Genomic DNA, 114,911 nt, shown 5'->3' with positions numbered 1-114,911 from the left:
CCTCGGTCCGGTAGCTGTTGGGGTGTTATCCGACCATTACTCCCAGGCGGCGATGCTGGCGGCAGGCGCGAGTGAGATGAATGAGTCCTTCAAGGCTGTTGGCTTGCACAACGCCATGTACCTGATTCCGGTTGCCTTGTTTATGACCATGCTGGCGTTGGTCCAGGCCTCACGTTGCTTTGTTAGCGATGCGGCGCAGATGCAGCGGGGCATGGCTGAAGGTGTACCGGCCTGAAGTCGGACCCCAGACAGCAAAAGGCCCGCAACTGCGGGCCTTTTGCTGTCTGGGGTAACCCTTAGGCTTAACCGGCGACCAGCACGCGGATAGCTTCGAGGCGCAGCGCGGCTTTGTCGAGCATGGCTAAGCCCTGCTCGCGCAATTGGCGCAGGGCGTTGAGTTCGCTGTCGCGTACGCTTGGGTTGACCGCTTGCAGGGCAACTAAGCGCGCCAGTTCTTCGTCGGTTTCGGCAGCCAGGCGCCGTTTGGCTTCGTCGACGCGGCTGTTGTGACGGTCAGCGACCTTGCTTTCACCGGCGTTGATCAGCGGGTTGAGGCTGTCGCGTTGGGCCTGGACGAACTTGTTGGCGCTGGCACGTGGCACGGTTTCCAGCTGCTCATTGAGCTTCTCGAACGAGACCTTGGCGGCCAGGTCGTTGCCGTTGCCGTCGAGCAGGCAGCGCAGGGCGATCGGCGGCAGATAACGGCCCAGTTGCAGGGCGCGGGGTGCGACCACCTCACTGACGTAGAGCATTTCCAGCAGTACGGTGCCAGCTTTAAGCGCCTTGTTTTTGATCAACGCGACGCCGGTGTTACCCATCGAGCCGGAACGCACCAAGTCCATGCCGCCCTGCACCATAGGGTGCTCCCAAGTGAGGAACTGCATGTCCTCGCGCGCCAACGCCGTGTCGCGGTCGTAGGTGATGGTCACGCCTTCGTCGTCGCCCAGAGGGAAGCTGGCATCCAGCATTTTCTCGCTGGGACGCAGGATCAGTGCGTTGTCGGAGTGGTCTTCGCTGTCGATGCCAAAGGCGTCGAACAGTTGCTCCATATAGATCGGCAGGGCGAATTGGTCGTCCTGTTCGAGAATGGCCTCGACCAGCGCCTCGCCTTCGCCAGCACCGCCGGAGTTGAGTTCCAGCAAGCGGTCGCGCCCGGCATGCAGTTCGTCTTCCAGGCGCAGGCGCTCGGCTGTGGCTTCATCAACCAGCGCTTGCCATTCGCCGTCATCGCCGCTTTCCAGCATGGGCAGCAGGCGACTGCCGAATTGGTGCTGCAAGGCGTTGCCGGTCGGGCAGGTGGCGAGAAAGGCGTTCAGGGCCTGGTGGTACCACTGGAACAGACGCTCTTGCGGGCTGTTTTCCAGGTACGGCACATGCAGCTGAATGCGGTGCTTCTGGCCAATGCGGTCGAGTCGGCCGATACGTTGCTCAAGCAGATCCGGGTGCGCCGGCAGATCGAACAGCACCAGGTGGTGAGCGAACTGGAAGTTGCGGCCTTCGGAGCCAATTTCCGAGCAGATCAGCACCTGGGCGCCGAATTCTTCGTCGGCGAAGTAGGCGGCGGCGCGGTCACGCTCAAGGATGTTCATGCCCTCGTGGAACACGGTTGCGGGGATGCCTTTGCGCACGCGCAGGGCGTCTTCCAGGTCCATGGCGGTTTCGGCATGGGCGCAGATCACCAGCACCTTGAACTTCTTGAGCATCTTCAGGGTGTCGATCAGCCATTCAACGCGTGGGTCAAACTTCCACCAGCGCTGGTCTTCATCGACATCGGTCTGTGCTTGGTAGCTGACTTCCGGGTAGAGGTCGGCATGTTCACCGATGGGCAGCTCCATGTATTCGTCGGGGCTGGCCAGCGGGTAGGGGTGCAGTTCGCGGTCCGGGAAGCCTTGCACGGCCGCACGGGTGTTGCGGAACAGCAGGCGACCGGTGCCATGACGGTCGAGCAGCTCGCGCACCAGGCGCGCCGAGGCTTGGATGTCGCCGTCGCTGACGGCGCCCAACAGCGCCTCGCCACCGTCACCGAGGAAGTCGTGGATAGTCTTATGCGCCGCTTCAGATAGGCGGCCATTATCCAGCAGTTCCTGCACGGCTTCGGCAATTGGCTTGTAGTGCTCGCTCTCTGCGCGGAAGGCGGCCAGATCATGGAAACGATTCGGGTCGAGCAGACGCAGGCGTGCAAAATGGCTGTCCTGGCCCAGCTGCTCGGGGGTAGCAGTGAGCAGCAATACGCCAGGGATTATCTCAGCGAGTTGCTCGACCAGCGCGTATTCAGCGCTGGCGTGTTCCGGATGCCAGACTAGGTGGTGTGCTTCGTCGACCACTAGCATGTCCCAGCCGGCAGCAAACAGCGCGTCTTGGGCCTTCTCGTCTTCACACAGCCACTCCAACGCAACCAGCGCCAGTTGGCAGTCTTCGAACGGATTGCTGGCATCGCTTTCGATAAAGCGCTCTTCGTCAAACAGCGCGACATCTAAGTTGAAGCGCCGGCGCATCTCCACCAGCCATTGGTGCTGGAGGTTTTCCGGCACCAGAATCAGCACGCGGTTGGCGCGTCCGGAGAGCAGCTGGCGATGGATCACCAAGCCGGCTTCGATGGTTTTACCCAGGCCCACTTCGTCCGCTAGGAGTACGCGCGGGGCGATGCGGTCGGCGACTTCGCGGGCGATATGCAGTTGGTGCGCAATCGGTTGCGCACGCACACCACCCAAACCCCAGAGGCTGGACTGCAACTGGCGGCTGGTGTAATCGAGGGTGTGGTAGCGCAGGGCGAACCAAGGCAGCGGGTCGATCTGCCCGGCGAACAGACGGTCACTGGCCAGGCGGAACTGAATAAAGTTCGACAGCTGGGTTTCCGGCAGGGTGACACTTTCGTGCTGCGCATTAAGGCCGTGATAAACCAGCAGGCCGTCAACATCGTCGACTTCCTGTACGGTCAGTTTCCAGCCTTCGAAATGGGTGATTTCATCGCCTGGTGAAAAGCGTACGCGGGTCAAGGGCGCACTGCGCATGGCGTACTGGCGGGTTTCGCCGGTGGCCGGGTAGAGCACGGTGAGCATGCGGCCGTCCTGCATCAGAACGGTTCCCAAACCCAGCTCTGCTTCGCTGTCACTGATCCAGCGTTGCCCCGGTTCATACTGCGCCATGCTTGTCTCCCGCGTGAAAAAGCCGACTATGTTAACGCAGCCTCGAGTCCTGACCAAAGGCGCAATGCTGCACGTCGGGCACTTTGTGTGGTTTGGTTGATCAAAAGTGTAGTGAGGCCACGCTCAAGTCGCGGCCTTGCCGGCCGACAGTCTGACCAAAGGAGGGCTGAGAAATGCTGCCACCGATCCCCCACAGCCTGGTCCCCGTGACCGTGCAGAACGATGTGGTCAAACCGCGCCCGGAAATTCCGCCGGTCACGGCTGTTGCCGAAAGCGCCAAGGAAAGTGCTGTGAGTCTGGACAAGCGGCATCCGCAGGAGGCCGAGATGCTGCTGCGCGAAGAGCAGCGCCGGCGCCAGCGTCGACATGGCTATACGCCCGAGGAGCTTGCTGAAGGTGAGGTGGACGAAGCCGATGAAGCGGCTATTGAGGAGTTACCGCGTCAGGGGCTATGGGTGGATGTGGAGGTCTGAGGTGTGCACACTTAGTTGTCCCTTCCCGCAAGCGTGGTCCCGTGGATTTATTTGACGACAGCCCCTTAGCGCTACCCAATGCTGAGCTGGAACTGCACGCGCATTGGCTAGACAGGCCAACCGCTGACCATTGGCTGGCCGAGCTGAGTGCACAAACCCCCTGGCAGCAACCGCACGTGCAGATTTACGGGCGGCAACTGCCGGTGCCAAGGCTGGTGGCTTGGTATGGCGATGCCGAAGCTGCTTATCGCTACTCGGGCTTGAGTCATCAACCGTTGCCCTGGACACCCTTGCTGGAGCAGATTCGCGCACAGGTAGTCGCCGCGGTAGGACAACCACTCAATGGTGTGCTGCTCAACTATTACCGTGATGGCCAGGACTCTATGGGCTGGCACAGTGATGATGAAGCTGAGCTAGGCGTTAATCCGCTGATCGCCTCGCTTAACCTGGGCGGTACTCGGCGTTTTGATCTGCGCCGCAAGGGGCAGAGTCGTATCGAGCACTCGCTGCCTTTGCAACATGGATCACTGCTGGTCATGCGCGGGCCAACCCAGCATCATTGGCAGCACCAAGTGGCGAAAACGCGCAGCCTCTGTGCGCCACGTCTGAACCTGACCTTTCGTTTGATCAAGCCGAGCCCATGAGCAAAGACGACAAGCTGATTGATTTCGCGGCCGAACGCGATAAGCGCATCCACGACCTGCGGGATAAAAAGCTCAACGAAATGCGCGATGCATTCGAGCAGGCCCTGCCATTGCCCAAGGGCAAGAAAAAGCCTGCGGGCAAACCGAAAAAGCGTTGATGCTGGTCGGCGATGGGCTGATTTATTGATCTGGGTCAGCCAAGCACGCCTCATGCAGCCAGCACCCACCCACTATTGATCTGGATCAATAGTGGTCAGTTTGCCCCTGTTACCTTGAAGCCATTCCCACACAGGCTTCAAGCAGGAGGCAACCATGTTTATCGATGTCGTAGTTCTCGCCGGTATCGGCACCGTCGGTCTGATGGTCGCCTTCTTCTTCGGTGTTGGTTATTTCATCTGGCAGGATTCGCACAAGCGCAAGCAGAGCTGAATCCTCTGGAGCAAGGGGCACGCAAGGCAATTTGGGCGACTTAGGTCGCCCTTTTTTATGGCCTGCAATTTATCCCCCTAGTAGATCAGAGCGCGTGTGCATCTTGCGGGCGAGTAGCGGATCTGACCTGCAGGTAGTCGTCGAGTTTGGCTTGCTGCGACGCAGTGGTGAACAGGCCGATTTTGCTGCGCCGCCAGAGAATGTCCTCAGCTTGCATGGCCCACTCTTCTTGGCATAAATAATTAACTTCGCGGGTGTACAGACTGCCGCCCAGGTGCTCACCGAGATCATTGAGGCTGCTCACCCCCTTGAGCATCAACCAACTGCGGCTGCCGTAGCTGCCTGCCCAGCGACGCGCCAGCGAGGTTGGCAGCCAGTCAAAACGTGCGCACAGTGCTTCTATCAATGCGCTCTGGCTGTCCAGTTGCTCAGCGCCAGGCAACAGGCTGCTAGCCGTCCAGCGTGGGCCCATCTTCGGGAAGAAGGGCGCCAGTTGCGCCAGCGCCGACTCAGCCAGCTTGCGGTAGGTGGTGAGTTTGCCGCCGAATACTGAGAGCAGCGGCGCTTCGCCAGGGTGGCCGGACAGTGACAGGGTGTAATCACGGGTGATCGCCGACGGGTCATCTGATTCGTCATCGCACAGCGGGCGGACGCCAGCGTAGGTGTGCAGGATGTCGTCATGGGTTAACTGCTTTTTGAAGTGGGCGTTGACCACGTTCAACAGGTAATCGGTTTCTTCTGCGCTGATCGCCACCTTGGCTGGGTCACCCTGGTATTCGCGGTCAGTGGTGCCGATCAGGGTGAAGCGCTCCTGATAAGGAATGGCGAAGACAATACGGCGGTCTTCGTTCTGCAGAATGTACGCCTGCTCGCCCTCGAACAGGCGCGGCACGACGATATGGCTGCCCTGGATCAAGCGAATGCCGTACGGCGACTCCTGCTTGAGGTCTTCACGGATAAAGCGCGCCACCCAGGGGCCGGCGGCGTTGACCAGTGCACGGGCACGAATCGAAAACAGGCTGCCGTCGCTGCGCTCTAAGTGGATGTGCCACAGGCCTTTACTGCGCCGGGCGCTGACGCAACGGGTGCGGCTGTGCACGTGCGCGCCTTTCTCGCGGGCAGCCATGGCGTTGAGTACCACCAGGCGGGCGTCGTCGACCCAGCAGTCGGAATATTCAAAACCGCGGCTGATCTCGGCTTTCAGCGGGCTGCCCGCGCCGAAGCGCAAACTACGTGACCCTGCCAACTTCTCGCGCTTGCCGAGATGGTCGTAGAGGAACAGTCCTGCACGGATCATCCATGCCGGGCGTAAGTGGGGGCGATGAGGCAGGATAAAGCGCATGGGTTTGACGATGTGTGGTGCCATGCTCAACAGCACTTCACGTTCGGCCAGTGCTTCGCGCACCAGGCGAAACTCGTAATGTTCGAGGTAGCGCAGGCCACCATGGATCAGCTTGCTGCTGGCAGAAGAGGTGTGCTGCGCCAGGTCGTCCTTTTCACAAAGGAACACCCCCAGGCCGCGCCCAGCTGCATCGGCGGCGATGCCGACACCATTGATACCGCCGCCGATTACGGCAAGATCATAGACTTCAGCGAGTGGGGTGTTGCTGGCGTGGCGAGTTGTCATAGGGGCCCCGAAAGTCAGTATTGAACGCTTAATGTTCACTTTCGAAAATATGCTAGTCGAATATGCACGGCTTCGCCACTCCGAGGTGCGCTTTCGCGCCCGGCGGTTGTCGATTTCTTGAGCGGGGGGGCTTACACCAAGTCGAGCTGCACCTTGTGTTCGACCAGTAGGCGGTTGACCGCGATAGAGGGTGCTGCATCGGTGAACAGCCGGTCGACCAGCGTGATCGAGCCTAAACGCACCACGGCATTACGACCGAATTTGCTCGAGTCGACGGCTAAAAACACCTGGCGAGCGTTGCTAATGATGGCCTGGGAGACCCTCACTTCCTGGTAGTCGAAGTCGAGCAGGCTGCCGTCTTCGTCGATACCGCTGATGCCGACCAGGGCGTAATCGACTTTGAACTGCTGGATAAAATCCACCGCCGCCTGGCCGACCACGCCACCGTCGCTGCGCACCGTACCGCCGGCCAGCAGCACTTCGAAGTCGGCCTTGGCGCTGAGCTGAGCCGCCACGTGCAGGTTGTTGGTGATGATCTTTAGCCCTTTGTGTCCCAGCAGCTCACGGGCAATCGCCTCGGTGGTTGTGCCGATATTGATAAACAGCGAGGCGTTATCGGGGATTTGCGCAGCGATAGCGGCGGCGATGCGCTGCTTCTCATCGCGCATCAGGCCAGCACGCATGCTGTAGGCCGTGTTCTGGATGCTCGAGCTTTCACTCGCCGCGCCGCCGTGGGTGCGACGCAGTAGACCCTGCTCAGCGAGTTGATTGATGTCGCGGCGAATGGTTTGCGGCGTCACGGCAAAGGCCTGAGCCAACTCGTCGATGCTGACGTAGCCGCGTTCGCGGGCTAGTTCGAGAATGTCGTGTTGGCGGGGCGGCAGGGTCATGGGAGCTCCTTGGAAGTGCGCAGCATTATAGACTGACGGTTGGTAAATTTATGGTCTGCCATCCATGGCGGCCAACCTTCGGGCTGTCGCTGTACGATGTTAAAAACTGCTCCCGGCCATTTTTTCGGCTAAGGTACGCCAACTTTTGTCAGATTGTTTTCACATTCGAACATGACTCCAGCCATTGATCTGCTGAAAAAAGCCAAAGCGGTGCATCAGGTGCACAGCTACCACCATGACCCCAAGGCCGCATCCTACGGTTTGGAAGCGGCGGAAAGGCTCAGTCTTGAGCCTGCTCAGGTGTTCAAAACCTTGCTGGCGGCCAGCGAAAAGGGTGAATTGTTGGTGGCCGTGGTGCCGGTGGCCGGTACGCTGGACTTGAAGGCCCTGGCTCAGGCTGCGGGCGTGAAGAAGGTCGATATGGCTGACCCAGTTGTGGCGCAACGAGTCACTGGTTACTTGCTCGGTGGTATCAGCCCGCTGGGGCAGAAGAAGCGGTTGCGCACCTTTATTGATGAATCCGCTCAGCAGTTCCCCAACATCTATGTCAGCGCCGGGCGGCGTGGCCTGGAAGTGCAGCTGGAGGCGTTTGTGCTGGCGCAACTGACTCAGGGGTTATTTGCCCCAATCGGTCGCGGTTAGTCGCCGTTCAATAACCTATAAAAATAAGGAAATCTGCATGTCTCATTACCTGCTGGCCATCGACCAGGGCACTACGAGCAGTCGGGCAATTGTCTTCAGTGCCCAGGGGTTACCCGTGGCGCGCGCGCAGCAGGAGTTTAAGCAGTATTTTCCTCAAGATGGCTGGGTCGAACATGACGGTGAAGAGCTGTGGCTAAGCACCCTTAAAGTTTGCCGCGAAGCGCTCAAACAGAGTGGTTTGAGCGCCAGTGATGTGGCCGCGATCGGTATCACCAACCAGCGTGAAACCACGTTGGTGTGGGATGCGCAGACCGGTACGCCGATCCATCCGGCGATTGTCTGGCAGGATCGCCGCACTGCCGATTACTGCGCCGAGCTTAAGGAAGCAGGCCATGAAGCGGCGGTGGCGGCCAAAACAGGCCTGTTGATTGATCCGTATTTCTCCGCGACCAAGCTGCGCTGGATCCTGCACAAAGTTCCCGGTGCCCTCGAGCGCGCAGAACGCGGCGAGCTGCGGTTCGGTACCGTGGACTCATTCTTGTTGTGGCGTCTGACCGGCGGCAAGTCACACAAGACGGATGCCAGCAACGCCTCGCGCACCTTGCTGTTCAATATTCATACCCAGCAGTGGGATGAAGAACTGCTTAAGCTATTTGGTATCTCGCCCAGCCTCCTACCTGAAGTGCTCGACTGCGCGGCTGATTTTGGCTCCATCGACGCCAGCCTACTCGGTGCCTCCATTCCAGTGTTGGGCATGGCCGGTGATCAGCAGGCGGCGTTGATTGGCCAGGCTTGCTTCGAGCCAGGTATGGTGAAAAGCACCTATGGCACTGGCTGCTTCATGATCCAGAACACTGGCAGCACGCCGGTGACATCGAAGAATCGCCTGCTCACCACGGTTGGCTATCGCCTGAATGGCCAGGTCACTTATGCGGTGGAGGGCAGTATCTTCGTCGCCGGTGCCGCCGTGCAGTGGCTGCGTGACGGCATCAAGCTAATCAGTCACGCCCGCGATACCGAAGCCATGGCCGAGCAGACAGGCGATGCCTGCGGTGTCTACCTGGTGCCAGCCTTTACCGGACTCGGTGCGCCTTACTGGGACCCGAAAGCACGTGGTGCGATATTCGGCCTGACCCGCGATACCGGGATTAAGGAGATCGTCACCGCCGGCTTGCAGTCGGTGTGCTACCAGACCCGTGATCTGCTCGAGGCCATGCGCCAGGACGGCGCTGTAGAACCCAGCGCGCTGCGGGTGGATGGCGGCATGGTGGAGAACAATTGGGTTATGCAGTTCTTGGCCGACATCCTGGGTGTGCCAGTTGAGCGCCCTGAAGTCACTGAAACCACCGCGCTGGGTGTCGCCTATTTGGCGGGCCTGCAGGCCGGGATCTATAAGGATTTAGAGAGTATCGCCCGCCACTGGCATCGTCAGCAGCGGTTTGAACCGCGCATGGCGGATAGCCATCGCAGCAAGCTGTATGACGGTTGGCTGGATGCGGTTAACCGGGTGCGTAGCGAGAGCTAAAGCACCTTTTGCTCGGTTCGCCGCCGGGCATGTGTCGAAACGATTGACCACCTGGTTGTGCTGTACGGCCCATTTCATGTCCGGCTGTAGCGGCGTTTGCGTGCCTGTTTGCGGCATGCTTGGACATGACATAAATGATGTGGGTGGTTTTATGCGGCTCGACTTTTACCAGATTGACGCCTTCGCTCAACGCGCCTTCAGTGGCAACCCGGCGATGATCTATCGCCTAGACAGTTGGCTTGATGAGGCCTTGATGCAGCAGATTGCCGCCGAACACAACCTGGCGGAAACCGCCTTTGTGGTGAAGGAGGGTGCGGCCTGGCATATCCGCTGGTTTACCCCGTCTGCTGAAGTACCGCTGTGCGGCCATGCCACTCTGGCGGCGGCTCATGTACTGTTTGAGCAGTATGACGAGCCCGGTGAGGTGATCGACTTCACCTGCATGTCCGGCGCGTTGCGGGTCAGTCGCGCAGGCGCCAGGCTGGTGCTGGATTTTCCCGTGCGTCGAGCACAGCCCTGTGAGCTGCGCGCCGAGGTTGAGCATGCACTGGGTATGCCTGTGCTGCGCGTGCTGGCCTTGCATGAAGGGCTGGGTATTCAGGAACTACTGGCGATATTGCCCAGTGAGACGGCTGTGCGTGCCTGTCAGCCCGACCTGCTAGCGCTGGCAAAATTGCCCGGGCTGGGCCTGTTGATCAGCGCGCCCGGCGAGCAGCACGATTTCGTCTCGCGCTACTTTGCACCTGCCATCGGCATCAATGAAGACCCGGTCACCGGCTCGACTCACTGCATTCTCACGCCTTATTGGGCGCAGCAACTCGGTAAGAATGCTTTGAGTGCTTACCAGTGCTCTGCGCGCGGTGGCGAGTTGCATTGTGAACTGGAGGGGGAGCGGGTGAAGATTGCCGGCCAGGCGGTATTGGTCGCAAGTGGCCGGCTAATGTTGCCGTGCGCTGATTAGCTGTCGCTGCTGTAGCGGCGTACACCCGATTCGCCCAGGCTGGCCTGCGTGGCAATACTGCCGGGCACTGCAAACGCTACTAGGTGATCGGCTTCTACGCGAATGCCAACCTGTTGGCCCGGTTGGTGGTCGGCGTGGCTGGGGAAAATCGCTTCCAGCTGACTGCCCGTTGGCAGTTGCAGGCGGTACAGGGTGGCTGCGCCGAGGAAGGTTTTGCCGACAATTAACGCTTTTTGCGTGCTCTCTGGGTCGTAAATGATGTCATCCGGGCGCAGCAGAACATCCACGGCGCTGCCGACGGGCCAGGTGTAGGCACGGTTACCACGAATCAACCCCAGCTCGGTTTGCACTGTGTCTGGGCTGAGCATCTGTCCGCGAATGAAATAGCCCTGGCCGATAAAACTGGCGACGAAGGGTGTGAGCGGTTCGTGGTAAAGGTTGAACGGCGTGTCCCACTGCTCCAGTTTGCCTTCCTTGAATACGCCGACTTGATCGCTCACGGCAAAGGCTTCTTCTTGATCGTGGGTGACTAGAATCGCGCTGGTGCCTCGGGCCTTAAGGATGTCGCGCACTTCATGGCTTAGGCGTCGGCGCAACTCACCATCAAGATTTGAGAAGGGCTCGTCAAGCAGCAGTAATTGCGGTTCAGGTGCCAGCGCACGGGCCAGGGCGACGCGCTGTTGCTGGCCGCCGGAAAGCTCATGCGGGTAGCGCTTGCCCAGGTGGCTGAGCTTGACCATCTCCAGCAGCTCACCGGTGATGCGCTCACAGTTCGCCTGCTTGCGGATGCCAAAGGCTATGTTCTCCGCCACGCTGAGGTGCGGGAACAGGGCGTAATCCTGAAACACCATGCCGATCCGGCGTTTTTCCGGCGCTAGGGTGTAGCCCGCCTTGGAGATAACCTGATCAGCCAGCTGGATCTCGCCCGCCAACACCGGTTCGAAACCAGCAATGGCGCGCAGCGTGGTGGTTTTGCCGCAGCCCGAAGGGCCGAGCAGGCAGCCGATGTCGCCGGCATTCAGGTGCAGATTAAGGTGCTGCACCACTCTGTGTTCAGAGTAGCCGCAGCTCAGCTCACGCAGGTTTAACAGGGCTTGGCTCATGCGTGGTGGTACGCCGGTTCAACCAGAAATTCGAGCAACGCTTTTTGCGCATGCAGACGGTTCTCTGCTTGATCCCAAGCCGCTGAGCGTGGGTCGTCGAGCAGGTCGAAGCTGATTTCCTCGCCGCGGTGCGCCGGCAGGCAATGCAGGAACAGCACGTCATCGGCCGCTGCATCGAGCAGAGCACGCGTGACCTGATAGGGCTTGAACTGGCGCATGCGTTCGGCGGCTTCTTCTTCCTGGCCCATGGAGGCCCAGACGTCGGTGCTGACCACATGTGCGCCAGCCACGGCTTGCAGTGGATCACGCAGCACCTGCACGCGTTCGCCCGCCAGTGCCAGCAGGCTGGCGCTGGGTTCGTAGCCCGCGGGGCAAGCCACACGCAGTTGGAAGTCGAACTGGATGGCCGCTTCTATATAGGAGTTGCACATGTTGTTGCCGTCGCCGATCCACACTACGGTTTTGCCTTTGATGCTGCCGCGGTGTTCCTGGTAGGTCTGCATGTCGGCCAGCAACTGGCAGGGGTGCAGGTCATCGGACAGACCGTTGATCACGGGCACACGCGAGTTGGCAGCGAATTCGGTCAGGGTGCTGTGGGCGAAGGTGCGGATCATCACTGCATCGAGCATGCGCGACATGACGATGGCGGCATCGCCAATCGGCTCGCCACGGCCCAACTGGGTATCTCGCGGCGAAAGAAAGATCGCCTGGCCGCCCAGCTGGATCATGCCGGCTTCGAACGACAGGCGGGTACGGGTCGAGGCTTTCTCGAAAATCATGCCCAGTACGCGGTTCTTCAGCGGCTCGAACAATACGCCGCGGTTACGCAAGTCCTTCAGCTCCATACCGCGGCGGATCAGCCCCACCAGCTCATCGGGTGTGCAATCCATCAGCGAGAGAAAGTGTCTTGCGCTCATCGTTAACTACCTTTTGACAGCGAGGCGCAGGTTCAATGGCCTAGATAAATAGAAGAAACGGCAGAACCTGCGGCTGGGAGCCGCATCATGCGACGAAACGGGAAAGGCGCGATCTTATAAGTAAATGGCGAGCCGGCGCAAACCACTCGCGAGTACACCAGCGTTATTCGATTTGTAAGCCTGAACCTATAGTCGTTGTGAGAGATGTCATAAAAACGACATCTGTGGTTGAAGTCGAGATACCTGGAAATTAGGATGCGCCCGCCTTTCCGAGGCAATGCATTGCCCCGCAATGGGGTATCCATGGATCGTTATGAAACGGAGTTTCATATGAAGTATTTTGCATCTATCGCCGCTGTCTCTGCTTTTGCCCTGTTGACCGGCTGTGCCAGCCAGAACGTCAGCCAACCAACTCTGCCGCTGGGCGGCGAAGTTAAAACAGGTCTGAAAGCTGATGTGAAAGTGGGCGAGACCATCTCGGGTGAGTCTTCGGTGAACATTCTGTTCAATGTGTTCAAGCTGGGTGGTGATACCCAGTTCGCCGACGGCGTAACCTACGGTGGCAGCGAAGGTGGTTTTGCTCTGGGTCTTGACCCAGTTGCTTCCGCTAAATCCGCAGCTGCATACAAAGCTGTCAAGGCATCGGGTGCTGACGTTATTGTCGCCCCGCGTTACGAAGTCAACGTGCAGGACTACTTCGTATACAAAACCGTTAGCGTCAAAGTGACTGGCAACAAAGGTACTGTCACTTCGATCCGTTAAGGTCTCGACGCTTTAGTGAATCGGCGGGCATGATGCCTGCCGATTCATAAGACAAAGCCTGCTGGTGTCCTGCTTTGGCTGGCACCATAGTTCGATTCTGGCGACCCGACCGGTCGTTTCGAATCAGAACAAGAGGCCAGGCCATGACCAAGTCCCTTCATCACCGTGCATGCCATCTCTGCGAGGCCATTTGCGGCCTGACCATTGAAACTGAAGTACAGGTTGATGGCTCAACGCAGATCCGCTCGATCAAGGGCGATCCCCAAGATACCTTCAGCCGCGGTCATATCTGTCCCAAAGCGGTGGCCCTGCAAGATATTCAGAGCGATCCCGACCGTTTACGTCAGCCGATGCGCCGTGTGGGCAGCGAGTGGCAGGCGATTGACTGGGATGAGGCCTTCGAGCTGGTAGCCGAGCGCTTCAGCGCAATCCAGGCAGCGCATGGCAAAAACGCAGTAGCGGTGTATCAGGGCAATCCGAGTGTGCATAACTACGGCCTGATGACCCACAGCAATTACTTTCTCGGCTTGCTGAAAACCCGCAACCGTTACTCCGCCACCTCGGTTGATCAGCTCCCCCATCACCTGACCAGCCATTTGATGTATGGCCACGGTTTGCTGATTCCGATTCCTGACATTGATCACACTGACTTTATGCTGATTTTGGGCGGTAACCCGCTAGCCTCCAACGGCAGCATCATGACCGTGCCGGATGTGGAAAAGCGCCTGAAAGCCATCCAGAAGCGTGGCGGTAAACTGGTAGTGGTTGACCCCCGGCGTAGTGAAACTGCCGCGATTGCCGACCAGCATGTGTTCGTGCGACCGGGCCAAGATGCCGCGCTGTTGTTCGGCCTGCTCAATACCCTGTTCGAGGAAAAGCTCGGCCGTAGCAGCCACTTGGCGATCGACGGGCTGGATGAGGTGCGCCAGGCCATCGCCGGCTTTACTGCCGAAACCATGAGTGCACGTTGCGGCGTGCCAGCGGCCGTAATTCGCCAGTTGGCGCGCGATTTTGCCACTGCCGAATCGGCGGTGTGCTACGGCCGTATGGGCGTATCGACCCAGGCGTTCGGCACCTTGTGTCAGTGGCTGGTGCAGCTGATTAATCTGGTCAGCGGTAACCTGGATCGGGTCGGTGGCGTGCTCTGTACTGAGCCCGCTGTGGACCTGGTAGCTACGACCTCTGGCGGTAATTTCAATCGCTGGCAGAGCCGCGTATCCGGTTTGCCGGAATACGGCGGTGAGTTGCCGGTATCCGCCCTGGCTGAGGAAATGCTCACTGACGGCGAAGGGCAGATCCGCGCGCTGGTAACAGTGGCCGGCAATCCGGTGCTGTCCACTCCCAATGGCCGCCAGTTGGAACAGGCGCTGGAGGGGTTGGAGTTTATGCTCAGCATCGACTTCTATATCAACGAAACCACCCGCTATGCCGACCTGATCCTGCCGCCAACCGGGCCGTTGGAGCATGATCACTACGACACTACTTTTAATATGTTCGCTGTGCGCAATGTCACTCGCTTTAACGAGGCGGTGCTGGCTAAACCTGCGGGCACGCTGCATGACTGGGAGATTTTCGTCGGTTTAGCTAAAGCCTTTGCCGGCAAGAATGACCTGGAACTTAAGCCAACTATGGCCCCTGAGCAGATGATCGATATGGGCCTGCGTCTGGGTGCCTATGGCGATAAGTCTGAACATAAGCTTTCTCTGGCAGCGCTGCGCGAACATCCTCATGGCCTCGACCTGGGCGCACTCAAACCTAACCTGGGTGCGCGACTGAAAACCGTCAACAAGCAGGTGCAGGCCGCTCCAGCAGTGATCATGGCCGACCTGCAACGTTTTGCTGCACAACCGGTAGTTAATGCTGGCGAATTGTTGCTGATTGGGCGTCGCCATGTGCGCAGCAATAACTCTTGGATGCACAACTACCATCGCCTGGTTAAAGGTAAGCCACGCCATCAACTGTTGATGCACCCGGCAGATCTGCTGCAGCGTGGGCTCAGCGATGGTCAGCGGGTGCGGGTGCGTTCGCGAGTTGGGGTGATTGAAGTTGAAGTCGCCGCCAGCGACGAGATGATGGCCGGCGTAGTCAGCCTGCCGCATGGCTGGGGTCATGCGCGGCCTGGCGTACAGATGAGCATTGCCAGTGCGCAACCAGGCGCCAGTGCCAATGACCTGACCGATGAGCGGCAACTCGACAGTTTGTCCGGTAATGCCGCATTGAACGGGGTGCCGGTGCAGGTGGAGGCCGCCTGACAGGGTTTACTTGGCTATGGACATGGCAGGGAAGGCCGAGCATTGCGCTCGGCTTTTCGCTACAATGCGCCACCGCGCCGACCCGTGAGTCGGAAAGTTAAGTCCTGAGGTGCCCAATGGATATCATCGAAACCATCAAAGAGCAGATCGACGCCAACACCGTTCTGCTGTACATGAAAGGCTCGCCGAACGCTCCGCAGTGCGGCTTTTCCTCCAAGGCTGCGCAGGCTGTGATGGCTTGTGGTGAGAAATTCGCCTACGTCGACATCCTGCAAAACCCGGAAATTCGCGCCAATTTGCCGAAATACGCCAACTGGCCAACCTTCCCGCAACTGTGGGTCGGTGGTGAACTGGTCGGCGGTAGCGACATCATGGCGGAAATGTTCGATAAGGGTGAACTGCAGGCCCTGATCAAAGACGCTGTGCAAAAAGCCGACGCGTAAGCAGGCGCTGCATAAACAACAAACCCCGCCAAGTGCGGGGTTTGTTGTTTATGGCGTGGACATTTATTCGTCCATTTGTGACTGCAGGTAGTTCTGCAAGCCAACCGACTTGATCAAGCTGAGCTGAGTTTCCAGCCAGTCGATATGCTCCTCCTCGGAACAGAGGATGTCTTCCAGCAGCTCGCGGCTGGCGTAGTCACCGATGCTTTCGCAGTAGGCAATCGCCGCTTTCAGGTCAATGAGCGCCTTATGTTCGATCTTCAGGTCGCACTCGAGCATTTCCTGTGTGTTCTCGCCGATCAGAATCTTGCCGAGGTCTTGCAGGTTAGGCAGGCCCTCGAGGAAGAGGATGCGCTTGATCAGCTTGTCCGCATGCTTCATCTCGTCGATGGACTCGTGGTACTCGTGCTCACCGAGTTTCTTCAGGCCCCAGTCCTCGTACATGCGCGCATGCAGGAAGTACTGATTGATCGCGACCAGCTCGTTGCCGAGGATCTTGTTCAGATGCTGAATGACTTTCTTGTCGCCTTTCATGTCTGCGTCTGCCTTGCAGGGAGTTAGCGCCTGATTCTGGGCCGCGGGTTTTTGACTGTCAAACCTAAGTGGCTGAATTCAAAGTTAAATCCAATCTGAGTAAGAATGTTTAAGTTCTGCATTTTGCTGCTAAGGCATTGAATTAAAGCCATAAAAAAACCGGACGCAAGGCCCGGTTCTTCATGACGTGGTTAATCAGGCGGCAGTAAAGCTGGCCGGGTAGGCCGTGGCGGCCTGGCTGATTTGCACGTTGTTTAAGGTTTCGCGCACCACTTGCTTGGCCAGGCAGGCACATTTGCCGCATTGGCTGGCAACGCCGAGGGTATTTCGGACATCACGGTAGCTGCAGCAGCCTTCATAGATAGCTTCGCGGATCTGACCGTCAGTAACACCTTCGCAGAGACAGACGTACATGATTAAGACTCTTAGCAGGGCGGTGGCTAGTGCGAAAGATACTAATGCTAATGAGAATGCTTGTCAAAGCCGTGCGTGATTGACTGACAGGCGGTAGGTCGGCTCGGTTTTGTTCTGCGCGTGACTGATTCAGCTGAGTGTCCTGACTCTGTCGGGGTAGAGCGCAGGGCAAGGTTTTACGTCATCTATGTGCCAGAGTATTCGGCAAAGGTCAGCGTTTGATTGCCGCTTGCATGCCCTTAGGCGGAAAGTGTTTGCCGCCTTGCCACATTTAACGCCTTATTTATTAGTTAAATAATTGATAAATAAGTAAAAAATAAAATGGCACAGGCTTTGCTTATGGTCTTGTACGGAAAACAGCAACGCCAACTGGCAAAGGTTTCTGACCATGAGCATCAGTTTTGATCGGGCACTCGGCATACATGAAAAAGCACTCGGCTTTCGCACTCAGCGTGCCGAGGTGTTGGCCAACAATATCGCCAACGCCGATACGCCTAACTACAAAGCGCGTGATCTGCAATTCGCCAGCGTTTTAGCCGAGCAAAGCGCCCAGAGTCAGCGCGGCCCGGTCAGCCTGAATCGAACTAATAGCCAGCATATTCCTGCTGAAGGGGTGATGGGCGGCGATGCCAGCCTGGCATACCGCACTCCGATGCACCCCTCGATTGATCAGAACACCGTTGACCTGCAGATCGAGCAGTCCAATTACGCGGAAAACTCGGTGCAGTTTCAAGCCAGTTTCACCCTGCTCAACAGCAAATTCAAAGGGTTGGTCAGCGCCCTGCGCGGCGATTAATAGGAGCCTGAAGCCATGTCACTTACCAGTGTTTTTAACATCGCCGGAATGGGTATGAGCGCTCAGAGCACTCGCCTGAATACCATCTCCAGCAACATTGCCAACGCCGAGACGGTCTCTTCCAGCATTGACCAGACGTATCGCGCGCGCCATCCGGTGTTTGCCACCGTGTACCAGTCAGCGCAAGGCGGTGATCGTGGTTCGCTGTTTGCCGATCAGGACAACGCCGGTGTAGGCGTCCAGGTGCTGGGCGTGCTCGAGGACCAGAGCAGCCTTATGCCGCGCTATGAGCCGAACCACCCGGCGGCCGATGAGGGCGGCTATGTCTACTACCCCAACGTCAATGTGGTGGAAGAGATGGCCGACATGATTTCTGCCAGCCGGGCTTTCCAGACCAACACTGAAATGATGAACACCGCCAAGCAGATGATGCAGCGCGTATTGACTCTAGGTCAGTAAGCCGACGGATAAGGAGCACGAACCTATGAGTACTGTTGGCGGCGTCAGCGCAGGGGTATTGGACCAGTATCAGATTAAAACTGAAACGGGTGGGAAAGAAGAACTCGGTAAGAACGAGTTTCTCAACTTATTGGTGGCCCAGTTGAATAACCAGAACCCACTTGAGCCGCAAGGCAACGGTGAGTTTATCGCTCAGTTGGCGCAGTTCAGCCAGGTTGAGGGGATTGAGAAGCTCAACACCAGCATGGGTTCTTTGGTCAGTGGCTATCAGTCATCTCAGGCGCTGCAGGCCTCTTCGCTGGTCGGGCGTAAGGTCATCGTGCCAACGGACAAGGCGGTGGTCGATACCAGCGAGAGCTTTAAGGCCAGCTTGGTTTTGCCTGCCAGCAGCAGCAACGTCTACGTCAATATTTACGACAAGTCGGGCTCGGCTGTGAGTCGGGTCAATCTGGGCGATCAGGCCGCCGGTAACGTCAGCTTTATCTGGGATGGCAAGGACTCCAGCGGCAATCTATTGCCACCTGGCACTTATAAATTCGAGGCTCAAGCTACTTATGCCGAAGGCACTAAGGGGCTCTACACCATGCTGCCGGCCAATGTTGACAGCGTCACCTTGGGTGGCAGCGAGTTGATGTTGAATCTTGCAGGGCTTGGCAGCGTGCCGATGTCGCAAGTTCAGGTTATCGGTCAGTAACTAACGGTTTTAGCCGCCGGCTGTCCGGCAAAGGAGTCTTCCATGAGTTTCAACATAGGGCTTAGCGGTCTGCGTTCCGCGACCAGCGACCTTAACGTGACCGGTAACAACATCGCCAACGCCGGTACGGCAGGCTTTAAGCAGTCGCGTGCAGAGTTTGCCGATGTGTACTCGGCTTCGGTAAACGGTATGGGTAAGAACGCCATTGGCAGCGGCGTGTTGCTGAGCAACGTTTCGCAGTTGTTCAATCAGGGCAACATTAATAACACGCAAAACTCCTTGGACCTGGCGATCAACGGTAACGGTTTCTTCCAGACCAGCAACAACGGTGACGTGAGTTATACCCGAGCCGGCTACTTCGGCACTGACCGTGATGGCTTTATGGTCAATAACTTTGGCTACAAGCTGCAGGGCTATGCTGTCGATGGCAATGGCAACCTGCAAAATGGCGTGATCAACGACCTGCGCATTGAGACTGCGAGCCAATCGCCGAAGGCGACCACGACGTTGGATCAGACGTTCAATCTGAACTCGACCAATAAGGTGTCGGCTGACTGGCAGAGCGCTTACGATTCGTTCCTTGCGGTGCCGGCTAACGCTGGCAATTTTGACGGGGCTAAAGCTGCTGGTAATGCCACCTTCGACCCGGCTGATCCGACGACTTACAACTCCTCGACCTCAACCAATATCTATGACACTCAGGGCAACGCGCATGTGATGTCCCAGTACTTCGTCAAAAGCGGCCCGAATGAGTGGCAGATGAACGTGTTGATCGATGGGCGCAGCCCGAGCGCCCCGCAGCTAAGTGCTCCCGCCGGTGTAGAGCCACTGCGCTATCAGTTGGGCTTCGATGCCAGTGGTCAGCTGTCCGGACTGTCATCGGTAGATAGTGCTGGTGTACAGACGCCTATCGCGCCAGCAGGACAGTTCACGCTTAACGGTTGGAATCCAGCGGCTCCGGACGCCTCTTCAGTGAGTGGTTGGTCGCAGAATGGTGCATCCAGTAACGCTGGTGGTGTTGTTGTTGATCTGCGCGGTTCCACCCAGTTCTCCAGCACCTTTGCGGTCAACAGCGTCAGCCAGGATGGCTACACCACTGGCCAGCTGGCCGGCCTGGAAATTGACGACACTGGGGTGATCTTTGCCCGCTATACCAATGGTCAATCCAAGGTGCAGGGGCAGGTAATTCTGGCTAACTTTGCCAATACGCAAGGGCTGACGCCCGTGGGCAAAACGGCTTGGGTGCAGTCCTTTGCTTCCGGTGAGCCGGTTGTTGGCACGCCGCGCAGCGGAACGCTGGGTGCCCTTCAATCGGGCGCCCTAGAGGACTCCAACGTCGAGCTGTCCGATCAGCTGGTCAACCTGATCGTCGCTCAGCGCAACTACCAGGCCAACGCGAAAACCATCGAAACCGAAAGCGCGATCACCCAGACCATTATCAACCTGCGTTGATAATGGCCGGCGGCGGGCAAGTGCTTGTCGTCGGCGGCAAAAATACGCCGCTTCGGTTTTTAAAAGGCTCCTTGATGGAGCCTTTTTATTTTTAAATTCATATTTATCAAGAGCTTATTGTTTTTTTCCGAATGCTGGCATAGGCATTGCTTCATAGCCTGTATAGAGCAGCGGGCGACTCGCCCAACTCGGAGAATAACCATGGACAAGATGCTGTACGTTTCCATGACTGGTGCCCACAACAACACCCTGGCCCAGCGTGCCCACGCCAACAACCTGGCAAACATCACCACCAATGGTTTTCGCCGGGATTTTGAACAGGCGCGTTCCATGCCGATCTTTGGTGACGGTTTACCGTCGCGGGTCTATGCCATGAGTGAGCGCCCCGGCACCGACTTCACTCCCGGCTCGTTGCAGGAAACCGGTCGCGATCTGGATGTGGCAGTGGGCGGCAAAGGTTGGCTGGCTGTGCAAGCGCCTGACGGCACTGAAGCCTACGTGCGCACCGCTAGTTTGAACGTCGATTCCTTGGGTGTGCTGCGGACCGGCAATGGCTTGCCGGTGATGGGCAACGCTGGGCCGATTGCAGTCCCGCCCGAGCAGAAAATCGAAATCGGCAAAGACGGCACCATCAGCATTCGTGCGCTGGGTGAAGCGCCAAATGTGCTGGCTGAGGTCGATCGCTTAAAGCTGGTCAACCCAGACCTTAAGCAGATGGAGAAGGGCACTGACGGCATGATCCGCTTCAAGGGCCAAGGCCCGGTGCAGGCCGATGCCAATATGGAAATCACCTCGGGCTTTCTCGAATCGAGCAACGTCAACGCCGTGGAAGAGATGACCGCGATCCTCTCTTTGTCCCGTCAATTCGAGCTGCAAGTGAAGATGATGCGCACCGCCGAAGACAATTCGTCGGCCATGGCGCGCGTCTTGCAAATGACCTAATTACCAGCACGCGGCGTCGGTAAAGCGACGCCCGAGGAGAATCGATATGCTTCCGGCACTGTGGGTCAGCAAGACGGGTTTGTCCGCTCAGGATATGAACCTGACCACCATTTCCAACAACTTGGCCAACGTCTCGACCACCGGCTTTAAACGTGATCGCGCCGAGTTTGAAGACCTGCTGTACCAAATCCGCCGTCAACCCGGCGGTCAGTCCAGCCAGGACAGCCAACTGCCGACCGGTTTGCAGCTGGGTACTGGTGTGCGCGTGGTCGGCACACAGAAAATCTTCACCGCCGGCAGCCTGCAAACCACCGAGCAGCCGCTGGACATGGCGATCAACGGCCGTGGTTTCTTCCAGGTATTGCTGCCCGACGGCACCGTGTCTTACAGCCGTGACGGTAGCTTTCACCTGAATTCCGATGGCCAGGTGGTGACCTCTAACGGTTATGCCTTAGAGCCAGCCATTGTCCTGCCCAATGAAGTGCGCACCTTTACTGTGGGCGAGGACGGCACTGTGTCGGTGACCACTGCCGGCAGCCCGCAGCCGCAGATCGTCGGTAACCTGCAAACCGCCGACTTCATTAACCCTGCGGGGCTGGAAGCCATCGGTAACAACCTATTCCTGGAGACCGCCTCCAGCGGCGCGCCGCAGGTTGGTACGCCCGGTTTGAACGGCCTGGGTAGCACGCTGCAAAACACCCTGGAGAACTCCAACGTCAGTGTGGTCGAGGAGCTGGTGAACATGATCACCACCCAGCGCGCGTATGAAATGAACTCAAAGGTCATTTCTACAGCGGACCAGATGCTCGGCTTTATTTCGCAAAATCTTTAATGGCGTAGGGTGGGTTAGACGCGAAGCGGCGTAACCCACCAAGGTCTTCACCCCCGCAGAATGCAACATCTGAGGTAATCGATATGAACCGGCTGATCATCATAAGTGCACTGCTTGGCCCTCTGGCTTTGAGCGGCTGCATGGCGCCCGCGCCTAAGCCGGACGATCCCTATTACGCGCCAGTAATGCCGCGTACTCCGCTGCCCGCAGCACAGAACAATGGCTCGATTTATCAAGCTGGATTCGAGAACAACCTGTTTGGTGATCGCAAGGCTTATCGGGTGGGCGACATCATCACCATCACCCTGAATGAGCGCACCCAGGCCAGTAAGAACAGCACCAGTAAAGTCAGCAAAGACAGCTCGGCTAACCTTGGCATTCCCAATCTCTTCGGCATGGCCGTATCGCCGAAAAACCCGCTGGCCTCCATCGGCGCGTTGGGCATGACCAATGACACCCTAGGTCTGGATGCCAGCTTCGATGCCACGCGTTCGGCAGATGGCTCAGGTGCTGCCGGGCAGAGCAACAGTCTCACCGGCTCGATTACCGTATCGGTGGCTGAAGTGATGCCCAACGGCATTTTGCTGGTGCGCGGTGAAAAGTGGATGACCCTCAATACCGGCGATGAGCTGGTGCGCATTGCCGGCCTGGTTCGCTCTGACGACATTTCCACCGACAACACCGTGTCCTCAACTCGGATTGCCGATGCACGTATCACCTATTCGGGAACCGGCGCCTTTGCCGATGCCTCCCAGCCAGGCTGGATGAGCCGTTTCTTTCTTAGCCCAATGTGGCCGTTCTAAGGATGGTCAACATGACGCTTAGTAAATACCTCATCGCTGTCGCGGCACTGTTGCTGGCCTCACTGGCCCAGGCCGAACGGCTGAAAGACCTGGCCAGCATCCAAGGTGTGCGCAGTAACCAATTGATCGGCTATGGCTTAGTGGTGGGTCTTAATGGCAGTGGCGACCAAACCACCCAGACGCCCTTCACCGTGCAGACCTTCAATAACATGATGGCGCAGTTCGGTATTAAGGTACCGGCCGGCGGCAACGTGCAGCTGAAGAACGTCGCAGCGGTGTCGATCCATGCCGACCTGCCGGCCTTCGCCAAGCCCGGGCAGACCATCGACATCACCGTATCGTCCATCGGTAACGCCAAGAGTTTGCGCGGTGGCAGCCTGCTGATGACCCCGCTTAAAGGTATCGACGGCAACGTTTACGCCATCGCCCAAGGCAACTTGGTGGTCGGCGGTTTTGACGCCGAAGGTGGCGACGGCTCGCGTATTACTGTCAACGTGCCGTCGGCGGGGCGCATTCCCGGTGGTGCAATGGTCGAGCGGCCAGTGCCAAGCGGTTTCAATCAGGGCAACAGTCTGACACTCAACCTCAACCGCCCAGATTTCACTACCGCGAAAAACATTGTTGATCACATCAACGAACTGCTTGGCCCAGGCGTCGCTCAGGCCGTTGATGGCGGCTCGATTCGCGTCAGCGCGCCACTCGATCCGGGTCAGCGGGTGGACTACCTGTCGATTCTGGAAAACCTCGAAGTCGAGATCGGTCAGGCGGTTGCTAAGGTCATCATCAACTCACGCACCGGCACCATCGTGATTGGCCAAAATGTTCGGGTACAGCCAGCCGCCGTGACCCACGGCAGCCTCACTGTGACCATTACCGAAGACCCAATTGTCAGCCAGCCGGAAGCCCTGTCCGGCGGCCAGACCGCTGTGGTGCCGCGTTCAAAGGTCAATGCTGATCAGGAATTAAAGCCAATGTTTAAGTTCGGCCCTGGTACCACGCTGGATGAAATCGTCCGCGCGGTTAATCAGGTCGGCGCATCGCCTTCCGACCTTATGGCCATCCTGGAGGCGCTCAAGCAAGCCGGCGCGCTGCAGGCCGACCTGATCGTGATTTAAGGGGCAGACGATGGACTCTAAACTCTCAGCTGGTTTGCTTGGCGGTCAAAGTGCTGTCGACAGCGGCGCCTATAACGACCTGGGCCGTTTGCAGCAATTCAAGGTCGGCGGCGACAGCGAAAAGAACATAAAGAAGGTCGCTCAAGAATTTGAGTCGCTGTTTCTTAATGAAATGCTCAAAGCCATGCGCTCGGCCAACGAGGCGTTCGGTGAAGGCAACTTCATGAACAGCAACGAGAGCAAGACCTATCAGGACATGCACGACCAGCAACTGTCCGTGACCCTATCCAATCACCAGAACGGTATTGGCCTGGCCGACGTGCTGGTGCGGCAGATGTCGCAAATCAAGGCCGCCGATACCCGACCAAACCCGTTTGCCCAGGTCAATGAGCCGGTGCCAAGCGCGCCGAGCAAGCCACTGGCTCAGGTCGAGAGCAGCCGTGATGACAGCTCGCTGCTTAACCAGCGGCGGTTGTCCCTGCCAGGCAAACTCACCGATCGTTTGTTGGCTGGTATCGTGCCGTCAGCGGCTACTGCCGATGGCCAGCCGTTGGCGCAAAATAACTGGATTCCTGCCAAAGCCTTTGCCGCACCCGCCGATACTGCGCTGGGCTTGAGCGGCACCGACGCCATCACTGGCCGGCGTATTGCCCAGCCACCGCTGGCTCCAGGCAAGGCGGCGTTCGGCTCGAAGGATGAATTTATTGCCGCCATGCTGCCAATGGCCGAGCAGGCCGCCGACAAGATTGGTGTCGACCCGCGCTACCTGGTGGCCCAGGCCGCACTGGAAACTGGCTGGGGCAAGTCGATTATTCGCCAACAAGACGGCTCCAGCAGCCACAACCTGTTTGGCATCAAAACCCACAACACCTGGGAAGGCGACTCGGCGCGCGTGCTAACCACTGAATTCAAGGGCGGCAAGGCGGTTAAAGAAGCGGCGACCTTCCGCGCCTACGAATCCTACGCCCACAGTTTTGACGATTACGTGAGCTTCCTGCAGGGCAATGGCCGTTACGAAAAAGCCCTGGCCACCACCGACAAGCCAGAGCAGTTCGCCCGCGAATTGCAGAAAGCCGGCTACGCCACAGACCCGCAGTACGCACGCAAAATCGCCCAGATCGCCCGGCAGATGCAGACCTACCAAACAGTCGCGGCCGTTAACACGCCGTCCACTAACGGATGATGAACCATGGCTGACCTTCTCAGTATTGGCCTGTCCGGGCTCACGGCGAACAAAACCTCGCTGGCGGTCACTGGCCATAACATCACCAACGTCAACACCCCCGGCTTCTCGCGCCAGGATGCCGTGCAGGCCACGCGCAACCCTCAGTTCAGTGGTGCTGGCTATATCGGCTCAGGCACCACCCTGGTTGATATTCGCCGCAGTTACAGCGAGTTTCTGAGCGCCCAGGTGCGCAGCAGCACCGCTCTTAGTTCCGATGTTGAGGCCTACAGAGGCCAAATCGAGCAGCTCGACTCGCTGTTGGCCGGCACTACTACCGGAATCACGCCCTCGTTGCAGAAGCTGTTTTCTTCTTTGCAGACAGCCGCCGAAGACCCGGCCAATATTCCCGCGCGGCAGTTGGTGTTGTCTGAGGCCCAAGGTTTAGCGCGCCGTTTCAATACGGTTGCCGATCGGATCACCGAGCAGAACAGCTTCATCAACAAACAAATGTCAGCCGTCAGTGATCAGGTCAATCGCCTGGCCACCTCAATTGCCAGCTACAACGATGCAATCGCCAAAGCCGCCGCTAATGGTCAGCAGCCCAATGACCTACTCGATGCTCGAGAGGAGGCCGTTCGTCAGCTGTCCACTTTCGTGGGTGTGACGGTGGTGGCGCAAGACGACAACTCACTGAATTTATTCGTCGGTACTGGCCAGCCGCTGGTGGTGGGTAACAGCACCAGTCGCCTTGAAGTCGTTCCGGGGCAGGGCGACCCGCTGCGTTTTGAGGTAAATCTGGTTAACGGTGGTTCAAGTCAGGGAATTACCTCACTAATCACCGGGGGCGAATTGGGCGGGTTGATTCGCTACCGTGCCGAGACACTGGACCCAACCCTCAACTCGCTGGGTCGTCTGGCGCTGGCGGTCAGTGATCAGGTCAACACCCAGCTTGGTCAGGGCTTGGATTTGAAGGGGCAAGTGGGTTCGGCGCTGTTCGGTGATTTTAATGACCCAGCCTTGGCCAGCTTGCGCGCCCGCGCTTTTTCGACGAATACCGGCAGCGTTCAGCCGGCGTTGAACATCACCGATACCAGCGTGCTCACCACCAGTGATTATCGCCTTGAATACGACGGCACCACCTACACGGCCAGGCGCCTGAGCGATGGCGAGGCGATGACAGTAATCGCAAGCCCGCTAACGACGCCTCCCTCAAGCGTACCGGCCTCTTACCCGGCCACACTGACGTTCACGGATAAGGCAGGCAGGGGTCAAGGCTTCGAGCTAGCGTTAGGCTCTGAGCCGGTTGCGGGTGACAAATTCCTGCTGCAACCAACCCGGCGCGGCGCCACGACTATTAATGCCCAGTTGGATCAGCCTGATCAGCTAGCTTTTGCCGCGCCATTGCGCTCCGCGGCTGATTTACAAAACCGCGGAAATGCGGTGATAGGCCAGCCGCAAATAACCAATACCCTTGAGCCCATGAGGTTGAGTAACCTCAAGGCCATTGATTCGATTGAGCTGACCTTTGACTCAGTCAATGGCCGCTTGCAATTCACTAGCCCATTGCCGGCCGGTGTGACCATCACCTCACCGGCCATGCCAGCACCCCCAGCGCCTCAAGTGCAGACTATCGGCGTCACGTCCGGGCAAAATAATCAGCTCAGTTATGTCGTCGAAGTCGATGACGGCGTAATGGTGCAGTCCTATACGATTAGTCAGAGCTTCAGTGGCCGCCCAGAGAACGGTGATAAGTTCACCCTTGGCTTCAACAGCAGCGGCGTTTCCGATAACCGCAATGCCCTGAAATTGGTTGATCTGCAGAACAAACAGACCGTGGGTGTGGACCCTACTATCACCAGCATCGGCACCGGTGTGAGCTTCACCGATGGTTACGGTGATTTGGTCGAGCGCGTCGGCACCCTGACCGCCCAGTCCCGACAGGACAGCGAAGCCACCGGTGCCATCCTCAAGCAGGCAACCAACAACCGCGACTCTTTGTCGGCGGTCAACCTCGACGAAGAGGCCGCCAACCTGATCAAATTCGAGCAGTACTACAACGCATCAGCGCAGGTCATTCAAGTTGCCCGCTCTTTGTTCGATACCCTGATTAATACGTTCCGCTAAATCTTCTGGTGCGCTGGGCGCACCTATAACAACTAAGCGCCAGCGTACTGGCGATCCAGATTCGGCAGCCAGGTAATTGCCAGGCTACCCAAGAGGTAAGTTCCAATGCGCATCTCCACTATTCAGGCGTTCAACAACGGAGTTGCCGGCATCCAGCGCAATTATGCCAATGCCACCCGCACCCAAGAGCAGATCAGCACCGGCAACCGCATCCTTACCCCAGCGGATGACCCGGTCGCCTCGGTGCGCCTGCTGCAGTTGGAGCAACAACAAAACGTGCTGGCCCAGTACAAGGATAATTTGACGGCGGCTGGCAATAGTCTTAGTCAGGAGGAGACCACGCTTAACTCGGTCAATACCATTCTCCAGCGCGTGCGCGAGCTTGCTGGCCAGGCTGGCAACGGCGCCATCAGCGCTGCGGATCGTAAATCCATCGCTGCCGAGTTAGGTCAGCGTGAAGATGAGTTGCTGGGTCTGATGAACACCCGCAATGCCCGTGGCGAATACCTTTTCTCCGGCTTCCAAGGTAAAAGCCAGCCCTTCGTTCGTGAGAGTGATGGCAGCTATCGTTACCAAGGCGACGAAGGTCAGCGCAAATTGCAGATTGCCAGCTCACTGAACTTAGCCATCAGCGATAACGGCAAGAAAATCTTCCAGAACATCACCAATGCTGAGCGGGTAGCCAGCAGCCTGACCGTCAGCCCTGCCGGCTCGACGCTTAGCGTATCCAATGCCTTGGTTCAGGATGAAGTCGCATTTGCCGCCACCCCGGCATTTCCCGAGGCGGGTATCAGCGTGGTGTTCGGTAATCCCGACGCGGCCAGTTATGAGGTGTTCGCCTACGGTACAGCGACCCCTGCCTTGGCTACCGGCAAGCTGGACAGCAACCCAGATCAAAGCGATAAACTGGTTTTTCGTGGTGTTACCCTGCAGTTTGATGGTGTGCCCGTCGGTGGTGAAACTGTCGTGGTCGGTGCCAAGTCCGCCATCAGTGTCGCGGCTTCAGGCAATCCGGCGCAGAGTCTGGCCTTAGCCGTTACAGACCCCGCGGCCACCTATGCCGCGTTTACCCCCGCCGGCAAGCTGGACTTCACGATAGTAGCCGAGGCCGCGCCCTCGACGGACTTCAACTTCGCCGCGCCGTTAACCTTAACCCCTGGGTTTTCCAGTGCTGCCACGGCTTATCCACTCACCGTACAAAGCAATGGCTTATCAATCACCCTGGCCGCCCCGCCCGTGACCGGTGACACCTTTACCCTCGGCCGTAAAGCAGAAGAAAAGCAGGGTATTCTCGACACCATCGCCAATTTACGGATGGCATTAGAGAGCTCTATCGATAGCCCAGCCGGCAATCGCGCGACACGAGATGCGGTGGCGGCGGCATTGAGCAATATCGACTTAGGTATGAGCACGGTGGACAGTGTGCGTGGTGAAATTGGCGCGCGCATGAACATTATCGACACCACCCAGGTCGACAATGACGATGTCACCTTGGTCAATAAAGGCGTACAGGCCAACTTGCGTGAGCTAGATTACGCCGAGGCGCTGTCGCGCCTGTCGTTCCAGACCATCATCCTTGAGGCTGCCCAGCAGAGCTATGTGAAAATCAGCAGCTTGAATTTATTCAATAAACTTTAATCTAATGCTGTACTAGAGGCTTAGAGCGTTCTGTTGGTTGTTTAATGTATTTAAGGGTTAGGTTGAATGAATGAGTGACGTAAGAGAAGTTAGGCTTGATTGGGGCCTCCATTCGGCATTGAAGTTGGTCAGCGATTATGAATTTGAGAGCGTGTTAGATATTGGTTCTGGTGATGGATTGCAGAAATATTTTTTTGAGATGTTCGGAAAGAAAGTTTTTTCTGTAGATATGAATAAAAATGCAGACTTTGTCGGCGACTTCTTGGAAATTGAATTTGAGAGAAGCTTCGATGTGATTTGGTGCTCTCATGTTCTGGAGCATCAGCGCAATGTTGGGCTTTTTCTTGAAAAAATTTTCACTTGTCTAAAAGAAGATGGGGTTTTGGTGATTGTAGTACCCATACATCCAAGAGAGCGTTTAATTGCAGGTCACTTGACAAGTTGGAACTCTGGATTGCTATGCTATAATTTGATACTTGCTGGCTTTGATTGTTCTGAAGCTGCACTGTTACAGAATTTTGAACTTGGGTGTATTTTAAAAAAACGACCGGTTGATATAGATGCAGCTTATCGGCGCGCGGGATCTGGCGCTGATGTTACAGGCTTTTACCAATTAGATCCTTTTGAAGTTTTGAAGGATTACTTCCCGTTTCCTGTTGCTCAAGGTGCTAATGCAGAGGTGCTTGAGCACGGCTGGGGTGGTACTAACTATAACTTACCGCTGCCATTGCATGGTGAATCATATAAAATTATCGGTAGGTTTGTTGGCGAAGATGGAGTGTTGGTCAAAGTTTAAAGGCCATCTCAATTTATGCGATCACTCGTTCGGTCTGATATTAGCAATTTTCGCAATAGCCGTTTCGATAGCATTCATCCAATTCTGGGTGTTTTGATTGCGAATAAATTCTACGGATGGATACCAGTAACTGGTTTCTTGCTCTAGTCCCCAGCGCCAGTCAGGGTCTGCAGGTAGAAGCAGGTACGTGGGCATGCCTAAGGCTCCGGCTAAGTGCACTGTGGTGTTATCAATTGTTATAATTAAGTCGAGTGCAGAAATTTGCGCGGCTTGGTCATCGATATTGACTAATGGATTGATATCCCTGTCGTTGTAAATGTCGAGGCCAATATCAGTCAGGCTGGCCAGTTCATCCTCTGTATTGCCATATTGTAAGTTGATGAACTGTACGTTGGTCAAAGCGCTGAGAGCTTGCATTTCATTGTGTTTTAGGCTGCGGGTATATTTGTTTGTGCCAGCAGTTGTGCCTCCGCGCCATGAAATACCAACCAGTAATTTCTCGGGAAATTGTTTTTTATAACTACTACGGATTATTTTTGTTTTCTCTTTTTCTGCTTGCAGAAAAGCATTTGGTTTTGAGAACTTGCCAATGTCACTACGCAATATTTTACACAAACTACCTGCGGGGATATGGTAGTCAGAAGATGGCCAGATTTTAAGAATGGGCTTGCCTTGCGTCGGTGTGCTTTTTTCAATGAAATTAATGTTAGGCATGCTTCTATTGAGTAAAGGGACTAGCCGCGGATCACACTCCCAGGCAATGTGCTCTGTCCATGCCAATAGGTCTGAAATGACAGTGGCGAACATGATTTGGTCGCCAACGCCTTGCTCACACCAAACCAACAGTCTTTTACCCTCGAGTGTTTCGCCCTGCCATTCAGGGATGTTGAATGTGTGGGCTTGATCTGCAATGGATTTGGCCCAGCGCCATTCGTTATGTTTCCAGCCTTGTTGGAAGTTGCCAAGTTTGAGCATCAATTGGGCAAGACAGTGGTGGGCATCGATATCGTCTGGGCTGAGTTCGAGTACCTGATTGTAATAATCTATCGCTTGGCGGTATTGACCTAGTTTGTTGTAGTTACTGGCTAGCTTATACAGAGCTTGTTGGTCATTAGGGGTGAGTTCCAGTACCAGTTGGCAGCAGGCAATGCTCTCGTGAAATTGCAGCAGGCAATAATATATGTGTGCGAGTGTCAGCAGCAGCCAGTGTGAGTGTGGTCCGTAGTCGGGATGCTCAAGTGCTCTGGTGATGAGTTGCTCTGCTTCGGAAAACTGTTCCTGGGCAATCAATGCCAGTGCCAGCAGCTGTAGCCTCCAAAAGTTAGGGTGCGCCTGGAACCAAGCATGGGTGTGCTCAAGGTTCTGCTTTAGCATATCGGCTCTTTGGGCCAGAAGCGGGAAAATCAGGGTGTCCACTTCTTCACAGGATGGCAGTTCCAAGGCCTGCTTGATGTGGTGAAAAGCTTTGGCATCGCGGCCTTGTGAGTGTAATAACGCTGCTGCTCGAGCGTGAGCTACAGCATGCTCAGGTACTAAGGTGGCAAGTTTTACATATAGGTTTGCTTGAGCTGCAAGGTCGTTACTTCGTTCAGCTTGCTGCAACGACTGAATGATTTTTTGTTGTGCTTTCTCGCGCGGGTTGATCATAGCTGAGGTGTCTTGTCGGGCTTGGATGGGACCACGATGCAGGAGGAATGGTGCGTTCGCAAGCTCTAGCCCGGGGCCAAATTTTTTTTTCATGCAAGCCCCTAAAGCTTTGTGCTTTTGGGGCGATAAATATTTCGAATGCGAACTTTATGGGTGCCTGGGCATGCCGGCCCAAGCTCGCAGGCTCAGGCAATTACTCGTCCCCGGAGGACAGCATCATGGCTCTTACAGTAAATACCAACATTGCATCGCTCAACACTCAGCGCAACTTGACCAGTTCGTCCAATGCGCTCAATACATCGCTGGAGCGTCTGTCCACTGGTTCGCGTATTAACAGTGCCAAGGACGACGCAGCAGGCTTGCAAATTTCTAACCGCCTGACCAGTCAGATCAGCGGTTTGAATGTGGCGGTACGTAACGCCAACGATGGTATCTCCCTGTCGCAAACCGCTGAAGGTGCTCTGCAGCAATCTACTAACCTGCTGCAACGGATGCGTGACCTATCCATCCAGTCAGCTAACGGCTCTAACAGCGACGCTGATCGCTCATCTCTACAGAAAGAAGTGTCTGCGCTGCAAAGTGAGCTGACGCGTATTGCTGACACCACCACCTTCGGTGGTCGTAAGTTGCTTGATGGTTCGTTCGGTACTTCCAGCTTCCAAGTGGGTTCGAATGCGTATGAGACTATCGACGTTAGCCTGAAAAGTGCTGCGGCAAATAAAGTGGGCTCTTTCCAGCTGAATAGTGCTGGTGGCACTACGAGGACTGCTTCCCTTTCAGCTGCGGTCGGGACACCGGCTGTTGCGGCCACTGCTGGTAATTCCGTTACTGCAAGTGGTCCAATCGTTGCTCCTACTGCTGGTGCGGCAGCTTTAGGTCCTGCTGTCTTCACAGCACAATCGCTGACTGTCGTAGGCGGTGGTGAAACAAAAGCGGTTTCCATCGTAACCACTGACTCAGCTAAGAGTGTTGCGGCTAAGTTTGAAGGCGCGATTCCAGGTCTGTCTGCGAGTGCGCGTACAGTTGCCAAGATTGGAGTGGACCTTACTGCTGCTGGTGCACAGGCCCTTAACTTCAACCTCACAGTGGGTAGCGAGACAGTTGCGTTCGTGGGTGTTACCTCGACCGAAGATCTCGCCAGCCAGATCAACTCAAACGCCGCCAAACTTGGTCTAACAGCTAATCTCGACAAAGACAATATCCTAACAGTCACCTCGTCTACCGGTGAAAATATCGAGTTTGGTGCTGTATTCAAACAAGACGGAACTACTGCTGTTGATGCGGCCGGTGCACTTACTGTTAATGTGCAAAACTCTGGCGGTACGTATGCGGCTAACGCTTCGGATCTAGCTGTTCTCGGAGGCACTGCGGTTGGTTACGTGCAAGTGAACTCGCCGACTTCTTATGCGATAACGGGTACGACCACCGAGCTTTTCTCTGCGGGTAAATCGGAATTGGCAGACATCGGTAAGGTGGACATCTCAACTGCTGATGGTGCGCAACAGGCATTGTCTGTTATTGATAACGCTCTGGCTGCAATCGACTCCCAGCGTGCCGACCTCGGTGCGGTGCAGAACCGCTTCGATAACACCATCAATAACCTGCAGAATATTTCGGAGAACGCCTCGGCTGCCCGCAGCCGGATCAAAGACACCGACTATGCTGCAGAAACCGCTAACTTGTCGAAAAATCAGGTGCTGCAGCAGGCCGGCACCGCGATTTTGGCCCAGGCCAAGCAGTTGCCGCAGGCTGTCCTTTCCCTGCTGCAGTAAGCTGGGGTTGCAATAACGCAGGGAGGGCGGGGTGACCTGTCCTCCCTTTCCTCCATGGGAGGTTAGAGTATGGATTTTGCTAAACTTGCAACGATACCGCAGTCAGCGGCCAGCGTGCGTGAACCTCTAGGTAGCAGTAAAAGTATCGAAGCCACTGCACTTGAAACTGTTGAAGCCCTTGCGGCTAAACAGCCAGAAGACCAAACGCTTGCGCGGGAGAGTCTAGACTCTGCCGTGGCGAGCATTTCTTCGTTTGTGCAGAACGTGCAACGCAGCCTAGATTTTAGTGTGGATGACAGCAGCGGTGAGGTGGTCGTTAAGGTGACGGACCGCGACTCCGGTGAGGTGATTCGTCAACTGCCATCCGAGGAGGCCCTGCGCCTTTCGGAACAGCTTGAATCGCTGCGCAGCTTGATGTTTGAAGCACGTGCCTGATGGCATGTTTCTTGGTTGTTTCGTCTGTAGGCGGGTAAATCATCCACTGCAGACAATTTTTTGACGGGGGTTTGACATGGCAGGCATTACAGGTATCGGTTCGGGCATAGATATCGACAGTATCGTCAAGGCCATGGTCAACGCCGAGCAAGCCCCCAAGCAAAGCCAGTTGGGTAAGCTGGAAAGCAAGACCACCACGCAGCTGACTAGTTTGGGTCAGCTCAAAGGAGCCATCAGCGGCTTTCAAACAGCCCTGGCGGCACTTAACAGTCCATCGCAGTTTCTGGCCCGCACGGCATCCTCCAGCGACAACAAGGTACTGGCGGCTACAGCGAGCCAAAGCGCACCTGCCGGTAGCTATAAGTTAGAAGTAACCCAGCTTGCCAGCAGCAGCAAAGTGGCGTTGGCGGCGGTGCCAAGTGTGGAGGGCATAACGCTGTCGAGCGGTACCTTGTCGATCAAAGTCGGTGCTACCAATGTGCTGGATGTGGTGGTCGACGCCAGCAACAACACCCTGGCTGGGCTGCGTGATGCGATCAATAAGGCAGCTGGAGGTGTCAGTGCCAGCATTGTCACCGATGATCAGGGCTCTCGACTGGTGCTCAGTGGTAGCAAATCGGGCGACGGTAATGACATCACTGTCAGCGTTGTCGGTGGCGCCGCCGAGGCGGGTCAAACTGCGCTGAATACGCTGGCTTTTTCTGGCAACCCTGTCGCCCCTGATGCGACGGCCTATCCAGACGGTACCAGCGACGCTAACTATATCGCCGACATGCAAACGTTTAATGCGTCTGGCAAGGTCATTACGGCCGCGCAAAGTTCTAAGATTACTGTCGATGGTCTGAGCATAACCCGTGATACCAACACCATCGACAAAGTGATTGATGGCGTGAGCCTGGACCTAAAAACCCTGGGCACCAGCACGCTGACGATTGCCCAGGATCAGGCTGGCGTTAAGGCCAACGTGCAAAAATTTGCCGATGCTTACAACACCATGATTGGTTTTATTAACTCGGCCACTAAGGTGACTGTGGTTAATGACACCTCAGCCCCTGTGACGGGTGCATTGCTGGGCGATAGCTCGGTGCGCTCCTTGGTCAATATGGTGCGCAGTGAACTCACGACTGTGCAGGGTGATGGCGCATTTCGCGTTCTGGCTGATCTCGGCGTGACCACTCAGAAAGACGGTACCTTGAAGGTTGACTCGACCATTCTGGGTAAGGCCATCAGTGCTGACTTTGATGGTATCGCTGGGTATTTCACCGGTGACACAGGCTTGGCTGCGCGACTATCGAGCAAGCTTGCGGGCTACACCGATAGCGGCGGCATCCTTGAACAGCGCACAGATTCGTTGCAGGCCACCTTGAGCAAGGTCGACAAACAGAAAACTGAGCTGGCAACGCGAATGACTTCACTGACTGATCGCTTGTATAAACAATACAACGCCATGGATGCGCTGGTTGGTCAGTTAAAGACGACCAGCGATAGCTTGACGTCTTTGTTTGAGAACATGCCCGGTGTTGTCAGCAATAATAAATAACGTTTTTTCACCAGAACTTAAATCTACCTATAAAGTCCAGCCCTTCGTTGCCGATACATAGAATAGTAGCGATTAACGAGGAGAGCCCCCCATGAATGCCATGACCGCCATGAAGCAGTACCAACGTGTAAGCGTGCACAGTGAAGTATTCGAGGCCAGCCCGCATCGCTTGATCCAGATGCTGATGGAAGGCGCTCTTGAGCGCACTGCTCAAGCTCGTGGTGCTATTCAGCGTGAGAGATTTGCCGAAAAGGGTGAGCTAATCGGTAAGTCTATTTCGATTATTGGCGGCCTGCGCGAGCCTTTGGATCATGAGGTGGGTGGTGAGCTTTCGCAAAACCTCGACAGCCTCTACGAGTACATGATTAGTCGTTTGCTGGAAGCCAACCGTGGTAATGACATTGCCGCTTTGGATGAAGTGTCCAACCTGTTGCGTGAAGTCAAATCCGGTTGGGATGCTATCGGTCACTGATCCGGTTTGATGCTTAAAGGAACGTACCCATGACTTCGACAGTCCAGCGTCTAGAAAAAACCGGTAGTGCGCTACGCAGCGCCTTAGCTAATCAAGACTGGGCCGCTATTGGAGAGCTGGATTTACAGTGCCGTCAGGCTGTAGATGAAGCCATGGTTGAGTCTGCCAGTGACGAAGATACCCTGCGTGCCCGTATGCAGGAGTTGCTGGAGCTTTATCGTGAGCTGGTCAGCGTGTGCCAGGCCGAGCAACAGCGTTTGGCCCATGAACTGGTTCAACTGAACCAATCGCAACAAGGTGCCAAGGTCTATCAGTTGTTTGGTTGATGGCTGCGCCAGGTCGATGTTCGCTCGCACCGACCTTCTGCTCGTTAATGATGTTTCCCCCGTTTCATCCCCCTCTTTTTCACATATCGACTGGACTTGCTTGTTAAGCAGAAATAAGCACGCCATAAAATTGACATCTAACAAGAAATTGACTTTACTGCTGTCCAATTGCCGGCGCTGGGGCGAGTTGTAGTGGGCGGCGGGCGCGTTTTTCACTCCAGGATCAGAAAATAAATTATGTGGCGTGAAACCAAAATCCTCCTGATTGACGATAACAGTGAGCGCCGCCGTGACTTGGCGGTGATCCTCAACTTTCTCGGTGAAGACCACCTGACCTGTGACAGCCAGAGCTGGCAGCAGGTTGTCGCAAGCCTAGAGTCGAGCCGTGAGGTGCTCAGCGTGTTGCTGGGTGACGTCACTGCTAAGTGCGGTGTGTTGGGCATGCTTAAGCAGTTGGCCGAGTGGGATGAGTTTCTGCCAGCGCTTTTGCTTGATGAGCAGGTTGCCAGCGATTGGCCGGAAGAGCAGCGTCGCAGTGTGTTGGCCTGCCTGGAGATGCCGCTTAGCTACAACAAGCTGCTCGACTCGTTGCACCGCGCCCAGGTTTACCGTGAGATGTACGACCAGGCTCGTGAGCGTGGCCGGCAGCGCGAGACCAATTTGTTCCGTAGCCTGGTCGGTACCAGCCGGGCTATTCAGCATGTGCGGCAGATGATGCAGCAGGTGGCCGACACCGAGGCCAGCGTGCTGATTTTGGGTGAGTCGGGCACTGGTAAGGAAGTGGTCGCGCGCAACCTGCATTACCACTCCAAGCGTCGTGAAGGCCCTTTTGTGCCAGTCAACTGCGGGGCGATTCCTGCCGAGTTGCTGGAGAGCGAGTTGTTCGGTCACGAGAAAGGCGCGTTTACCGGCGCGATCACTACCCGTGCTGGGCGTTTCGAGCTGGCCAGTGGCGGTACGCTGTTTCTCGATGAAATCGGCGACATGCCGCTGCCCATGCAGGTGAAGCTGCTGCGCGTATTGCAGGAGCGTACCTTTGAGCGAGTGGGCAGCAATAAAACCCAGAATGCCGATGTACGGATCATTGCCGCTACGCACAAGAACCTTGAGCAGATGATCGAGGCAGGTAGCTTCCGTGAGGATCTGTATTACCGCCTCAACGTGTTCCCGATCGAGATGGCCCCGTTGCGTGAGCGCATCGAGGACATTCCCTTGCTGATGAATGAGTTGATTTCACGCATGGAGTTCGAGAAGCGCGGCTCCATTCGGTTTAACTCGGCGGCCATCATGTCGCTGTGTCAGCATGACTGGGCGGGTAACGTGCGCGAGCTGGCCAACCTGGTCGAGCGCATGGCGATCATGCATCCCTACGGCGTGATAGGCGTGGGTGAGTTGCCGAAGAAGTTTCGTCATGTCGATGATGAAGACGAACACATGGTTGCCAGCCTGCGCGATGACATAGATGAACGCGCCACGCTGATCTCAGGCTTGCCGGGTGTGAGTTCGGCGGCCATGCTGCCGCCAGAAGGTCTGGACCTTAAGGACTATTTAGGCACTCTCGAACAGGGCCTGATTCAGCAAGCCCTTGATGATGCCAATGGTGTGGTGGCGCGTGCGGCCGAGCGTCTGCGTATTCGCCGCACCACCCTGGTCGAGAAGATGCGTAAATACGGCATGAGCCGGCGTGATGACGAGGGGTTGGACGACTGAGGGCTTCTGTCCGCGTTCGTCAGTGACTTGGCGTTTGCTCAACCAATAAAGCCGAAGGTTTGACGCAACCTTCGGTTTTGTTTTTTAGAGTATTGATTTTAAAGAATATTTTTTACGGCACGGGTATTGCTAACTCTCTTGCAACTGACTGTCTTATGACGGCTCGCTGCGCGAGAGAGAACCATGAATACCAACCTGCAACGTCCCCAAGATTCCGACCAGCCTGCCGCTCCAGTAGAGCAGACCAGCCGTGCTGGGCTCGAACAGACCTTTGCCTTGTTCAACCAGATGTCGACCCAGCTCAATGCCTCCTACAGCATGCTGGAAGCGCGGGTAACCGAGCTTAAAGGTCAGCTGGCGTTGGTCAGTGCTCAGCGCATGCAGGAGTTGGCCGAGAAAGAGCGCCTGGCTAACCGCTTGCAGAGCCTGTTGGACTTGCTGCCTGGTGGCGTGATTGTGATCGATGGTCAGGGCGTGGTGCGTGAAGCCAACCCGGTGGCGCGCAACCTGTTGGGTCGGCCGTTGGTCGGTATGTTGTGGCGCGAAGTCATCGCCCGCAACTTTGCCCCGCGTGAAGACGATGGCCATGAAATTTCCCTTAAAGACGGCCGGCGCTTGTCAATTGCCACGCGCTCATTACATGCCGAGCCGGGCCAGCTGGTGTTGCTCACCGACCTGACAGAAACCCGGCGCTTGCAGGATCAACTGTCCCGCCACGAGCGCTTGTCTGCCTTGGGGCGTATGGTCGCATCGCTGGCGCATCAAATTCGTACGCCGCTCTCCGCTGCCTTGCTCTACGCCAGCCATCTCACCGAACAGGTGCTACCGGCTGAACAGCAGCAGCGTTTTGCTGGTCGTTTGAAAGAGCGTTTGCACGAGCTGGAGCATCAGGTCCGCGATATGCTGGTCTTCGCTCGCGGCGACTTGCCGTTACCCGATCGCTTGGCACCCACGGCATTGTTCGATGCGCTGCGGCGCTCCGCCGAACCCCATGTGTTGGGTATGCAAGTGCGCTGGCAGTGCGACAGCCGTACCGGCGAGCTGATGTGCAACCGCGACACCTTAGTTGGCACGGTGCTCAACCTGATCGAGAACGCGATTCAGGCGGGCGGCCGTGAAGCACAATTGAAAGTTCACCTGTATCAGCGCGGCGAAAACCTGCGCTTGTGCGTCAGCGACAACGGCCCAGGCATCGACAGCGCGACGCTGGCCCGGCTTGGCGAACCCTTCTTCACCACCAAAACCACCGGTACTGGGCTTGGCCTGGCCGTGGTTAAGGCCGTTGCGCGGGCCCATCAGGGCGACGTGCAGCTGCGTTCGCGGCCGGGGCGTGGTACCTGCGCCATTATTACCTTGCCGCTACTCGGTGCTGCACACCCTTTGATTCAGGAGTAATTTCCCATGGCGAGCAAAATTCTGTTGGTCGAAGATGACCGCTCATTGCGCGAGGCATTGGCCGATACTCTGGCGCTGGGCGGACATGATTACCGCGCGGTTGATTGCGCCGAAACAGCGCTGCTGGCTATTACCGAAGAGTCCTTTGGTTTGGTGGTGAGTGACGTCAATATGCCCGGCATGGATGGCCACCAGTTGCTGGCGCAGATTCGTCAACGTCAGCCGCAATTGCCGGTGCTGCTGATGACCGCGTTCGGCGCGGTTGAGCGTGCGGTGGATGCCATGCGTCAAGGCGCAGCGGATTATCTGGTCAAGCCGTTTGAGCCCAAGGCTTTGCTGAGCCTGGTCGATCGACATGCTTTGGGGCGAGTCACGGCCAGCGAGCAGGATGGCCCGGTCGCTGTAGAGCCGGCCAGCGTGCAGCTGCTGGCCTTGGCCACGCGCGTGGCGCAGAGCGACTCCACGGTGTTGATCACCGGTGAGTCAGGTACAGGTAAAGAGGTGCTGGCGCGCTTTATTCATCAGCAGTCGCCACGCGCCAGCAAACCCTTTATCGCCATCAACTGTGCGGCGATCCCGGACAACATGCTCGAAGCCACGTTGTTCGGCCATGAGAAGGGCGCGTTTACCGGGGCGATTGCCAGTGCACCGGGTAAGTTCGAGCTGGCCGAGGGCGGTACCATTCTGCTCGATGAAATCTCGGAAATGCCGCTGGGCTTGCAGGCCAAGTTGTTGCGCGTGCTGCAGGAACGCGAGGTAGAAAGAGTGGGCGCGCGTAAACCGATTATTCTCGATATCCGTGTGCTGGCCACCAGTAACCGTGACCTGGCTGCAGAAGTGGCGGCGGGGCGCTTCCGAGAGGACCTCTACTATCGCTTGTCGGTGTTCCCACTGGCCTGGCAGCCGCTGCGTGAGCGCCCGGCGGATATCGTACCGCTGGCCGAACGCTTGTTGGCCAAGTATGTGAAGAAAATGAATCACGCGCCGATTCGTCTTTCCCCTCAAGCGCAGATGAGCCTGACCCGCTACAGCTGGCCGGGTAACGTGCGTGAACTGGATAACGCCATTCAGCGCGCGTTGATCCTGCAACAAGGTGGCTTGATTCAGCCGCAGGATCTCTGCTTGCAGGCTCCAATCGGTTCTGCGCCAGTACCGAGTGCGCCGCCGTTGTTTGCAGTGCCAAGTGAGCACACGCCGGTATCGTTCGAGGCGCCAGCGGCAGATTCCGGTGCCTTGGGTGATGACCTGCGTCGCCATGAATTTCAGATGATCATCGATACCCTGCGTGCCGAGCGTGGCCGGCGCAAAGAAGCGGCTGAGCGCCTGGGCATCAGCCCACGGACGCTGCGCTACAAGCTGGCGCAGATGCGCGATGCCGGCATGGATGTGGAAGGCTATCTGTTTGCCAGTTGAGTCAGCTGAAACCTGATACGGATGAATAGTCCGGCTAAAGGCTATAGCCCAGATTGCATTCAGCCACAGGCTGAAATGCAGAAGTTGTAGGGTGGATGACGCTCTTTTCATCCACCCTAAGGTCGCTGTTTGTGGATGGGTAAAGCGTCATCTACCCTACGCCTGATCACGAGTGCTCACGTAGCCCGGATTACATCCGGGCTACGACTCTGATTAATCCTTCCACGGCATCGGTGCGCCAAGTAGGCGGCCCATGGCGCCGTAAAGCCCCAGCTCCTTGAGCACTGCAAGCTCGCCTTCGGTTTCCACCATCTCGGCAATCAACGGCAGGTCGATGCTGTTTGTGGCGCGGAATACCGCTTCGATAAACATGCGCTTGTCGCTTTCTTGGTCGATGGCACGGATGTAGGTGCCATCCAGTTTCAGGTAGGCCAGGCCCAGGTGAGTGAGGTTACCGATCAGGCTGAAGCGTCCACCGAAATGCTGCAGACCCAAGCTGAAACCACTGTCGCGAATAGCCTGGCTGAGGGCTTCCAACTCAGCTGCCGGTGGCAGGTGGCGTTCGTCCACTTCAAAGGTCAGCAGACTTGCTTGTTGCGGATGCTGCTTGAGGATTTCAACGATGCGTTTGAGTGTGGCGCTGTCGTGCAGGGTGGCTGCTGACAGGCTCAGCGCCAGTGGTGCGGCATGCTGGCTAAGGTGGGCGAGGCTGTGTTCGAGCATGGCCAGGTCAAAGCGTGCGGTCCAGCCGAGGCGTTCAATCCAGGGCAGAAAACGCCCGGCGGCAATCGCTTCACCCTGCGGGTCTAGCAGGCGCGCCAGCACCTTGTGATGCAGCAATTGATTGCGGTCAGCGCACAGCATGACCGGTTGAAAATACAGCTGCAGCTTGCGCTGGTTCAGCGCATTGTCGATCCAGGTGCGCCAGTCATGCAGACCTTGGGCCGCGTGGGCCTGGTAATCATCCAGGCGCATCCAGTGGCGGCTCGGGTCATTTTGCGTTTGCGCCAGGGCTTGGTCGGCCCGACTGATGACTTGGTTGGGCGCTTCGCCGGGGCGAAATGCGCCAATGCCTATATGCGCCACTGGTGTGCAGTCACTGGCACCAGTCTGACGCAGGCTTTCCAGGCCATTGTAAAGTTCGCCGGCCAGTAGCTCAGCTTCTTCACTGCCAATCCCCGGGACCAGCAGGCTGAACTCGCCACCTCGGCTACGTGAGGCCAACCACTCTGAGCGGTTGTTCTGGTTAAGCAGGCGCTTGAGCAGCTCGCCGATGGCGGCAATCAGTGCGTCAGTCTTTTGCCCGCCTAAGCGCTGGTTGAGTCCAGCCAGGTCGTTGACCCGCAACAGGAACAGATAGCCTTCGGCATTTTGTTCGTGGAGCGCCAGTTGATGGGCCAGGCGGATATCAAACAGACGGCGGTTGGCCAGGCCGGTGATGCTGTCTTGGTAAGCTTGCTCGCGCAGTTTCTCACTGCGTGCGGCTTCTTCGGCAAACAGGGTTTTTAGCTTTTCCACCATCTGGTTCATGGCGGTGACCACGCGCTTGAGTTCCGGCGTACGCGGCACGGTGGGCAGGGTGAGGAACTCACGGCGAGTAATGGCTTGGGCCTGCTGCACCATGTTATCCAGCGGGCGTAATTGCGTGCGCAACAGCCAGCCGCCGAGTACGGCGCTGACTAGGCCGCAAATCAGCAGCCAGATTAGGCTGCCGATGGCGCTGTCCCAGAGTTTAGCCAGGGCGAATTGTGGATTGCTGAGCACCTCAACCCGAGCGGCTTGTTCCCAGCCACGCATGATCAAGGCATCGCCGCCCTGGGGCTGCAGATCGACCAGTTGGCTGAACCAGGCCGGCACGCTCTCAGCGGTGGAGTCGCTGCTGCGGCGTTCAACAATCACATCGTCACCCGGAATGCGCACCACGCGGATGCTATTGAAGTAGCCGCTGTCGAAAATCGAGCTGACCATCAGTTCGATCATTGCCGGATCGTCCGCGTGCGGCGTCATCGACAGCCCTAACGCGGTCGCCGCGTCCTGGGCGTGTGAGCGCAGCTGGCTGAGTGATTGCTCGCGCGAGCTTTCTACACCGACGATAAAACTGCCGGTAAAGGCCACCACCAAAAATAGGCAGATGGCGAGAAATAGTTGTTTGAGTAGAGACATAGGTTCCTCCTAGCCTTCGCCGATGGCGAAGCCCTCCGTGCGCATTTTTTTCAACAGGTCCTGCCAGCGCGAGAGTCTTTTGGAATCGCTCTTCTTGCTGTTGGAGCCTGGGAGATAGAGCCCCTCGGCATTGAATGCATAGACCGGTAGTAGGTCTTTACGCTGCGAAGCGGGCTTTATCTGGTTGATTAAGTTGTCCATTACCAGCGGCTCGGCACCGGGGCTGGCGTAGTACGTCAGCACCATGTGCGCTTGGTTGTAGTTGAGTGCTTTGACGTAGGTGATACGCAGTTTTTCGCTGGGGATGCCGAGACGGCGCAACGTGAAATACTTGGCGATGGAATAGTCTTCGCAGTCGCCCTCACCCTTGACCAGCATCTCCATCGGGGTGGCCCAGTAGTCGTTCTGTTTCCAGACTTTTATGTCGTCGGTAAAACGAATCTGCCGATTAAAGAAGCGATTAACCTCGGTGAGCTTGTCCATCTCATTGCTGGTGCTGCTGGTCTTGATTTGCGCCTCCCAGGCCAGGATGCGTGGTTTGGCCGAGCCGAGAGTACCGTAGCGGCTTTCGGCCTTTTGCAGGATCACGTCGAAGTCCCAGTTGGCCAGGGCGCTCGCCACGCCGATCAGCAGGATGCAGCCGCTCAGTAACGCTCGCTTGAGGCGCTTGAACCATCCATAAGTAAGCTGACGGTGGGGCATGTGCCACGCCTTGGCCGGAAATTGGGGGGAGTTTAGGTGTTGCTGCTGATGTTTGCCGCGCTGAATATGCGCAATGTCGCCGGGTTTAGCCGCCTGCTAGCGCTTGGTCAGGGTTTTCTGCCTGATGATGTACAGGCTGACCAACACTGCGCTGGTGAGCATAAAGGCCCTGGCCCAGAACAGCGGTACCACGTAGCACGACACACCGATGCTCAACCACATCAGGCTGATGGCGTAGACCTTGCCCTTGAGCGGGATGCCTTGGCCTTCGAGGTAATCGACAATCCACGGGCCGAGTTGACGGTGGTTGACCAGCCACAGGTAAAAGCGTTTTGAGCTGCGCATAAAACAGGCCGCAGCTAGCAGCAGAAAAGGCGTGGTGGGCAGAACGGGGAGAAATATACCGATCACGCCTAACGCCACGCTCAGCCAGCCGATGGCCAGCAAAGCGTAGCGGATGGCCGGGTTGCGCTGAAGCTGAATGTCCCGCGCCATGGCGCGTGCTTAGTGTTGGCGAGGCTTCAGCAGGGCCGGCTTTTCTTCGGGGGCATTGCACAGCAGGAAGAGGGCAGTCAGTAGCTCGGGGATCTGCTCGACCATGCTGTCAACCAGGTCGCGATCACTGGCGATTTCGACAAATTCGGGCTGTTCATCGAACAAACCCGACCCCACCATGATTGGCAGCAGCAGTTCGCTGACTTCATCTTCGGCGTCGTCGAACCACACCGCTTCACGCAGGAACACCCCTTCCATAAAGCCAATGCACCAGCCGCGCAAGTCGGAGTCGTCCGGCTCATCGCCGAGGTCCAACTCACAAGGTACTTCCGGCTCATCATCGCTGGCCAGTTGGCGGGCGATATGACTTTGCAGCTGAATCAGGGTGGCTTCGATCTCTTCGCGCTCGGCATCACTGCGGTAATGCGGCGGCTCGGAGAACAGCGCGTCAATCCACTCGCGCTCAGGCACTTTTTCCGGGCAAATCGACAGGGCGGTCAGGTAGCCGTGGGCGGCGATGTAGTCCAGGGCCTCATCATGCAGCTCATCAGCATCGAGGAAGGCTTGCAGGCGGGAGAGTTGCTCGGCGAAGGACATCGGGGGCTACCTTGAAAGAGTAAACGAGGCTGGATTCTAGTCTAGAGCGACCCTAGCGGCCATAGGTGCAGGCTAACGGTCAGTGAAAATCGGTGCAAACTCGGCTACTGCTGCGCGTGCCCATCCAGCACCTGCGTATAATGCGCGGCTTGTTTTGGAGACCCTTCATGCTCGAGCACGCGCAACGCATCCTCAAAGACGTATTCGGTTACGACAGCTTCCGCGGTCGTCAGGGTGCGATTATCGAGCGTGTGGCCAGTGGTGGCGACGCCTTGGTGTTGATGCCCACCGGCGGTGGTAAGTCGCTGTGCTTTCAAGTCCCAGCCCTGCTGCGTGAGGGCTTGGCGGTGGTGGTGTCGCCGCTGATTGCGCTGATGGACGACCAAGTCGCGACTCTCGACGAGCTGGGCGTGGCCGCTGCAGCGCTGAACTCCACGCTCAGTAATGATGAGCAGCGTGAGATTGCCGAACGGATCAAACGCGGCGAGATCAAGATGCTTTATCTCGCCCCCGAGCGGCTGGTGCAGCCGCGCATGCTGAATTTTCTGCAAAGCCTTGAAATTGCCTTGTTTGCCATCGACGAGGCGCATTGCGTGTCGCAGTGGGGGCATGACTTCCGCCCGGAATACTTGCAGCTGGGCCAACTGGCCGAGTTGTTCCCCAACGTGCCGCGCATTGCTCTGACTGCGACGGCAGATATGCGCACCCGCGAGGAAATCGTCCAGCGTCTGCACCTGCAGAATGCCGAGCGTTTTCTGTCGAGCTTCGACCGGCCGAATATCTTCTACCGCATCGTGCCCAAGGAGCAGCCGCGCAAGCAGTTGCTGAACTTCCTGGCGGCGCGTAAGGGTGATGCTGGCATCGTCTATTGCCTGTCGCGCAAGAAGGTCGAGGAGGTGGCTTCTTTCCTTTCTGAGCAGGGCTTCCCAGCGTTGCCCTATCACGCCGGCTTGGCTAACGAACTGCGCGCCTATCACCAGAAGCGCTTTCTCAATGAGGAAGGTCTGATCATGGTGGCGACCATCGCCTTCGGCATGGGCATCGACAAACCCAACGTGCGTTTCGTCGCCCACCTTGATCTGCCGAAATCCCTGGAAGCCTATTACCAAGAGACGGGGCGCGCGGGCCGTGACGGTTTACCGGCGGATGCCTGGATGGCCTACGGTCTGCAAGATGTGATTTTCCTCAAGCAGATGCTCAACAACTCTGAGGGGGACGAGCGGCATAAGCGCGTCGAACAACACAAGCTCGACGCCATGCTGGCGCTGTGCGAGGAAACCCGCTGCCGCCGCCAATCGTTGCTGGCCTACTTCGATGAAGACATGCCGCAACCTTGCGGGCACTGCGACAACTGCATCGATGGCGTACAGACCTGGGACGCCACCGAGCCGGCGCGCCAGGCGCTGTCGGCGATCTACCGCACTGGGCAGCGTTATGGCGTCGGGCATTTGGTGGATGTGTTGCTCGGCCGTGATAACGATAAAATTCGTACGGTCGGCCATCAGCATTTGGCGGTTTTCGGCATTGGCAAAGCGTTTGCCGAAGGTGAATGGCGTTCACTGTTCCGCCAACTGGTAGCGCGCGGGTTGGCAGATGTCGACCTCGAGGGTTTCGGCGGCCTGCGTCTTTCTGACAGTTGCCGGCCCTTGCTCAAAGGCGAGGTTAGTTTGCAGCTGCGCCGTGATCTGAAACCGCAACAAAGCGCCAAGGCGTCCAGCAGTGCCGCCAGTCAATTGGTGCGTGGCGAGGAGCGCGGTCAGTGGGAAGCACTGCGTGCCTTGCGGCGTAAACTGGCGGAAGAGCATGGCGTGCCACCTTATGTGATCTTCCCGGATGCCACCTTGCTGGAAATGCTGCGTGGCCAGCCCAGTACTCTGGCCGAGATGGCCCGGGTCAGTGGCGTTGGTGCGCGCAAGCTGGAGCGTTATGGCGAGGCCTTTCTGGCCGTGCTCGGTGCTGGTGATGACGCGCCGCGTGCGGTGGTTGACCTGCGCCATGAATTGGTCAGCCTGGCGCGTGCTGGCATGACTCCGGCGCAGATCGCCAGCCAGCTTAGCTGCAGTGAAAAGAATGTCTACGGCCTGTTAGCCGAGGCTATTGGCCGTCAGCAGTTGTCGCTGGAGCAGGCGCTGGATGTACCTGAGGCCTTGCTCAGCGAGATTCAGGATGCCTTTCTCGATGGCGAGGGTGAGCTGCCGCCAGTAGCCGCCATCAGCGAGCAGTTTGCTGGGCGTGTTGAACTTGGCATCCTGCATTGCGTGCGTGCGGCCTTGCAGGCGGAATTCGAAGCCTGAAAGCCGATTCGGATCAGCTGCGCAGCCATATCAAATAGTGTGGCTGAGTGAGGTTTTTGGCTGCGTTAGGGTGAGCGCATTGGCTGTGGCCGATTTTGCCGCTGCGCTTGGCGCGCGGCGTGAATGCCCGGGCGCCTGCCTCAGTGCTAGCATTCTCAAGCATTTTCTTGAGTGAACTCTGCCCTATGGACCGACTGATTCAGGCCAACGGCCAGCCGCACTACGGTATTTTTCCCGTCGCGCCGGGGCTGATCAATTACCGTGATTTCGATTTCCGCTCGCCCATGGGGCGCAAGCTCGGCGCTCTGGCCAAATGGCGGCGTTTCCATCAATTCCAGTATTTCGGTCTTATCAGTGATGAGCTGATTGGCGGTTGTGCCCTAGCCAATCTCAGCCTGCTGGGGGTGGGTTTTGTTTACCTATTTCACCCTGCCAGCGGACGGATGATCGAGCGGCAGTTCAAGCTGCCACTGGGCTTCGGTAGTCAGTTCTCGCAGACCCCTGATCAGGGAGTTTGCGAGTTGCGCAGCGGCGGCAATCTGCTGCGCCTAGAAAATAGCGCGGTGCCGAAGGAAAAGCGCTTGCTGGTCGAGTTGGATGACGGCACGCGTATCGACGTCTGCTTTTCCGAAGCGCAGCCAGCGTTTCAGCCGCTGTGTATCAATACGCCGGCGGGCGTCAATGGCTGGGTCTATGCGCAAAAGGTCGCAGGGGTGCGCTGCAGGGGACACGTGCGCAGCGCGCTGGGCGATTTCGATCTGACGCAGATTGATGCATTCGCCCACCACGACTGGTCCGCCGGTTATATGCGCCCGGAAACCCACTGGAATTGGGCCTGTTTATCCGGCCAGGCGGGTGAGCAACGGGTGGGCCTTAACCTGTCCTGCGGAGTTAATGAAACCAGCTTTACCGAGAATTGCTTCTGGCTCGATGGTGAATTGCTCAAAGTCGATACGGTAAGGTTTGCCTTTGATCGCGATCAGCCGCTGCAGCCTTGGTTGATCAACTCCCATGACGGTCAGGTGGCGTTGCGCTTTGAGGGTCGGGGTTTGCACAAAGAGCGGCTGAACGTGGGGTTGCTGGCGAGCAACTTCAAGCAAATCTTCGGTCAGTTCAGCGGTGTGCTGCGCCCGATAGGTCGACCCGAATTGCGCATCAACAACCTCTGGGGTTTTGTTGAGGACCAGTATGCAAAGTGGTGAAAGCCTGCGCAGGCTTGCCTGGGTAAGAGGGTTATGGTTAGCTGACTAATAATTAGTTTTTTACAGTTAAGAGTCGTTTGCCATGTCACTGACCGATCAACACCGTTTTGCCATGCAGGTTGCCCAACTCTCCCGCGCTTGGCGCGCTGAACTGGACCGTCGCTTGGTCAGTTTGGGGCTTTCCCAGGCCCGTTGGCTGGTCCTGCTGCACCTGGGGCGCTTTGCTGAATTGCCGACCCAGCGCGAGTTAGCGCAAAGCGTTGGCGTTGAAGGGCCAACCCTGGCACGTTTGCTTGACAGCCTGGAAGCTCAGGGGTTGGTCAGCCGCCAGGCCGTGCCAGAAGACCGTCGGGCGAAGAAGATTGCCCTCAGCCCTCAAGCCCGGCCGCTGATTGAGCAGATTGAGGCCATCTCCGCGCAACTGCGCCAGGAAGTGTTCGCGGGCATCGATGAGGACGAGTTACGTCGTTGCCAGAAAGTCCACGCCCAGGTCTTGAGTAACTTGGAAAAACGCTGATGCGTGATGACCTGCAGTCTCTGCAGCAACGTTTCGGTCCGCGTTACCCGCAGTGGCTGCTGACGATGTTGATGATAGGCAGCATGGCCATGGTGTTGGCCTCCACCAGCATCAACGTTGCCTTGCCGGCGATCATGGCGGACTTCGCCATCGGCCGGCCGCTGGCGCAGTGGCTGTCCACCGGTTTTCTCGCTGCCATGACGGCTGGTCTGTTGTTGGCGGCTTGGGCACATGCGCGTTTTGGTGCGCGGCGTACAGCGCAGTTCGGCTTGCTGCTCTTTATCATCAGCTCGCTGTTGGCGCTGGTGGTTGACGCCGCCTGGCAGCTGATAGGCCTGCGTATCGTGCAAGGAATATGCGCCGGTATTGTGCAGCCGTTAGCGATGGTGCTGATTTTTCGCGTGTTTGCCGACGGCGGTCGCGGTATGGCGCTGGGCATCTATGGCCTGGGGGTGATGCTGGCTCCTTCATTGGGGCCGGGAATCGGCGGTTATTTGGTCGATCATTTTGGCTGGGCAGCAATCTTCTGGATGCCGCTGCCAATGTGCCTACTGGCCATATTGGCCGGGCAATGGTTGTTGCCCAGTGAACGCCAGCTTAGTACGCCGCGCCTGGATATTCAGGCCTTTGTCTGGCTGACTGTGGCGATATTCGCCGCGTTGGGTTTCCTCGCGGAAGCACAGCGGTTTAGCTGGACGATGCCGAGGGTCTGGTTGCCGGGTACGTTGGCGCTAGTGGCTAGCATGGTGTTTATCCAGCGCAGCCGGCGTGCTACTCAGCCTCTGTTGCCACTGACGCTGTGGCGCCATGCGGGGTTTCGCAGTGCCAGCTGGGTCGCATTGACCCTGGGGTTGGGGCTGTATGGTTCGACCTACCTGATCCCACTCTATCTGCAAACCGTCGAAGGTTTCAGCGCCGGGCGTGCGGGTATGTTGCTGCTGCCAGCCGGGCTGCTAATGGGCATGGCGTCTTTTCTCGGCGGTTGGCTCAGCGATCGACTGTCAGCGGCTGTGCTGCTGAGTTCTGGTTTACTCATATTCGCGTTGTCAGCGGCAGGCTTAGCCTGGGTCGAGCAGGGCGCATCGTTTCTTGTGCTGTGCTTCTGGGCCAGCGTCGGGCGCATCGGCCTGGGGATATTACTGCCGGCGTTGAGTACTGGCTCGCTGGATATCCTCAGCCCTGAGGAGTTGGCTCAGGGGGCGGGAGCCATCACCTTTGTCCGGCAACTGGGCGGCGCATTTGGGGTGAATCTGCTGACGTTCTTTTTGGAGTGGCGACACAGCGTCGAAGGCGGTGATCAATTTGCTGAGATGCTGGCCTTTAAACAGAGCTTCTGGCTGGTGGCGGCGGTGTTCGCGGTCACGGTACTGGCGGCCTGTGGCGTCAGATCAAGCAAGCGCTGACCGCTAAAGGTTAGTGTGACGGAGTTGTCGTTTTCTTAGCTGTTAGCCTATGCTTGCGCCAGTGCTGGCTTTTTGCCAAAAAACTGTTGGCTTTCAGTAGTTAGTCCTTCGTTATTACCGCCATGCACCAGTCGGGTTAAACACGGAATGTACTTCCCAGGGCAGCATTTGCCGACTTCTGTACGTTCGTAAGCGCTGGACGCGCACGTCTTCAATATGAAGCGGCGAAGGGTCAGAAGACGGATTCACCGGGAGCGTTTTTTATGGCAAAGGTTCGTCAGTTTCTGATTGGTTTGGTATCCGGTTCGGCCCTCTATTCAGGTCTGGTTCCAGCACTTGGATTGGGCGAGATCACCCTGCATTCGGCCCTCAGTCAGCCGCTGGATGCTGAAATCGAATTGTTTGATGTGGGCGATCTGAATGATGCCGACATGCGCGTGCGCCTGGCGCCCGCTGATGTGTTTAGCCGTTCTGGCGTCGAGCGTTTGTATTTCTTCAACAATCTGCGCTTTACCCCGTTGCTGCGTGGCGGTAAAAGCGTGATTCGCGTGGTGTCGACTCAGGCGGTACGTGAGCCCTATCTGAACTTTATCGTTGAGGTGGCACGTCCCAGCGGCAAGTTGTACCGCGAGTACACCGTGCTGCTCGACCCGCCCAGCTCTGCTGCCTATAGCCGTTTGCCCGATCCTTCTCTGGTGCCAGCCGCACCGCGAGTTGCTGTCAGCGAACGCGCCCGGCCGAAAGTTTTGCCGGCTGCGCAACAAGGCAACAGCTACCGCGTGGCCAGTGGCGACAGCTTGTGGAGCATTGCTTCGCGACTGACTGCTGATAATGAGCACAGCGCCCAAGTATTGATAAACGACATTCATGCGCTCAATCCCCAGGCCTTTATCAATGGCGATATCAATCGTCTGCGTGCGGGCGTGCAATTGTTATTGCCCGATCGCATCGCCAGCGCGCCGGCGACGGCGGTCGAACCGCCTGTCGCAGAAGGGTTTTTGCAAGTTGTTGATGACGCCGAGGCTGCACCAGCAGCCAGCGCCGAGCTGCCGGCTGAGGTGCTGATACAGGAGCAGGCCCGCGTTGAGCAGGAACTGGCCAACCAGACCGCTGAGACCTTGCAGTTGCAGCAGAGTCTCGCCCAGCTGGGCTTGCAGGTGCAGCAGTTGCAGGAGCAGATGGACAGCCGTGATCAGCAAATTGCTGGCTTGCAGGCCGAGCTTGCTGCTGGTCGCGCGAGTGCCGAGGTAGCCGCGGCAGCTGCAGCGGTCGCGGTAAATCCACCGGTGGCAGAGTCAGGCAGCAACTGGCTGGCGATCATCGCGGGTTTGCTGCTGCTGTTAATTGCGGCTGTGGCTGGCTTGTTCTGGCGCGGTAGAAAGCCTATTGAGGCTGCGCCTCTGTCGGTCATGCCAGCGGTCATACCAAACCCACCCAAAACGCACAGCGTTGCAAAGGTAGAACCTGCAGTTGCGGTTGCCTTAACCGAACGCGACGTTTCGCGTGCCGGGCCGGTATGGCCAGCAGCGGGCGAGGATGCCCTGCAAAGCGCCAATGTGTATATCGCTTATGGCCGCTTAAATGAGGCCGCCGCTACCTTGCGAAAAGCCTGGGACGCGCAGCCGCAACGCAGTGACATTGGCTTCCGCCTGCTTGAAGTACTGGCGTTGCTGGGTGATGCCCAAGGCTTTGATGCCCACGAAGTACGGGTGCGTGAGTCGGGCTTTAATCCCGTACGCATCGATGAGCTGAAAGCACGGCACGCTGAGTTGTTAGATGCACCGTTGCCCAACCAGATTGAGGACATGGTGCTGCAACTCGATGAAGTCGAGGCTGGGTCCGTTGAGCCGGTCGCTAATGATGTTCAGCTCAACCTTGACGAGATGTCCTTGGACGCCGACTGGGATCTGGTCAGCCCCTTTGCCCCTGCGGTGCACAATAAGGTGGCCGATAAGGGCGAGAGCAGTGCGGCGGCTAAGCCCAAGGGATCGGATATCTTCGGGCTGTCGGGCAGTCGCGATGCCCGCAGCCCGTTTGCTGAGTCGATGCTGGTGGAGGAAACTTCCCACGATGGTTGGGACGGGGATGAACTCAACATAGCCTTTCTGGATGATCTCGATCAGCTAGACGGTAGTCACGATAACGTCTCAAAGCTGAATGCCGCGTTAGCGCATATCGAACAGGGCAGCTTGGACAGTGCCTGCCAAATCCTCAATGAAGTGATCAACGAGGGTGATGAGCAGCAGAAGCAGGAAGCTCGTCAGTTGCTGGCCAAAATCGCCTGATTCAACGCGCTGCCTGACTAACGCCCGCGTGCCTTTGGTACGTGGGCGTTTTGTTATGCCGAGCCAGACGCGTGAGCGTTATGATCAGCTTTTCACCTGCCGTGAGCGTTGCAATGTCCAGTGCCAAAGCTGAAGTGGTCATCACCTACTGCACTCAATGCCAATGGCTGCTGCGTGCAGCCTGGTTGGCGCAAGAGCTGTTGTCGAGCTTTAGCGATGATCTGACCCGGGTCAGCCTGGAACCTGGCACTGGGGGCGTATTTCGCATTACCTGTGATGGTGTGCAGATTTGGGAGCGCAAGGCCGATGGCGGCTTTCCTGAGGCCAAGGTGCTCAAGCAGCGCCTGCGTGACCAGATCGACCCCGCTCGTGATCTGGGCCATAACGACCGTTGAGCGCCGCCTGTCTGGCTTGAGATCACTTGGCCATGCGCGCTGAGAGGAAGATGGCACTGACAATCAGCAGGCCACCGGCAAGCATGCGCAGGGTGGGTTGTTCGTTGAAAAGCAGCCAGGCGAAGGCAATTCCGTAGACCGGCTCGAGGGCGAAAATAACGGCGGTGGTACGTGCCTTGAGCACCCTTAGGCTGGCCACGAACAGGCTATGCGCCAGGCCGGTACAGAAGATCCCGAGCAGGGCCATCCACAGCCAATCCTGTGCGTGAACGCTGGGTAGGCTTGGCCAGGCCAGTGGCATAAAGAGCAGTAGCACTGTCAGGTTCTGGTACAACGCCGCCTGCACCGGGTCGATGCCGCGAGTGCTGGCGCGATTGAGTAGCGACAGCAGAGCGAACAGCAAGCCCGACAGTACTGCCCAGAGCAGCCCCGTGGTCGCCTGGCTGGCCAGATCGAAGTGCGGTGTAACCAGCACCAAGCCTAGGCATACCAGCGCCACCATGGCGTATTCAATTCGCTGCGTACGCTCACGGAATAGCAGCCCTTCGAGCAGCACGGTGAAGGCCGGGAAGCTGGCGAAACCCAGGGTGGCGATGGCCACACCAGAAATCTGCACCGCCTCAAAGAAGCTCCACCAATGCCCGCCGAGTAACGCACCGCCAAGGGCCAGTTGGCTCAGCTGTTTTAGGCTGAGGCGCACCAGCCGTACACTGCTGAACAGCTTGGCAAAGAGCAGCAGCGCCACCACGGCGAAGAGCGCGCGACCGGCAGAGATCATCTGCGGGGTTGTGTTAGCCAGCTTGCCAAAAATGCCCGAGAGGCCGAACAGCAGGGCGCCAAGATGGATGGCCCACAGCGCGTTACGTGGGTTCATACCAGGCGTGCACCGTTTGCTACAGGCTTGTCGAAGCTGGCCAGCACCACTTTGTTGTCGGCGTCATACACGCCTGTCACCAGCACTTCGGAGCGCACGCCGGCAATCCGTTTGGCGGCAAAGTTACACACGCAGAGCACTTGGCGGCCGAGCAACTGTGCGCATTGATAGTGGGCCGTTAGCTGGGCGCTGGATTGTTTGACGCCCAACTCGCCGAGGTCGACCTGCAATACATAGGCGGGCTTCAGGGCCTTTTCGTTGAGCGCCGCAGACAGCACGGTACCGACGCGCAGCTCTACCCGTTGAAACTCTTCCCACTCGATCTGTTGCATGCCGCAGCTCCTCAGTCTAAGCAGCGGAGTCTAGGGGGCTGCCGGGTAAAAGTCTGTCGCAGGACTTGCGGCGTTTGTCGCACTAGTCGCGCTGTACACGTAAGGCGCGTGCAGCCAGACCGAACTGGCGGGTGAGGGCGGCAGTAAAGGCGCTTTGTGAGCTGTAACCAACGCGAGCGGCGACTTCAGCAATGGCCAGGGTGCTGCTTTGCAAAAGTTGACGCGCCAGCTGCAGGCGGCGGCTGCGCACATAATCCATGGGTGTCTGCCCAGTTTCACTGAGAAAGCGTACATGAAAGCGAGCCGCTGACAGGCCTGCCAGGCGCGCCAGATCAGCCACCTGCAGCGGGTGTGCAGCATGCTGATCAATATGCGCATCCAGCGCTGCCAGTGGCAGGGCGTTGCTTTCGTGGACCGGCGTATCGGCGTGGGTCAGGCTGGCCAGTAACAGTGCGGCGCCTTGCTGGGCAATCACCGGATCATTGATCGCACTGGCCGCCAGCCAATTGACCAATTGGCTTTGCGCGGGGGTGAGGCTGACCGCCGCCGGTTTTTCCAGCAACCGGCGAGTTGCCTCCAAGTGGCTGCCCAGTTGTTGTTGCAACCAGCGCTCGCAAGGTACGTCGAGTACCAGGCAATGGCTGCCGCGCTTGCTACCGCAGGCGTGCAGGGCATCGCTGGGCACCACGGCCAGCGTCTGTCGGTTTACTTGGCTGCCACGCCCAGCAACTTCGAACTCCAGTATGCCGCTCAGGCCAAAGACCAGCTGCGCGTAGTCATGGCTGTGGCTGAGTAGTTCATGGCTGTAATGACGCAACGACAGCGGCGAGGACATGCTGGACTCCTTTTCAGGCGCTAAGTCTACCCGCAGATCAGCCTAGCGGTCTGTCATTCAACTGCCATGCGCTTGTCATGGCTGCTTCACCGGCGCTACGCAGACTCGAGCAAACCCAGCCGGAGGTCGTCTATGACCAGCGCTCAGCTCGCCAAGCCCAGCCGCAAGCAACGTGTCCGTACCCTGTGGATTTCCGATGTTCACCTGGGGACTCGGGACTGCCAAGCCGAACACCTGGCAGCGTTTCTCAAGCGCTATCAAACCGACAAGATCTACCTGGTCGGCGACATCATCGACGGTTGGAAGTTGCGCCGCGGTGTGTACTGGCCGCAGGCACACAGCAACGTGATCCGCCGCCTGCTGACCATGAGCAAGCGTGGCACCGAGGTGATTTACGTAACGGGCAACCATGACGAATTCCTGCGCCGCTATTCGAGCCTGATGCTCGGCAATCTCCAGCTGGTCGACGAGGCTGAACACATCACCGCCGATGGTCGCCGGCTGTTGGTGATTCACGGCGATCAGTTCGATGTGATCACTCGTTATCACCGCTGGCTGGCCTTTCTCGGTGACTCGGCCTATGAATTCACCCTAACCCTCAACCGTTGGTTGAATTACTGGCGCTGTCGCTATGGTTACGGCTACTGGTCGCTGTCGGCTTACCTCAAGCACAAGGTTAAGACCGCGGTGAGCTTTATCAGCGATTTTGAACAAGCCATCGTTCATGAGTGCACCAAACGTGGTTTCAATGGCGTGATTTGCGGGCACATTCACCATGCCGAAATTCGCTCGATGGGTGAAGTGGAGTACATGAATTGCGGGGATTGGGTGGAGTCCTGCACGGCGCTGATCGAACACCTGGATGGCAGTATCGAACTGTATCGGCTGGCCGATGACCAGGCGCGCCAGGTCCAGGCTGCGTCAGTGGCTACCGGAGAGCCGGCGCTGTGAGGATGCTGATTGTCTCCGATGCCTGGTCGCCGCAGGTCAATGGCGTTGTCACCAGCTTGCAGGCGCTGATTAGCGAGCTGTGCGGCCTGGGACATCAGGTCAAATTGCTATCGCCGGCGGATTTTCGTGCGCTGCCGTGCCCTAGTTATCCAGAGATTGCCCTGGTGTGGAATCTCTGGCGGGTGGGCGCCGCCATTAGGGGCTTTCAGCCTGATTGCGTGCACTTGGCCACCGAAGGCCCACTGGGTTGGGCCGCGCGGCGTTGGTTGGTCAAGCGTGGCTTGGCATTCTCTAGCGCGATCCATACGCGCTTTCCCGAATACGTGCACACCCGTTGGCCCTGGGTACCGCTGAGCTGGGGGTATGCCTTTTTACGGGCGTTTCACCGACCTAGTCAGGCGGTATTGGTCACCACCGAGCGCATGCGCGAGGCGTTTGCCAGCTGGGGGTTTAAGCGCCTGCTGTTGTGGCGCAAGGGCGTTGATACGCAGCTGTTTCAGCCGTCGGTAAGGCCGCAGAGTGCGGCAAAACCGGTATTTTTGTATGTTGGGCGGATTGCCCCGGAGAAAAATATTGAGGCCTTTCTGGCCCTCGATTTGCCGGGAGAACAGCGTGTGGTCGGTGACGGCCCACAGCGTGAGGCGCTGCAGGCGGCTTATCCGCAGGTGCGCTTTCTCGGTTACCAGCATGGCCAGGCACTGGCTGAAGCCTTTCAGAGCGCCAGCGTATTGGTGTTCCCCTCGCGCACCGACACCTATGGTTTGGTGATGCTTGAGGCCCTGGCCTGTGGCACGCCGGTGGCGGCGTTTCCGGTGGCCGGGCCGCTGGATGTGCTTCAGGCGGGCGTCAGCGGGGTCATGGATGAGGACTTGCACACGGCCTGTTTAGCGGCCTTGGACTTGGATCGCGCTCGCTGCGCTGTGCTGGCGACCCGACAATCATGGCGGGCGTCGGCGCTGGAGTTTCTGGCGCAGCAACCCTTGATCGATGGTGAGCTGTGCGTACCAGAACAGGTGAGCGTTACATAATCACCTTGTCGCGCAGCTTATCTGCCGCCTGCCCTAGGGCTTGAATGACCTTTTCCTTGTCGAAGTTCTGGATGCCATTGGTATCCAGGTACATGGAAAAGCCCGGCAGCTCATGTTCGACGTAGCTAGACGTTGCGCCCAGGTCGCGGCGGAAGTCCACCACCTGATAAATCTGCACCGGTCGAGTAAAGCCTTTGACAGTGATCTGACCCTTGTCGCGGCACATGATCACGTCCTTGATCAGCGAATAGGTCTCGTGGGAAATCAGAATTTCACCCGACTCAGCGGCACTTTCCAGGCGGCTGGCCAGGTTCACTTCGCGGCCGATGATGGTGTAATCCATGCGTGTGTCAGCACCAAAGTTACCCACCGTGCAGTAGCCGGTATTGAGGCCCATGCGGATCTCCAGCGGCTTGGTAATACCCTGGGCCCGCCATTGCTGGCGCAGCACCTTCATATGTTTACGCATGGCGATGGCCATGGACACGGCATTCACGGCATCTTTCTTTGCGCCTTTGCTGCTTGGGTCGCCGAAGAACACCATCACGCAGTCGCCGACAAACTTGTCGATGGTGCCGCCGTATTTCAGGCAGATCTTCGACATTTCGTTGAGGTAGGTGTTGAGTAGGTCGGTCAAGGCTTCGGCTTCCAGCTCTTCGGCCAGCTCGGTAAAGCCCTTGATGTCGGAGAAAAACACAGTGAGCTTTTTACGCTGGGTTTCCAGGCGCACGCTCTTTTTGCCGGTGAAAATCGATTCCCACACTTGTGGCGACAGGTATTTAGCCAGGTTGCGCGCTAGGCGCGCCGCTTTCTCTTGCTCGCGGCTGATATCACTGCGCACCTGGGCCAGGCGCAGGCCCTGCTGATGCACGAAATAAGCAGTGATGCCGATATACAAGGTAGTAAAGGCAATGCTGACCAGCGCAACCAGTGTCGGGGAGTGAAAGTCCGCTGTGACATTAGTCATGGCAAAGGTGAAAACTGCACTGCTGAAGGCGATTAGAGAGGCCAGCCCGAGGTAGCGCATGCCTCCGATTACTAGGGCGCTGAAGTTCATGATCAGCAGGGCCATCAAAGACGGCACAACCGAAAAGCCCAGCAGTGTGATGACGGCGCCACAGTGCAACGCATCGATAAACAGCAGGCTGAGGTTGGTGTGTTGCCGATGCTCACGCTTGAAACGCAGGCTCAGGTGGTGCGCCAAATGTGGGTAGAGCAGGGCGTAGGGCACCATCCAGAGAATGTCATAGCCGAAATGCTGGGTATAAGTACCCGCGGCAATACTGGCGGCAATGGCGATATACGCCAGTACGCGAGAGTAATACTCGCGCAGCGGCGGTGCTGGCAAGGTGGAAATTCGTTGGGCGTTTTTGACATTCATCCGTTGAAACAATCCCTGCTGCTCGTCTGGTACCTCTGCTGGGTACCTGGGTGGCGCACCGAGTGGGCTGCGCAAATATAATCAGGGATCATAACCAAGCCCGCCGCAACGGCCAAGAGCACCGACCGAAAGGCTGCGCAGGCTGTGACAGCGGTCGGCCTGCTAGAGCTAGATGTGGCCTAAACGCATTGAATGCAGCACCGAGCTGCGTATTAACGAGAGAAGTATTGGTTGGCGGATGGCTATTCTGAATAGGCGCTGATTTTGCAGAGTCTTTATGGCCGTGCCTAGTCGGTTCAACTCGCGCTCCAACCAGTCGAGATATCAGCTAATAGCGCGCGATTGATCAGCACTAAATCATTCCGCTCACCGTGGTTTAGCCCTGTCAGGGCAGGCGATAGCACGCGAACAGTTGGTCGTTTCGAGTGACCTAAATGACGTATACGCGCAAGCCAGGTCGTGCCAGAAAGAAACCGTATATTCCTACCCTTTGCGTTAACCCTGCTCTATAAACGCAGTGTGCTTATTCGCTGCTATTGCGATGCAGTGGCCCTATAACAAGAAGGAAGTAGATTTATGGTGGCTAACTTAGGGCTGTTTGTTGGGCTTGGATTACTCATCTGGATGGCGTTGCGCGGGATTAACATTCTTATTGCCGCGCTTTTGTGTTCGCTGGTGATTGCGCTGACCAACGACCTGGCGATACCGCAAACGCTACTCGAATACTTTCCCCTAGGGCCGCTGGGCGCTTTCAGCTTCGCCGGCAAATTTTTCGTACTGTTTCTCTGTGGTGCGATCTTCGGCAAGGTGATGGCCGCCAGCCAAGCGGCTAGCAGTATCGCCCAGGCCATTACCCGTACCTTGGGCATTCAACGCACGCTGTGGGTCACGGTAGCGGTCTGTGCCTTGCTGACATACGGCGGAGTGGTCGTGTTTGTGGTGATTTTCACCATGTACCCACTGGGCATTACGCTCATGCGCGAAGCCAATTTGCCCAAGCGTCTATTTTGTGCGGCGAGTGCGCTGGGCTCAGGTACGTTCACCATGACTGCATTGCCGGGCTCACCGTCGATCCACAACGTGATCGCCTCCAATGCCCTTGGCACGAGTCTTTTTGCCGGAGCCTGGGTTGGACTCCTAGCGAGTGCGGTGATGATTACCCTAGGCATGCTGTATATGCAGCGTGAATGGCGCATCGCCCAGGCCCGGGGCGAAGGTTTCGAGGAAAATGCTCAGGATTTACGCATGGAGCAGATGGCAGGAGACCCTGGCACTGGACCGCATTGGGGCATGGCGCTGCTGCCGATCGTGGTGGTGTTAGGGGTCATTATGCTGCCCCGTTTGCTGCTCAGCAGTGGGCTGGGAGCGGGTGGTGGCATGCTCAGCCAGTTACTCAGCTTCAGCCAGAGCCAGCCTATCATCTGGCCTAGCCTGGCGCTGGTCATCGCCACGCTGACGGCTATCGTGCTGTTCCCCGCGTTGCGGCGAAACACCTTCGCGCTGCTTGGGCAGGGAGCTGACGACTCAATTATGCCGCTGCTCAATACCGCTGCGGTTATCGGCTTCGGTAGCGTCGTCACTCAGACGGTGGGCTTCAGCCATTTCGTTCAGTGGGTGCTGGCCGTGGATTTGCCGCCGCTGTTGTCCATTGTCGCGTCGGTGAGTGTGGTCTCAGGCATTGTCGGCTCATCCTCCGGCGGGCTGCAGATCTTCATGCAGACCCTGGCGCCCAAGTACTTGGAAATGGGGGTGGAGCCTGAAATCCTGCACCGTATCGCTAACATCGCTGCCGGCGGTCTGGATTCGCTGCCCCATTGCGGCGCGGTGATTGCCATGTTGATGATCATGGGGCTGAACCATAAACAAGCTTACAAAGACATCTTTGTCGTGACGGTGCTGATCCCTGTCATTGCCGTGTTTGTCTGCATCGGTGCGCTCGGTTTGGCTGCATAAGGCAAGCCAGTAAGTGACGGCTCACTCAGATCGGGGTAGCCAGTTCAGCCGCGGCAGTTGGCAGAAGTTGGACAGTGCTTTTTTACCGGCCTGGAGGTTGTCCAGGCTCATTGAGCCACGACATGACGACTAAAACGTCACCTAAGGCCCTGGCAAATTAAGCGGGCTTAAAAAGCGACCCGCCCGATAAGCATGTCTTTGAACATTACAAAATCGCCCATCAGCGACCAGCGTGGGTAGCGGAAGGTTGCTGGTTTGTTGTGTTCAAAGAAGAAGTGTCCTACCCAGGCAAATCCATACCCTACAAATGGCAACGCGATGAGCAGGCTTAGAGTGCCGGTGACAAACACGTAGGCAATAATTGTCAGGACGAGCGTTGTCCCGGCGAAGTGGAGCCGTCTGCAGGTGCTGTTGCTGTGTTCCTGCAGGTAATAGGGGTAGAACTCGGCGAAGCTACTAAAGCGGCTGTCGGTATCAGTGCTCATGAGGGTCTCCTGTTATGGTTCTGCTTGCCGCCTAGGCAGCTAACCAGCAGTCTAGGTCGGCTGATGCACTGGGCCACTGACATTCAGTGCCAGTTTAGTATCCTTGCGTTGCCCTCCAGAGCCGAATAAGAACAGATCTAGCCATGAGCGAACGTACCACTTCATCCAGCTGGGCCTCGGGCATTGTCGCGGCCCTGGAGCTTGGCGGGGTTGATTGCCGCAGCCTGTTTACCCAGTTGGGCCTCGACTATGCGGCCTTGAGTGATGCTGATGCGCGTTTTGCTCAGGATGGCATGACCCGTCTTTGGCAACTGGCTGTGCAGGCTTCGGGCAACCCAGCCATTGGTTTGAATATGGCGAAGATCCAGCGACCATCAGCGTTCAATGTGGTGGGTTATGCGGTCATGAGTAGCCGCAATCTGCAGGAAGGTTTTGCTCGCCTAGTGCGTTATCAGCGGATTATCGCCGAGGGTGCCGACCTTAGCTTCCGGCCGACCGCCGAAGGTTATGAGCTGGTTCTGGCGATTCACGGCGACCGTCTGCCGTCGGCCCGGCAGAGTGCCGAAGCCTCGTTAGCGCACTCATTGGCATTTTGCCGTTGGTTGACTGGTAAAACAGTGCGTCCGCGACTTGTTAGCCTGATGGGCGCGGCTCCTGAGAATCTGCAACCTTATCAAGAGGTGTTCCAGTGCCCGCTGAAATTTAACGCTGAGCACTATGCATTACTGTTTGAGCGGGCTGATCTGGATGCACCGCTGCCGTCGGCCAATGAGGCATTGGCGCAGTTGCATGATCGCTTTGCCGGTGATTACCTAGCGCGGTTTTCCGGTTCGCGGGTGACCCATCAGGTGCGCCAGGCGCTATGCCGACTGCTGCCCCAAGGCGAACCCAAACGCGAAGCGGTGGCGCAGGCACTGCTGTTGTCCGAGCGCACCTTGCAGCGACGCTTACAGGATGAAGGTAACAGCTACCAGCACCTGCTCGATGATACGCGCCGCGAATTGGCCGGGCAGTACCTGGGCCAGGCCAATTTGACCCTGTTGGAAATTTCCTACCTGCTGGGGTTTTCTGACCCGAGCAACTTCTTCCGTGCCTTCCGCCGCTGGTTTGACACCACTCCGGGCGAGTACCGCGCGCGCCTGTAACCGCGCGCAGCCATTCTTAGTGTCGCCAGAACGCCGGCAGCATCAGCACCAGCACGGTGAGAATTTCCAGGCGGCCGAGCAGCATGCCGAAGGTCAGCAGCCACTTGGCCATGTCCGGTAAGCTGGAGAAGTTACCCGCCGGGCCGATGATCGGGCCCATGCCCGGGCCGACACCGGACACCGTACTGGCCGCGCCGCTGAGCGCGGTGATCCAGTCGAGGCCACAGAGCGTTAAGCCCAGGGCCAGCACGGCGATGGTGATGGTGAAGAAGAATGAGAAGGTCAGGATCGAGCGGACAATGTCCTCATCCAGGTGATGACGGTTGTACTGTTGCTTGATCACTGCGCGTGGGTGAATCAGCTGAAGGAGGTTGGCCCTGAGCAGCACATAGGCCACCTGAAAGCGGAAGATCTTCAGGCCGCCGGCGGTCGAGCCTGAGCAGCCGCCAATAAACCCCAAGTAGAAAAACAGCATGCCGGCAAAGCCGCCCCAAAGCGTGTAGTCACCGAGGGCAAAGCCGGTGGTGGTCATGATCGAGGTGGTGTTGAACGCCACGTGGCGAATGGCTTCGAGCCAGTGCAGCTCAGTGCTCAGGTAGTACCAGGTGCCAAGCAGCAGCCAGGTGGTTAGTAAAATAGCCAGGAAGCCGCGCACCTGCTGGTCCCTGATCAAGGCCTTGTAGTTGCCGCGCAGCATCGAAGCGAACAGCACGAAGGGTAAGCTGCCGAGAATCATCAGCACGATGGTGACCCAGTGCACGGCCGGCTCGGTCCATTTGCCAACCGACTGGTCTGAGGTGGAGAACCCACCGGTGGCGATGGCGGACATGGTGTGGTTGATCGCATCGAACAGGCCCATGCCTGCAATCCACAGCGCCAGGCAGCCGAGCAAGCTGATACCCACGTAAGCCGCGACCATGTATTTGGCGACCATGTGCGAGCGCGGCATGATTTTTTCTGAACGGTCCGAGGACTCGGTCTGGAATAGGCGCATGCCACCGATACGCAGCATTGGCAAAATCGCCACGGCCATGGCGATAAAACCGATGCCACCGAGCCAGTGCAATAGCGAGCGCCAGATCAAAATGCCCGGCGACATGCTGTCCAGTCCGCTCAGCACGGTCGCCCCCGTCGCAGTGATGCCCGACATGCTTTCAAACACTGCGTCGGTGATGCCTAGATGCAGGGAAAACATAAAAGGCAGGGAGGCGAATAGACCCACCAGCACCCAGCTGGATACCGTCAGCAGGTACATGTCGCGTGGGCGTAATTGCACATCCTTGGGTCGCCCCTGGGCGATCAGCGCGACGCCGGTGACAAAGGTGATTAGGCTCGACCAGAGAAAGGCGTTGAGTTCGTCAGGTCGCGAAAACAGCACCAGCGTCAACATAGGAACGGCCATGCTGATCGCCAAGGTCAGGAGAAAAATACCATTGATAAACGCGATGATCCGTAAGGTCGGCCAAGCCATTTAAGCGGGTTCCATTCCAGTAATAGCGAGATTCTAGAGACTGTGGCCGGGCTCGGTCACTTAATCACCCGGAGGATGCTCATTTAGTGCCGCCAGAATGCCTTAGTTACCAGCACCAGTACGGTAAGAATTTCCAAGCGGCCCAGTAGCATACCGAGAGTCAGTAGCCATTTGGCCGCATCTGGCAGGCTGGAGAAGTTGCCGGCTGGGCCAATGATCGGACCCAAGCCAGGGCCCACGTTGCACACGGCAGTTGCGGCTCCGGTTAGGGCTGTAACCCAATCCAGTCCAATCAGCGTCAGGCCAAGGGCAATTACGCCGATGGTGATGGTGAAGAAAAATGAAAAGGTGATCAGCGAACGGACAATCTCCTCGTCGAGGTTGTGGTTGTTGTACTGCTGCTTGATCACGGCGCGTGGATGAACCAGTTGCTGCAGGTTGGCCCTGAGCAGCACATAGGCCACCTGAAAGCGGAAGATCTTCAGCCCACCGGCCGTGGAGCCCGAACAGCCGCCGACAAAGGTCAGGTAGAAGAACAGCAGCACGGCGAAGCCGCCCCAGGTGGTGTAGTCACCTAGTGCGAAGCCGGTAGTGGTGACCACTGAGGTGACATTCACCGCGACAATCCGAAAAGCATCCCACCAACTGTTGTCCGAGTGCAGCCACAGCCAGGTGCCGAAAACCAGCCAGGTGGCCAGCAGAAAACCGAGAAAGCCGCGCACTTGGTGGTCTTTGAACAGCGCTTTACGGTTACCGCGCAGCGTGGCGACATACAGAGTAAAAGGCAGGCCGCCGCAGATCATCAGTACTACCGCCACCCAATGCACGGCCGGTTGGCTCCAGTTCGCTAGCGAGGCGTCTGAGGTTGAGTAACCGCCGGTTGAGATCGAGGTCATCGCATGATTGATCGCATCGAATGGCGTCATGCCGGCGAGCCAGAAGCCGAAAAAACCGCTTAGGGTCAAGCCAAGGTAGATAAACAGAATGTATTTGGCGGCCATGTGCGAGCGCGGCATGACCTTCTCGCCCCAATCCGATGACTCGGTCTGGAACAGGCGCATACCACCGACGCGCAGCAGCGGCAGGATGGCCACGGCCATGCCGATAAAGCCGATGCCGCCCAGCCATTGCAGCATCGAGCGCCAGATCAGCAGGCCAGGCGAGGCGTGATCAAGCCCGACCAATATGGTTGAGCCGGTAGTGGTGATGCCAGACATAGTCTCGAAGAAGGCGTTGGTGTAACTGATGTGATGAATCAGTACCATCGGCAGAGCGGCAAAGATGCACACCACTAGCCAGCTGCCAGTGGTCAGCAGGTACATGTCGCGCGGGCGCAGTTCGGCATCTTTGGGCCGTCCGGGAATGACCATGATCATTCCTGCGACGGCCGTCACCAGGCTGGACCAAGCAAAGGCACTGAGGTCGTCAGTGCGTGAATACAACAGCAACGTCAGCATTGGGATCAGCATGCTGGCAGCTAAGGTAATCAGGAATATGCCGAGGATAAAAGCGATGATGCGCAGTGTCGGCAGTGACATGGGGTTGGCTCAAGCGCAGGGGTAAAGGGGCGCTATTCTACGCGCGCCGCAGCCGCTGTACAGCGGTTGAAATAGACGCTTTACAAGCGCTTGGCGCGACATAGAATAGCCGCCGCGTGCCGGCCATTGCCGGTTTCTGAGCATCCCCCATCATGTCTGATAACAATCCTTGTCTGAGCTGTGGCGCGTGCTGCGCGCATTTCCGTGTGTCTTTCTTCTGGGGTGAGTGCCAATCGGCCGGTGGTTTGATGCCTGACGATCAGGTGGTGTTGATCACTCCGCACCGTGTCGCCATGCGGGGTACGGAGAGTAAACCGACCCGGTGTACCGCCTTGTTGGGGGATGTCGGTCAGGGTGTGCGTTGCACCCTTTATAAAGAACGGTCCAGTACCTGTCGCGAGTTTGAAGCCTCCTGGGTCAACGGCGAGCACAACCCGCAGTGCGATTCTGCGCGCAGCGCACACGGCTTACCGCCGTTAATGCCACCCGTGGCGCCCAGTATTGCTCCTGAACGGGTGGCCTAAGAGTCTGCTCATCGGCTTGCCCGTCAGAGCTTCGCAGGCACTAGAATGGCCAATTGATTAAATTGCCGAGGTGACTGATGGACGCGCTTGATGCGTTATTAAACCGTGTATCCGCGCCGCGCTTGGTTGCGCCGGCACCTGACGCAGCGCAGCGCGAGCTGTTGTTTCGCGCGGCGTTGCGTGCGCCTGATCATGGTCAGTTGCGGCCCTGGCGTTTTCTTACGGTTGAAGGCGAGGCGCTGACGCAGTTGGGCGAGCTGTTTGCCCGTGCATTACCGGCCGATGCCAGCCCAGAGGCTGTAACCAAAGCCCGCGCGATGCCGCTACGTGCGCCACTGCTGGTGCTGGTCATTGCCCGCGTTCAGGCTGATTCGAAAGTGCCTGCGCAAGAGCAGGTACTGGCTGCCGGCTGCGCCGCCCATAGCATTCTGTTGGCAGCCCACGCCCAGGGGGTTGGCGCGGTCTGGCGCACGGGCGATATGGCTTACAGCCCACACGTTACCGCCGGCTTGGGCCTGAGTGCAGATGAGCAGCTGATTGCCTACCTTTACTTGGGCACGCCAGCGCGCGAATTACGTGCGGTGCCTTCGGTGCAGGTGAGCAATTTTGTCAGTACTTGGCCGGCGCCAGATTCGGCTGAGTGAGCGGCATGCGCAGGGTTGCGATAAAGCCACCTTGCGCATGGTTGCTTAGTTCAAGCTGGCCACCGTGGAGTTCGGCCGCACGGCGTGCGATGGCCAGCCCGAGACCATGGCCGCTGCTGGCTTGCCCGGGGGCACGATAAAAGGGCTCACCCAGACGCGCTAGCTGCTCAGGGGGAACGCCAGGGCCATGGTCACGTACGCTTAGGCAGAGTCGCCCAGCGCTTATGCAGGCAGTCAGTTCGATGGCTTGGCCGGCTGGATTGAAGCGCAGGGCATTGCGCAGCAGGTTATCCAGCGCGCGTTGCAGCATGTCTGCCCAACCGTTGAGTTGCACACCTTGTTCCAGCTGAATGTTGATCTGTTGTTGCGGTGCGTCCAGGTGCGCCTCTTCGCGCAGCGTGTTTAGCAGCTCAGCGAGATCGATTGGCTGCGCTGCGCCCGGTTCGGCGTCGAGGCGGGCGAGGGCGAGAATTTCACTGATCAACGCTTCCAGGCGGTCGCATTCCTGGCTCAGGCGCGGCCAGTATTTCTCTCGCTCTACGTCATTCGCGCGCTCGGTCAATGCCAGCGCGATACGCAGACGCGCCAGTGGTGAGCGCAGTTCGTGGGATACATCGCGCAGCAACTGACGCTGGCTGTTGATTAAGCCTTGCACGCGCTCGCCCATGCGGTTGAAGTCTGCCGCCAGTACGCCGAGTTCATCGCGTCGCTCGGCCAGCTTGGCCAGGCTGCTCTGCTGATAAGCGGTTTGTCCCAGATCGTGCACGGCGCCGCGCAGGCGATTCAGCGGGCGGGTGATGGAGAGCGTCAACCAGAGACTGAACAGGGTTAGGACCAGCATGGCAATCGCCAGCGCACTGAGTGGCCAGAGCAAGCTATCGCGTTGCCAGGCGGCGACTTCGGGTATCGGGATGCGGTAGATAAACAGGAAGGTTTCGCCACTGCTCGGGCTGGTGTAATCGACACTTAGGCGGCGCCAGGGCAGGCGCTTTTCGTTGCGATGACGGGCTTCAAAGGCAGCCGCGCGGGGCGGAAATGTACCTTTGATCAACGGTTGTCCGCTGTTATCAAGCACCTGTACATCGATGCTAAAGCTGCGCTTGCGCTGTTCCAGCAGGGTTTGGGCGGCACGCGGGCCTTGTGTTTCGTAGCGCTGGGTCCATGTTTCGGCAAGGTTATTCATACCGGGGTGCTGGCTGAGCAGCCATGCGTCCTGGTTGAGCATGCGCCCCAGTAGCATGGACAACCCGGCAACCAGGGCAATTGCCAGCCAAAAGCTGGCAAAAATGCGCCAAAAAAGTGATCGCACGGTAGCTCCTTGGGTAACAGAAACGCCCATCAAGGCTTGCGACTTGATGGGCGTAAATCTAGGGGTTTGGCGTTAGCTTTTCTTTGCCTGCTCAGCTTGCCAGGCCTTGAAGGCTTCATGCTCGGCGCGGCGCTCTTGCATCTTCTTCTGGTGTTCGTCGAAGGCTTTTTGCTGCTCGGGCTTGAGCAAAGCGCGGATGGCGTTGTGCTGTTTATCCTTGGCCGCTGTCAGCTCGTCTTGCATTGCTTTCTGTTCAGCAACTGGAAGTTTCTCCAGGTAGCGTTGGGTGATCGCATGGCGGCCTTTCATCTGCTCGCCCATCAATTTACGGATTTCGCGGTGCTGCTCTTTGCTCAGGTCGAGTTCTTTGAACAGGCGTGAGCCATGTTCGCCGCCATCATGCCGGGGGCCGCTTTCGGGCATGGCCATCGCCAGGGTCGGCAGGGTCATAGCGAGCAGTAGTGCGGTAAGGGTCTTGCGCATGAAGTGTCTCCTTGTCTGAAACCGGTCGATACCGGATGAGCCCAGTCTAGGGCGGTCAAGGTCAAGGGCGGTCAGGGCAAGGTAAAGCTTAGGTAAAGGCCGCGGCTGAGCCGACTTACTTAAACGCTGTAGTAATAGCCGCGGCTACGCAAGGCCACAATGCGCTGGCGGCCATCAGTGTGTGGGCCGAGTTTTTTGCGCAGGTTACTGACGTGCATGTCCAAACTACGGTCGTACAGGGTCAGTTTGCGGCCGAGGGCCAGTTGCGCCAGCGCCTGTTTGTCCACGGGCTCGCCCGGGTGCTGCAGCAGCGCTTCGAGGATGCGGCTTTCCGAGAGGGTCAGAGTGACCTCCTGTTCGCCTAGGGTCACGGTGCCGCGAGCCTGGCTGTAGTGCAAATCGCCAAGGTCGAGTGGGTTGCTCGGCGTGGCCGTTAGGCTGCGACGCAACACGGCGCGCAAGCGTGCGGTGAGTTCACGCGGATCGCAGGGCTTGGCCAGGTAATCGTCGGCACCCAGTTCCAAACCAAGAATCCGATCCAGTGGCTCGCCGCGGGCCGAGAGCATCAGTACCGGCAGCTCCGGGTGGTCGCTGCGCAACTGCTTGAGCAGCGCCAAACCACTGCCGTCGGGCAGCATTACATCCAGTACCACGGCATCTGGGTTGTGCGTGGCGAGGGCGTTACGAGCGCTTTTGCCGTCATGACAAGCGCTGACCTGAAAGCCTTCCTGAGTCAGCCAACTGGTCAGCAGTTCGCAGAGCTCGACATCGTCGTCGATTAACAGCAGATCATTCATGGCTTAGTTGAGCCACTCGCGGCGTGCGCGGCGACCACCGCGTAGCAGAGCGCCGATAAGTACCCCTAGCAATCCCGCTCCGGCGCCTGTGGCAAACCACATTTGCTGCGCAGTGATCAGCGGGGGCGGGGCGCTGGCCTGGGCTTTTTTCAGTTCCAGTCTGAGACGCTGATTATCCTGGCGTAGGCGCTGCAATTGCGCGATTTCACGTTCATTGCTGGTGCTTTTCAGCTGTGCACCGAGCGCCTCACGCTGTTCTTCACTAAGTGCCAAACGTTGCTCCAGGTCATCGATTTGCGCCTGCGTCGAGGTGGCCTCTGCCAAAGGTGGCTGTGGGCTTTCTTCGGCTTGGACGAAAGCGGGTAAGCACAGGGTCAAGAGCAGCAACAGCGGGCCTGAGCGCATCGGAACTCCTATCGGTGTGATTATTATTTTGGGTGGTGCAGTTGGAGAAGACGGTTTAGGGCAAAACCAGCTTGAAGGGTTTTACCAACACCGAGGCATACACCCCGGCGGCGCGGTAGGGGTCAGCGTCGGCCCACTGTTGCGCGGCTTGCAGCGATTCAAATTCCGCGACGACCAGGCTGCCGGAAAAACCAGCCGGACCTGGATCATTGCTGTCGACGGCTGGGTGCGGGCCGGCGAGGACCAAGCGGCCTTCAGTTTTCAGCTGCTCCAAGCGCGCAAGGTGCGCCGGGCGTGCATTCAGGCGGTTTTCCAGGGAGTTTTCCACATCGGTAGCAATGATTGCGTAAAGCATCTTGATCCTTAGATAAAAGTCGTTTGTGGTAGCCGCAGCGGTGGCAGAAAAGCAGCCTGTTTAGACAAAGTCGAGGAAATAATGGCTCAAGCCAGCAAGAATCTACATCTGCCGGCATAATAACAAACATAAATGACTCGGAAAGCGCCCCTTATGGAAGTTGATTTACATTGCCATAGCACCGCATCAGACGGCGCCCTTGCGCCGGCTGTGGTGGTGGCGCGGGCGTTTGAGCGCGGTGTGCGTGTGCTGGCGCTGACTGATCACGACACCCTTGATGGCCTCGATGAAGCCGGGGTTGCAGCGCAGGCGCTGGGCATGCAACTGGTCAACGGCATTGAGCTGTCCTGTATCTGGGGCGGGGCGACCATTCATGTGTTGGGGTATGCCTTCAATCGTGAGGCGCCGGCTTTGCAGCAGGCGATTGCCGAGTTACATGAGGGGCGTTGGTTGCGTGCAGCGGAAATCTCCAAACGTTTGGAGGCTAAAGGCATGCCGGGTGCGCTGGACGGTGCGCGGGCCATTCAGCAGGAATTGGGCGACAGTGGTAATGCCCCGGCGCGCCCGCATTTTGCCGATTTTCTGGTGCGCGGCGGTTATGTTAAAGACCGCGCCGAGGCGTTTCGCAAATGGCTGGGCTCGGGCAAGCTGGGTGATGTCAAACAGCATTGGCCGGAGCTGGCGCAGACAGTCGACACCCTGCGCCGTGCGGGTGCCTGGGTCAGCCTGGCGCATCCGTGGCAGTACGACTTTACTCGGAGTAAGCGCCGCAAGTTGATCGCCGACTTTGTCGGTGCCGGTGGGCATTCGTTGGAAGTGGTCAACGGTATGCAGCCGGCTGACCAGGTGGGCAGTCTGGCTATTCTGGCGCGCGAGTTCGGCATGTTTGTCACTGCGGGCAGTGATTTCCATGCGCCGGGCCAGTGGTCTGAGTTGGGTGTTTATCGCCCCGTTCCCGAGGATCTGCCGCCCCTGTGGGCACGGTTTAAACATGTCCAGCAGCCTACTGCAATCTGATCAGGACTCTAGTGTGAGCCAATTCTTCCAGATTCATCCGGAAAACCCGCAAGCACGCCTGATCAAGCAGGCGGTGGAAATTATCCGTGGCGGCGGAGTCGTGATCTATCCGACCGATTCGTCTTATGCCGTGGGTTGTCACATTGGCGACAAGACCGCGATTGAACGTATTCGTCGCATGCGCCAGCTGGATGATAAGCACAACTTCACCTTGGTATGCCGTGATCTGTCAGAGCTCAGCACCTTTGCCAAAGTCGATACTGCGGCGTTCCGTTTGCTCAAGGCCCATACCCCCGGGCCTTATACCTTTATCCTCAATGCCACCCGTGAAGTGCCACGCATGTTGCTGCACGCTAAGCGCCGCACCATTGGTCTGCGCGTGCCCAGCCATCCAATTGCCATGGCGCTGCTCGAAGAACTCAACGAGCCGATGATGAGCGTGAGTTTGATCCTTCCGGGTGAGACACTGCCGATGAGCGACCCGTATGAAATGCGTCAGGTTCTGGAGCGTCAGGTTGATCTGATCATTGACGGCGGTTTCGGTGGGCTTGAGGCCTCCACTGTGGTCAGTCTGCTTGAGGATGAGCCTGAAGTGTTTCGAGTGGGCTGCGGTGATCCGTCGCCGTTTACGGATGATCTTTGAGCTCGTCTCTATATAATCGAACTCCTTCGTTTTTACAGGTAACCCGTTTTGAGTCTTGCTGACGCTGAACGTCGCGTGTTCTCTGGCATGCGCCCGAGTGGTTTGTTGCACCTGGGGCATCACCAGGGGGTGCTGAAGAACTGGATCAAGCTGCAACACAGCTATGAATGCTTCTTCTGCATTGTTGATCTACATGCGCTAACGACTGACTACGATGATGTCGGCCCCTTGTCCCAGCGAGTCATGGATATGGCTGTGGACTGGCTGGCTGCTGGCGTCAGCCCGAGTTCAGCGACGCTGTTTATTCAGTCGCAAGTACCTGAACACGCCGAATTGAACCTGCTGCTGTCGATGATTTGCCCGCTCACCTGGTTGGAGCGTGTGCCTTCCTACAAAGAGCAGCAGGAACAGTTGCACGGCAAGGATCTCAGTACCTTCGGTTTTCTCGGTTACCCCCTACTGCAAGCGGCCGATATTTTGTTGTACCGCGCCGGTGTAGTGCCGGTGGGCAGCGATCAACTGGCGCATATCGAGTTTGCCCGTGATGTGGCACGGCGCTTCAACCATTTGTATGGCCGTGAGCCAGGCTTTGAGGAAAAGGCCGAGGCTGCAATCATCAAACTGGGTAAAAAGACCGCCAAGCTCTACAACAATATGCGCAAGGCCTATCAAGAGCAGGGTGATGGCGAGGCACTGGAAACCGCCCGTGCACTGCTTAAAGATCAGCAAAGCATCACCCTCGGCGATAAAGAGCGCCTGTATGGCTACCTAGAAGGCGGCGGCAAGATTCTCTTGGTTGAGCCGCAGGCCTTGCTGGGTGAGTCGCCCAAGTTGCTCGGGCTTGATGGCGGCAAGATGTCCAAGTCCAATAACAATGCCATCTTCCTGCGTGACAGCGCGCCGGCAGTTGAAGAAAAAATCCGCCGCATGCCTACCGACCCGGCGCGTGTGCACCGAGATGATCCGGGTAACCCGGTCAACTGCCCGGTGTGGCCGTTGCATCAGCTCTACTCCAACACGCAAACCTGCGAATGGGTTCAGCAGGGCTGCCGCAGCGCCGGCATCGGTTGCCTGGAATGTAAAGCACCGCTGATTGAGGCGGTGCAGCTGGAGTTGCAACCATTGCAGGCGCGCGCCGCGGATTATCAAGATAATCCGGATTTAGTCCGGCAGATTCTTGCCGATGGCGCCGATAAGGCGCGTTCAGAAGCACGTGAAACCCTTAGCGAAGTGCGCCTTGCACTTGGCCTGAATTACCGCTGAACCTACTGTCGAGAGTGACCATGTCCAGCGCGCCGCCCGAGCAACACCCCGATAGTCAGGCCAATGCTCAGCAGGAGCTGCCGTTTGCCTTGGTCTATGGCCAGGCAGTGACTGAAATGCCGTTGGACCTGTACATCCCGCCGGATGCGTTGGAGGTGTTTCTCGAAGCTTTCGAAGGCCCGCTGGACCTGTTGCTGTACCTAATTCGCAAGCAGAACATCGATGTGCTGGATATCCCCGTGGCGGAAATTACCCGCCAGTACATGGGTTATGTCGAGCTGATGCAGTCGGTGCGCCTGGAGCTAGCGGCCGAGTACTTGGTCATGGCGGCCATGCTCGCCGAGATCAAATCACGCATGCTCTTGCCGCGCTCCAGTGAAATAGAAGCCGAAGAAGACGACCCGCGTGCCGAGTTGATCCGGCGTTTGCAGGAATACGAACGTTACAAGGCCGCGGCTGAAGGGATCGATGGCCTCAGTCGGGTCGGGCGTGATCTCACCGTGCCGCGCCTGGATGCACCCGAAGCACGGGCGCGTAAGTTGTTACCGGATGTCAGCCTGGAAGAGGTGCTGCTGTCGATGGCCGAGGTGCTGCGCCGTGCGGATATGTTTGAGAGTCATCAAATCACCCGTGAAACGCTGTCTACCCGTGAGCGTATGAGCGATGTGCTTGAGCGCCTTAAAGGTGGCGCTTTTGTACCCTTTGTCAGCCTCTTCAGCGCTGAAGAGGGCAAGCTCGGCGTGGTAGTGACCTTTATGGCCGTGCTGGAGTTGATCAAGGAGTCGCTGGTCGAACTGGTGCAAAACGAGGCTTTCGGGCCAATCCATGTGCGCGCACGGGCGGAATAAGCATGAACCTTAATGAGCCGCGCGAGCTGGCAAGCCTGCTTGAAGCCTTTCTCCTCGCGTCCGGCAAGCCGCAATCCTTGGAGCGTTTGTTCGAGCTGTTTGAAGAGGCTGAGCGGCCGCAGCCATCGGTATTCAAGAAGGCGCTGGCGCACCTAGGGAAATCCTGTGAAGGGCGCGCTTTTGAGCTGGTCGAAGTCGCCTCCGGTTATCGCCTGCAAGTGCGCGAAAAATACGCGCCCTGGGTTGGCCGGCTGTGGGAAGAGCGGCCACAGCGCTACTCGCGCGCCATGCTCGAAACTATCGCGCTGATTGCCTATCGTCAGCCGATTACCCGTGGCGAAATTGAGGATGTGCGCGGTGTGGCGGTCAACAGCCATATCGTCAAAACCCTGCTAGAGCGTGAGTGGATTCGCGTGGTGGGTCATCGTGATGTGCCGGGCAAGCCGGCGATGTTTGCCACCACCAAGGCTTTTCTCGATCATTTCAACCTGAAAAGCCTCGATCAACTGCCGCCACTGGCTGCCTTGCGTGAGCTGGAGCCTGAGCCGCTGCTGGCCTTTGAGGATGACCCTGAGGCTCCGCAAAGTCTGCAAGCGCGTGCCGATTTAGCGTTGGCTGATGAGCCGGCAGTGGAGGCGGTCGAGGAAACTAGTTTTAGCAGCCTGCTGGCTGAGCTCGACTCAATGGAGCAAGGGTTGAAGACCGACTTCGACGATTTGCTCGAGCAAGACGCTGGGCTTGATGATGCGGATGAGCTTTACCCACCCTCGGACAAAGAGCATCTACCGGAGTGACGGTCGCCGGCTGGGCGACTTATCAATAAGGGTGCCTGCTCTGTGAAAGACCCCTGCATCAAGCTGTGTAAATTCGAACGCGATATTTGCCGCGGTTGCGGGCGTAGTAAGGCCGAAATAAAAGGCTGGAAAAAGCTTGCTAAGGCGGCCCGACGCGCCGTATTGGCTGAAGCGGAGAGGCGCTTGCTCGGTTTGGTTGCCATCGGTCGCGGCAAGGCCTGACGGCTGTTCGTCTGCCAGCTAGTCTCAACCCGTGCGCGAACGCTGCGTTTCGCGTATGCTCCGCGCCCCTTCGACGAATAGGCCAAGCCTAAATCGTCCTAATCACCAGAGAACACACCGGGAGGTGCCCAGATGAGTGACATTGAAGAATACAGCCCAGCAGGCGAGAAACTACAGAAAGTCATGGCGCGTATGGGCCTGGCTTCACGCCGTGAAATCGAAGCCTGGATCAGCGCCGGCCGCGTCAAGGTCAATGGCGCTGTCGCCAGTCTCGGTGTGCGCGTTGACCTGCACGACGCGATTGCCGTCGATGGTAAGGTGATCCGTCGCGAAGAAGCCGCCGAGAGCGTGCGCCGCGTAATCATCTACAACAAACCCGAAGGCGAGATTTGCACCCGTGACGACCCAGAAGGCCGTCCGACCGTGTTTGACCGTTTGCCACGGCCGAAAGACGGTCGTTGGATCAATATTGGGCGCCTCGACATCAACACCACCGGTTTGCTGATGTTCACCACCGACGGTGAGCTGGCCAACCGCTTGATGCACCCGTCCTTCCAGATGGACCGCGAATACGCCGTGCGCGTACGTGGCGAAGTCGACGAAGAGATGATCGAGCGCCTGAAAGCTGGGGTAATGCTCGAAGACGGCCCGGCTAAGTTCACCGACATCAAGGTCGCGCCGGGCGGTGTGGGCTTTAACCATTGGTACCACTGCGTGGTGATGGAAGGTCGTAACCGCGAAGTGCGTCGTCTGTGGGAGTCTCAGGGTCTGGTAGTCAGCCGTCTGAAGCGCGTACGTTTCGGTCCGGTCTTCATTACTTCGGACCTGACCATGGGCCGCTGGCGCGAAATGAGCCAGCGCGAAGTAGATATTCTCAGCGAAGAAGTCGGCCTTAAGTCGGTTGCTTTGCCGGATATGAAGGAAAAAGCCCGCGACAAGATTGACCGTCTGCAACGTAAATCGGCCAAACCGGTCGGGCGTGCAGCGCGTCCGGAGCGGACGTTGCGTCCAGCCCATGGCGGCGCGTCAACGGGTGGCGATCAGGGTCGTTCGCGCCCTGCGCGTGGTGAAGGTGCTGAGCGCACCGAGCGTGGCGAGCGTCCGGTACGTAACCCGCGTGCGCCGCGTGACGAGCAGAGCAAGGGTACGCCGGTTGCCGAGCGCCCGAGTGACGTCAACAAAAAGCGTCCCGCTAAGCCGGGCACCCAGCGCCCGGGTGTTGGCTTAACTGATCGCCCGGCACGTAAGCCAGCCGGTGCGCCAGTTAAGCGTCGCAGCCAGCCGAGCCGTGAAGGTCAGCGCCCTGGTTTCGGTCGCGGTCCAAAGCCAGAGTAATTTGCGCGAGCGGATATAAAAAGGCGACCCTCGGGTCGCCTTTTTATGGCCTGCCATCTATGGCGGTCATCCTATAAGTTGTCGCTGGATGACGTGATCCCGGCCATTTTTCTGGCTGTTGCCTTTAGCCGGCCATTGATAGGCGATTGCGGCCATCACGCTTGGACACAAACAGTGCGTTGTCGGCGCGGCGCAGCAGGCTGTCCATCGATTCACCCGGCAGCAGGGTGGCGCAGCCAAGGCTGACCGACAGCTCGATGGCTTGGTTCTCGACCAAATATTGGATACCCAGTACGGCCATGCGCAGGCGCTCACCGACCATCGAGGCCGCTTCGCGGTTGGTGCTGGAGAGCAGCACCATAAATTCCTCACCGCCGTAGCGGAACACCACGTCGACATTGCGCAGGCTGTCTTTCAGGGCGTTGGCCACGGCTTTGAGTGCCTGGTCGCCGACTATGTGTCCGTGGTTATCGTTAACGCGTTTGAAGTGGTCAATATCGACCATCAGCACTGATAAAGGCTGCAGAGTGCGGCGGGCAATGTCCACTTCGCGCTTGAGTGTCTGCTGCATGGCGATGCGGTTGCCGGTTTCGGTCAGCGGGTCGCGCAGTGCGCTTTGCAATGCGGCGCGGTAGAGCAAGGCGTTGCGCAGCGGAAACAGCAGGCTGGCCAGCAGTGATTCGAGCTGGCCCAGCTCATCTGCACTGAAGCGCTGGTTACGACGAAAAGTCAGCTCGCCGAGGTATTCGCCTTCATGGTTCAGGCGATAGCCGGCCGAGTGATTGGCGCGCTCACCTAAATCCAGGCGCAGATCGCAAGATGCGAGCTGATAGCTCAGGGCTCCCAGCGGCACTAGGCGCTGCACTTCACTGAAGAACAGTTCGAGTATGCGTTCGACTTCCAGGGATGTTTGCAGGCGCAAGCTTAATTGCTGGCGCAGTTGCGCCAGGCTGACCGGCTTGAGGGTTTTCTGCAGGCGGCTGGCATAGCCGAGACGCTGCAATTTGGCAGCATCGAAATCGATGGTGTTGGATGGGTTGTGCGGGGCCATGAAGCTCTACCTCTAGCGCTATTCGCGACGACTAGTGGGTGTAGAGCGAATTCCGTGCCAATCCCTGTTTTTAGATAAAAATGCTTTTATTTCAGTTACTTATGAATCTTTTATAGTGGGTGCGGCAAGTATTTGCCGGTTTGCTGACGAGGTTGATGGCAATCTGCTGCCAGTTAAATGGCCACCCGCCGGAAAACCGGCGGGCAGCGCTAGGGGTTATTGCGCGTCAAATGCCTGGCCATTAATACCCGTGCTGTCCGGGCCCATCAGATACAGATAGACCGGCATGATCGCTTCGGGTAGCGGGTTATTCGCCGGGTTTTCACCCGGATAGGCTTGGGCGCGCATGTCGGTGCGGGTGGCGCCGGGGTTAACGCTGTTGGCGCGCACGTTGCTGACGCCATCGACTTCATCAGCCAGTACCTGCATCAAGCCTTCGGTGGCGAATTTCGACACGGCATAAGCACCCCAGTAAGCGCGGCCCTTACGCCCGACGCTGCTGGAAGTGAAGACCACCGAGGCGTCGGCTGACAGCTTGAGCAGCGGCAGCAACGTGCTGGTGAGCATAAACATGGCGTTGACGTTGACCTGCATGACGCGCATGAAGTTATCGCCGGACAGCTGCTCCAGAGGCGTGCGCGGGCCGATGATCGAGGCGTTATGCAGCACGCCGTCGACTTTGCCGAATTCCGCTTCAATCATCGCGGCCAGTTCGTCGTACTGGTGCGGCAGGGCGGTTTCCAGGTTAAACGGGATAACGGCTGCCTGCGGATGGCCCGCAGCTTCGATGGCGTCGTACACGCGGCTGAGATTTTCTTCGGTCTTACCCAGCAACAATACCGTTGCGCCATGGGCGGCAAAGCTCTGGGCGGCAATTGCACCAATGCCACGGCCGGCACCGGTCACTAAAATCACACGGCCCTTGAGCAGGTCGGGGCGGGCGGAGTAGTCAAACATCAATAGAACCTCATTTCTTTAGCCGCGGGCGTCGTCGACTTACGCCCGGCAAGTATTCGTCAGCAGCTGCACAGGGCTCGGTCGAGCACGGCGCGCAATTCCAATGGGTGGTCGACCACCACGTCCGCTCCCCAGTTGCGTGGGTTGTCCTGGGGATGGATATAGCCATAGGTGACTGCCGCGGTTTTGCAGCCGGCCGCGCGGCCGGCCTCAATGTCGCGCTCATCATCACCGATAAACAAGGTAGCGGCCGGTTCTACGCCCATCTTGGCGCAGGCCAGCAGGATCATTTCCGGGTCAGGCTTACTGCGACTGACGTGATCCGGGCAGACCAGCACTGCGGAGCGCTCGGCCAGGCCAAGCTGCTGCATGATGGGCTCGGCGTAGCGCGCAGGCTTGTTAGTGGCCACGCCCCAAATCAGCTTGGCCTGCTCGATATCTTCGAGCAGTTCGCCCATGCCCTCGAACGGCCGGGTCAGCACGGCGCAATGGCTCTGGTAGCGCTCAAGAAACTCCAGACGCAGTGCCTCAAAACCTTCAGCGTCGGCTGTTATGGCGAAGGTGGCCTCGACCATCGCGCGCGCACCGCCGGACACCTGATCGCGGATCAGCTTATCGGCAATCAGCGGCAAACCGCGCTCGACGCGCATGGCTTGGCAGATGGCGATAAAGTCCGGGGCGCTGTCGAGCAGAGTGCCGTCCATATCGAATAAAACCGCGCGTAACCGCATGCGTGTTACTCCTCGCGCAGGGTCTGGATCATGTAGTTGACGTCCACATTGGCTTCCAGCTTGTAGCGTTTGCTCAGTGGGTTGTAGGTCAGCCCGATGATGTCTTTGACCTGTAGGCCAGCGTCACGGCTCCAGGCGCCCAGTTCGGAGGGGCGGATAAACTTCTTGAAGTCATGCGTGCCGCGCGGCAGCAAGCGCATCAGGTATTCAGCACCAATAATGGCGAACAAGTAAGCCTTGGGGTTGCGGTTGATGGTGGAAAAGAACACCTGACCGCCGGGCTTGACCATGGTGTAGCAGGCGCGGATTACCGAGGCGGGGTCGGGCACATGCTCGAGCATTTCCAGGCAAGTGACCACGTCGAACTGGCCGGGCATTTCTTCGGCCAGGGCTTCGGCGGTGATCTGCCGGTACTCAACGCTGACGCCGGACTCCAGTTGATGCAGCTGCGCCACGGCCAAGGGGGCTTCACCCATGTCGATACCGGTGACGGTCGCGCCGCGTTGGGCCATGGATTCACTAAGAATGCCGCCGCCGCAGCCAACATCGAGCACCTTCTTGCCGGCCAGGCCGACCCGTTCGTCGATCCAGTTGACGCGCAGCGGGTTGATGTCATGCAGCGGTTTAAATTCGCTTTCGCGGTCCCACCAGCGATGGGCAAGGGCTTCGAATTTGGCGATTTCGGCGTGGTCGACGTTGCTCATATAAATCCCTACGAATCAGGCTGCGGCGAGAGTGGGAGCGCAAGGTGCTCATGGTGCCAGTTTCGCCGGGTGGAGTGGCTGCCAGTTGGGCAACCAATGTATGTCAGTTTGTCGCAGTGCCTTTGTTTGATGGTGGGGCGGTCATTTGCCGGCGATCTTCGCTCCCCAGGCGCGGGCGTTGGCGATGATCCGTGCCTCGTCCAGGCGTGTCAGTTGGCCGGCGTCCAGCAGTTGTTTGCCGCCGACCCACAGGTGCTCAACGCAGGCGCGTCCGCCGGCATAGAGCAGCTGTGATACTGGATCGTAAACCGGCTGCTGGCCCAGGCCGGACAGGTCGAATGCAACCATGTCGGCGGCTTTGCCCAGCTCCAGTGAACCAATTTGCTCATCCAGGCCGAGGGCGCGGGCGCCATTAAGTGTGGCCATGCGCAGCGCGCGGTGGGCGTCCAGGGCGGTGGCAGAGCCGGCAACGGCCTTGGCCAGCAGTGCGGCAGTGCGGGTTTCTCCGAGCAAATCCAAATCGTTATTGCTGGCAGCGCCGTCGGTGCCGATAGCCACGTTAATCCCGGCTTGCCAGAGTTTCTCCACCGGACAGAAGCCGCTGGCGAGCTTGAGGTTGGACTCAGGGCAGTGGATTACGCTGGTATTGCTTTGCACCAGCAATGCCAGATCGTCATCGTCGATCTGAGTCATGTGCACGGCCTGGAAGCGCGGGCCGAGCAGCTCAAGGCGCGCTAAGCGAGCCAGTGGGCGTTCGCCACGCTGTGCCAGGCTTTGCTGCACTTCGAAGGCGGTTTCGTGCACGTGCATGTGGATGCCGGCATCTAATTCGGCAGCCAGCATGCGAATATTTTCCAGCTTGTCGTCGCTCACGGTATAGGGTGCGTGGGGGCCGAAGGCGACTTTCAGGCGCGGGTGATGCTTGAGGTCGCCAAACAGGCTGAGACCCTTGCGCAGCGCCTCGTCAGCGTCGCGCGCGCCGGGGATGGGGAAATCCAGCACCGGAATGGTGATTTGCGCGCGAATGCCGCTGCTATGCACCAACTGGCTGGCGTTTTCCGGGAAAAAGTACATGTCAGAAAAGCAGGTGATGCCGCCCTTGAGTTGTTCGGCGATGGCTAACTCGGTGCCGTCTTGTACGAACTGCTCGTTGACCCATTTGGCCTCGGCTGGCCAGATGTGCTGCTCCAGCCAGGTCATTAGCGGCAAGTCATCCGCAAGGCCGCGGAACAGGGTCATGGCGGCATGCCCGTGGGCGTTGACCAATCCCGGGGTGAGCAGGCGATCCGGCAGTTCCAGTACGCGCAGTGCGCTGTGCTTGAGGGCTTCGGCGCGTGGTGCGATCAGTGCAATCTGGCCGTCACGAATGCCCAGGCCGTGGTTTACCAGCACGACGCCGGCAGGTTCGACCGGGACCAGCCAGGTAGGCAGGAGCAGGAGGTCGAGCGGGGCTTGGGGCATGTTGGTGCTTCCGGCAGTCAATAGAGCGGCGAGTTTATAGGGGAACGCCCTGGGCTTGAAGCGGCTGCCGCCGATCTAGCGCGCCGTGCGTATAATGACCGGCTTTTTTCGGTGGAGGTGTGTGATGCGCGAGCAATTGCTAGCGGCAGAGAAGGTCAAGGCCATTGAGTGGCGTGACGGTGTTCTGCATCTGCTTGATCAGCGCGCGTTGCCCTTCGAGGAAACCTGGCTCAGCTACCACTCGGCCGCGGATGTGGCTGAGGCGATCCGCAACATGGTGGTGCGCGGTGCGCCGGCCATCGGTATCAGTGCGGCTTATGCGATTGTTCTGGCGCTGCGTGCGCGCTTGCAGGCTGGCGGTGACTGGCGCGCTGCGTTGGAAGCGGATTTTCAGCTAGTAGCCGACTCGCGGCCGACCGCGGTCAACTTGTTCTGGGCGCTTAAGTGCATGCGCGATCGGCTCGATCGGCTTAAAAGCACTGATGATCCGCTGCTCCTGCTTGAGGCTTGCGCCGTGGGTATTCACCAGGGTGATCGCGAAGCCAACCTGACCATGGCCGAGCTGGGGGTTGATTTGATTCGTCGCCATCAGGGCAATCAGCAAAACTTCCTTACTCACTGCAATGCCGGGGCGCTGGCCACCGGTGGCTTTGGTACGGCGCTGGGGGTGATACGCGCAGCCTTTCATGACGGTTTAGTGGAGCGGGTGTACGCCGATGAAACCCGGCCCTGGCTACAGGGTTCGCGCTTGACGGCCTGGGAGTTGGCGGTCGATGGTATTCCGGTGACGGTGAATGCCGACTCGGCTGCTGCGCACCTGATGAAAACCCGCGGCATTACCTGGGTCATCGTTGGGGCCGACCGTATTGCCGCCAATGGCGATGTGGCCAACAAGATCGGTACTTACCAGTTGGCGGTGAATGCCATGCACCATGGCGTGCGCTTTATGGTGGTGGCGCCCAGTTCGACCATCGACATGGCCACTGAGCACGGCGACGATATTGTTCTGGAAGAGCGCGATGCCAGTGAGTTGCTAGAGCTGGGCGGCCAGCGTATCGCCGGCGAAGTGGATGCGCTCAATCTGGTGTTCGATGTGACCCCTGCTGACCTGATTGACTTTATCGTCACGGAGAAGGGTGTTGTCGATCGTCCTGATGCCGAAAAAATGGCGCAATTGATGTGCCGCAAGCGCCTGCATTGAGTTTTTCAGCCTTTGCGTGCATCCAGTCGCCAGGCTGGCGCTGGGGATAGGTGCGGCGTGGCGATTGTGGTAAGCTCCGGCGGTTTTCGGGGGTGCCCATTAGGGGCTCCTACCTGCGCAGATACATGGCATAACTTATTGATTTGTCGTGAGTCGCTATGAGCCGCAAGGCACGGCGACAGGCTCCATACCGTTCAGGACGAATGGCGCGGAGTTTCACCAGAAAAAGGAACAAGGCTACTCATGGGCGAACTGGCCAAAGAAATCCTCCCGGTCAATATTGAAGACGAACTCAAGCAGTCCTACCTCGACTACGCGATGAGCGTAATTGTCGGGCGCGCACTGCCGGATGCACGCGATGGCTTGAAGCCCGTGCACCGCCGTGTGCTGTTTGCCATGAGTGAGTTAGGCAACGACTGGAACAAGGCATACAAGAAGTCCGCCCGTGTGGTCGGTGACGTCATCGGTAAGTACCACCCGCACGGTGATACTGCGGTGTACGACACCATCGTACGGATGGCGCAGCCTTTTTCTCTGCGTTACCTGCTGGTCGACGGCCAGGGTAACTTCGGTTCGGTGGACGGCGATAACGCCGCCGCCATGCGATACACCGAAGTGCGCATGACCAAGCTGGCCCATGAGCTGCTGGCTGACCTGCACAAAGAAACCGTGGATTGGGTGCCGAACTACGACGGCACCGAAATGATCCCGGCAGTTATGCCGACCAAGGTACCTAACCTGCTGGTCAACGGCTCCAGCGGTATCGCCGTGGGCATGGCCACTAACATTCCACCGCACAACCTCACCGAAGTGATTAATGGCTGCTTGGCCCTGATCGACAACGGCGAGCTAACGGTCGATGAACTGATGCAGTACATCCCGGGCCCGGACTTCCCTACTGCGGCGATCATTAACGGTCGCGCTGGCATTATCGAGGCCTACCGCACCGGTCGCGGCCGCATCTACATGCGTGCCCGCGCGATTATCGAAGACATCGATAAGGTCGGCGGCCGCCAGCAGATCATCGTCAGCGAGTTGCCGTATCAGCTAAACAAGGCCCGCTTGATCGAGAAGATCGCCGAGCTAGTTAAAGAGAAGAAGCTCGAAGGCATTACCGAGCTGCGCGATGAGTCTGACAAAGACGGCATGCGCATCGTCATCGAGCTGCGCCGTGGTGAAGTACCGGAAGTGGTGCTCAATAACCTCTACGCCCAGACCCAGATGCAGAGTGTGTTCGGCATCAACGTGGTCGCACTGATCGACGGCCAGCCTAAAGTCCTCAATCTCAAGGACATGCTCGAAGCCTTTATTCTGCATCGTCGTGAAGTGGTCACCCGTCGTACCGTATTCGAACTGCGCAAGGCGCGTGAGCGTGGGCACATCCTTGAAGGTCAGGCGGTTGCCCTGTCCAACATCGACCCGGTGATCGCCCTGATCAAAGCCTCGCCGACCCCGGCAGAAGCCAAGATTGCGCTGATTGCTAATGCCTGGGAATCCAGCGCGGTTGAGGCAATGGTTGAGCGCGCCGGTGCTGATTCCTGCCGGCCGGACGATCTCGATCCGCAGTACGGTCTGCGCGATGGCAAGTACTACCTGTCGCCGGAGCAGGCTCAGGCCATCCTTGAGTTGCGCTTGCACCGTCTGACCGGCCTTGAGCATGAAAAACTGCTGGCCGAGTACCAGGAAATTCTCACCCAGATCGGCGAGTTGATCCGCATCCTCACCAGCGCTGTGCGCCTGATGGAAGTGATACGCGAAGAACTGGAAGCGATCAAAGCCGAGTTCGGCGACGCGCGTCGCACCGAAATCCTCGACAACCGTCTGGACCTGACCCTGGCGGATCTGATCACCGAAGAAGAGCGTGTCGTCACCATCTCCCACACCGGCTATGCCAAGTCGCAGCCGTTGCATGCCTATCAGGCGCAGCGTCGTGGCGGCAAAGGCAAGTCGGCCACCGGGATCAAAGATGAGGACTATATCGCCCACCTGTTGGTCGCCAACAGTCACGCCACCCTGTTGCTGTTCTCCAGCAAGGGCAAGGTGTACTGGCTGAAAACTTACGAAATCCCCGAAGCCTCGCGTGCTGCTCGCGGTCGCCCACTGGTTAACTTGTTGCCGCTGGGTGAGGGTGAGCACATCACCGCTATGTTGCAGATCGATCTGGAAGCGCTGCGTGAGCAAGCGCCAGAAGGCGATGAGGCAGACGACATCGAAGGCGTGCTGGTTGAGGCCGAAGAAGTTGAAGAGCTGGTTGAGGGCGATGACGCCGACGACGAAACTCCGGATGAGCCGACCGGTGCCTACATCTTTATGGCCACGGCCAAAGGCACGGTAAAGAAAACGCCACTGGTGCAGTTCAGCCGTCCGCGTAGCTCGGGTTTGATCGCCCTCAAGCTAGATGAAGATGACACCCTGATTTCCGCGGCCGTGACTGACGGTGCGCGCGAGGTGATGATGTTCTCCGACGGCGGCAAGGTGATTCGCTTCAAAGAGAGCAAGGTACGCACCATGGGCCGTACCGCTCGCGGTGTGCGCGGTATGCGCCTGCCGGAAGGGCAGGAGATTATCTCCATGCTGATTCCTGAAGCGGATGCGCAGATTCTGACTGCCTCCGAGCGCGGTTACGGTAAGCGCACGGCGATGGACGAGTTCCCGCGTCGCGGTCGTGGCGGTCAGGGCGTTATCGCCATGGTCAGCAACGAGCGTAACGGCAAGCTGGTCGGTGCGGTGCAGGTGCTTGAAGGCGAGGAAATCATGCTGATTTCCGATCAGGGGACGCTGGTGCGTACTCGAGTCAGTGAGGTCTCCAGCCTGGGTCGTAATACCCAGGGTGTGACCCTGATCAAGCTGGCCAAGGATGAAACCCTGGTCGGTCTTGAGCGTGTGCAGGAGCCCTCGGCGGAAGACGGCGAAGAGCTGCTGGACGGTGAAGAGGCTGTTGAAGGCGTGGTCGAGGATGCAGGCGCTGCACCCGAGGTCGCTGCTGACGAAAGCCCAATCAGCGAAGAGTGATCGCGTTGTGAGTCGTAGGATGGGCATCGCTCAGCGATACCCATCGCGTGCGTAAGGCGGATTAGCCGAAGGCGTAACCCGCCAGTCGGCAGCGTCAGCAGCAATGACGGGTTACGCCGCTGCGCGTCTAACCCATCCTACGGGCGGCGATTAAGGCAGTGGATGCGTCATCGCGAGGGGCGTTGATGCTCGGTGAATCTGAGAGAGAGTGGATGTGAGCAAGCGAGCCTTTAACTTCTGCGCCGGCCCGGCCGCGCTTCCTGAAGCTGTTCTGCAACGTGCCCAGGCGGAACTCCTCGATTGGCAAGGTAAAGGCCTGTCGGTCATGGAAATGAGTCACCGCAGCGAGGAGTACACCTCCATCGCGGAAAAGGCTGAACAGGACCTGCGTGACCTGATGGAAATTCCATCCGATTATAAAGTGCTGTTTTTGCAAGGCGGCGCGAGCCAACAGTTTGCTGAAATTCCGCTTAACCTGCTGCCAGAAGACGGTGTCGCCGACTATGTCGATACCGGCATTTGGTCAAAGAAAAGCATTGAAGAAGCCAGTCGCTACGGCAACATTAATGTCGCCGCCAGTGCCAAGGCCTATGACTACTTCGCCATTCCCGGGCAGAACGATTGGCAGTTGTCGAAAGACGCCGCTTACCTGCACTACGCCAGCAACGAAACCATCGGCGGCTTGCAGTTCGATTGGGTGCCTGAGCTCGGTGATGTACCGCTGGTAGCGGACATGTCCTCCGATATCCTCTCGCGGCCAATTGATGTGTCTAAGTTCGGCCTGATCTACGCCGGCGCGCAGAAGAACATCGGCCCCAGTGGCCTGGTGGTGACCATTGTGCGTGAAGACCTGCTCGGCCGTGCCCGCAGCGTCTGTCCGACCATGCTCAACTACAAAGTCGCCGCCGACAACGGCTCGATGTACAACACCCCGGCGACCTTCTCCTGGTACCTCTCCGGCCTGGTGTTTGAGTGGCTGAAAGAGCAGGGCGGCGTAGCCGCTATGGAACGCATCAACCGCGCCAAGAAAGACCTGCTGTACAGCGCCATCGATACCAGCGATTTCTACAGCAACCCGATAGCCCATAACGCCCGCTCCTGGATGAACGTGCCGTTCCGTCTGGCTGACGAGAAGCTCGACAAGCCGTTCCTCGTCGGAGCTGACGCCCGTGGTCTGCTTAACCTCAAGGGTCACCGTTCGGTCGGCGGCATGCGTGCCTCGATCTATAACGCGGTGGGCCTGGATGCTGTTGAGGCACTGGTCGCTTACATGGCCGAGTTTGAAAAGGAGCACGGCTGATGACTGATGTAGTGTCCGAGCAGGAATTGCAGGCCCTGCGCCTGCGCATCGATAACCTCGATGAAAAGCTTCTCGCGCTGATCAGTGATCGCGCCAGCTGCGCTGAAGAAGTGGCGCGGGTCAAGATGAAGGCGCTGCCGGAAGGCGAGAAGCCGGTGTTCTACCGCCCGGAGCGTGAAGCTCAGGTGCTCAAGCGCATCATGGAACGTAATAAAGGCCCGTTGGGTAACGAGGAGATGGCGCGGTTGTTCCGCGAAATCATGTCTTCCTGCCTGGCATTGGAAAACCCGCTCAAGGTCGCTTACCTCGGTCCAGAGGGCACCTTCTCGCAAGCGGCGGCGATGAAACACTTTGGCCATGCAGTGATCAGCGTGCCGATGGCTGCTATCGACGAGGTGTTCCGTGAAGTGGCTGCCGGTGCAGTGAACTTTGGTGTGGTGCCGGTGGAAAACTCCACGGAAGGCGCAATCAATCACACCCTCGATAGCTTCCTTGAACACGACATGGTCATCTGCGGCGAAGTCGAGCTGCGCATTCACCACCACCTGCTGGTGGGTGAAACCACCAAGACCGACAAAATCACCCGAATCTACTCCCACGCCCAGTCCTTGGCGCAGTGCCGCAAGTGGCTAGACGCGCATTACCCCAACGTTGAGCGCGTGGCCGTATCGAGCAACGCCGATGCCGCCAAACGGGTGAAAAGCGAGTGGAACAGTGCTGCGATTGCCGGTGATATGGCGGCTAGCCTGTACGGCCTTAGCAAGATTGCCGAGAAGATTGAGGATCGCCCGGATAACTCCACGCGCTTCTTGATCATTGGCAGCCAGGAAGTACCGCCGACCGGTGACGACAAAACCTCGGTGATCATTTCCATGAGCAACAAGCCGGGCGCGCTGCATGAGTTGCTGGTGCCGTTCCACAACAATGGTATCGACCTGACCCGCATCGAAACCCGTCCGTCGCGCAGCGGTAAATGGACCTATGTGTTCTTTATCGACTTCGTCGGCCACCACCGCGATCCGTTGATCAAGGACGTGCTGGAAAAGATCAATCAGGAAGCTGTGGCGCTCAAGGTGCTGGGCTCCTACCCCAAAGCGGTACTTTAAAACTGCTGCGGCACGCCTCGGGTTTCAAGCTACACGCGCATCGACGCCGGGCTGTACTTGAGGCTTGCGGCTTTAAGCGTGAGGCTTTGTTATGACCGATTTCCTCGCCTTGGCCCAGCCAGGCGTACAGCAGTTGTCGCCCTATGTGCCAGGCAAGCCGGTGGATGAGCTGGCCCGTGAGCTGGATTTGGATCCGGCTAGCATCGTCAAACTGGCCAGTAACGAAAACCCACTCGGCCCCAGCCCTAAAGCCCTGGAGGCGATTCGTGCTGAGCTGGCCGAGTTGACCCGTTACCCCGATGGCAACGGCTTTGAGCTGAAAAGCCGTCTGGCTGCGTGTTGCGCCGTGCAGGTTAATCAGGTCACCCTGGGTAACGGCTCCAACGATATTCTCGACCTGGTCGCACGTGCCTACCTGGCGCCGGGTCTGAATGCGGTGTTCAGCCAATACGCCTTTGCCGTCTACCCGATTGCCACTCAGGCGGTCGGTGCGCAGGGCAAAGTCGTACCGGCGCAAGATTACGGTCACGACCTTGAGGCCATGCTCGTCGCGATTGATGAAAACACCCGCGTGGTATTTATCGCCAATCCGAACAACCCGACCGGCACCTGGTTCGGCCCTGAGGCGCTAGAGCGCTTCCTGTCGCAGGTGCCCAGCAATGTGCTGGTGGTGCTGGATGAGGCCTATATCGAGTATGCCGAGGGTGATGAGCTGCCAGACGGCCTCAAGTACCTGGCACGCTATGACAATCTGCTGGTCTCGCGCACCTTCTCCAAGGCCTATGGTCTGGCGGCGCTGCGCGTTGGTTACGCGCTCAGCTCGGCTCAGATCGCCGATGTGCTCAACCGCGTGCGCCAGCCGTTCAACGTCAACAGCCTGGCCTTGGCTGCGGCCTATGCGACGCTGGATGATGGCGATTATTTGACGCAAAGCCGTCAGCTCAATGATGCCGGCATGGCGCAGCTTGAGGTTGGGCTGAGTGCGCTGGGGTTAAGCTGGGTTCCGTCCAAGGGCAACTTTATTGCCGTGGATTTTGCCCGTGATACCGCGGCGATCAATCAGGCGCTGCTGCGTGCTGGCGTCATCGTGCGGCCAGTGGCCGGTTACGGTATGCCAAACTTCTTGCGCGTATCGATTGGTTTGCCCGCGGAGAACGCCCGCTTCCTTGAGGCGCTGGCTGAGGTGTTGCGCACGTGAGTGATTTAAACGCGGCTGACACTGCACTGCCATCTGCTGCGCCTAAGCTCGGGCGCCTGGTGGTTATCGGCCTGGGGTTGATTGGTGGCTCCTTTGCCAAGGGCCTGCGCGAGCGCGGCCTGTTCAGTGAGGTGGTGGGGGTCGATTTGGATCCCGAGTCGCAGCGTATGGCAGTCGACTTGGGTGTGGTTGATCGCTGCGAGACCGACCTGGCGGCGGCATGTCAGGGTGCTGCGGTGATTCAGCTAGCGGTGCCGATTTTGGCCATGGAGAAGCTCCTGGGCGAGTTGGCTAAGCTTGATCTGGGCACTGCGGTGCTGACCGATGTCGGCAGCGCCAAGGGCAATGTGCTGCGCGCTGCACGCTTGGCCTTTGCGGGTCGGGCTGTGCGCTTTGTACCGGGCCATCCGATAGCCGGCTCCGAGCAAAGTGGTGTAGAGGCCGCCAATGTTGAGTTGTTTCGTCGACATAAGGTGATCCTGACGCCGAGCGAGCAGAGTGATGCGGCGGCGTTGGCGTTGGTGGATGGCTTGTGGCGCGAGCTCGGTGCGGATGTCGAGCATATGGACGTCGAGCATCATGATCAGGTGCTGGCCGCGACCAGTCACCTGCCGCACCTGCTGGCCTTTACGCTGGTGGACTCGCTGGCCAAGCGCAGTGAGAACCTAGAAATTTTTCGTTACGCTGCTGGCGGCTTTCGCGACTTCACGCGCATTGCCGGCAGTGATCCAGTCATGTGGCATGACATCTTTCTCGCCAATCGCGAGGCGGTGCTGCGCACGCTGGACGTATTTCGCGACGACCTCGACGCCTTGCGCGACGCGGTTGACGCTGGGGACGGGCATCAACTGCTGGGCGTATTTACGCGCGCCCGTGTGGCCCGTGAGCATTTCGGCAAAATTCTCGCCCGTAGGGCCTATGTGGACGCTATGCACTCGAACGATCTGATTTTTCTGGCTAACCCTGGCGGCAAACTCTCTGGGCGAATTCGTGTGCCGGGTGATAAATCCATCTCGCACCGCTCGATCATGCTCGGTTCACTGGCTGAAGGGGTGACTGAGGTTGAGGGCTTCCTTGAAGGTGAGGATGCGCTGGCCACCATTCAGGCGTTCCGCGACATGGGCGTGGTCATCGAAGGGCCGCACCATGGCCGCGTCACCGTGCACGGTGTTGGTTTGCATGGTTTGAAGGCGCCACCTGGCCCGATCTACCTGGGTAACTCCGGTACATCGATGCGCCTGTTGGCAGGCCTGCTGTCGGCGCAGTCCTTCGATACCACCTTGACCGGTGATGCCTCGCTGTCCAAGCGGCCGATGAATCGCGTGGCCAAGCCATTGCGGGCCATGGGCGCAATTATTGAAACCGGGCCTGAAGGGCGTCCGCCACTCACCATTCGTGCCGGTGGTCGCCTGGGCGGCATGACCTATGAAATGCCGATGGCCAGTGCGCAGGTCAAATCCTGCATGTTGTTGGCGGGTCTGTACGCGGCGGGTTCGACCACGGTGATCGAGCCGGCACCGACCCGTGATCATACCGAGCGTATGCTGCGCGGCTTCGGCTATCCGGTAATGGTTGAGGGTAATACTGCCACTGTGGAGTCCGGTCACAAGCTGACCGCGACCCATATTGAAGTGCCGGCGGATATCTCTTCGGCCGCGTTCTTCCTGGTGGCCGGCAGCATCGCCGAAGACTCCGAGTTGGTGCTTGAGCATGTCGGGATCAACCCGACTCGTACCGGCGTCATCGATATCCTTAAATTGATGGGCGGCGATATTACGCTGGAAAACCAGCGTGAGGTCGGCGGTGAGCCGGTGGCGGACATTCGTGTGCGTAGCGCCAAGCTCAAAGGCATTGATATTCCGGAAGATCTGGTGCCGCTGGCCATCGACGAATTCCCGGTGCTGTTTGTTGCTGCTGCGGTGGCCGAAGGGCGTACCGTGCTGCGTGGCGCTGAAGAGCTGCGAGTCAAAGAATCTGACCGTATTCAGGTCATGGCTGATGGTTTAGCGGCGCTTGGCGTCAAGGTTGAGCCTACGTCGGATGGCATTATTATCGACGGTGGCAGCATCGGTGGTGGTGAGGTCTGGGCGCACGGTGATCACCGTATCGCCATGTCGTTTAGCGTGGCGTCACTGCGCGCGACGGCGCCGATTCGCATTCACGACTGCACCAACGTGGCCACCTCGTTCCCTAACTTCCTGGCGCTGTCGGCTCAGGTGGGTATCCGTGTGGCCGAGGAGGGTAAGGCATGATCGTCGCACCGGTTATCACCATCGATGGGCCGAGCGGTTCTGGCAAAGGTACGGTTGCTGGCTTGCTGGCTAAACAGTTGGGCTGGAATCTGCTGGATTCGGGCGCGCTCTATCGTTTATTGGCATTTGCGGCGGGTAATCATGGCGTCGACCTGACCAACGAAGAAGCAATGAAGCTACTTGCCGCTCATCTGGATGTGCAATTTATTGCTGCCGGTGATGGTCGCGGTCAGCGCATTATTCTTGAAGGCGACGAGGTCACCGATCTGATTCGTAACGAACAAGTCGGTGCTGGCGCGTCACTGGTTGCCTCCTTGCCTGCCGTGCGTGATGCGCTGTTGCAACGCCAGCAAGCGTTTCAGGAGATGCCTGGACTGATCGCCGATGGTCGCGACATGGGCACCGTGGTGTTTCCCGATGCGCCGCTAAAGGTCTTCCTCACCGCCAGCGCCGAGGAACGTGCCCGTCGCCGTTACCTGCAGTTGAAGGCCAAAGGCGATGATGTTAATCTCGCGAGTCTTCTTGATGAGATTCAGGCGCGCGATGAGCGCGATACTCAGCGTGCAGTGGCCCCACTCAAGCCGGCGGCCGATGCAATTCAGCTGGATTCCACTGAACTCTCGATTGAACAAGTGCTTGAACGAATCCTCAGCGAAGTCGCCACTCGTGACCTCGCTGGATGACCAGAGCCACAGCTGCTTAAGCTGACCGGCTCGCCAAGGAAGCTTACGGGAACCCAGTCCTAGACCCGCCTGCTTCTTTTTACATAAACGTACCCACATTGTCTGGAGTGTGGTTTGGGCGGATTTCCCGCCCTGAATCAACAGGAATTAAAATGAGCGAAAGCTTTGCTGAACTGTTTGAAGAAAGCCTAAAAACCCTGAACCTTCAGGCTGGCTCAATCATCACCGCTATCATCGTCGACATCGATTACCAAGCTGGTTGGGTAACCGTTCACGCTGGTTTGAAGTCTGAAGGCCTCATCCCGCTGGAGCAGTTCCACAACGACGCTGGCGAGTTGACCATCAAGGTCGGTGACGAAGTTCACGTAGCGCTGGACGCGGTTGAAGATGGCTTTGGTGAAACCAAGCTGTCCCGTGAGAAAGCCAAGCGTGCCGAGTGCTGGATCGTTCTGGAAGCAGCTTTCGCCGCTGAGGAAGTGGTTACGGGCGTTATCAACGGTAAGGTTAAGGGCGGCTTCACAGTCGACGTTAACGGCATCCGTGCGTTCCTGCCAGGTTCCTTGGTCGATGTCCGTCCAGTGCGTGATACCACTCACTTGGAAGGCAAAGAGCTCGAATTCAAAGTTATCAAGCTGGACCAGAAGCGCAACAACGTTGTCGTTTCCCGTCGCAGCGTCCTCGAAGCCGAGAACTCCGCAGAGCGCGAAGCGCTGCTGGAATCCCTGCAGGAAGGTCAGCAAGTTAAAGGTATCGTTAAGAACCTCACGGATTACGGCGCATTCGTCGATCTGGGTGGCGTCGATGGCCTGCTGCACATCACCGACATGGCTTGGAAGCGCATCAAGCATCCGTCCGAAATCGTCAACGTTGGTGACGAGATCGACGTTAAGATCCTCAAGTACGATCGTGAGCGCAACCGTGTTTCCCTCGGCCTTAAGCAGCTGGGCGAAGATCCATGGGTTGCCATCAAGGCGCGTTACCCGCAGGACACCCGTGTTACTGCGCGCGTAACCAACCTAACCGACTACGGCTGCTTCGCAGAGCTGGAAGAAGGAGTGGAAGGCCTGGTGCACGTATCCGAAATGGATTGGACCAACAAAAACATTCATCCTTCGAAAGTCGTTAACGTCGGCGACGAAGTGGAAGTTATGGTTCTGGATATCGACGAAGAGCGTCGTCGTATCTCCCTCGGCATCAAGCAGTGCAAAACTAACCCGTGGGAAGATTTCTCCGGTCAGTTCAACAAGGGCGACAAGATCTCCGGCACCATCAAGTCGATCACCGATTTCGGTATCTTCATTGGTCTGGATGGCGGCATCGACGGCCTCGTTCACCTGTCCGACATCTCCTGGAACGAAGTAGGCGAAGAAGCTGTACGCCGCTTCAAGAAAGGCGACGAGTTGGAAACCGTTATCCTCTCCGTTGATCCGGAGCGTGAGCGCATTTCCCTCGGCATCAAGCAGCTGGAAGAAGATCCGTTCTCCGACTACGTTGCTGTTAACGATAAAGGCACCATCGTGCGTGGTATCGTTAAAGAAGTTGACGCTAAAGGCGCAATCATCACCCTGGCTGAAGGCATCGAAGCCACACTGAAAGCCTCCGAAATCAGCCGTGACCGCGTCGAAGACGCGCGCAACGTACTGAAAGAAGGCGAAGAAGTAGAAGCCAAGATCATCAGCGTTGACCGTAAGAGCCGCGTAATCAGCTTGTCGGTCAAGTCGAAAGACGTTGAAGACGAAAAAGAAGCAATCCAGAGCCTGCGCGATAAGCCAGCTGCCTCTGACATTGCCGCGGGCCCGACCACCCTTGGTGATCTGCTCCGCGCGCAAATGGAAAAGCAGAGCTAAGTTCAGCTAATCCAGAAAAAAGGGCGACTTCGGTCGCCCTTTTTTGTGCCTGAAAATCGCTAAGGTATTGTTTTATAGGCTGTTCAAATCTAATCAGGCATGCTAAAAACGTTCTATCTAGTGATCTAGCCGCTTGAAAAAGAAGGGAAAACCATGACCAAGTCGGAGTTGATCGAGCGCATCGTCACCCATCAGGGGCAGCTTTCATCAAAGGATGTCGAGTTAGCAATCAAGACCATGCTTGAGCAAATGTCGCAGGCCCTGTCGACGGGCGATCGCATCGAAATTCGCGGCTTTGGCAGCTTCTCGCTGCACTATCGTGCACCGCGGGTAGGACGTAATCCCAAGACGGGCGATTCCGTGAGTTTGGACGGTAAATTTGTGCCGCACTTTAAGCCGGGAAAAGAGCTGCGTGATCGGGTGAATGAGGACGAATAAGGTCTTTAGTTTTTACTCAGTTATTAAGCGGCGGCTACGCCCTTGCAATATCTAGGTCTAGGTCCTAGCCCTTCCAAAAAATGAAGCCTCTAAGGTTTAATGAGGCAGTCATCTTGTAAATGCCAGACCCCGGTATGGCAAGCCCAGGCTATTGCGTGATGGGCTGGCTGTCTGAGCTCGAGTTGCCCTTTATGCTTCGGTTGGCTGTGCAGCAATCCATCAGATTATGCCGTTTACTGTGGGTCCAGCGCGCACATTGCTTATCTGGAAATACCTCTACGTACTATATCGTTGCTCGGCACTTTCAAAAAGCAGCTGAAGGGTGATGTGTGGTTGCCCTGTTTTTTATGCTGGGGCGCATTAGCTTGTTACTGAGTTTAGCCTTGTTATGCCCTGTGGATAAATTTACAGCTATCCGGTGTGGGAATATCCGCCAAGCAATGGCAAAATGCCTGCTTTGATTCACGGCAAGACTGGTTAGTCTGAGTAGTGATTGGCGTCTGTGGCTTTATCCGGTGTAAACGCATGCCGCGAGAGCTGTGATAGCCCACTCTCTGAGTCAAATGGTCAGTCGAGGCATGCATCTTAATGGCATGTCAACCGAATGAGTAATTCTGATTGTACGTCGTGTAGAAGTGGCGTCAGCTTGAAAATAATTTTTACGAGAGTTGGATCTACAATGACCGAGCCAAGATACCCATATCAAACCAATGAAGATGAAATCGATCTTATCGAGTTGCTTCAAGGTTTATGGGGGCAAAAGTGGTTAATCTCCGCTGTTATATCATTGGCCTTAATGTTTGCAGTCGTTTATATATTTATTAGTAAACCTGTTTACTCCGTCACGACTGTTCTTGCTCCAGCCCCTGTAAACGCATTCGGTTTAATTGTTGGTGATATAGGTGTGGGGCAGCAGCAAACTACTAAGTCTGCCATTGCTATCGGTACAGATCTCGCTAATGATGCGCTTGCACTCGTGGTTAAGAATTTTGAGTCGGCTGCTGTTTCAGTGGAGTTCAACAATACGCTGAAGGAATCAGGCGATTATGTGGTTCAAGTTAAAAGGGGTAAGTCAAATTTTGATCCAGTTACTGTTTCGGTAGTTTCAGTATCGGCAGAAGGCGCCAAAAAATATCTCGACGGTTACATGGCCTATGTAACAGATGTTTCTGCCGTACAGTTGAATGAGTATTTTCAAGCACTCGGTGTGAGTCATTCGGTATCGGCAGAATCGCTATACCGTGTAGAACAAGCGTCGGCATTACCGGCTCAACCAATAAAACCCAAGAAGCCCCTTATAGTAGCGCTGGGTTTGGTGCTGGGCGGTATGCTGGGTGTGTTTATTGCCTTAATCCGCCTAATGCTAAAAAAACGCTCCGCTAAAATGGCTGAACCTATCAGCAATTGCTGATAGGTCTAACCGTGTAGCAAGGGTTTGTTGTGAGTCTCTGTTTCCGAGCGTGGGTGGCCAGCAGTAATGAGCATTACTTGTATTGGCCTATGGCCATACCAGGTTCCCAGCTGCGGGTCATTTGATTTTTTTGGCCTTGGTTCCCTTATGCAGTGATCGTAAATGCAGGATTACACGCTAAAGCCCTAACCGCTCCTCCCCGTTAACGGATTAACTCGGACCGACACCATGGACTACCCAGACATTCTCCACCATGGAGCCAAAGATGGCGTGACCGGCTCCTGTCATCAGCTGCTAATGGATGCCGAGCACAGCCTTCTGATCGACTGCGGTCTGTTTCAAGGTGCGGAAACCTCGGGTGAAGGTAAATCTGCTGCCGATCGTCTGGCTATTGAGTTCCCGCTCGACACCATCAAAGCCTTGGTCGCCACCCATGTGCATATTGACCATGTGGGGCGTATTCCCTATTTGCTGGCGGCTGGTTTCAAGGGGCCGATTCTATGCAGCGAGCCTTCTGCCAAGTTGCTGCCCATCGTCCTCGAAGATGCCTTCAAGCTGGGTTTCAGTAGCGATCAAAGGCAGGTTGAGCGCTACATTAAATTGGTCGAGCAGCGCATCATCGCCTTGCCCTATAAGACCTGGTTCAATCTGCATGAGAGCGAGAGCCTGACCTGCCGTATCCGCCTACAACGCGCTGGGCATATCCTCGGTTCGGCCTATGTCGAAGTCGACCTGCATTACCCAAAAACCGGCGAGAAGAAACGTATCGTCTTCTCAGGCGATCTAGGTGCGCCTCATGCACCGCTATTGCCCGCACCGAGACCACCATACCGCGCTGATATCCTGGTGGTCGAAAGCACCTATGGCGACCGCCTACACGAAGACCGGCGCACCCGGAGGCAGCGTCTGGATCGGGTCATTGAAAAAGCCCTGGCCAATAACGGCACAGTGTTGATCCCTGCTTTTAGCATTGGGCGCACGCAAGAACTGCTTTATGAGCTAGAAGACATCATTCACAGCAAAAGGCTTGATGCGGGCGGCAAAGGTCAGGCGAGAGCAGTTGCGCCTAGTCTGTCACTGAAGGCTGGCAAGTGCGACAGCACAGTCGAAATCGATTGGCCGACATTGCCGATCATCCTCGACTCACCCCTGGCCAGTCGCTTTACCCAGGTATATCGCGAGCTAAAACCTTTCTGGGACAGCGAAGCGCTTGAGCGTGCCAAGCAGGGCTGCAAGCCACTTGCCTTCGAGCAATTGCTCACCGTCGACAGCCACCAGGCACATTTGGCGATGGTACGTCATTTGGCGCAAACCGCTCGTCCTGCCATTGTAATTGCAGGGAACGGAATGTGCAGCAGCGGTCGAATAGTCAATTATCTAAAGGCTATGCTCCACGACCCACGTCACGACGTGCTCTTCATCGGTTACCAGGCGCAAGGCACACCCGGCCGCGCCATCCAGATGTATGGTGAGCGCGGTGGTTACGTGGATTTCGACCACGAGCGCTACAAGATTGGCGCCAAAATTAATACCATAGGCGGCTACTCAGCCTATGCCGATCAAAAAGGCTTATTGGGCTTCGTTACGGGTATGCGTCTCCGGCCAAGCCAAGTGCGCATTGTTCACGGTGACCCTAGCGCCAAGTACGAACTCGGCGAACGTCTCAAGGCACTGTACAAACAGGCCGGGTGTGATCTGGAATTGGTCATTCCCAGTGGGGCCAGCGATGCTTGACTCTCGCAGGAGTGACACTTGCTGAGAGTGTTCTGTAATTGCTACACCGGCCAAATCGTATCTAAAGCGCAAAGTAAAAGCGTCTCACGATCAAGGCAAAATGAATTTAAAGAGGCTGCCATTTAGCCGGCACCTGGCAACATATACAAATGTGGCCTTAACAACGGCCTAGAGCCCTTTCTACACATCCTAAAGGTAGGGCAGGGGGTAACGGAAAATGTGTCTGGCTCAAACGGCTAGCTGTAAAGAGGAGTGAATTGGCGGCCTGCAGTGTTGCATCGATTGGCTGTTACCCATATGGATTAAAGCGCCACTAATACTCTCTACAACGTAGGCACGGCTCCAGCCTTGTACATTGCAAGCTGCCGCCAGAACGCGCGTGCAGAAGAGCGCTAGCTATAAGATTTGTTTCATCAATCGAGCTGTCTCGCCAGCTTACTGGAATTTAAAGGCGCATCACTCAATGACACGGTTCACCTGTTTCAAAGCCTACGACATACGCGGCCAACTTGGGACCGAACTCAATGAGGACATCGCCTACCGCATTGGTCGTGCCTATGCTCAGTTTCTCGATGCCAAACGCGTCGTCATCGGCGGTGACATGCGCCTGTCCACGCCGGGCCTCAAACAATCCCTGGCCAATGGCCTGATGGACGCTGGCTGCGATGTGATCGATCTGGGCATGACTGGCACAGAAGAAGTTTATTTCGCCGCTTTCCACCTTGATGTCGACGGCGGCATCGAAGTCACCGCCAGCCATAACCCCATCGACTTCAACGGCATGAAGCTGGTGCGCCGTGGCGCCCGGCCCATCAGTGGCGACACCGGCCTCAAGGATATCCAGGGCCTGGCCGAAGCCAACGCCTTCCCGCCCGTAATCCGTCGCGGCCAGCTCAGTCGGCAAAGCTGCCTCGACGGCTATATCGAGCACCTGCTCGGCTACCTCAAAGCCGAGCAGCTCAAGCCGCTGAAACTGGTGGTCAATGTCGGTAACGGCGCTGCCGGCCACGTCATCGATGCGCTGGAACAACGTTTCCAGGCCATGGGCGTCCAGGTCGAATTCATCAAGGTGCACCACGAGCCGGACGGCACCTTCCCCAACGGCATCCCCAACCCCATCCTGCCGGAAAACCGCGCAGCTACAGCCGAGGCTGTTAAGGCCCACCAAGCCGATATGGGAATTGCCTGGGATAGTGATTTCGACCGCTGCTTCCTGTTCGACGAGCATGGCGAGTTCATCGAGGGCTACTACATCGTCGGCCTGCTTGCGGAAGCCTTCCTGCAGAAGGAGCCGGGTACCAAGATCATCCACGACCCGCGGCTGACCTGGAACACCATCGATATTTGCCAGCAGTTCGCTGGCCAGGCCATCCAGTGCAAAACCGGCCATGCCTTCATCAAGGAACGCATGCGCAAGGAAGATGCCATTTATGGCGGTGAAATGAGCGCCCATCACTACTTTCGTGACTTCGCCTACTGTGATAGCGGAATGATCCCCTGGCTGCTGGTGGCCGAACTGATCAGCACTCAGGGCAAAACCCTCTCGCAATTGGTCGGCGAGCGCATGGCCGCCTATCCCTGCAGCGGCGAAATCAATTACAACGTCAGCGATGCCAAGGCGGTGATCCAAGCCGTGCTGGATCACTATGCCGGGCAAAAGCCGAAGCTGGACAGCACCGATGGCATCAGTTTGGAGTTCGCTAACTGGCGCATGAGTCTGCGTTCTTCGAATACCGAGTCGTTGTTGCGGTTGAATGTCGAGGCACGGGCGAACCCTCAAGTTGTGGCCGACCAAGTTGACCATATTGAGAAAATCATTAATACACAAAGTAGAAGTCAGTAATTAGAGTATGGCAACTGTAACCTTATCCAATCACAAAGCTTTTATCGCTGATAAAGAACGGACCTTGCTTGAGAGTGCTAAATCACAAGGTGTCGTGCTTGAGTACAGTTGCAGAACCGGGCGTTGCGGTGTTTGTAAAGCCAAGGTTTTGCGGGGCGATACCTCCATCATGCAGGGAGAGCAGGGGCTAAATGAAGCTGAGTTAGCCATGGGCTACATACTGACGTGTTGCCGGTCCGCCCTTAGTGATCTTGATCTGGATGTTGATGATCTTGGCGACCTCTCAGATATTCAAACGAAAACACTGCCATGTCGAATCGACTTAATCGAGATGGTGGCTGCTGATGTGATTAAAGTCGTACTTAGAGCACCGCCGAACAACTCCCTGCGTTATCTTGCTGGTCAATATATAGATGTTATTGGTAAAGAAGGCGTGCGACGTAGCTACTCACTTGCCAATGCTCAACGGGAAGATGGCAAGCTTGAATTGCATGTTCGGCACGTACCCCAGGGAGTAATGAGCCAATATTGGTTTGGCGGTGCTCGAATAAATGACTTGTTGAGGCTAGAGGGCCCTTTAGGTACCTTTAGTTTGCGTAACACTAAACTGGGAAATCTCATATTTCTTGCGACGGGTACCGGGATAGCGCCGGTTAAGGCAATGCTGGAGACACTGGCAACAGAGTCGCTGCAACTGGCTGGAAAAAACATTTATGTATATTGGGGTGGGCGAACTGAGGCAGACTTGTACTGGAATCCACAGCTGTTGCAACTGGACCTTAACTTTATTCCTGTCCTGTCCCGCGCAGATGCTCAGTGGGCTGGGCGTATAGGTTATGTCCAAGACGTATTGCTTGCTGACAACATCGACCTTACCGACTCGGTGGTTTATGCCTGTGGTTCGGATTCAATGATTCACACCGCACGTGAGCAGTTGCTTGCTGTTGGGCTCCCATCTAAAAACTTTTACTCTGACGCTTTCGTAAGCTCGAACTAATCAGGAGAAACAATGAAAGCAGTAATTCTGGCCGGTGGCTTGGGTACGCGCCTGAGCGAAGAAACTAGCACCCGACCAAAGCCTATGGTCGATATTGGCGGTATGCCCATTCTTTGGCACATCATGAAAATGTACTCCGCGCACGGAATCAATGATTTCGTAATTTGTTGTGGGTACAAGGGTTACGTCATCAAGGAATACTTCGCCAACTACTTCCTGCATATGTCAGACGTAACGTTCAATATGCGCGACAACACCATGGAAGTGCATGACAAGCGCGCTGAGTCATGGAATGTAACCTTGGTTGATACCGGTGAAAATTCGATGACGGGCGGCCGCCTACGACGTGTAGCCGATTATGTAAAGCATGAAGAGGCCTTCTGCTTTACCTATGGTGATGGTGTCGGCGATATCGACATTACTGCCTCGTTGGCCTTCCATAAGCAACACGGCAAGGCTGCGACACTCACGGCAACTTATCCACCGGGTCGTTTTGGTGCTCTTGATATCCGTCAGGGTCAGGTACTCAATTTCAAGGAAAAACCCAAAGGCGACGGTGCCATGATTAACGGCGGTTTCTTCGTGTTAACGCCCAAGGTGCTCGATTACTTGGCCGATGACAGTACGGTCTGGGAGCAAGAGCCGCTAATGCAACTTGCTGAAGAAGGGCAACTAATGGCTTACGAGCATCATGGCTTCTGGCAGCCTATGGACACCCTGCGCGATAAAATTCATCTGGAAGAGCTTTGGCAAAGCGGAAAAGCACCCTGGAAAACGTGGGCATAAACATGAACTCCACCGTCACCCCAGCCTTCTGGCAAGGCAAAAAAGTTTTCCTCACCGGGCATACCGGCTTCAAAGGCAGCTGGCTATCGCTCTGGCTGCAGAGCATGGGGGCGGAAGTCAAAGGTTTCGCGTTGACGCCTCCGACCACCCCGGCTCTGTTCGATGAGGCTAAGGTGGGTCAAGGCATGCAGTCAGAGATTGGCGACGTGCGTGATCTGCAAGCGGTTACGCGCAGCATGACTGACTTTGGCCCGGACATACTCATCCATATGGCAGCCCAGCCCCTGGTACGTCTTTCCTACCGCGAGCCGGTAGAAACCTATGCCACCAACGTGATGGGGAGCTTGCATGTACTGGAAGCGGCGCGCCAATGCCCGAGCCTGCGCGCCATCGTCAACGTTACCACTGACAAGTGTTATGAAAACCGCGAATGGGAATGGGGTTATCGCGAAGACGAACCCATGGGCGGGCATGACCCTTACAGCAATAGCAAGGGCTGTGTTGAGCTGCTCACTGCATCCTACCGCAACTCCTTTTTCAACAGCACGCAAGGTGCCGCTTTAGCCTCCGCGCGCGCCGGAAATGTAATTGGCGGTGGTGATTGGGCCGAAGATCGCTTGATCCCTGATATCCTTCGCGCCTTTGAACAAGGCCAGCCAGTGATTATCCGTAACCCACAGGCAACGCGCCCCTGGCAGCATGTGCTGGAGCCCTTGAGTGGGTATTTGCTGTTAGCCGAACACCTCTACAACCATGGACAAGACTTCGCCCAGGGCTGGAATTTCGGGCCTAAGGAGGAAGATGCCCGCCCGGTCGACTGGATTCTCAACCATATGGTGGAAGCTTGGGGTGCAGGTGCCAGTTGGCAGTTAGATGAAGATCCTCAGCCGCACGAAGCCAACTTTCTGAAGCTTGATATCTCCAAGGCCCGCAGCCGTCTGTATTGGTCGCCCACTTGGAATCTGGAAACCACCCTGGCTCGAATCGTCAACTGGCACCGTGCCTGGTTGGGTGGTGAAGACATGCAGGCGCGATGCCTGGAAGAAATCAACGCTTATATGGCAGCCATGCCAACAAGCGGCAAATAACCCAATTTTGAAAGCAGGACACGTAATGACCCCCGATATGCTCCGTCAGGAAATCAGCAAGCTCGTCGAGCAGTACGCCAATCTCGCTCTCGCGCCCAAGCCATTTATTGCTGGCGAAAGCGTCATTCCGCCATCTGGCAAACTCATTGGCGCTCGCGAATTGCAGCTGATGGTCGAGGCCTCGCTGGATGGCTGGCTCACTACCGGCCGTTTCAATGCCGAGTTCGAGAAAAAACTGGCTGAGTACCTTGGCGTTAAATACCTGCTTTCAGTCAACTCCGGCTCCTCGGCCAACCTGGTGGCATTTAGTGCCCTGACTTCGCCCAAGCTAGGCGAGCGTGCGATCAAAAAAGGCGATGAAGTGATCGGCGTAGCCGCCGGCTTCCCCACCACGGTCAATCCCATCGTCCAGTTCGGTGCGATTCCGGTGTTCGTCGATGTCGACATGGCCACCCACAATATCGACGCGGATCTGATCGAAGCGGCTATCACCCCGAAGACCAAAGCCATCATGCTCGCCCATACCCTGGGCAACCCGTTCAACTTGGGTAAGGTCAAGGCACTGTGCGAGAAGTACAACCTGTGGCTGGTAGAGGATTGCTGCGATGCCCTCGGCGCCACCTATGATGGCAAACTGGTCGGTACCTTCGGTGATATCGCTACTCTCAGCTTCTACCCTGCGCATCACATCACCATGGGTGAAGGCGGCGCGGTATTTACCAACAATCCTCAACTTAAAGTGATTGCTGAGTCCTTTCGTGATTGGGGCCGTGACTGCTATTGCGCACCCGGTTGCGACAACACCTGCGGTGATCGTTTCGGCCAGCAATTCGGCAGCCTTCCGCAAGGCTATGATCACAAGTACGTTTATGCCCACTTAGGCTACAACCTGAAAATTACTGACATGCAGGCGGCATGTGGTCTAGCTCAGCTGGAGCGCGCACAGGACTTCATCGACACCCGTAAGCGCAACTTCAAGCTGCTCAAGGATCGTCTTGCCAGCTTAAGCGATTTCCTGGAAATCGCCGAAGCCACTCCCAATAGCGAACCGTCCTGGTTCGGTTTTCCGGTGACACTTAAAGAAAGCGCCGGGGTCAAGCGTGTCGATCTGCTCAAGTTCCTCGATCAGAACAAGATTGGTACCCGTCTGTTGTTCGCCGGCAACCTGACCCGTCAGCCTTATTTTCAGAATGTTGAATACCGCGTCGTCGGCGAGCTGACCAATACCGATCGCACCATGAACCAGACCTTCTGGTTGGGCGTCCAGCCGGCATTGGGTCAGGAACACTTCGACTTTGTCGGTGAAAAGCTGGAAGAGTTCTACGGGCTTAACTTTTAAGCATGAAGACCATATTGCTGACAGGTGCTACTGGGTTTCTTGGTAGCCACCTTCTGGAGGCCCTCCTTAAGGAGGGCTATTCAGTCGTGATTCTCAAGCGCTCGACGTCGCATACTTACCGAATTCAGCACTTACTGGATCGGTTAAAGACGTATGACATCGACAGGCTACCCTTGGAGCAGGCGTTCAAGGATCAGCGTATCGATGCGGTTATGCACACCGCCTGTTCTTATGGCCGCAACGGTCAGGACGCTCATGAGGTTGCTGAAACCAATCTGTTATTCGGCTTGCGACTGCTAGATGCTGCCACCGCGTTCAATATCAACACCTTTTTCAATACCGACACTTTACTTCCCAAGTATCTGAATGCGTACGCCTTGTCGAAGAACCAGTTTTGTGAGTGGTTACGACAGCGCAGTAATCAGGTACAGGTTGTCAATCTGAAACTCGAGCATATGTATGGCCCGAAAGATGATCAAACGAAGTTTGTACCTTGGTTGATAGGCCAGTTAGAACAGGGGGTAGAACGTATTCCGCTGACAGAAGGCCAGCAGCTACGCGACTTTATCTATATCGATGACGTTGTCGCGGCCTACATGCTCACGCTCGCCAAGGCTGTGCAGCTAGTTGAGTGGAACGAATTTGACGTAGGTACCGGTAAGCTGATTGCTGTGCGCGATTTTGTAACGGCCATTCATTCTGCCTTCAGCAAAAACCAAGGTATATGCAAGTCAGAACTGGGCTTCGGTGATATCCCTTTGCGCGAGGGTGAGATGATGACTGTGGAGTTAGATAATACAGCGTTAATTAATTTAGGCTGGTCCGCGCAGGTTAGCATAGAGCATGGTATTGCTAAAACAATAGGGACGCAGAAATGAAATATTTGGTGACGGGTGGCTGTGGATTCCTGGGTTCTAATATCTCTAGTGAGATCCTACGGTTAGGCCATGAATTAGTTATATTTGACAGTCTTTACCGTTTCGGAAGTTCACAAAATCTTGAGTGGCTAAAATCTCAAGGGGAATTTGAGTTTGCCCATGGTGACATACGTAATGTCAATGACGTAGAGCGCACCATCAAAGTACACAAGCCAGACATTATCTATCACTTGGCTGGCCAAGTTGCTATGACAACCTCTATTGCTGATCCTCGTATGGACTTTGAGGTTAATGCCAGCGGTAGCTTCAATCTTCTTAATGCTGTTCGTCTTTATTCTCCAGAAAGTACAGTAATATACTCATCAACTAACAAGGTCTACGGCGATCTTGAGCAGTTTAGTTACGAAGAAACAGGAACTCGCTATCAATGTATCGATAAACCACAAGGTTTTGATGAAAACGTGACCTTGGACTTCCATTCGCCATATGGCACATCAAAAGGGTGCGCAGACCAGTACATGCTAGACTTTGCTCGAATCTACGGTCTGAAAACTGTTGTGTTCAGGCATTCCTCTATGTTCGGCGGGCGACAGTTTGCTACCTTTGACCAAGGTTGGTTGGGTTGGTTTACACAAAAAGCCATTGAGATCAAGCGCGGTACCCAAAAAGAGCTGTTCACTATTTCCGGAAATGGAAAGCAAGTGCGCGATTTATTGTATGCCAGTGATTGCGTTGCGCTTTATCTGAGCGCAGCCGATAAAATTGACTCGATCAAGGGGCATGCTTTTAATATCGGTGGTGGAATAGATAATTCATCTTCACTGCTTGAGCTTTTTCAATTTTTGGAACAGAAGTTGGCTATTCATATGGAGTACAAAAAATTACCCCCTAGAGAAAGTGATCAACGGGTTTTTGTTGCAGACATTGCCAAAGCTCAAAAACTGATTGGCTGGAAGCCGCTAGTAAGCAAATCTGAAGGCGTGAGTAAAATGATCGACTGGGTGTCACAAGGTGACTGATACCCAAGAAACAAGGAGTTTTAATTATAAAAAGCAGCTTAAAGGTTCAGCAGTCTTCAAGCTCGGTGCTGTACTGGCTACTTTTTTAGCCATGCCGATTATGATTGACTACTTGGGGGCTGAGCTTTTTGGCGTATGGGCAACAATGCTGACTCTGTTGACTTGGGTGATGCTGTTTGATCTGGGTATTGGGAATGGGCTGAGGAATAAAATTACTGAAAGTTTAGCGAAAAAGCGCCCTGATACAGCCGCGGAGTATATCTCCACTGCATATGGGTTGGTCGGGCTGATATCGCTAATGATTTTTCTGGTTTTTTTAATAGGTAATGTATGGCTGCCATGGCAAAAAGTATTTAACACCACTTCGGTGCCAGAAAGGATACTTAGTGAGGCTGTCGTAACTCTCGGATTTTTCATTTTTTTAAATTTCTGGATAAGTCTTGTTAATCAGGTATACCAAGGGCTTCAAAAAACATCTGTTATGGTTTTTGGTCAGTTTCTTTCTAACGCTTTAGCGTTGATTTTTGTTTTTCTCCTTAGTGTATACACTAAAGGCACACTGATTTTTTTGATTTGGGCCTATGGACTATCCTTGATTTTAAGTAATAGCATCCTAACTATTTATTTATTTAGTGTGCACAAAGAGATTAGGCCAAAAATTATTCTGTTTGATTTTGGCAAAGTGCGTGCATTATTTTCATTGGGCATGAGATTTTTTATTATTCAGTTAGCAGTGCTTGTGATCTTCATGAGTGACAAGATTCTAATTACCCAGTTGCTTGGTCCGCAATATGTTACGTCGTATGAGGTGATTTTCAAACTATTTAGCGTGTTCACAGTTTTACATGCAGTGGTATTGGCACCATTATGGCCCGCATACTCAGATGCTCATGCTAAAGGTGATATGGACTGGATTCGTAAGCAGCTAAAAAAACAAATAAAATTTGCCTCGTTGATTTTTGTAATGGCAATTCTTCTTGCTTTAGTAGGCCCTCTGATTGTCAAGCTATGGATTGGTGAGGATGGCAGCGCTCCTCACTCACTTCACATGTTGTTCGCTTTTTTTATTATTGTTTCAGTGTGGAATAATGTATTTGCTTATTTTGTAAATGCAATAAATGAATTGAGCGTCCAGTTATGGTCGGCTATATTAGCTGGTTTGTTGAATATACCGCTGTCAATATTCTTGGTTAAGTATGTAGGGATGGGCGTGGGCGGAGTTGTTATGGCGACATTGTTGTCACTTTCGATTTACTCATTCATAGGTCCGTTACAAGTGCTGAAAATTATTAAGGAATGATTCGCGTGAATGATTTAGTTTCGATACTTATCCCCGTATACAATCGTGAAGAAATTATTGCCGAGACATTAGATTCTGCGCTGGCGCAGACATATAAAAATATTGAAGTGATTATTGTAGATAATGCCAGTACAGATGGTACTTGGGGGATTATTCAGCGGTATGCACTTAGTGACTCGCGCGTTAACGCTTTCCGTAATAATAGTAATGTAGGGCCTGTGAGAAATTGGTTAAGATGCCTTGAAGAGGCTAGTGGAAAATACGGTAAAATTTTATGGTCGGATGACCTTATTGCTCCAGAATTTTTGGAGAAAACCTTGCCTTTTCTTGACGATGATGACGTTGGTTTTGTTTTCACGGCAACCCGTATTTTTAGTTCCAATCGGGAGATTGGAGAGCTTTGTTATGCTATAGGCAACACAGGGTTATATAGTGGCGATAAATTTATAAGAGCCGATTTGCAAGGTGAAAATTATCCAGTCTCACCAGGGTGTGCGTTATTCAGAATGAAAGATTTGAGGGAAAATCTGATCTTGCAAGTTCCAAACTCTGTAGCCAGTGATTTTTCGATGCATGCAATCGGAAATGATTTGTTATTGTTTTTATTGGTTGCGCACAAGTACCCAAAGTTCGCGTTCTTTTCTGAGGTTTTATCGTTCTTCAGGGCTCATGAAGGCTCCATAAGTATAGCCTCTGAGGACTGCAAGCTGTCGCTGCACTATAACTTGGCTCGTTCTCATTTTGTGGAGTCCAAACGTCCTGATTTAATAATGAGGTTAAATGAAGTTTTGCATTTATACCTTCTGCGCCACCCAGGATCGGTGGCGTATGGCGTAAAAAATATCTCTGACTTTTATGTTGATAATAAAAACTTTAGGTTTTCATGGTTGAGCTTGTTGTTTTTTGGTTTTAAGAAAGCATTTAAAAAATATATGGTTTTGTAAGCATTCGGCAGCGCAGGTGTTTGTTTTGTGATTTTGTGTTTTACGTATTGAATGATTTTTAATTTTTTAGGTTTGATGTGCTTAGTGAGTTCCTTGGCTTTTAATTTAAAGAGGTGGGTGTGGTTAAGCCATTAGTTAGTGTTGTGACGGTGGTATTTAATGGTGTTGATTGTATTGAAGGTACGATAAAAAGTGTGTTAGAACAAAATTGTCCGGCCGGATGGATCGAGTATTTGGTTGTCGATGGCGGGAGCTCGGATGGCACACTGGGCGTGCTTGATAAGTATCCAGGGTTGAGATACATAAGTGCTTCTGACAAAGGAATTTATGATGCAATGAATAAAGGTATTGCCCTTTCTTCAGGTAAGTGGATTGTATTCATGAATGCTGGGGATATTTTTTACAGTAACAGTACTGTTAGAGACCTTTTTTCAGGAAATGATTTTGAAGGGGTTGATGTTGTATATGGCGATTGTGTTGTCGACTATGCAGGTGTATTGAAGTATCGCAAGGCGGGGCAGGTGGAAGATTTGTGGAAAGGCTCCCGCTTCTCACATCAAAGTGCATTTATTGAGTCAAGCCGCCATAAAAAAAATACTTACAATATAACTAATAGAATTGCTGGTGATTTTGAGTTTTTCTATAACCTGTATATTTCAGGCGGGACGTTTCATAAAGTAGATAACGCGCTAAGTATCGTTACGGCAGGAGGCCTTTCGGACGTTAAGAGAATAGATTCAATAGTTTCTCAGTGGAATGTCGTAAAGAAAAGCAATTTCGTTAATCTGATTTTTATTAAGATAATATGTTGGGAGCTTGTTAAGTCAGTTATTAAGAAAGTAGTACGTCGTAAGAAGGCGGTTTAATATGTATATGCTCGCGTGGTGGGCACTTTTTGTCTCTGCATTATATTCGCTTTATTCTAGGTCTAAAACGCTCTATGTGATTCTGGTTGGTTTTTTTATTTATGTGGCTGCTGTAGTGGCTCCCGAGACTTCAAGAGATGCAGCTGTTTATATCGATTATTATAATTCTGTCATTGCCGGAGTGCCTGTTGATGTTGAGTTTTCTTTTAAGTTAATTTGTTATGTAGCGGAGTATTTTTTTTCTTCTAGTGCTGGAATATTTTATATCTACGCCTTGATTTCAATTCCTGTTAAGGCTTTTGTTATTTGGAGGCTTTCGCCATACCCGTTATTATCATTGTTTGCGTATGCTTCTTATGCATATCTATTGTATGACTTTACTCAAATTCGCGCCGGCTTGGCTGCAAGTTTCGTTCTGCTGGCTTTTTATTTTTATGTTACAAATGCGGGTTACAAAGCCTCACTCGCGTTGGCCGCAGCAGTGTTTTTTCACTTCAGTGCCTTTGTGTTTGCATTTGCATTTGTATTGTTTGGTTTGGGTAATTTTTTGCTTGTCTCCTTTATTCTTTTCTCGCTGACTTTGCTAATGGCTTTGGTTAGCTTGCTCGCTCCTGGAGAGTTATTTGGTACTGTTAGCCTGTTAAGTTATTTAGATTTTACCGGAAAGGTTTCAATCTATTTGTCACTTCAAAGTGATGGAGTATTGGCTGATATATCTTTTGTAAGGCGTTTAGCTCCTGTCTTGTATTGTCTGCTACCGTTGATTTTTCATGTTTTTTATATTGGTAGAGATCGCTTGCTTTTATTATATATGGAAGTTCTGTGTATCGGGATGTTTGCGTTTTCTTTCTTTAGCGCACTGCCCGCTCTAGCTTATCGATTTTCGGATTATTTCTTTATTTTTTGTTGCTTATCCTTGGCTCATATCTGGCGTCTGTGGGGGCGTACCATTACCTTCATTTATACGACGGCATACTGTTGTGGGATGATGTATTACATGTTGTTTTATTTGGATTTTGCAGGTTGATTTTTTGGAGATCTCGATCTTTATTTAAAGTTCACCGTTTAATTATCTGGGTCCCGCATGAAGTATTTTTTGTATTGAGGTTTATATGAAGGTTATTTTTGTTAATGCATATAGCCAGAAAGGAGGTGCTGCCCGTGCAGCGCGTCGCTTGGCAGATGCATTGCTTTCTTATGATGACATGGACATCGAATATCTAAGTGTCTATCCAGTGGAGATGTCGCTTTTTTACAAATTGAGATATTTTTTTAGGGTTTTATATGATCGTATGCCTGGGGCCATGCGCGCTAAAAAGAAAATTATGTTTTCTTCGGGTGGTCTCAGCAATAGGAAAATAGTTTCCTATATTAACTCTAGTGGCGCAGATATTGTGCATTTCCATTGGGTGAGCGCGGGGGCATTGTCGTTAGATAATATTTTTGAAGTGAATAAACCGGTTTTTTGGAGTTTACATGACATGTGGCCATTGACTGGAGGGTGTCACTATAATAATGATTGTTCTGGGTTTTTAAATTCTTGTGGTAACTGTCCACAGTTGATTTCTAATAATCCAAAAGATATAAGCTTTGATCTTCTTTCACGTAAACTCAAGCACTATACGTCTGCTAAAAATATTTCCTTGCTCGGGGTAAGTAATTGGATTTCATCAGTCGCGAGTAAAAGTTTAGTCGCGACAGGTACGCCGGTTACTACGCTCCCTAATGCTATTGATACGGATGTTTTTTTTCCTGAGTCTAAAGAAATCTCTAGGGCGTTTTTAGGTCTTGATGCGACTAAAAAAATAATACTCTTTGGCGCTTTTGCTGCTACAAGTGATCCACGCAAGGGTTTTATTGAGCTCTGTAGTGCACTTAAAAGTTTGCCAGACTCCTTAGATTATCAATTAGTTGTGTTTGGCGCTGACAGCCTAGGGAGGGGGGTTGATACAGGTCGATCGGTCGTTTATTTAGGTCATATCTCAGATGATTCACGGCTACGTACAATTTATTCATCTGCCGATGTCATGGTTGTTCCTTCGAGGCAAGAAACATTTGGGCTGACTGCTGCAGAATCAATGGCCTGTGGTACACCGGTTGTTTGTTTTGCAGTTACGGGCCTTCTTGATATTGTTGATCATAAGGTAAATGGTTTTGCAGCAAGGCCATTTGATCCAGTCGATCTCGCATCGGGTATATGTTGGATCTTGGATAATTCTATTGATAAAATGCTTGCATTAGAGTCTCGTAATAAAATCGTAAGTTCGTTTAGCTATAAAGTAGTTGCTGATAAATGTATTGCCATTTATCAGCAGAAACTTAAATTAGATGGAGATATACTGTGATTAAACGTGCATTAATAACCGGCATTACCGGCCAAGACGGGTCGTACCTCGCAGAGTTCCTGCTTGAGAAAGGCTACGAAGTCCATGGCATCAAACGTCGTGCCTCGTCGTTTAATACTCAGCGAGTGGATCATATCTACCAAGATCCGCACGTTGATAACCAAAAGTTTGTTCTTCATTACGGCGACCTGACCGACTCCTCCAATCTCACTCGTATTATCCAGGAAGTGCAGCCGGACGAGGTGTATAACCTCGGTGCGCAATCCCATGTTGCAGTGAGTTTTGAGGCCCCGGAATATACCGCCGATGTGGATGCCATGGGCACCTTGCGTATTCTGGAGGCCATCCGTTTATTGGGCCTGGAAAAGAAAACTCGTTTCTACCAGGCGTCGACTTCCGAGCTGTATGGTCTAGTACAGGAAATCCCACAGAAAGAGACCACCCCATTCTATCCGCGCTCGCCTTATGCGGTAGCCAAACTTTATGCTTATTGGATTACTGTGAACTACCGTGAGGCCTACGGCATGTATGCCTGTAACGGCATTCTGTTCAACCATGAGTCGCCGCGACGGGGCGAGACATTTGTTACTCGCAAAATTACTCGCGCACTGGCCAATATTTCACAAGGGCTGGAAAAGTGTGTCTTTCTCGGCAACATGGATGCGTTGCGCGATTGGGGGCATGCCAAGGATTACGTGCGCATGCAGTGGATGATGCTGCAGCAGGAGACCCCGCAGGATTTCGTCATCGCCACTGGTGTGCAGTACTCGGTACGTGATTTCGTACGTTGGTCGGCCGCTGAGCTGGGTGTCACCTTGCGTTTCGAGGGGCAGGGTGTGGAGGAGGTCGGCATCGTCGAGCGTATTGAGGGCGACAACGCTCCAGCGCTGAAAGTCGGTGATACCATCGTCAGGGTTGATCCGCGTTACTTCCGCCCGGCGGAAGTGGAAACTTTGCTGGGCGACCCGACCAAGGCCAAAGAAACGCTCGGCTGGGTTCCGGAGATCACCGTTCAGGAGATGTGTGCGGAGATGGTTCGGGAAGATCTCAAGGTCGCCCAGCGTCATGCCTTGCTCAAGCAGCATGGCCATGATGTGCCAGTTGCGGTGGAGAACTGACAGTGGCGGGTGATCTGAACCAAACTATTTTCGTTGCCGGTCATCGCGGGATGGTTGGCTCCGCTATAGTCCGTCGCCTTAGGGGTTTGGGCTATAGCAATATACTCACTGCTGGCCGAGATGAACTGGACTTGCTGGATCAGCGCGCAGTGCGGGCTTTCTTCTCGACAAATCAAATCGCCCAGGTGTTTCTGGCTGCTGCCAAGGTAGGTGGGATTCATGCCAATAGCACTTACCCTGCTGATTTCATCTACGAAAATCTGATCATCGAGGCGAATATTATTCAGGAGGCGCATCAGGCCGGAGTGCAGAAGCTCCTGTTTCTCGGTTCTTCGTGTATTTACCCTAAGCAAGCCGAGCAGCCTATGAAAGAAGAGGCGCTCCTTACTGGTGCTCTCGAACCGACCAATGAGCCTTATGCCATTGCCAAAATTGCCGGGATCAAGCTGTGCGAAAGCTATAACCGCCAGCATGGCCGCGATTACCGCAGTGTGATGCCGACGAATCTCTATGGTCCCCATGACAATTTTCATCCAGAAAACAGCCATGTGATTCCGGCGTTGTTGCGCCGTTTTCATGAAGCGGTGCAGCGTGGTGATAAAGAGGTAGTGATCTGGGGCAGCGGCAAGCCGATGCGCGAGTTTCTGCACGTCGATGATATGGCTGCAGCCAGTATTCATGTGATGGAGTTGGATGCGGCAACTTATCAAGCCAATACCCAGTTGATGCTCTCGCATATCAATGTGGGAACCGGGGTGGATTGCACAATTCGTGAACTGGCGGAAACCATCGCCAAGGTCACCGGCTTCGCCGGGCGTCTAAGCTTCGATGCCAGCAAGCCCGATGGTACGCCGCGTAAGTTGATGGATGTGTCGCGTCTCAAGGCGCTGGGTTGGCAGGCAAGCATTGCTCTGGAAGACGGTCTGCGTGATGCCTATGGCTGGTATGTGGCGAATGAGCAACAGACGCGGGTGCTTTGAAAGGAGCTGTTATTAAGTAAAAGCTTCGTGCCTAGGGAGGGCACTCGCGAATGCGAGCATGGCCATGCCCGAGCTGAGTGGAACACTCCCCTTGCAGCAATCTATGTGCATCTTGGTACTTGCGATGTGGCTGACGCCTGAAACCTTTCGTACTGTTGTTGCGTCAACGCCTTTGGTGTCCATTGATCTGGTGGTGCAAAATGCGCGTGGACAAATCCTTTTGGGGCAGCGGCTTAACCGCCCGGCACAAGGCTTTTGGTTTGTGCCGGGCGGTCGCATTTTGAAGAATGAGTCGCTGGATGATGCATTCGTGCGTCTGACAAAGGTTGAGTTGGGGCAGTGCTATGAGCGTAACGAAGCCCGTTTTTTGGGTGTTTATGAGCATTTCTATGCCGACAGCATATTTGGTCAGGGACAAGGGGGCGCCGACACTCACTATGTTGTGTTGGGTTACCTTCTGGTTGTGGGTGATGAGCAGTTGGTAAGCCCGCCACAGGACCAGCACGGACAATATCGCTGGTGGGATATGAGTCACATGCTGGCCAGTGCTCAAGTACACCACAATACCCGCGCCTACTTACAAGTGTTGGGCTGAATTTAATTCATAGGATCTGACGATGTTTTTTCCAGTAATCATGGCGGGTGGCTCCGGCTCTCGGCTCTGGCCGCTTTCTCGGCAGCTGAATCCCAAGCAATTCCTGACCCTGGTAGATGCTGAACACTCTCTTCTGCAGGCCACTATTAAACGCCTAGAAGGCTTGGGGGCCAGCTTGCCGCTGCTGATTTGTAACGAGCAGCATCGCTTCCTTGCAGCCGAGCAGCTGCGGTTATTGGGAATGGACAACGCCAATATCCTGCTGGAGCCTGTAGGCCGGAACACCGCACCAGCGATTGCGCTTGCCGCTATTCAGGCTTGCGAGTCGACGGATGATCCTATCTTGCTGGTGCTGGCTGCAGATCATTTGATTCAGGACGTGGAGGCCTTTCATGCCAGCCTCCAAACAGCGTTGCCCCTGGCTGCAAACGGCAAACTAGTTACTTTCGGTATCGTGCCGACTCATGCTGAAACAGGCTATGGCTATCTTGAAAAAGGTGATGCGGTTGGTGATGGCGGTTTTCGGGTCAACCGTTTCGTCGAGAAGCCCGATCTAGAGACGGCTAATAAATACTTGGAATCAGGTAATTATTTCTGGAATAGCGGCATGTTCATGTTCCGCGCCAGTCGTTATTTACAGGAGCTTGAAAAGTTCAGCCCTGAAATTCTTGCTGCTTGCCGTGAGGCTCTGAGCAAAGGTGAGCAGGACTTGCACTTTACCCGTATAGACAACGCTGCATTCTCGGCTTGCCCGGAGGATTCTATTGACTACGCCGTGATGGAAAAAACCGCTGATGCCGTCATGGTTCCGTTGGATGCAGGCTGGAGCGATATAGGCTCTTGGTCCGCCCTGTGGGATGTAGACGTCAAAAATGCTGACGGTAATGTGCTTAAAGGCGACGTGATCTGCGAGCGTACTCAAGGTAGCTATGTGCATGCCGAGCATCGTCTAGTCGCGACTGTGGGGGTAAATGATCTGGTTATTGTCGAAACCAAGGATGCGGTGTTGGTTGCACACAAGGATCAAGTGCAGAACGTCAAGAAAATTGTCGAGCAGTTGAAAAACGACAAGCGCCACGAGTATGCCAACCATCGTGAAGTGTATCGTCCATGGGGTGTATACGACTCCATCGATCAAGGTGAGCGGTACCAAGTCAAGCGGATAACTGTAAAGCCAGGCGCTAAACTCTCGGTGCAAATGCATCATCATCGAGCAGAACATTGGATTGTGGTGAGCGGCGTGGCGAAAGTTACCAATGGCGATAAGACTTATTTAGTTACTGAAAACCAATCGACTTTTATTCCAATTGGGCAGGTGCATGCACTGGAGAATCCTGGGGTGATTCCGCTGGAACTTATAGAAGTTCAGTCTGGCTCGTACTTAGGTGAAGACGATATCGTTCGCTTCGAGGATCGCTATGGTCGGGTCGAGGTAATTAAGGAGTGAAGATTTCCATTGTTACGGTCGCCTACAACAGCGCGGCGACTATTCGCGACACCATCGAATCGGTCATACGCCAGACCCATCCTGAGATCGAATACATCGTTGTCGATGGCGCTTCGAAGGATGGCACCATGGCTATCGTCGAAGAGTACCGGAACCGTATCGCCAAGATCGTAAGTGAACCGGACAAGGGGCTCTACGACGCAATGAACAAGGGCATCGCTATGGCCACGGGCGATGTGATAGGCATACTGAATTCCGACGACTTCTTTGAAACCGATCACGCTCTGGCCACGGTCGCTCGAATATTCGAGTTGAACTCTGAGGCCCAGTTGGCGTTCGGCGACATTGTCTTCGTCAATGATGATGACCTGTCGACCGTTACTCGATACTACAGTGCCGCGCATTTCCGCCCTTGGAAGTTGCGTTTCGGCTGGATGCCGCCCCATCCGGCTACCTATGTTCGCCGACAAGCCTATGCGCATGTCGGTGAGTACTCGATGCAATACCGAATCTCAGCTGACTACGACATGTTTATTCGCCTGCTGTTGGTGTGCAAAATGCCGTGGGTGCGTATTGATGAGGTTTTGGTGCGGATGCGTGCCGGTGGCGTCAGCACTAGGGGTCTCCGCAGCAGCATCAGACTTAATACCGAGATCGTGCAGGCCTGTCGTCGCAATGGCATTTATACCAATATGCCCATGGTGCTAAGCAAGCTGCCGTTCAAGTTGCTGGAGTACATCAAGCGGCCAGGGAGTGCTGCGCATTGACTCGAGTTCTGCTGACCGGGGCTACCGGTTTCGTTGGCGCCGGCATTTTTTGCTATGCGTCGGGCCGCGATAACCTCGACTGGGTGGCGGCTGTGCGCCGTTTGATCGAGATTCCTTTGTGTGAGCGCGTGCATCCGGTGGGTGACCTTGGGGCTTCGACTGCCTGGGGCCAAGCTCTCGCAGGTGTCAACGTGGTCATTCATGCCGCGGCTCGCGTCCATGTGATGGTGGATGATGCCGTTGATGCCCTGGCGGAATTTCGCAAGGTCAATGTCGAGGGTACATTGAACCTTGCTCGTCAGGCGGCGGAGACGGGAGTACGTCGCTTTATCTTTATCAGCTCGATTAAGGTCAACGGTGAAGGTACCAGTGTGGGCGTGCCTTACCTTGCCGATGCTCAGCCGGCGCCAGCGGATCCGTATGGTATTTCTAAGATGGAAGCCGAGCAGAGTTTGCGCGCATTAGCGTCTGAAACTGGTATGGAGGTGGTGATTATCCGACCGGTGTTGGTTTATGGGCCGGGGGTAAAAGCTAATTTTC

General features: G+C 56.2%; 107 protein-coding genes and 1 pseudogene (2 of these 108 running past the window's edge). 79 read left to right on the top strand and 29 right to left on the bottom strand.

Annotated elements, in window-relative coordinates; all coding sequences use genetic code 11:
* Positions 1–235, top strand: partial view of a spinster family MFS transporter gene (locus BMZ32_RS01680; protein ID WP_090238697.1) — the 3' end only. Its footprint begins 1,094 nt before the window's first position; only the last 235 of its 1,329 coding nucleotides appear in the window; its start codon lies off the left edge, out of view; its stop codon occupies positions 233–235.
* 67 nt (positions 236–302) lie between these two features.
* Here BMZ32_RS01680 and rapA read toward each other — a convergent pair whose 3' ends face one another.
* Positions 303–3,146, bottom strand: a complete 2,844-nt coding sequence (gene rapA / locus BMZ32_RS01675; RefSeq protein WP_090238693.1) for an RNA polymerase-associated protein RapA — start codon at positions 3,144–3,146, stop codon at positions 303–305.
* Positions 3,147–3,319: 173 nt separating this feature from the next.
* Here rapA and BMZ32_RS01670 point away from each other — a divergent pair, with 173 nt between their 5' ends.
* The 4 genes from BMZ32_RS01670 (at position 3,320) to ccoM (ending at position 4,692) form a co-directional block, all read left to right on the top strand.
* Positions 3,320–3,619: an aspartate-semialdehyde dehydrogenase gene (locus BMZ32_RS01670; RefSeq protein ID WP_090238690.1), complete on the top strand. Its 300-nt coding sequence runs from the start codon at positions 3,320–3,322 to the stop codon at positions 3,617–3,619.
* A gap of 41 nt (positions 3,620–3,660) precedes the next feature.
* Complete coding sequence (locus tag BMZ32_RS01665; RefSeq protein ID WP_090238687.1) at positions 3,661–4,263, top strand: alpha-ketoglutarate-dependent dioxygenase AlkB family protein; 603 nt, start codon at positions 3,661–3,663, stop codon at positions 4,261–4,263.
* A complete protein-coding gene (locus BMZ32_RS19400; protein WP_090238683.1) occupies positions 4,260–4,421 on the top strand; it encodes a hypothetical protein in 162 nt (53 codons plus the stop codon). Before BMZ32_RS01665 ends, BMZ32_RS19400 begins: the two co-directional genes overlap by 4 nt.
* A 154-nt stretch (positions 4,422–4,575) precedes the next feature.
* Positions 4,576–4,692, top strand: a complete 117-nt coding sequence (gene ccoM, locus BMZ32_RS19620; protein WP_279626721.1) for a cytochrome c oxidase subunit CcoM — start codon at positions 4,576–4,578, stop codon at positions 4,690–4,692.
* 85 nt (positions 4,693–4,777) lie between these two features.
* Here the strand turns inward: ccoM and glpD are convergent, their stop codons facing one another.
* Both glpD and BMZ32_RS01650 read right to left on the bottom strand, forming a co-directional pair.
* Positions 4,778–6,319, bottom strand: a complete 1,542-nt coding sequence (gene glpD, locus BMZ32_RS01655) for a glycerol-3-phosphate dehydrogenase (RefSeq protein WP_090238680.1) — start codon at positions 6,317–6,319, stop codon at positions 4,778–4,780.
* 131 nt (positions 6,320–6,450) lie between these two features.
* Positions 6,451–7,209: a DeoR family transcriptional regulator gene (locus tag BMZ32_RS01650; RefSeq protein WP_090238677.1), complete on the bottom strand. Its 759-nt coding sequence runs from the start codon at positions 7,207–7,209 to the stop codon at positions 6,451–6,453.
* A 171-nt stretch (positions 7,210–7,380) separates the two neighbouring features.
* On the opposite strand from BMZ32_RS01650, the gene ybaK reads away from it, so the two are divergent.
* From ybaK to BMZ32_RS01635, 3 genes are all read left to right on the top strand, one after another.
* Positions 7,381–7,851: a Cys-tRNA(Pro) deacylase gene (ybaK, locus tag BMZ32_RS01645; protein ID WP_090238674.1), complete on the top strand. Its 471-nt coding sequence runs from the start codon at positions 7,381–7,383 to the stop codon at positions 7,849–7,851.
* 37 nt (positions 7,852–7,888) lie between these two features.
* Positions 7,889–9,376: a glycerol kinase GlpK gene (gene glpK, locus BMZ32_RS01640; protein ID WP_090238670.1), complete on the top strand. Its 1,488-nt coding sequence runs from the start codon at positions 7,889–7,891 to the stop codon at positions 9,374–9,376.
* Between the two features lie 151 nt (positions 9,377–9,527).
* Complete coding sequence (locus BMZ32_RS01635; RefSeq protein WP_090238666.1) at positions 9,528–10,337, top strand: PhzF family phenazine biosynthesis protein; 810 nt, start codon at positions 9,528–9,530, stop codon at positions 10,335–10,337.
* Here BMZ32_RS01635 and BMZ32_RS01630 read toward each other — a convergent pair.
* Together BMZ32_RS01630 and argF are read right to left on the bottom strand one after the other, a co-directional pair.
* A complete protein-coding gene (locus BMZ32_RS01630) occupies positions 10,334–11,440 on the bottom strand; it encodes an ABC transporter ATP-binding protein (protein ID WP_090238663.1) in 1,107 nt (368 codons plus the stop codon). The genes BMZ32_RS01635 and BMZ32_RS01630 overlap by 4 nt on opposite strands.
* Complete coding sequence (gene argF / locus BMZ32_RS01625; protein ID WP_090238659.1) at positions 11,437–12,357, bottom strand: ornithine carbamoyltransferase; 921 nt, start codon at positions 12,355–12,357, stop codon at positions 11,437–11,439. The genes BMZ32_RS01630 and argF overlap by 4 nt, the downstream gene beginning before the upstream one ends.
* A gap of 330 nt (positions 12,358–12,687) precedes the next feature.
* Between argF and BMZ32_RS01620 the strand changes: the two genes are divergently transcribed.
* From BMZ32_RS01620 to grxD, 3 genes are all read left to right on the top strand, one after another.
* Positions 12,688–13,119: a hypothetical protein gene (locus BMZ32_RS01620; RefSeq protein ID WP_090238656.1), complete on the top strand. Its 432-nt coding sequence runs from the start codon at positions 12,688–12,690 to the stop codon at positions 13,117–13,119.
* Positions 13,120–13,262: 143 nt separating this feature from the next.
* Entirely contained in the window at positions 13,263–15,371 is a 2,109-nt protein-coding gene (locus BMZ32_RS01615; protein ID WP_090238653.1) for a molybdopterin oxidoreductase family protein, read from the top strand.
* Between the two features lie 116 nt (positions 15,372–15,487).
* Entirely contained in the window at positions 15,488–15,814 is a 327-nt protein-coding gene (gene grxD, locus BMZ32_RS01610) for a Grx4 family monothiol glutaredoxin (protein ID WP_090238650.1), read from the top strand.
* 63 nt (positions 15,815–15,877) lie between these two features.
* On the opposite strand, the gene bfr is transcribed toward grxD, so the two are convergent.
* Complete coding sequence (bfr, locus tag BMZ32_RS01605; protein WP_090238647.1) at positions 15,878–16,348, bottom strand: bacterioferritin; 471 nt, start codon at positions 16,346–16,348, stop codon at positions 15,878–15,880.
* A gap of 195 nt (positions 16,349–16,543) precedes the next feature.
* Positions 16,544–16,762: a bacterioferritin-associated ferredoxin gene (locus tag BMZ32_RS01600; protein ID WP_090238644.1), complete on the bottom strand. Its 219-nt coding sequence runs from the start codon at positions 16,760–16,762 to the stop codon at positions 16,544–16,546.
* A 388-nt stretch (positions 16,763–17,150) separates the two neighbouring features.
* Here BMZ32_RS01600 and flgB point away from each other — a divergent pair, with 388 nt between their 5' ends.
* The 12 genes from flgB (at position 17,151) to BMZ32_RS01540 (ending at position 29,578) form a co-directional block, all read left to right on the top strand.
* A complete protein-coding gene (flgB, locus tag BMZ32_RS01595) occupies positions 17,151–17,558 on the top strand; it encodes a flagellar basal body rod protein FlgB (protein WP_090238641.1) in 408 nt (135 codons plus the stop codon).
* 15 nt (positions 17,559–17,573) lie between these two features.
* Positions 17,574–18,017, top strand: coding sequence for a flagellar basal body rod protein FlgC (gene flgC / locus BMZ32_RS01590; RefSeq protein ID WP_090238638.1), 444 nt, complete (start codon positions 17,574–17,576; stop codon positions 18,015–18,017).
* Positions 18,018–18,042: 25 nt separating this feature from the next.
* Positions 18,043–18,711 carry a flagellar hook assembly protein FlgD gene (flgD, locus tag BMZ32_RS01585; RefSeq protein ID WP_090238636.1) on the top strand — a complete coding sequence of 223 codons (669 nt, stop codon included), beginning with the start codon at positions 18,043–18,045 and terminating at the stop codon, positions 18,709–18,711.
* 42 nt (positions 18,712–18,753) lie between these two features.
* Complete coding sequence (gene flgE / locus BMZ32_RS01580) at positions 18,754–20,163, top strand: flagellar hook protein FlgE (protein WP_090238633.1); 1,410 nt, start codon at positions 18,754–18,756, stop codon at positions 20,161–20,163.
* A 201-nt stretch (positions 20,164–20,364) separates the two neighbouring features.
* Positions 20,365–21,105, top strand: coding sequence for a flagellar basal body rod protein FlgF (locus BMZ32_RS01575; RefSeq protein ID WP_090238629.1), 741 nt, complete (start codon positions 20,365–20,367; stop codon positions 21,103–21,105).
* 46 nt (positions 21,106–21,151) lie between these two features.
* On the top strand, positions 21,152–21,937 hold the full coding sequence (gene flgG / locus BMZ32_RS01570) for a flagellar basal-body rod protein FlgG (protein ID WP_090238626.1): 786 nt from the start codon (positions 21,152–21,154) through the stop codon (positions 21,935–21,937).
* A gap of 83 nt (positions 21,938–22,020) precedes the next feature.
* Entirely contained in the window at positions 22,021–22,740 is a 720-nt protein-coding gene (gene flgH, locus BMZ32_RS01565) for a flagellar basal body L-ring protein FlgH (protein WP_090238623.1), read from the top strand.
* Between the two features lie 11 nt (positions 22,741–22,751).
* A complete protein-coding gene (locus BMZ32_RS01560; RefSeq protein ID WP_090238620.1) occupies positions 22,752–23,855 on the top strand; it encodes a flagellar basal body P-ring protein FlgI in 1,104 nt (367 codons plus the stop codon).
* Between the two features lie 10 nt (positions 23,856–23,865).
* Positions 23,866–25,038, top strand: coding sequence for a flagellar assembly peptidoglycan hydrolase FlgJ (gene flgJ / locus BMZ32_RS01555; protein WP_090238617.1), 1,173 nt, complete (start codon positions 23,866–23,868; stop codon positions 25,036–25,038).
* Positions 25,039–25,044: 6 nt separating this feature from the next.
* Complete coding sequence (gene flgK, locus BMZ32_RS01550; RefSeq protein ID WP_090238614.1) at positions 25,045–27,144, top strand: flagellar hook-associated protein FlgK; 2,100 nt, start codon at positions 25,045–25,047, stop codon at positions 27,142–27,144.
* A gap of 105 nt (positions 27,145–27,249) precedes the next feature.
* Positions 27,250–28,782 (top strand): flagellar hook-associated protein FlgL, encoded by a 1,533-nt coding sequence (flgL, locus tag BMZ32_RS01545; protein ID WP_090238611.1) that lies wholly within the window; start codon positions 27,250–27,252, stop codon positions 28,780–28,782.
* A gap of 70 nt (positions 28,783–28,852) precedes the next feature.
* Positions 28,853–29,578 (top strand): class I SAM-dependent methyltransferase, encoded by a 726-nt coding sequence (locus tag BMZ32_RS01540; RefSeq protein WP_090238609.1) that lies wholly within the window; start codon positions 28,853–28,855, stop codon positions 29,576–29,578.
* Positions 29,579–29,599: 21 nt separating this feature from the next.
* Here the strand turns inward: BMZ32_RS01540 and BMZ32_RS01535 are convergent, their stop codons facing one another.
* Positions 29,600–31,318, bottom strand: coding sequence for a tetratricopeptide repeat protein (locus tag BMZ32_RS01535; RefSeq protein WP_090238607.1), 1,719 nt, complete (start codon positions 31,316–31,318; stop codon positions 29,600–29,602).
* Positions 31,319–31,443: 125 nt separating this feature from the next.
* Here BMZ32_RS01535 and BMZ32_RS01530 point away from each other — a divergent pair, with 125 nt between their 5' ends.
* From BMZ32_RS01530 to BMZ32_RS01495, 8 genes are all read left to right on the top strand, one after another.
* Positions 31,444–32,997 (top strand): flagellin, encoded by a 1,554-nt coding sequence (locus BMZ32_RS01530; protein WP_090238604.1) that lies wholly within the window; start codon positions 31,444–31,446, stop codon positions 32,995–32,997.
* A gap of 69 nt (positions 32,998–33,066) precedes the next feature.
* Complete coding sequence (locus BMZ32_RS01525) at positions 33,067–33,432, top strand: flagellar protein FlaG (protein WP_090238601.1); 366 nt, start codon at positions 33,067–33,069, stop codon at positions 33,430–33,432.
* Between the two features lie 76 nt (positions 33,433–33,508).
* Complete coding sequence (gene fliD / locus BMZ32_RS01520) at positions 33,509–34,972, top strand: flagellar filament capping protein FliD (RefSeq protein ID WP_090238598.1); 1,464 nt, start codon at positions 33,509–33,511, stop codon at positions 34,970–34,972.
* A gap of 91 nt (positions 34,973–35,063) precedes the next feature.
* Positions 35,064–35,444 carry a flagellar export chaperone FliS gene (gene fliS, locus BMZ32_RS01515; protein WP_090238595.1) on the top strand — a complete coding sequence of 127 codons (381 nt, stop codon included), beginning with the start codon at positions 35,064–35,066 and terminating at the stop codon, positions 35,442–35,444.
* Between the two features lie 29 nt (positions 35,445–35,473).
* Positions 35,474–35,770 carry a flagellar protein FliT gene (locus BMZ32_RS01510; RefSeq protein WP_090238591.1) on the top strand — a complete coding sequence of 99 codons (297 nt, stop codon included), beginning with the start codon at positions 35,474–35,476 and terminating at the stop codon, positions 35,768–35,770.
* Between the two features lie 237 nt (positions 35,771–36,007).
* The gene (locus tag BMZ32_RS01505; protein ID WP_090238588.1) at positions 36,008–37,480 is read left to right on the top strand and encodes a sigma-54 dependent transcriptional regulator; all 1,473 of its coding nucleotides are present in this window, start codon (positions 36,008–36,010) and stop codon (positions 37,478–37,480) included.
* 183 nt (positions 37,481–37,663) lie between these two features.
* Entirely contained in the window at positions 37,664–38,875 is a 1,212-nt protein-coding gene (locus BMZ32_RS01500; protein ID WP_090238585.1) for a sensor histidine kinase, read from the top strand.
* 6 nt (positions 38,876–38,881) lie between these two features.
* Positions 38,882–40,288 (top strand): sigma-54-dependent transcriptional regulator, encoded by a 1,407-nt coding sequence (locus BMZ32_RS01495; protein ID WP_090238582.1) that lies wholly within the window; start codon positions 38,882–38,884, stop codon positions 40,286–40,288.
* Positions 40,289–40,501: 213 nt separating this feature from the next.
* On the opposite strand, the gene lapD is transcribed toward BMZ32_RS01495, so the two are convergent.
* From lapD to BMZ32_RS01475, 4 genes are all read right to left on the bottom strand, one after another.
* Complete coding sequence (lapD, locus tag BMZ32_RS01490) at positions 40,502–42,451, bottom strand: cyclic di-GMP receptor LapD (protein ID WP_090238579.1); 1,950 nt, start codon at positions 42,449–42,451, stop codon at positions 40,502–40,504.
* 9 nt (positions 42,452–42,460) lie between these two features.
* Positions 42,461–43,153, bottom strand: a complete 693-nt coding sequence (gene lapG / locus BMZ32_RS01485) for a cysteine protease LapG (RefSeq protein WP_090238577.1) — start codon at positions 43,151–43,153, stop codon at positions 42,461–42,463.
* A gap of 96 nt (positions 43,154–43,249) precedes the next feature.
* Complete coding sequence (locus BMZ32_RS01480) at positions 43,250–43,648, bottom strand: YbaN family protein (RefSeq protein ID WP_090238574.1); 399 nt, start codon at positions 43,646–43,648, stop codon at positions 43,250–43,252.
* A gap of 9 nt (positions 43,649–43,657) precedes the next feature.
* Positions 43,658–44,245 (bottom strand): UPF0149 family protein, encoded by a 588-nt coding sequence (locus BMZ32_RS01475; protein ID WP_090238571.1) that lies wholly within the window; start codon positions 44,243–44,245, stop codon positions 43,658–43,660.
* A 167-nt stretch (positions 44,246–44,412) separates the two neighbouring features.
* On the opposite strand from BMZ32_RS01475, the gene recQ reads away from it, so the two are divergent.
* The 6 genes from recQ to BMZ32_RS01445 all read left to right on the top strand — a co-directional run bounded on the left by recQ (position 44,413) and on the right by BMZ32_RS01445 (position 52,341).
* Entirely contained in the window at positions 44,413–46,539 is a 2,127-nt protein-coding gene (recQ, locus tag BMZ32_RS01470) for a DNA helicase RecQ (protein WP_090238568.1), read from the top strand.
* A gap of 185 nt (positions 46,540–46,724) precedes the next feature.
* Positions 46,725–47,741, top strand: coding sequence for a DUF2804 domain-containing protein (locus BMZ32_RS01465; protein ID WP_090238565.1), 1,017 nt, complete (start codon positions 46,725–46,727; stop codon positions 47,739–47,741).
* A gap of 82 nt (positions 47,742–47,823) precedes the next feature.
* Positions 47,824–48,258, top strand: a complete 435-nt coding sequence (locus tag BMZ32_RS01460; RefSeq protein ID WP_090238564.1) for a MarR family transcriptional regulator — start codon at positions 47,824–47,826, stop codon at positions 48,256–48,258.
* The gene (locus BMZ32_RS01455; RefSeq protein WP_090238562.1) at positions 48,258–49,661 is read left to right on the top strand and encodes a DHA2 family efflux MFS transporter permease subunit; all 1,404 of its coding nucleotides are present in this window, start codon (positions 48,258–48,260) and stop codon (positions 49,659–49,661) included. The genes BMZ32_RS01460 and BMZ32_RS01455 overlap by 1 nt, the downstream gene beginning before the upstream one ends.
* Positions 49,662–49,924: 263 nt before the next feature.
* The gene (locus BMZ32_RS01450) at positions 49,925–51,946 is read left to right on the top strand and encodes a motility hub landmark protein FimV (protein ID WP_208598671.1); all 2,022 of its coding nucleotides are present in this window, start codon (positions 49,925–49,927) and stop codon (positions 51,944–51,946) included.
* 113 nt (positions 51,947–52,059) lie between these two features.
* On the top strand, positions 52,060–52,341 hold the full coding sequence (locus BMZ32_RS01445; protein ID WP_090241486.1) for an Rdx family protein: 282 nt from the start codon (positions 52,060–52,062) through the stop codon (positions 52,339–52,341).
* A 22-nt stretch (positions 52,342–52,363) separates the two neighbouring features.
* Here BMZ32_RS01445 and BMZ32_RS01440 read toward each other — a convergent pair whose 3' ends face one another.
* The 3 genes from BMZ32_RS01440 to BMZ32_RS01430 form a co-directional block, all read right to left on the bottom strand.
* Positions 52,364–53,215, bottom strand: a complete 852-nt coding sequence (locus tag BMZ32_RS01440) for a DMT family transporter (protein ID WP_090238559.1) — start codon at positions 53,213–53,215, stop codon at positions 52,364–52,366.
* Positions 53,212–53,547 (bottom strand): tRNA-binding protein, encoded by a 336-nt coding sequence (locus tag BMZ32_RS01435; RefSeq protein ID WP_090238556.1) that lies wholly within the window; start codon positions 53,545–53,547, stop codon positions 53,212–53,214. Before BMZ32_RS01435 ends, BMZ32_RS01440 begins: the two co-directional genes overlap by 4 nt.
* A gap of 82 nt (positions 53,548–53,629) precedes the next feature.
* Positions 53,630–54,382 carry an AraC family transcriptional regulator gene (locus tag BMZ32_RS01430; protein ID WP_090238553.1) on the bottom strand — a complete coding sequence of 251 codons (753 nt, stop codon included), beginning with the start codon at positions 54,380–54,382 and terminating at the stop codon, positions 53,630–53,632.
* A 132-nt stretch (positions 54,383–54,514) separates the two neighbouring features.
* Here BMZ32_RS01430 and BMZ32_RS01425 point away from each other — a divergent pair, with 132 nt between their 5' ends.
* Positions 54,515–55,333, top strand: coding sequence for a UDP-2,3-diacylglucosamine diphosphatase (locus tag BMZ32_RS01425; RefSeq protein ID WP_090238549.1), 819 nt, complete (start codon positions 54,515–54,517; stop codon positions 55,331–55,333).
* Complete coding sequence (locus BMZ32_RS01420; protein WP_090238545.1) at positions 55,330–56,361, top strand: glycosyltransferase family 4 protein; 1,032 nt, start codon at positions 55,330–55,332, stop codon at positions 56,359–56,361. The genes BMZ32_RS01425 and BMZ32_RS01420 overlap by 4 nt, the downstream gene beginning before the upstream one ends.
* On the opposite strand, the gene BMZ32_RS01415 is transcribed toward BMZ32_RS01420, so the two are convergent.
* Positions 56,354–57,742, bottom strand: a complete 1,389-nt coding sequence (locus BMZ32_RS01415) for an adenylate/guanylate cyclase domain-containing protein (protein WP_090238542.1) — start codon at positions 57,740–57,742, stop codon at positions 56,354–56,356. The two genes, BMZ32_RS01420 and BMZ32_RS01415, sit on opposite strands and share 8 nt — an antisense overlap.
* Before the next feature lie 576 nt (positions 57,743–58,318).
* On the opposite strand from BMZ32_RS01415, the gene BMZ32_RS01410 reads away from it, so the two are divergent.
* Positions 58,319–59,695, top strand: coding sequence for a GntP family permease (locus BMZ32_RS01410; RefSeq protein ID WP_090238539.1), 1,377 nt, complete (start codon positions 58,319–58,321; stop codon positions 59,693–59,695).
* 167 nt (positions 59,696–59,862) lie between these two features.
* On the opposite strand, the gene BMZ32_RS01405 is transcribed toward BMZ32_RS01410, so the two are convergent.
* Complete coding sequence (locus tag BMZ32_RS01405; protein ID WP_090238536.1) at positions 59,863–60,180, bottom strand: Mpo1-like protein; 318 nt, start codon at positions 60,178–60,180, stop codon at positions 59,863–59,865.
* A gap of 143 nt (positions 60,181–60,323) precedes the next feature.
* On the opposite strand from BMZ32_RS01405, the gene BMZ32_RS01400 reads away from it, so the two are divergent.
* A complete protein-coding gene (locus tag BMZ32_RS01400; protein WP_090238532.1) occupies positions 60,324–61,325 on the top strand; it encodes an AraC family transcriptional regulator in 1,002 nt (333 codons plus the stop codon).
* A gap of 16 nt (positions 61,326–61,341) precedes the next feature.
* Here the strand turns inward: BMZ32_RS01400 and BMZ32_RS01395 are convergent, their stop codons facing one another.
* Together BMZ32_RS01395 and BMZ32_RS01390 are read right to left on the bottom strand one after the other, a co-directional pair.
* Positions 61,342–62,796 (bottom strand): TrkH family potassium uptake protein, encoded by a 1,455-nt coding sequence (locus BMZ32_RS01395; RefSeq protein ID WP_090238529.1) that lies wholly within the window; start codon positions 62,794–62,796, stop codon positions 61,342–61,344.
* A gap of 83 nt (positions 62,797–62,879) precedes the next feature.
* Positions 62,880–64,334 carry a TrkH family potassium uptake protein gene (locus BMZ32_RS01390; protein ID WP_090238526.1) on the bottom strand — a complete coding sequence of 485 codons (1,455 nt, stop codon included), beginning with the start codon at positions 64,332–64,334 and terminating at the stop codon, positions 62,880–62,882.
* Positions 64,335–64,486: 152 nt separating this feature from the next.
* Here BMZ32_RS01390 and BMZ32_RS01385 point away from each other — a divergent pair, with 152 nt between their 5' ends.
* Positions 64,487–64,858: a YkgJ family cysteine cluster protein gene (locus tag BMZ32_RS01385; protein WP_090238525.1), complete on the top strand. Its 372-nt coding sequence runs from the start codon at positions 64,487–64,489 to the stop codon at positions 64,856–64,858.
* A 77-nt stretch (positions 64,859–64,935) separates the two neighbouring features.
* Positions 64,936–65,502, top strand: coding sequence for a nitroreductase family protein (locus tag BMZ32_RS01380; RefSeq protein ID WP_090238522.1), 567 nt, complete (start codon positions 64,936–64,938; stop codon positions 65,500–65,502).
* On the opposite strand, the gene BMZ32_RS01375 is transcribed toward BMZ32_RS01380, so the two are convergent.
* From BMZ32_RS01375 to BMZ32_RS01355, 5 genes are all read right to left on the bottom strand, one after another.
* The gene (locus BMZ32_RS01375; RefSeq protein ID WP_090238519.1) at positions 65,468–66,811 is read right to left on the bottom strand and encodes a sensor histidine kinase; all 1,344 of its coding nucleotides are present in this window, start codon (positions 66,809–66,811) and stop codon (positions 65,468–65,470) included. The two genes, BMZ32_RS01380 and BMZ32_RS01375, sit on opposite strands and share 35 nt — an antisense overlap.
* A 72-nt stretch (positions 66,812–66,883) precedes the next feature.
* A complete protein-coding gene (locus BMZ32_RS01370; RefSeq protein WP_090238516.1) occupies positions 66,884–67,294 on the bottom strand; it encodes a Spy/CpxP family protein refolding chaperone in 411 nt (136 codons plus the stop codon).
* A gap of 119 nt (positions 67,295–67,413) precedes the next feature.
* The gene (locus tag BMZ32_RS01365) at positions 67,414–68,091 is read right to left on the bottom strand and encodes a response regulator transcription factor (RefSeq protein ID WP_090238514.1); all 678 of its coding nucleotides are present in this window, start codon (positions 68,089–68,091) and stop codon (positions 67,414–67,416) included.
* A gap of 3 nt (positions 68,092–68,094) precedes the next feature.
* The gene (locus BMZ32_RS01360) at positions 68,095–68,496 is read right to left on the bottom strand and encodes an MreC domain-containing protein (protein WP_090238511.1); all 402 of its coding nucleotides are present in this window, start codon (positions 68,494–68,496) and stop codon (positions 68,095–68,097) included.
* Between the two features lie 55 nt (positions 68,497–68,551).
* Positions 68,552–68,851, bottom strand: a complete 300-nt coding sequence (locus BMZ32_RS01355; protein ID WP_090238509.1) for a YciI family protein — start codon at positions 68,849–68,851, stop codon at positions 68,552–68,554.
* 153 nt (positions 68,852–69,004) lie between these two features.
* Here BMZ32_RS01355 and BMZ32_RS01350 point away from each other — a divergent pair, with 153 nt between their 5' ends.
* The 7 genes and pseudogenes from BMZ32_RS01350 to rluB all read left to right on the top strand — a co-directional run bounded on the left by BMZ32_RS01350 (position 69,005) and on the right by rluB (position 74,973).
* Entirely contained in the window at positions 69,005–69,868 is an 864-nt protein-coding gene (locus BMZ32_RS01350) for a PHP domain-containing protein (protein ID WP_090238506.1), read from the top strand.
* Positions 69,869–69,881: 13 nt separating this feature from the next.
* Positions 69,882–70,511: an L-threonylcarbamoyladenylate synthase gene (locus BMZ32_RS01345; protein ID WP_090241484.1), complete on the top strand. Its 630-nt coding sequence runs from the start codon at positions 69,882–69,884 to the stop codon at positions 70,509–70,511.
* A 48-nt stretch (positions 70,512–70,559) separates the two neighbouring features.
* Complete coding sequence (locus tag BMZ32_RS01340) at positions 70,560–71,774, top strand: tryptophan--tRNA ligase (RefSeq protein WP_090238503.1); 1,215 nt, start codon at positions 70,560–70,562, stop codon at positions 71,772–71,774.
* Between the two features lie 149 nt (positions 71,775–71,923).
* Entirely contained in the window at positions 71,924–72,622 is a 699-nt protein-coding gene (locus tag BMZ32_RS01335; RefSeq protein ID WP_167376732.1) for a segregation and condensation protein A, read from the top strand.
* Between the two features lie 2 nt (positions 72,623–72,624).
* Positions 72,625–73,401: pseudogene (gene scpB, locus BMZ32_RS01330) on the top strand (SMC-Scp complex subunit ScpB); the annotation flags it as partial.
* Between the two features lie 57 nt (positions 73,402–73,458).
* Positions 73,459–73,638, top strand: coding sequence for a DUF1289 domain-containing protein (locus tag BMZ32_RS01325; RefSeq protein ID WP_090238494.1), 180 nt, complete (start codon positions 73,459–73,461; stop codon positions 73,636–73,638).
* A gap of 132 nt (positions 73,639–73,770) precedes the next feature.
* The gene (gene rluB / locus BMZ32_RS01320) at positions 73,771–74,973 is read left to right on the top strand and encodes a 23S rRNA pseudouridine(2605) synthase RluB (RefSeq protein WP_090238491.1); all 1,203 of its coding nucleotides are present in this window, start codon (positions 73,771–73,773) and stop codon (positions 74,971–74,973) included.
* Between the two features lie 124 nt (positions 74,974–75,097).
* On the opposite strand, the gene BMZ32_RS01315 is transcribed toward rluB, so the two are convergent.
* The 5 genes from BMZ32_RS01315 to BMZ32_RS01295 all read right to left on the bottom strand — a co-directional run bounded on the left by BMZ32_RS01315 (position 75,098) and on the right by BMZ32_RS01295 (position 79,877).
* Positions 75,098–76,024 carry a GGDEF domain-containing protein gene (locus tag BMZ32_RS01315; protein ID WP_090238488.1) on the bottom strand — a complete coding sequence of 309 codons (927 nt, stop codon included), beginning with the start codon at positions 76,022–76,024 and terminating at the stop codon, positions 75,098–75,100.
* Positions 76,025–76,240: 216 nt separating this feature from the next.
* On the bottom strand, positions 76,241–76,981 hold the full coding sequence (locus tag BMZ32_RS01310; protein ID WP_090238484.1) for a YciK family oxidoreductase: 741 nt from the start codon (positions 76,979–76,981) through the stop codon (positions 76,241–76,243).
* A gap of 59 nt (positions 76,982–77,040) precedes the next feature.
* Positions 77,041–77,712 carry an N-acetylmuramic acid 6-phosphate phosphatase MupP gene (mupP, locus tag BMZ32_RS01305; RefSeq protein ID WP_090238481.1) on the bottom strand — a complete coding sequence of 224 codons (672 nt, stop codon included), beginning with the start codon at positions 77,710–77,712 and terminating at the stop codon, positions 77,041–77,043.
* 5 nt (positions 77,713–77,717) lie between these two features.
* Positions 77,718–78,416, bottom strand: coding sequence for a bifunctional 2-polyprenyl-6-hydroxyphenol methylase/3-demethylubiquinol 3-O-methyltransferase UbiG (gene ubiG / locus BMZ32_RS01300; RefSeq protein WP_090238478.1), 699 nt, complete (start codon positions 78,414–78,416; stop codon positions 77,718–77,720).
* 141 nt (positions 78,417–78,557) lie between these two features.
* Positions 78,558–79,877 (bottom strand): TRZ/ATZ family hydrolase, encoded by a 1,320-nt coding sequence (locus tag BMZ32_RS01295; protein WP_090238475.1) that lies wholly within the window; start codon positions 79,875–79,877, stop codon positions 78,558–78,560.
* Between the two features lie 124 nt (positions 79,878–80,001).
* On the opposite strand from BMZ32_RS01295, the gene mtnA reads away from it, so the two are divergent.
* From mtnA to BMZ32_RS01150, 29 genes are all read left to right on the top strand, one after another.
* A complete protein-coding gene (mtnA, locus tag BMZ32_RS01290) occupies positions 80,002–81,078 on the top strand; it encodes an S-methyl-5-thioribose-1-phosphate isomerase (protein WP_090238472.1) in 1,077 nt (358 codons plus the stop codon).
* 243 nt (positions 81,079–81,321) lie between these two features.
* Positions 81,322–84,090, top strand: coding sequence for a DNA gyrase subunit A (gene gyrA, locus BMZ32_RS01285; protein WP_090238469.1), 2,769 nt, complete (start codon positions 81,322–81,324; stop codon positions 84,088–84,090).
* Positions 84,091–84,304: 214 nt separating this feature from the next.
* Entirely contained in the window at positions 84,305–85,390 is a 1,086-nt protein-coding gene (gene serC / locus BMZ32_RS01280; RefSeq protein ID WP_090241482.1) for a 3-phosphoserine/phosphohydroxythreonine transaminase, read from the top strand.
* On the top strand, positions 85,390–86,496 hold the full coding sequence (pheA, locus tag BMZ32_RS01275; protein ID WP_167376705.1) for a prephenate dehydratase: 1,107 nt from the start codon (positions 85,390–85,392) through the stop codon (positions 86,494–86,496). The genes serC and pheA overlap by 1 nt, the downstream gene beginning before the upstream one ends.
* A gap of 91 nt (positions 86,497–86,587) precedes the next feature.
* On the top strand, positions 86,588–87,694 hold the full coding sequence (gene hisC, locus BMZ32_RS01270) for a histidinol-phosphate transaminase (protein ID WP_090238465.1): 1,107 nt from the start codon (positions 86,588–86,590) through the stop codon (positions 87,692–87,694).
* A complete protein-coding gene (locus BMZ32_RS01265; protein WP_090238462.1) occupies positions 87,691–89,946 on the top strand; it encodes a bifunctional prephenate dehydrogenase/3-phosphoshikimate 1-carboxyvinyltransferase in 2,256 nt (751 codons plus the stop codon). The genes hisC and BMZ32_RS01265 overlap by 4 nt, the downstream gene beginning before the upstream one ends.
* The gene (cmk, locus tag BMZ32_RS01260) at positions 89,943–90,629 is read left to right on the top strand and encodes a (d)CMP kinase (protein WP_090238459.1); all 687 of its coding nucleotides are present in this window, start codon (positions 89,943–89,945) and stop codon (positions 90,627–90,629) included. Before BMZ32_RS01265 ends, cmk begins: the two co-directional genes overlap by 4 nt.
* A 152-nt stretch (positions 90,630–90,781) precedes the next feature.
* On the top strand, positions 90,782–92,476 hold the full coding sequence (gene rpsA / locus BMZ32_RS01255) for a 30S ribosomal protein S1 (protein ID WP_090238456.1): 1,695 nt from the start codon (positions 90,782–90,784) through the stop codon (positions 92,474–92,476).
* A 153-nt stretch (positions 92,477–92,629) separates the two neighbouring features.
* Entirely contained in the window at positions 92,630–92,914 is a 285-nt protein-coding gene (gene ihfB / locus BMZ32_RS01250) for an integration host factor subunit beta (protein ID WP_090238453.1), read from the top strand.
* Positions 92,915–93,593: 679 nt separating this feature from the next.
* Positions 93,594–94,325, top strand: a complete 732-nt coding sequence (locus tag BMZ32_RS19660; protein WP_341860677.1) for a Wzz/FepE/Etk N-terminal domain-containing protein — start codon at positions 93,594–93,596, stop codon at positions 94,323–94,325.
* Positions 94,326–94,553: 228 nt separating this feature from the next.
* Entirely contained in the window at positions 94,554–96,059 is a 1,506-nt protein-coding gene (locus tag BMZ32_RS01240; RefSeq protein ID WP_090238449.1) for an MBL fold metallo-hydrolase, read from the top strand.
* A 463-nt stretch (positions 96,060–96,522) separates the two neighbouring features.
* Positions 96,523–97,902, top strand: coding sequence for a phosphohexomutase domain-containing protein (locus tag BMZ32_RS01235; protein ID WP_090238446.1), 1,380 nt, complete (start codon positions 96,523–96,525; stop codon positions 97,900–97,902).
* Positions 97,903–97,909: 7 nt separating this feature from the next.
* Entirely contained in the window at positions 97,910–98,899 is a 990-nt protein-coding gene (locus BMZ32_RS01230) for an FAD-binding oxidoreductase (RefSeq protein WP_090238443.1), read from the top strand.
* A 12-nt stretch (positions 98,900–98,911) separates the two neighbouring features.
* Positions 98,912–99,685, top strand: a complete 774-nt coding sequence (rfbF, locus tag BMZ32_RS01225; RefSeq protein ID WP_090238440.1) for a glucose-1-phosphate cytidylyltransferase — start codon at positions 98,912–98,914, stop codon at positions 99,683–99,685.
* A gap of 2 nt (positions 99,686–99,687) precedes the next feature.
* Positions 99,688–100,773, top strand: coding sequence for a CDP-glucose 4,6-dehydratase (rfbG, locus tag BMZ32_RS01220; protein ID WP_090238437.1), 1,086 nt, complete (start codon positions 99,688–99,690; stop codon positions 100,771–100,773).
* 25 nt (positions 100,774–100,798) lie between these two features.
* The gene (rfbH, locus tag BMZ32_RS01215) at positions 100,799–102,112 is read left to right on the top strand and encodes a lipopolysaccharide biosynthesis protein RfbH (RefSeq protein WP_090238434.1); all 1,314 of its coding nucleotides are present in this window, start codon (positions 100,799–100,801) and stop codon (positions 102,110–102,112) included.
* Positions 102,113–102,114: 2 nt separating this feature from the next.
* On the top strand, positions 102,115–102,990 hold the full coding sequence (locus BMZ32_RS01210; RefSeq protein WP_090238431.1) for an NAD-dependent epimerase/dehydratase family protein: 876 nt from the start codon (positions 102,115–102,117) through the stop codon (positions 102,988–102,990).
* Positions 102,987–104,009 carry a GDP-mannose 4,6-dehydratase gene (locus BMZ32_RS01205; RefSeq protein WP_090238428.1) on the top strand — a complete coding sequence of 341 codons (1,023 nt, stop codon included), beginning with the start codon at positions 102,987–102,989 and terminating at the stop codon, positions 104,007–104,009. Before BMZ32_RS01210 ends, BMZ32_RS01205 begins: the two co-directional genes overlap by 4 nt.
* Positions 104,002–105,309, top strand: a complete 1,308-nt coding sequence (locus tag BMZ32_RS01200) for an oligosaccharide flippase family protein (RefSeq protein ID WP_090238425.1) — start codon at positions 104,002–104,004, stop codon at positions 105,307–105,309. Before BMZ32_RS01205 ends, BMZ32_RS01200 begins: the two co-directional genes overlap by 8 nt.
* 5 nt (positions 105,310–105,314) lie before the next feature.
* Positions 105,315–106,253 carry a glycosyltransferase family 2 protein gene (locus tag BMZ32_RS01195; RefSeq protein WP_244153906.1) on the top strand — a complete coding sequence of 313 codons (939 nt, stop codon included), beginning with the start codon at positions 105,315–105,317 and terminating at the stop codon, positions 106,251–106,253.
* Between the two features lie 119 nt (positions 106,254–106,372).
* A complete protein-coding gene (locus BMZ32_RS01190; protein WP_167376704.1) occupies positions 106,373–107,119 on the top strand; it encodes a glycosyltransferase family 2 protein in 747 nt (248 codons plus the stop codon).
* 1 nt (position 107,120) lies between these two features.
* Positions 107,121–108,146 (top strand): EpsG family protein, encoded by a 1,026-nt coding sequence (locus BMZ32_RS01185; protein ID WP_090238417.1) that lies wholly within the window; start codon positions 107,121–107,123, stop codon positions 108,144–108,146.
* An 85-nt stretch (positions 108,147–108,231) separates the two neighbouring features.
* On the top strand, positions 108,232–109,464 hold the full coding sequence (locus BMZ32_RS01180) for a glycosyltransferase (protein ID WP_090238415.1): 1,233 nt from the start codon (positions 108,232–108,234) through the stop codon (positions 109,462–109,464).
* A complete protein-coding gene (gmd, locus tag BMZ32_RS01175) occupies positions 109,461–110,582 on the top strand; it encodes a GDP-mannose 4,6-dehydratase (protein ID WP_090238412.1) in 1,122 nt (373 codons plus the stop codon). The genes BMZ32_RS01180 and gmd overlap by 4 nt, the downstream gene beginning before the upstream one ends.
* 2 nt (positions 110,583–110,584) lie before the next feature.
* Positions 110,585–111,562 (top strand): GDP-L-fucose synthase, encoded by a 978-nt coding sequence (gene fcl, locus BMZ32_RS01170; RefSeq protein WP_090238409.1) that lies wholly within the window; start codon positions 110,585–110,587, stop codon positions 111,560–111,562.
* A 64-nt stretch (positions 111,563–111,626) separates the two neighbouring features.
* Positions 111,627–112,157 (top strand): GDP-mannose mannosyl hydrolase, encoded by a 531-nt coding sequence (locus BMZ32_RS01165; RefSeq protein ID WP_425272850.1) that lies wholly within the window; start codon positions 111,627–111,629, stop codon positions 112,155–112,157.
* Between the two features lie 22 nt (positions 112,158–112,179).
* A complete protein-coding gene (locus BMZ32_RS01160; protein WP_090238406.1) occupies positions 112,180–113,604 on the top strand; it encodes a mannose-1-phosphate guanylyltransferase/mannose-6-phosphate isomerase in 1,425 nt (474 codons plus the stop codon).
* Positions 113,601–114,371 carry a glycosyltransferase family 2 protein gene (locus BMZ32_RS01155; protein ID WP_090238403.1) on the top strand — a complete coding sequence of 257 codons (771 nt, stop codon included), beginning with the start codon at positions 113,601–113,603 and terminating at the stop codon, positions 114,369–114,371. Before BMZ32_RS01160 ends, BMZ32_RS01155 begins: the two co-directional genes overlap by 4 nt.
* Positions 114,368–114,911: the 5' portion of a UDP-glucose 4-epimerase family protein gene (locus BMZ32_RS01150; protein ID WP_090238400.1), read on the top strand. Its footprint extends 419 nt past the window's final position; the window shows 544 of its 963 coding nt (coding positions 1–544); it begins with the start codon at positions 114,368–114,370; its stop codon lies beyond the right edge, outside the window. Before BMZ32_RS01155 ends, BMZ32_RS01150 begins: the two co-directional genes overlap by 4 nt.

The organism is Pseudomonas guineae (assembly GCF_900113745.1).
GTDB lineage: Bacteria > Pseudomonadota > Gammaproteobacteria > Pseudomonadales > Pseudomonadaceae > Aquipseudomonas > Aquipseudomonas guineae.
The sequence above is the reverse complement of the archived record's forward strand: the minus strand, read 5'-3'. Positions and strand labels throughout refer to the sequence as shown.

Bases quoted from the DNA above. Each gene is read 5' to 3' on its own strand.
- rapA (WP_090238693.1), bottom strand. From the start codon at position 3,146: ATGGCGCAGTATGAACCGGGGCAACGCTGGATCAGTGACAGCGAAGCA.
- BMZ32_RS01670 (WP_090238690.1), top strand. From the start codon at position 3,320: ATGCTGCCACCGATCCCCCACAGCCTGGTCCCCGTGACCGTGCAGAAC.
- BMZ32_RS19400 (WP_090238683.1), top strand. From the start codon at position 4,260: ATGAGCAAAGACGACAAGCTGATTGATTTCGCGGCCGAACGCGATAAG.
- ccoM (WP_279626721.1), top strand. From the start codon at position 4,576: ATGTTTATCGATGTCGTAGTTCTCGCCGGTATCGGCACCGTCGGTCTG.
- glpD (WP_090238680.1), bottom strand. From the start codon at position 6,319: ATGACAACTCGCCACGCCAGCAACACCCCACTCGCTGAAGTCTATGAT.
- BMZ32_RS01650 (WP_090238677.1), bottom strand. From the start codon at position 7,209: ATGACCCTGCCGCCCCGCCAACACGACATTCTCGAACTAGCCCGCGAA.
- ybaK (WP_090238674.1), top strand. From the start codon at position 7,381: ATGACTCCAGCCATTGATCTGCTGAAAAAAGCCAAAGCGGTGCATCAG.
- glpK (WP_090238670.1), top strand. From the start codon at position 7,889: ATGTCTCATTACCTGCTGGCCATCGACCAGGGCACTACGAGCAGTCGG.
- BMZ32_RS01635 (WP_090238666.1), top strand. From the start codon at position 9,528: ATGCGGCTCGACTTTTACCAGATTGACGCCTTCGCTCAACGCGCCTTC.
- BMZ32_RS01630 (WP_090238663.1), bottom strand. From the start codon at position 11,440: ATGAGCCAAGCCCTGTTAAACCTGCGTGAGCTGAGCTGCGGCTACTCT.
- argF (WP_090238659.1), bottom strand. From the start codon at position 12,357: ATGAGCGCAAGACACTTTCTCTCGCTGATGGATTGCACACCCGATGAG.
- BMZ32_RS01620 (WP_090238656.1), top strand. From the start codon at position 12,688: ATGAAGTATTTTGCATCTATCGCCGCTGTCTCTGCTTTTGCCCTGTTG.
- BMZ32_RS01615 (WP_090238653.1), top strand. From the start codon at position 13,263: ATGACCAAGTCCCTTCATCACCGTGCATGCCATCTCTGCGAGGCCATT.
- grxD (WP_090238650.1), top strand. From the start codon at position 15,488: ATGGATATCATCGAAACCATCAAAGAGCAGATCGACGCCAACACCGTT.
- bfr (WP_090238647.1), bottom strand. From the start codon at position 16,348: ATGAAAGGCGACAAGAAAGTCATTCAGCATCTGAACAAGATCCTCGGC.
- BMZ32_RS01600 (WP_090238644.1), bottom strand. From the start codon at position 16,762: ATGTACGTCTGTCTCTGCGAAGGTGTTACTGACGGTCAGATCCGCGAA.
- flgB (WP_090238641.1), top strand. From the start codon at position 17,151: ATGAGCATCAGTTTTGATCGGGCACTCGGCATACATGAAAAAGCACTC.
- flgC (WP_090238638.1), top strand. From the start codon at position 17,574: ATGTCACTTACCAGTGTTTTTAACATCGCCGGAATGGGTATGAGCGCT.
- flgD (WP_090238636.1), top strand. From the start codon at position 18,043: ATGAGTACTGTTGGCGGCGTCAGCGCAGGGGTATTGGACCAGTATCAG.
- flgE (WP_090238633.1), top strand. From the start codon at position 18,754: ATGAGTTTCAACATAGGGCTTAGCGGTCTGCGTTCCGCGACCAGCGAC.
- BMZ32_RS01575 (WP_090238629.1), top strand. From the start codon at position 20,365: ATGGACAAGATGCTGTACGTTTCCATGACTGGTGCCCACAACAACACC.
- flgG (WP_090238626.1), top strand. From the start codon at position 21,152: ATGCTTCCGGCACTGTGGGTCAGCAAGACGGGTTTGTCCGCTCAGGAT.
- flgH (WP_090238623.1), top strand. From the start codon at position 22,021: ATGAACCGGCTGATCATCATAAGTGCACTGCTTGGCCCTCTGGCTTTG.
- BMZ32_RS01560 (WP_090238620.1), top strand. From the start codon at position 22,752: ATGACGCTTAGTAAATACCTCATCGCTGTCGCGGCACTGTTGCTGGCC.
- flgJ (WP_090238617.1), top strand. From the start codon at position 23,866: ATGGACTCTAAACTCTCAGCTGGTTTGCTTGGCGGTCAAAGTGCTGTC.
- flgK (WP_090238614.1), top strand. From the start codon at position 25,045: ATGGCTGACCTTCTCAGTATTGGCCTGTCCGGGCTCACGGCGAACAAA.
- flgL (WP_090238611.1), top strand. From the start codon at position 27,250: ATGCGCATCTCCACTATTCAGGCGTTCAACAACGGAGTTGCCGGCATC.
- BMZ32_RS01540 (WP_090238609.1), top strand. From the start codon at position 28,853: ATGAGTGACGTAAGAGAAGTTAGGCTTGATTGGGGCCTCCATTCGGCA.
- BMZ32_RS01535 (WP_090238607.1), bottom strand. From the start codon at position 31,318: ATGAAAAAAAAATTTGGCCCCGGGCTAGAGCTTGCGAACGCACCATTC.
- BMZ32_RS01530 (WP_090238604.1), top strand. From the start codon at position 31,444: ATGGCTCTTACAGTAAATACCAACATTGCATCGCTCAACACTCAGCGC.
- BMZ32_RS01525 (WP_090238601.1), top strand. From the start codon at position 33,067: ATGGATTTTGCTAAACTTGCAACGATACCGCAGTCAGCGGCCAGCGTG.
- fliD (WP_090238598.1), top strand. From the start codon at position 33,509: ATGGCAGGCATTACAGGTATCGGTTCGGGCATAGATATCGACAGTATC.
- fliS (WP_090238595.1), top strand. From the start codon at position 35,064: ATGAATGCCATGACCGCCATGAAGCAGTACCAACGTGTAAGCGTGCAC.
- BMZ32_RS01510 (WP_090238591.1), top strand. From the start codon at position 35,474: ATGACTTCGACAGTCCAGCGTCTAGAAAAAACCGGTAGTGCGCTACGC.
- BMZ32_RS01505 (WP_090238588.1), top strand. From the start codon at position 36,008: ATGTGGCGTGAAACCAAAATCCTCCTGATTGACGATAACAGTGAGCGC.
- BMZ32_RS01500 (WP_090238585.1), top strand. From the start codon at position 37,664: ATGAATACCAACCTGCAACGTCCCCAAGATTCCGACCAGCCTGCCGCT.
- BMZ32_RS01495 (WP_090238582.1), top strand. From the start codon at position 38,882: ATGGCGAGCAAAATTCTGTTGGTCGAAGATGACCGCTCATTGCGCGAG.
- lapD (WP_090238579.1), bottom strand. From the start codon at position 42,451: ATGTCTCTACTCAAACAACTATTTCTCGCCATCTGCCTATTTTTGGTG.
- lapG (WP_090238577.1), bottom strand. From the start codon at position 43,153: ATGCCCCACCGTCAGCTTACTTATGGATGGTTCAAGCGCCTCAAGCGA.
- BMZ32_RS01480 (WP_090238574.1), bottom strand. From the start codon at position 43,648: ATGGCGCGGGACATTCAGCTTCAGCGCAACCCGGCCATCCGCTACGCT.
- BMZ32_RS01475 (WP_090238571.1), bottom strand. From the start codon at position 44,245: ATGTCCTTCGCCGAGCAACTCTCCCGCCTGCAAGCCTTCCTCGATGCT.
- recQ (WP_090238568.1), top strand. From the start codon at position 44,413: ATGCTCGAGCACGCGCAACGCATCCTCAAAGACGTATTCGGTTACGAC.
- BMZ32_RS01465 (WP_090238565.1), top strand. From the start codon at position 46,725: ATGGACCGACTGATTCAGGCCAACGGCCAGCCGCACTACGGTATTTTT.
- BMZ32_RS01460 (WP_090238564.1), top strand. From the start codon at position 47,824: ATGTCACTGACCGATCAACACCGTTTTGCCATGCAGGTTGCCCAACTC.
- BMZ32_RS01455 (WP_090238562.1), top strand. From the start codon at position 48,258: ATGCGTGATGACCTGCAGTCTCTGCAGCAACGTTTCGGTCCGCGTTAC.
- BMZ32_RS01450 (WP_208598671.1), top strand. From the start codon at position 49,925: ATGGCAAAGGTTCGTCAGTTTCTGATTGGTTTGGTATCCGGTTCGGCC.
- BMZ32_RS01445 (WP_090241486.1), top strand. From the start codon at position 52,060: ATGTCCAGTGCCAAAGCTGAAGTGGTCATCACCTACTGCACTCAATGC.
- BMZ32_RS01440 (WP_090238559.1), bottom strand. From the start codon at position 53,215: ATGAACCCACGTAACGCGCTGTGGGCCATCCATCTTGGCGCCCTGCTG.
- BMZ32_RS01435 (WP_090238556.1), bottom strand. From the start codon at position 53,547: ATGCAACAGATCGAGTGGGAAGAGTTTCAACGGGTAGAGCTGCGCGTC.
- BMZ32_RS01430 (WP_090238553.1), bottom strand. From the start codon at position 54,382: ATGTCCTCGCCGCTGTCGTTGCGTCATTACAGCCATGAACTACTCAGC.
- BMZ32_RS01425 (WP_090238549.1), top strand. From the start codon at position 54,515: ATGACCAGCGCTCAGCTCGCCAAGCCCAGCCGCAAGCAACGTGTCCGT.
- BMZ32_RS01415 (WP_090238542.1), bottom strand. From the start codon at position 57,742: ATGAATGTCAAAAACGCCCAACGAATTTCCACCTTGCCAGCACCGCCG.
- BMZ32_RS01410 (WP_090238539.1), top strand. From the start codon at position 58,319: ATGGTGGCTAACTTAGGGCTGTTTGTTGGGCTTGGATTACTCATCTGG.
- BMZ32_RS01405 (WP_090238536.1), bottom strand. From the start codon at position 60,180: ATGAGCACTGATACCGACAGCCGCTTTAGTAGCTTCGCCGAGTTCTAC.
- BMZ32_RS01400 (WP_090238532.1), top strand. From the start codon at position 60,324: ATGAGCGAACGTACCACTTCATCCAGCTGGGCCTCGGGCATTGTCGCG.
- BMZ32_RS01395 (WP_090238529.1), bottom strand. From the start codon at position 62,796: ATGGCTTGGCCGACCTTACGGATCATCGCGTTTATCAATGGTATTTTT.
- BMZ32_RS01390 (WP_090238526.1), bottom strand. From the start codon at position 64,334: ATGTCACTGCCGACACTGCGCATCATCGCTTTTATCCTCGGCATATTC.
- BMZ32_RS01385 (WP_090238525.1), top strand. From the start codon at position 64,487: ATGTCTGATAACAATCCTTGTCTGAGCTGTGGCGCGTGCTGCGCGCAT.
- BMZ32_RS01380 (WP_090238522.1), top strand. From the start codon at position 64,936: ATGGACGCGCTTGATGCGTTATTAAACCGTGTATCCGCGCCGCGCTTG.
- BMZ32_RS01370 (WP_090238516.1), bottom strand. From the start codon at position 67,294: ATGCGCAAGACCCTTACCGCACTACTGCTCGCTATGACCCTGCCGACC.
- BMZ32_RS01365 (WP_090238514.1), bottom strand. From the start codon at position 68,091: ATGAATGATCTGCTGTTAATCGACGACGATGTCGAGCTCTGCGAACTG.
- BMZ32_RS01360 (WP_090238511.1), bottom strand. From the start codon at position 68,496: ATGCGCTCAGGCCCGCTGTTGCTGCTCTTGACCCTGTGCTTACCCGCT.
- BMZ32_RS01355 (WP_090238509.1), bottom strand. From the start codon at position 68,851: ATGCTTTACGCAATCATTGCTACCGATGTGGAAAACTCCCTGGAAAAC.
- BMZ32_RS01350 (WP_090238506.1), top strand. From the start codon at position 69,005: ATGGAAGTTGATTTACATTGCCATAGCACCGCATCAGACGGCGCCCTT.
- rluB (WP_090238491.1), top strand. From the start codon at position 73,771: ATGAGTGACATTGAAGAATACAGCCCAGCAGGCGAGAAACTACAGAAA.
- BMZ32_RS01315 (WP_090238488.1), bottom strand. From the start codon at position 76,024: ATGGCCCCGCACAACCCATCCAACACCATCGATTTCGATGCTGCCAAA.
- BMZ32_RS01310 (WP_090238484.1), bottom strand. From the start codon at position 76,981: ATGTTTGACTACTCCGCCCGCCCCGACCTGCTCAAGGGCCGTGTGATT.
- mupP (WP_090238481.1), bottom strand. From the start codon at position 77,712: ATGCGGTTACGCGCGGTTTTATTCGATATGGACGGCACTCTGCTCGAC.
- ubiG (WP_090238478.1), bottom strand. From the start codon at position 78,416: ATGAGCAACGTCGACCACGCCGAAATCGCCAAATTCGAAGCCCTTGCC.
- BMZ32_RS01295 (WP_090238475.1), bottom strand. From the start codon at position 79,877: ATGCCCCAAGCCCCGCTCGACCTCCTGCTCCTGCCTACCTGGCTGGTC.
- mtnA (WP_090238472.1), top strand. From the start codon at position 80,002: ATGCGCGAGCAATTGCTAGCGGCAGAGAAGGTCAAGGCCATTGAGTGG.
- gyrA (WP_090238469.1), top strand. From the start codon at position 81,322: ATGGGCGAACTGGCCAAAGAAATCCTCCCGGTCAATATTGAAGACGAA.
- pheA (WP_167376705.1), top strand. From the start codon at position 85,390: ATGACTGATGTAGTGTCCGAGCAGGAATTGCAGGCCCTGCGCCTGCGC.
- hisC (WP_090238465.1), top strand. From the start codon at position 86,588: ATGACCGATTTCCTCGCCTTGGCCCAGCCAGGCGTACAGCAGTTGTCG.
- cmk (WP_090238459.1), top strand. From the start codon at position 89,943: ATGATCGTCGCACCGGTTATCACCATCGATGGGCCGAGCGGTTCTGGC.
- rpsA (WP_090238456.1), top strand. From the start codon at position 90,782: ATGAGCGAAAGCTTTGCTGAACTGTTTGAAGAAAGCCTAAAAACCCTG.
- ihfB (WP_090238453.1), top strand. From the start codon at position 92,630: ATGACCAAGTCGGAGTTGATCGAGCGCATCGTCACCCATCAGGGGCAG.
- BMZ32_RS19660 (WP_341860677.1), top strand. From the start codon at position 93,594: ATGACCGAGCCAAGATACCCATATCAAACCAATGAAGATGAAATCGAT.
- BMZ32_RS01240 (WP_090238449.1), top strand. From the start codon at position 94,554: ATGGACTACCCAGACATTCTCCACCATGGAGCCAAAGATGGCGTGACC.
- BMZ32_RS01235 (WP_090238446.1), top strand. From the start codon at position 96,523: ATGACACGGTTCACCTGTTTCAAAGCCTACGACATACGCGGCCAACTT.
- BMZ32_RS01230 (WP_090238443.1), top strand. From the start codon at position 97,910: ATGGCAACTGTAACCTTATCCAATCACAAAGCTTTTATCGCTGATAAA.
- rfbF (WP_090238440.1), top strand. From the start codon at position 98,912: ATGAAAGCAGTAATTCTGGCCGGTGGCTTGGGTACGCGCCTGAGCGAA.
- rfbG (WP_090238437.1), top strand. From the start codon at position 99,688: ATGAACTCCACCGTCACCCCAGCCTTCTGGCAAGGCAAAAAAGTTTTC.
- rfbH (WP_090238434.1), top strand. From the start codon at position 100,799: ATGACCCCCGATATGCTCCGTCAGGAAATCAGCAAGCTCGTCGAGCAG.
- BMZ32_RS01210 (WP_090238431.1), top strand. From the start codon at position 102,115: ATGAAGACCATATTGCTGACAGGTGCTACTGGGTTTCTTGGTAGCCAC.
- BMZ32_RS01205 (WP_090238428.1), top strand. From the start codon at position 102,987: ATGAAATATTTGGTGACGGGTGGCTGTGGATTCCTGGGTTCTAATATC.
- BMZ32_RS01185 (WP_090238417.1), top strand. From the start codon at position 107,121: ATGTATATGCTCGCGTGGTGGGCACTTTTTGTCTCTGCATTATATTCG.
- BMZ32_RS01180 (WP_090238415.1), top strand. From the start codon at position 108,232: ATGAAGGTTATTTTTGTTAATGCATATAGCCAGAAAGGAGGTGCTGCC.
- BMZ32_RS01165 (WP_425272850.1), top strand. From the start codon at position 111,627: ATGCCCGAGCTGAGTGGAACACTCCCCTTGCAGCAATCTATGTGCATC.
- BMZ32_RS01160 (WP_090238406.1), top strand. From the start codon at position 112,180: ATGTTTTTTCCAGTAATCATGGCGGGTGGCTCCGGCTCTCGGCTCTGG.